101 protein-coding genes and 1 tRNA gene (1 of these 102 running past the window's edge) are annotated in these 115,343 nt (G+C 61.1%); 62 read left to right on the top strand and 40 right to left on the bottom strand.

From position 1 onward, the window contains the following. Positions 1–797, bottom strand: the 5' portion of a protein-coding gene (locus ACYUCQ_RS09315; protein ID WP_460254253.1) for a UDP-2,3-diacylglucosamine diphosphatase. It extends 31 nt beyond the left edge of the window; 797 of the gene's 828 nt are visible here — the first part of the coding sequence; its start codon is at positions 795–797; its stop codon lies off the left edge, out of view. A 175-nt stretch (positions 798–972) separates the two neighbouring features. On the opposite strand from ACYUCQ_RS09315, the gene ACYUCQ_RS09310 reads away from it, so the two are divergent. From ACYUCQ_RS09310 to ACYUCQ_RS09270, 9 genes are all read left to right on the top strand, one after another. After that, on the top strand, positions 973–1,977 hold the full coding sequence (locus tag ACYUCQ_RS09310) for an NADP-dependent oxidoreductase (protein WP_460254252.1): 1,005 nt from the start codon (positions 973–975) through the stop codon (positions 1,975–1,977). A 138-nt stretch (positions 1,978–2,115) separates the two neighbouring features. Continuing rightward, on the top strand, positions 2,116–2,883 hold the full coding sequence (locus ACYUCQ_RS09305) for an ABC transporter ATP-binding protein (protein ID WP_460254251.1): 768 nt from the start codon (positions 2,116–2,118) through the stop codon (positions 2,881–2,883). A 7-nt stretch (positions 2,884–2,890) separates the two neighbouring features. Next, entirely contained in the window at positions 2,891–3,583 is a 693-nt protein-coding gene (locus ACYUCQ_RS09300; RefSeq protein ID WP_460254326.1) for an ABC transporter ATP-binding protein, read from the top strand. A gap of 35 nt (positions 3,584–3,618) precedes the next feature. After that, the gene (locus tag ACYUCQ_RS09295) at positions 3,619–4,857 is read left to right on the top strand and encodes an ABC transporter substrate-binding protein (RefSeq protein WP_460254250.1); all 1,239 of its coding nucleotides are present in this window, start codon (positions 3,619–3,621) and stop codon (positions 4,855–4,857) included. Between the two features lie 16 nt (positions 4,858–4,873). Beyond that, a complete protein-coding gene (locus ACYUCQ_RS09290; protein ID WP_460254249.1) occupies positions 4,874–5,761 on the top strand; it encodes a branched-chain amino acid ABC transporter permease in 888 nt (295 codons plus the stop codon). Further along, complete coding sequence (locus ACYUCQ_RS09285) at positions 5,761–6,738, top strand: branched-chain amino acid ABC transporter permease (protein WP_460254248.1); 978 nt, start codon at positions 5,761–5,763, stop codon at positions 6,736–6,738. The genes ACYUCQ_RS09290 and ACYUCQ_RS09285 overlap by 1 nt, the downstream gene beginning before the upstream one ends. Before the next feature lie 24 nt (positions 6,739–6,762). Further along, positions 6,763–8,241, top strand: a complete 1,479-nt coding sequence (locus tag ACYUCQ_RS09280; protein WP_460254247.1) for an amidase — start codon at positions 6,763–6,765, stop codon at positions 8,239–8,241. A 46-nt stretch (positions 8,242–8,287) separates the two neighbouring features. Then, a complete protein-coding gene (dnaE, locus tag ACYUCQ_RS09275; RefSeq protein ID WP_460254246.1) occupies positions 8,288–11,707 on the top strand; it encodes a DNA polymerase III subunit alpha in 3,420 nt (1,139 codons plus the stop codon). Between the two features lie 48 nt (positions 11,708–11,755). Beyond that, positions 11,756–12,649: a helix-turn-helix transcriptional regulator gene (locus ACYUCQ_RS09270; protein ID WP_460254245.1), complete on the top strand. Its 894-nt coding sequence runs from the start codon at positions 11,756–11,758 to the stop codon at positions 12,647–12,649. Between the two features lie 107 nt (positions 12,650–12,756). Here ACYUCQ_RS09270 and ACYUCQ_RS09265 read toward each other — a convergent pair whose 3' ends face one another. Then, a complete protein-coding gene (locus ACYUCQ_RS09265) occupies positions 12,757–13,680 on the bottom strand; it encodes an EamA family transporter (protein WP_460254244.1) in 924 nt (307 codons plus the stop codon). Between the two features lie 12 nt (positions 13,681–13,692). After that, positions 13,693–14,481: a creatininase family protein gene (locus ACYUCQ_RS09260; RefSeq protein ID WP_460254243.1), complete on the bottom strand. Its 789-nt coding sequence runs from the start codon at positions 14,479–14,481 to the stop codon at positions 13,693–13,695. An 87-nt stretch (positions 14,482–14,568) separates the two neighbouring features. Between ACYUCQ_RS09260 and ACYUCQ_RS09255 the strand changes: the two genes are divergently transcribed. Further along, positions 14,569–16,011, top strand: a complete 1,443-nt coding sequence (locus ACYUCQ_RS09255; protein WP_460254242.1) for a mannose-1-phosphate guanylyltransferase/mannose-6-phosphate isomerase — start codon at positions 14,569–14,571, stop codon at positions 16,009–16,011. Positions 16,012–16,120: 109 nt separating this feature from the next. Continuing rightward, entirely contained in the window at positions 16,121–17,218 is a 1,098-nt protein-coding gene (locus ACYUCQ_RS09250; RefSeq protein ID WP_460254325.1) for a PA0069 family radical SAM protein, read from the top strand. Positions 17,219–17,274: 56 nt separating this feature from the next. On the opposite strand, the gene ACYUCQ_RS09245 is transcribed toward ACYUCQ_RS09250, so the two are convergent. The 5 genes from ACYUCQ_RS09245 to ald all read right to left on the bottom strand — a co-directional run bounded on the left by ACYUCQ_RS09245 (position 17,275) and on the right by ald (position 23,547). After that, positions 17,275–18,651, bottom strand: coding sequence for an APC family permease (locus tag ACYUCQ_RS09245; RefSeq protein WP_460254241.1), 1,377 nt, complete (start codon positions 18,649–18,651; stop codon positions 17,275–17,277). 219 nt (positions 18,652–18,870) lie between these two features. Then, positions 18,871–20,232, bottom strand: coding sequence for a glutamine synthetase family protein (locus ACYUCQ_RS09240; protein WP_460254240.1), 1,362 nt, complete (start codon positions 20,230–20,232; stop codon positions 18,871–18,873). A gap of 8 nt (positions 20,233–20,240) precedes the next feature. Continuing rightward, the gene (locus ACYUCQ_RS09235) at positions 20,241–21,632 is read right to left on the bottom strand and encodes an aspartate aminotransferase family protein (protein WP_460254239.1); all 1,392 of its coding nucleotides are present in this window, start codon (positions 21,630–21,632) and stop codon (positions 20,241–20,243) included. 205 nt (positions 21,633–21,837) lie between these two features. After that, positions 21,838–22,416, bottom strand: coding sequence for a cupin domain-containing protein (locus ACYUCQ_RS09230; RefSeq protein ID WP_460254238.1), 579 nt, complete (start codon positions 22,414–22,416; stop codon positions 21,838–21,840). Positions 22,417–22,425: 9 nt separating this feature from the next. Then, positions 22,426–23,547: an alanine dehydrogenase gene (gene ald / locus ACYUCQ_RS09225; RefSeq protein WP_460254237.1), complete on the bottom strand. Its 1,122-nt coding sequence runs from the start codon at positions 23,545–23,547 to the stop codon at positions 22,426–22,428. A gap of 260 nt (positions 23,548–23,807) precedes the next feature. Between ald and ACYUCQ_RS09220 the strand changes: the two genes are divergently transcribed. From ACYUCQ_RS09220 to ACYUCQ_RS09185, 8 genes are all read left to right on the top strand, one after another. Continuing rightward, a complete protein-coding gene (locus ACYUCQ_RS09220) occupies positions 23,808–24,896 on the top strand; it encodes an ABC transporter ATP-binding protein (RefSeq protein ID WP_460254236.1) in 1,089 nt (362 codons plus the stop codon). Continuing rightward, positions 24,886–25,878 carry an ABC transporter permease gene (locus ACYUCQ_RS09215; RefSeq protein ID WP_460254235.1) on the top strand — a complete coding sequence of 331 codons (993 nt, stop codon included), beginning with the start codon at positions 24,886–24,888 and terminating at the stop codon, positions 25,876–25,878. Before ACYUCQ_RS09220 ends, ACYUCQ_RS09215 begins: the two co-directional genes overlap by 11 nt. Further along, a complete protein-coding gene (locus tag ACYUCQ_RS09210) occupies positions 25,875–26,714 on the top strand; it encodes an ABC transporter permease (RefSeq protein ID WP_460254234.1) in 840 nt (279 codons plus the stop codon). Before ACYUCQ_RS09215 ends, ACYUCQ_RS09210 begins: the two co-directional genes overlap by 4 nt. 26 nt (positions 26,715–26,740) lie before the next feature. Beyond that, the gene (locus tag ACYUCQ_RS09205; protein WP_460254233.1) at positions 26,741–27,823 is read left to right on the top strand and encodes a polyamine ABC transporter substrate-binding protein; all 1,083 of its coding nucleotides are present in this window, start codon (positions 26,741–26,743) and stop codon (positions 27,821–27,823) included. Positions 27,824–27,921: 98 nt separating this feature from the next. Continuing rightward, entirely contained in the window at positions 27,922–29,262 is a 1,341-nt protein-coding gene (locus ACYUCQ_RS09200; protein ID WP_460254232.1) for a glutamine synthetase family protein, read from the top strand. Next, entirely contained in the window at positions 29,255–30,508 is a 1,254-nt protein-coding gene (locus ACYUCQ_RS09195) for an NAD(P)/FAD-dependent oxidoreductase (RefSeq protein ID WP_460254231.1), read from the top strand. Before ACYUCQ_RS09200 ends, ACYUCQ_RS09195 begins: the two co-directional genes overlap by 8 nt. A 39-nt stretch (positions 30,509–30,547) precedes the next feature. Continuing rightward, positions 30,548–32,011, top strand: a complete 1,464-nt coding sequence (locus ACYUCQ_RS09190; protein ID WP_460254230.1) for a glycosyltransferase family 39 protein — start codon at positions 30,548–30,550, stop codon at positions 32,009–32,011. Further along, on the top strand, positions 32,004–32,891 hold the full coding sequence (locus ACYUCQ_RS09185; RefSeq protein ID WP_460254229.1) for an alpha/beta fold hydrolase: 888 nt from the start codon (positions 32,004–32,006) through the stop codon (positions 32,889–32,891). The genes ACYUCQ_RS09190 and ACYUCQ_RS09185 overlap by 8 nt, the downstream gene beginning before the upstream one ends. A 14-nt stretch (positions 32,892–32,905) precedes the next feature. On the opposite strand, the gene ACYUCQ_RS09180 is transcribed toward ACYUCQ_RS09185, so the two are convergent. Further along, positions 32,906–34,480 carry a 2-isopropylmalate synthase gene (locus ACYUCQ_RS09180; RefSeq protein WP_460254228.1) on the bottom strand — a complete coding sequence of 525 codons (1,575 nt, stop codon included), beginning with the start codon at positions 34,478–34,480 and terminating at the stop codon, positions 32,906–32,908. A gap of 330 nt (positions 34,481–34,810) precedes the next feature. Here ACYUCQ_RS09180 and ACYUCQ_RS09175 point away from each other — a divergent pair, with 330 nt between their 5' ends. Beyond that, positions 34,811–39,607, top strand: coding sequence for an NAD-glutamate dehydrogenase (locus ACYUCQ_RS09175; RefSeq protein ID WP_460254227.1), 4,797 nt, complete (start codon positions 34,811–34,813; stop codon positions 39,605–39,607). Here the strand turns inward: ACYUCQ_RS09175 and ACYUCQ_RS09170 are convergent. Both ACYUCQ_RS09170 and ACYUCQ_RS09165 read right to left on the bottom strand, forming a co-directional pair. Beyond that, positions 39,525–40,382: a 4-(cytidine 5'-diphospho)-2-C-methyl-D-erythritol kinase gene (locus ACYUCQ_RS09170; RefSeq protein WP_460254226.1), complete on the bottom strand. Its 858-nt coding sequence runs from the start codon at positions 40,380–40,382 to the stop codon at positions 39,525–39,527. The genes ACYUCQ_RS09175 and ACYUCQ_RS09170 overlap by 83 nt on opposite strands. A 3-nt stretch (positions 40,383–40,385) precedes the next feature. After that, complete coding sequence (locus ACYUCQ_RS09165) at positions 40,386–42,080, bottom strand: tetratricopeptide repeat protein (protein WP_460254225.1); 1,695 nt, start codon at positions 42,078–42,080, stop codon at positions 40,386–40,388. A 67-nt stretch (positions 42,081–42,147) separates the two neighbouring features. Between ACYUCQ_RS09165 and apaG the strand changes: the two genes are divergently transcribed. Together apaG and folE are read left to right on the top strand one after the other, a co-directional pair. Next, positions 42,148–42,630 (top strand): Co2+/Mg2+ efflux protein ApaG, encoded by a 483-nt coding sequence (gene apaG / locus ACYUCQ_RS09160; RefSeq protein ID WP_460254224.1) that lies wholly within the window; start codon positions 42,148–42,150, stop codon positions 42,628–42,630. A gap of 113 nt (positions 42,631–42,743) precedes the next feature. Further along, the gene (folE, locus tag ACYUCQ_RS09155; RefSeq protein WP_460254223.1) at positions 42,744–43,379 is read left to right on the top strand and encodes a GTP cyclohydrolase I FolE; all 636 of its coding nucleotides are present in this window, start codon (positions 42,744–42,746) and stop codon (positions 43,377–43,379) included. Positions 43,380–43,409: 30 nt separating this feature from the next. Here the strand turns inward: folE and gltX are convergent, their stop codons facing one another. Beyond that, the gene (gene gltX, locus ACYUCQ_RS09150; RefSeq protein WP_460254222.1) at positions 43,410–44,750 is read right to left on the bottom strand and encodes a glutamate--tRNA ligase; all 1,341 of its coding nucleotides are present in this window, start codon (positions 44,748–44,750) and stop codon (positions 43,410–43,412) included. A gap of 208 nt (positions 44,751–44,958) precedes the next feature. Here gltX and ACYUCQ_RS09145 point away from each other — a divergent pair, with 208 nt between their 5' ends. Further along, on the top strand, positions 44,959–46,206 hold the full coding sequence (locus tag ACYUCQ_RS09145) for an MFS transporter (protein ID WP_460254221.1): 1,248 nt from the start codon (positions 44,959–44,961) through the stop codon (positions 46,204–46,206). Here the strand turns inward: ACYUCQ_RS09145 and ACYUCQ_RS09140 are convergent. Together ACYUCQ_RS09140 and ACYUCQ_RS09135 are read right to left on the bottom strand one after the other, a co-directional pair. Beyond that, a complete protein-coding gene (locus ACYUCQ_RS09140; protein ID WP_460254220.1) occupies positions 46,199–47,533 on the bottom strand; it encodes an NRAMP family divalent metal transporter in 1,335 nt (444 codons plus the stop codon). The two genes, ACYUCQ_RS09145 and ACYUCQ_RS09140, sit on opposite strands and share 8 nt — an antisense overlap. Continuing rightward, positions 47,530–47,709: a hypothetical protein gene (locus ACYUCQ_RS09135; protein WP_460254219.1), complete on the bottom strand. Its 180-nt coding sequence runs from the start codon at positions 47,707–47,709 to the stop codon at positions 47,530–47,532. Before ACYUCQ_RS09135 ends, ACYUCQ_RS09140 begins: the two co-directional genes overlap by 4 nt. A gap of 106 nt (positions 47,710–47,815) precedes the next feature. On the opposite strand from ACYUCQ_RS09135, the gene mntR reads away from it, so the two are divergent. After that, complete coding sequence (gene mntR, locus ACYUCQ_RS09130) at positions 47,816–48,271, top strand: manganese-binding transcriptional regulator MntR (protein WP_460254218.1); 456 nt, start codon at positions 47,816–47,818, stop codon at positions 48,269–48,271. A 1-nt stretch (position 48,272) separates the two neighbouring features. Here the strand turns inward: mntR and ACYUCQ_RS09125 are convergent, their stop codons facing one another. Further along, positions 48,273–49,517, bottom strand: a complete 1,245-nt coding sequence (locus ACYUCQ_RS09125) for a sulfotransferase (RefSeq protein ID WP_460254217.1) — start codon at positions 49,515–49,517, stop codon at positions 48,273–48,275. Positions 49,518–49,737: 220 nt separating this feature from the next. After that, positions 49,738–50,517: an SDR family oxidoreductase gene (locus ACYUCQ_RS09120; RefSeq protein WP_460254216.1), complete on the bottom strand. Its 780-nt coding sequence runs from the start codon at positions 50,515–50,517 to the stop codon at positions 49,738–49,740. Between the two features lie 99 nt (positions 50,518–50,616). Between ACYUCQ_RS09120 and ACYUCQ_RS09115 the strand changes: the two genes are divergently transcribed. The 10 genes from ACYUCQ_RS09115 (at position 50,617) to ACYUCQ_RS09070 (ending at position 62,087) form a co-directional block, all read left to right on the top strand. Then, positions 50,617–52,269, top strand: coding sequence for a fatty acid--CoA ligase (locus ACYUCQ_RS09115; protein WP_460254215.1), 1,653 nt, complete (start codon positions 50,617–50,619; stop codon positions 52,267–52,269). A gap of 144 nt (positions 52,270–52,413) precedes the next feature. Continuing rightward, the gene (locus ACYUCQ_RS09110) at positions 52,414–53,913 is read left to right on the top strand and encodes an MmgE/PrpD family protein (protein ID WP_460254214.1); all 1,500 of its coding nucleotides are present in this window, start codon (positions 52,414–52,416) and stop codon (positions 53,911–53,913) included. A 26-nt stretch (positions 53,914–53,939) separates the two neighbouring features. After that, positions 53,940–55,088, top strand: coding sequence for a bifunctional 2-methylcitrate synthase/citrate synthase (gene prpC, locus ACYUCQ_RS09105; RefSeq protein WP_460254213.1), 1,149 nt, complete (start codon positions 53,940–53,942; stop codon positions 55,086–55,088). A gap of 9 nt (positions 55,089–55,097) precedes the next feature. After that, positions 55,098–56,018 carry a methylisocitrate lyase gene (gene prpB / locus ACYUCQ_RS09100; RefSeq protein ID WP_460254212.1) on the top strand — a complete coding sequence of 307 codons (921 nt, stop codon included), beginning with the start codon at positions 55,098–55,100 and terminating at the stop codon, positions 56,016–56,018. A gap of 22 nt (positions 56,019–56,040) precedes the next feature. Further along, positions 56,041–57,210 carry an acyl-CoA dehydrogenase family protein gene (locus tag ACYUCQ_RS09095; protein ID WP_460254211.1) on the top strand — a complete coding sequence of 390 codons (1,170 nt, stop codon included), beginning with the start codon at positions 56,041–56,043 and terminating at the stop codon, positions 57,208–57,210. Continuing rightward, on the top strand, positions 57,207–58,271 hold the full coding sequence (locus tag ACYUCQ_RS09090; protein WP_460254210.1) for an enoyl-CoA hydratase/isomerase family protein: 1,065 nt from the start codon (positions 57,207–57,209) through the stop codon (positions 58,269–58,271). Before ACYUCQ_RS09095 ends, ACYUCQ_RS09090 begins: the two co-directional genes overlap by 4 nt. Before the next feature lie 11 nt (positions 58,272–58,282). Next, a complete protein-coding gene (locus tag ACYUCQ_RS09085; protein ID WP_460254209.1) occupies positions 58,283–59,992 on the top strand; it encodes an AMP-binding protein in 1,710 nt (569 codons plus the stop codon). A gap of 16 nt (positions 59,993–60,008) precedes the next feature. Beyond that, positions 60,009–60,776: an SDR family NAD(P)-dependent oxidoreductase gene (locus ACYUCQ_RS09080; RefSeq protein ID WP_460254208.1), complete on the top strand. Its 768-nt coding sequence runs from the start codon at positions 60,009–60,011 to the stop codon at positions 60,774–60,776. Position 60,777: 1 nt separating this feature from the next. Beyond that, a complete protein-coding gene (locus tag ACYUCQ_RS09075) occupies positions 60,778–61,965 on the top strand; it encodes an acetyl-CoA C-acyltransferase (protein ID WP_460254207.1) in 1,188 nt (395 codons plus the stop codon). Between the two features lie 47 nt (positions 61,966–62,012). Next, positions 62,013–62,087, top strand: a tRNA-Val gene (locus tag ACYUCQ_RS09070). A gap of 87 nt (positions 62,088–62,174) precedes the next feature. On the opposite strand, the gene ACYUCQ_RS09065 is transcribed toward ACYUCQ_RS09070, so the two are convergent. The 10 genes from ACYUCQ_RS09065 to ACYUCQ_RS09020 all read right to left on the bottom strand — a co-directional run bounded on the left by ACYUCQ_RS09065 (position 62,175) and on the right by ACYUCQ_RS09020 (position 72,460). Next, positions 62,175–62,885 (bottom strand): SDR family NAD(P)-dependent oxidoreductase, encoded by a 711-nt coding sequence (locus ACYUCQ_RS09065; protein ID WP_460254206.1) that lies wholly within the window; start codon positions 62,883–62,885, stop codon positions 62,175–62,177. 26 nt (positions 62,886–62,911) lie between these two features. Next, positions 62,912–63,688: an SDR family oxidoreductase gene (locus tag ACYUCQ_RS09060; protein ID WP_460254205.1), complete on the bottom strand. Its 777-nt coding sequence runs from the start codon at positions 63,686–63,688 to the stop codon at positions 62,912–62,914. 203 nt (positions 63,689–63,891) lie between these two features. Continuing rightward, on the bottom strand, positions 63,892–64,089 hold the full coding sequence (locus tag ACYUCQ_RS09055) for a hypothetical protein (RefSeq protein ID WP_460254204.1): 198 nt from the start codon (positions 64,087–64,089) through the stop codon (positions 63,892–63,894). 11 nt (positions 64,090–64,100) lie between these two features. Beyond that, complete coding sequence (gene cydB, locus ACYUCQ_RS09050; RefSeq protein WP_460254203.1) at positions 64,101–65,240, bottom strand: cytochrome d ubiquinol oxidase subunit II; 1,140 nt, start codon at positions 65,238–65,240, stop codon at positions 64,101–64,103. Between the two features lie 10 nt (positions 65,241–65,250). Beyond that, a complete protein-coding gene (locus ACYUCQ_RS09045; RefSeq protein ID WP_460254202.1) occupies positions 65,251–66,867 on the bottom strand; it encodes a cytochrome ubiquinol oxidase subunit I in 1,617 nt (538 codons plus the stop codon). Between the two features lie 105 nt (positions 66,868–66,972). After that, positions 66,973–68,649 carry a thiol reductant ABC exporter subunit CydC gene (cydC, locus tag ACYUCQ_RS09040; RefSeq protein ID WP_460254201.1) on the bottom strand — a complete coding sequence of 559 codons (1,677 nt, stop codon included), beginning with the start codon at positions 68,647–68,649 and terminating at the stop codon, positions 66,973–66,975. Next, positions 68,637–70,409, bottom strand: a complete 1,773-nt coding sequence (gene cydD, locus ACYUCQ_RS09035; RefSeq protein ID WP_460254200.1) for a thiol reductant ABC exporter subunit CydD — start codon at positions 70,407–70,409, stop codon at positions 68,637–68,639. Before cydD ends, cydC begins: the two co-directional genes overlap by 13 nt. Positions 70,410–70,416: 7 nt before the next feature. Further along, positions 70,417–70,863: an OsmC family protein gene (locus ACYUCQ_RS09030; protein WP_460254199.1), complete on the bottom strand. Its 447-nt coding sequence runs from the start codon at positions 70,861–70,863 to the stop codon at positions 70,417–70,419. 15 nt (positions 70,864–70,878) lie between these two features. After that, positions 70,879–71,778: an MBL fold metallo-hydrolase gene (locus tag ACYUCQ_RS09025; protein ID WP_460254198.1), complete on the bottom strand. Its 900-nt coding sequence runs from the start codon at positions 71,776–71,778 to the stop codon at positions 70,879–70,881. Beyond that, positions 71,759–72,460 carry a CBS domain-containing protein gene (locus ACYUCQ_RS09020; RefSeq protein WP_460254197.1) on the bottom strand — a complete coding sequence of 234 codons (702 nt, stop codon included), beginning with the start codon at positions 72,458–72,460 and terminating at the stop codon, positions 71,759–71,761. Before ACYUCQ_RS09020 ends, ACYUCQ_RS09025 begins: the two co-directional genes overlap by 20 nt. A gap of 175 nt (positions 72,461–72,635) precedes the next feature. Here ACYUCQ_RS09020 and ACYUCQ_RS09015 point away from each other — a divergent pair, with 175 nt between their 5' ends. The 5 genes from ACYUCQ_RS09015 (at position 72,636) to phoB (ending at position 76,766) form a co-directional block, all read left to right on the top strand. Then, positions 72,636–73,601 carry a hypothetical protein gene (locus tag ACYUCQ_RS09015; protein WP_460254196.1) on the top strand — a complete coding sequence of 322 codons (966 nt, stop codon included), beginning with the start codon at positions 72,636–72,638 and terminating at the stop codon, positions 73,599–73,601. A 73-nt stretch (positions 73,602–73,674) separates the two neighbouring features. Continuing rightward, positions 73,675–74,319 (top strand): peroxiredoxin, encoded by a 645-nt coding sequence (locus tag ACYUCQ_RS09010; RefSeq protein WP_460254195.1) that lies wholly within the window; start codon positions 73,675–73,677, stop codon positions 74,317–74,319. Between the two features lie 154 nt (positions 74,320–74,473). Then, a complete protein-coding gene (gene pstB / locus ACYUCQ_RS09005; RefSeq protein WP_460254194.1) occupies positions 74,474–75,277 on the top strand; it encodes a phosphate ABC transporter ATP-binding protein PstB in 804 nt (267 codons plus the stop codon). Between the two features lie 47 nt (positions 75,278–75,324). Next, the gene (gene phoU, locus ACYUCQ_RS09000; RefSeq protein WP_460254193.1) at positions 75,325–76,041 is read left to right on the top strand and encodes a phosphate signaling complex protein PhoU; all 717 of its coding nucleotides are present in this window, start codon (positions 75,325–75,327) and stop codon (positions 76,039–76,041) included. Positions 76,042–76,061: 20 nt separating this feature from the next. Beyond that, on the top strand, positions 76,062–76,766 hold the full coding sequence (phoB, locus tag ACYUCQ_RS08995) for a phosphate regulon transcriptional regulator PhoB (RefSeq protein ID WP_460254192.1): 705 nt from the start codon (positions 76,062–76,064) through the stop codon (positions 76,764–76,766). 12 nt (positions 76,767–76,778) lie between these two features. On the opposite strand, the gene ACYUCQ_RS08990 is transcribed toward phoB, so the two are convergent. Further along, positions 76,779–76,910 (bottom strand): hypothetical protein, encoded by a 132-nt coding sequence (locus ACYUCQ_RS08990; RefSeq protein WP_460254191.1) that lies wholly within the window; start codon positions 76,908–76,910, stop codon positions 76,779–76,781. A gap of 179 nt (positions 76,911–77,089) precedes the next feature. Continuing rightward, on the bottom strand, positions 77,090–77,710 hold the full coding sequence (locus tag ACYUCQ_RS08985) for an AAA family ATPase (RefSeq protein WP_460254190.1): 621 nt from the start codon (positions 77,708–77,710) through the stop codon (positions 77,090–77,092). Between the two features lie 192 nt (positions 77,711–77,902). Here ACYUCQ_RS08985 and ACYUCQ_RS08980 point away from each other — a divergent pair, with 192 nt between their 5' ends. The 5 genes from ACYUCQ_RS08980 to ACYUCQ_RS08960 all read left to right on the top strand — a co-directional run bounded on the left by ACYUCQ_RS08980 (position 77,903) and on the right by ACYUCQ_RS08960 (position 85,477). Then, positions 77,903–78,766, top strand: coding sequence for a DUF2189 domain-containing protein (locus ACYUCQ_RS08980; protein ID WP_460254189.1), 864 nt, complete (start codon positions 77,903–77,905; stop codon positions 78,764–78,766). Between the two features lie 296 nt (positions 78,767–79,062). Beyond that, complete coding sequence (locus ACYUCQ_RS08975) at positions 79,063–79,926, top strand: cytochrome c oxidase subunit 3 (protein WP_460254188.1); 864 nt, start codon at positions 79,063–79,065, stop codon at positions 79,924–79,926. Positions 79,927–79,971: 45 nt separating this feature from the next. Next, positions 79,972–81,591: a cytochrome c oxidase subunit I gene (gene ctaD, locus ACYUCQ_RS08970; RefSeq protein WP_460254187.1), complete on the top strand. Its 1,620-nt coding sequence runs from the start codon at positions 79,972–79,974 to the stop codon at positions 81,589–81,591. Between the two features lie 99 nt (positions 81,592–81,690). Beyond that, a complete protein-coding gene (locus ACYUCQ_RS08965) occupies positions 81,691–83,082 on the top strand; it encodes an NAD(P)H-hydrate dehydratase (protein ID WP_460254186.1) in 1,392 nt (463 codons plus the stop codon). Positions 83,083–83,107: 25 nt separating this feature from the next. Then, positions 83,108–85,477, top strand: a complete 2,370-nt coding sequence (locus ACYUCQ_RS08960; protein ID WP_460254185.1) for a 1-deoxy-D-xylulose-5-phosphate synthase N-terminal domain-containing protein — start codon at positions 83,108–83,110, stop codon at positions 85,475–85,477. A gap of 119 nt (positions 85,478–85,596) precedes the next feature. Here ACYUCQ_RS08960 and ACYUCQ_RS08955 read toward each other — a convergent pair whose 3' ends face one another. Then, positions 85,597–86,373 carry an N-acyl amino acid synthase FeeM domain-containing protein gene (locus tag ACYUCQ_RS08955; protein WP_460254184.1) on the bottom strand — a complete coding sequence of 259 codons (777 nt, stop codon included), beginning with the start codon at positions 86,371–86,373 and terminating at the stop codon, positions 85,597–85,599. Between the two features lie 292 nt (positions 86,374–86,665). On the opposite strand from ACYUCQ_RS08955, the gene ACYUCQ_RS08950 reads away from it, so the two are divergent. Beyond that, entirely contained in the window at positions 86,666–88,939 is a 2,274-nt protein-coding gene (locus ACYUCQ_RS08950; RefSeq protein WP_460254183.1) for a putative bifunctional diguanylate cyclase/phosphodiesterase, read from the top strand. Here ACYUCQ_RS08950 and ACYUCQ_RS08945 read toward each other — a convergent pair. Genes ACYUCQ_RS08945 through ACYUCQ_RS08930 form a run of 4 tightly spaced genes read right to left on the bottom strand, consistent with a single transcriptional unit; the run spans position 88,882 to position 92,298 of the window. Continuing rightward, positions 88,882–89,670: a metal ABC transporter permease gene (locus ACYUCQ_RS08945; protein ID WP_460254182.1), complete on the bottom strand. Its 789-nt coding sequence runs from the start codon at positions 89,668–89,670 to the stop codon at positions 88,882–88,884. The genes ACYUCQ_RS08950 and ACYUCQ_RS08945 overlap by 58 nt on opposite strands. A 17-nt stretch (positions 89,671–89,687) precedes the next feature. After that, positions 89,688–90,530, bottom strand: a complete 843-nt coding sequence (locus ACYUCQ_RS08940) for a metal ABC transporter permease (RefSeq protein ID WP_460254181.1) — start codon at positions 90,528–90,530, stop codon at positions 89,688–89,690. Next, positions 90,527–91,456, bottom strand: coding sequence for a metal ABC transporter ATP-binding protein (locus tag ACYUCQ_RS08935; protein WP_460254180.1), 930 nt, complete (start codon positions 91,454–91,456; stop codon positions 90,527–90,529). Before ACYUCQ_RS08935 ends, ACYUCQ_RS08940 begins: the two co-directional genes overlap by 4 nt. Continuing rightward, positions 91,375–92,298 carry a metal ABC transporter solute-binding protein, Zn/Mn family gene (locus ACYUCQ_RS08930; protein WP_460254179.1) on the bottom strand — a complete coding sequence of 308 codons (924 nt, stop codon included), beginning with the start codon at positions 92,296–92,298 and terminating at the stop codon, positions 91,375–91,377. Before ACYUCQ_RS08930 ends, ACYUCQ_RS08935 begins: the two co-directional genes overlap by 82 nt. Positions 92,299–92,418: 120 nt before the next feature. Between ACYUCQ_RS08930 and ACYUCQ_RS08925 the strand changes: the two genes are divergently transcribed. The 9 genes from ACYUCQ_RS08925 to ACYUCQ_RS08885 all read left to right on the top strand — a co-directional run bounded on the left by ACYUCQ_RS08925 (position 92,419) and on the right by ACYUCQ_RS08885 (position 101,518). Further along, the gene (locus tag ACYUCQ_RS08925; protein WP_460254178.1) at positions 92,419–93,720 is read left to right on the top strand and encodes a carbohydrate porin; all 1,302 of its coding nucleotides are present in this window, start codon (positions 92,419–92,421) and stop codon (positions 93,718–93,720) included. A 64-nt stretch (positions 93,721–93,784) separates the two neighbouring features. Then, positions 93,785–94,588 carry a lysophospholipid acyltransferase family protein gene (locus ACYUCQ_RS08920; RefSeq protein WP_460254177.1) on the top strand — a complete coding sequence of 268 codons (804 nt, stop codon included), beginning with the start codon at positions 93,785–93,787 and terminating at the stop codon, positions 94,586–94,588. 123 nt (positions 94,589–94,711) lie between these two features. Beyond that, positions 94,712–96,118, top strand: coding sequence for a tRNA (N6-isopentenyl adenosine(37)-C2)-methylthiotransferase MiaB (gene miaB, locus ACYUCQ_RS08915; RefSeq protein WP_460254176.1), 1,407 nt, complete (start codon positions 94,712–94,714; stop codon positions 96,116–96,118). Beyond that, positions 96,115–97,113, top strand: coding sequence for a PhoH family protein (locus tag ACYUCQ_RS08910; RefSeq protein ID WP_460254175.1), 999 nt, complete (start codon positions 96,115–96,117; stop codon positions 97,111–97,113). The genes miaB and ACYUCQ_RS08910 overlap by 4 nt, the downstream gene beginning before the upstream one ends. Continuing rightward, the gene (ybeY, locus tag ACYUCQ_RS08905) at positions 97,113–97,604 is read left to right on the top strand and encodes an rRNA maturation RNase YbeY (RefSeq protein ID WP_460254174.1); all 492 of its coding nucleotides are present in this window, start codon (positions 97,113–97,115) and stop codon (positions 97,602–97,604) included. The genes ACYUCQ_RS08910 and ybeY overlap by 1 nt, the downstream gene beginning before the upstream one ends. A 132-nt stretch (positions 97,605–97,736) precedes the next feature. Continuing rightward, on the top strand, positions 97,737–98,594 hold the full coding sequence (locus tag ACYUCQ_RS08900; RefSeq protein WP_460254173.1) for a hemolysin family protein: 858 nt from the start codon (positions 97,737–97,739) through the stop codon (positions 98,592–98,594). 56 nt (positions 98,595–98,650) lie between these two features. Then, the gene (locus ACYUCQ_RS08895; RefSeq protein WP_460254172.1) at positions 98,651–99,223 is read left to right on the top strand and encodes a hypothetical protein; all 573 of its coding nucleotides are present in this window, start codon (positions 98,651–98,653) and stop codon (positions 99,221–99,223) included. Between the two features lie 240 nt (positions 99,224–99,463). Then, complete coding sequence (locus ACYUCQ_RS08890) at positions 99,464–100,789, top strand: hypothetical protein (protein ID WP_460254171.1); 1,326 nt, start codon at positions 99,464–99,466, stop codon at positions 100,787–100,789. Between the two features lie 93 nt (positions 100,790–100,882). Further along, the gene (locus tag ACYUCQ_RS08885; RefSeq protein ID WP_460254170.1) at positions 100,883–101,518 is read left to right on the top strand and encodes a hypothetical protein; all 636 of its coding nucleotides are present in this window, start codon (positions 100,883–100,885) and stop codon (positions 101,516–101,518) included. Positions 101,519–101,584: 66 nt separating this feature from the next. Here ACYUCQ_RS08885 and moaA read toward each other — a convergent pair whose 3' ends face one another. Continuing rightward, a complete protein-coding gene (moaA, locus tag ACYUCQ_RS08880) occupies positions 101,585–102,586 on the bottom strand; it encodes a GTP 3',8-cyclase MoaA (protein WP_460254169.1) in 1,002 nt (333 codons plus the stop codon). Positions 102,587–102,794: 208 nt separating this feature from the next. Here moaA and ACYUCQ_RS08875 point away from each other — a divergent pair, with 208 nt between their 5' ends. After that, positions 102,795–103,385, top strand: coding sequence for a DUF1013 domain-containing protein (locus ACYUCQ_RS08875; RefSeq protein ID WP_460254168.1), 591 nt, complete (start codon positions 102,795–102,797; stop codon positions 103,383–103,385). Positions 103,386–103,416: 31 nt separating this feature from the next. Here ACYUCQ_RS08875 and ACYUCQ_RS08870 read toward each other — a convergent pair whose 3' ends face one another. Further along, positions 103,417–103,593 carry a YdcH family protein gene (locus ACYUCQ_RS08870; RefSeq protein WP_460254167.1) on the bottom strand — a complete coding sequence of 59 codons (177 nt, stop codon included), beginning with the start codon at positions 103,591–103,593 and terminating at the stop codon, positions 103,417–103,419. A 161-nt stretch (positions 103,594–103,754) separates the two neighbouring features. Between ACYUCQ_RS08870 and ACYUCQ_RS08865 the strand changes: the two genes are divergently transcribed. From ACYUCQ_RS08865 to ACYUCQ_RS08840, 6 genes are read left to right on the top strand one after another with little or no spacing between them, the layout of a single operon-like run. Next, positions 103,755–103,958 carry a YdcH family protein gene (locus tag ACYUCQ_RS08865; protein WP_460254166.1) on the top strand — a complete coding sequence of 68 codons (204 nt, stop codon included), beginning with the start codon at positions 103,755–103,757 and terminating at the stop codon, positions 103,956–103,958. Continuing rightward, positions 103,955–104,473: a 5-(carboxyamino)imidazole ribonucleotide mutase gene (gene purE / locus ACYUCQ_RS08860; RefSeq protein ID WP_460254165.1), complete on the top strand. Its 519-nt coding sequence runs from the start codon at positions 103,955–103,957 to the stop codon at positions 104,471–104,473. Before ACYUCQ_RS08865 ends, purE begins: the two co-directional genes overlap by 4 nt. 1 nt (position 104,474) lies before the next feature. Next, complete coding sequence (locus ACYUCQ_RS08855; protein WP_460254164.1) at positions 104,475–105,608, top strand: 5-(carboxyamino)imidazole ribonucleotide synthase; 1,134 nt, start codon at positions 104,475–104,477, stop codon at positions 105,606–105,608. Positions 105,609–105,650: 42 nt separating this feature from the next. Next, positions 105,651–106,400 (top strand): trehalose-phosphatase, encoded by a 750-nt coding sequence (gene otsB, locus ACYUCQ_RS08850; RefSeq protein WP_460254163.1) that lies wholly within the window; start codon positions 105,651–105,653, stop codon positions 106,398–106,400. Then, positions 106,393–108,204: a glycoside hydrolase family 15 protein gene (locus tag ACYUCQ_RS08845; RefSeq protein WP_460254162.1), complete on the top strand. Its 1,812-nt coding sequence runs from the start codon at positions 106,393–106,395 to the stop codon at positions 108,202–108,204. The genes otsB and ACYUCQ_RS08845 overlap by 8 nt, the downstream gene beginning before the upstream one ends. After that, positions 108,189–109,607 (top strand): alpha,alpha-trehalose-phosphate synthase (UDP-forming), encoded by a 1,419-nt coding sequence (locus ACYUCQ_RS08840; RefSeq protein WP_460254161.1) that lies wholly within the window; start codon positions 108,189–108,191, stop codon positions 109,605–109,607. Before ACYUCQ_RS08845 ends, ACYUCQ_RS08840 begins: the two co-directional genes overlap by 16 nt. On the opposite strand, the gene ACYUCQ_RS08835 is transcribed toward ACYUCQ_RS08840, so the two are convergent. From ACYUCQ_RS08835 to ACYUCQ_RS08820, 4 genes are read right to left on the bottom strand one after another with little or no spacing between them, the layout of a single operon-like run. Then, complete coding sequence (locus ACYUCQ_RS08835; RefSeq protein ID WP_460254160.1) at positions 109,559–110,323, bottom strand: SDR family NAD(P)-dependent oxidoreductase; 765 nt, start codon at positions 110,321–110,323, stop codon at positions 109,559–109,561. The two genes, ACYUCQ_RS08840 and ACYUCQ_RS08835, sit on opposite strands and share 49 nt — an antisense overlap. Then, on the bottom strand, positions 110,320–111,858 hold the full coding sequence (locus tag ACYUCQ_RS08830) for a cryptochrome/photolyase family protein (RefSeq protein ID WP_460254159.1): 1,539 nt from the start codon (positions 111,856–111,858) through the stop codon (positions 110,320–110,322). Before ACYUCQ_RS08830 ends, ACYUCQ_RS08835 begins: the two co-directional genes overlap by 4 nt. Positions 111,859–111,860: 2 nt before the next feature. Then, a complete protein-coding gene (locus ACYUCQ_RS08825) occupies positions 111,861–112,553 on the bottom strand; it encodes a DUF6134 family protein (protein WP_460254158.1) in 693 nt (230 codons plus the stop codon). A gap of 37 nt (positions 112,554–112,590) precedes the next feature. Further along, the gene (locus ACYUCQ_RS08820) at positions 112,591–113,310 is read right to left on the bottom strand and encodes an SDR family NAD(P)-dependent oxidoreductase (RefSeq protein ID WP_460254157.1); all 720 of its coding nucleotides are present in this window, start codon (positions 113,308–113,310) and stop codon (positions 112,591–112,593) included. Between the two features lie 99 nt (positions 113,311–113,409). Between ACYUCQ_RS08820 and ACYUCQ_RS08815 the strand changes: the two genes are divergently transcribed. Continuing rightward, positions 113,410–113,913, top strand: coding sequence for a SixA phosphatase family protein (locus ACYUCQ_RS08815; RefSeq protein ID WP_460254156.1), 504 nt, complete (start codon positions 113,410–113,412; stop codon positions 113,911–113,913). Positions 113,914–114,237: 324 nt separating this feature from the next. Here the strand turns inward: ACYUCQ_RS08815 and ACYUCQ_RS08810 are convergent, their stop codons facing one another. Next, positions 114,238–115,254: an IS110 family RNA-guided transposase gene (locus tag ACYUCQ_RS08810; protein ID WP_460254324.1), complete on the bottom strand. Its 1,017-nt coding sequence runs from the start codon at positions 115,252–115,254 to the stop codon at positions 114,238–114,240. Positions 115,255–115,343 lie beyond the last annotated feature (89 nt).

Genomic DNA, 115,343 nt, shown 5'->3' with positions numbered 1-115,343 from the left:
CGCGGCGTTGCCTTGCGCGGCGCTACGAACGAGAATTTGTTCAACGCTGCCCAATCGATCAGCTCAAGCCGGCCATCGAAATGCTCGACCAATGCGGTGCAGCTTTCAACCCAATCACCATCATTGATGTAGAGCACACCATCGACCATGCGCATTTCCGGATGGTGAATATGACCGCACACCACGCCATCGAAGCCGCGCGCCGCCGCATCGGCGGCGAGGGCGGTTTCGAACCGGTCGATCGCCTTCACCGCCTCCTTCACCTGCCGCTTCAAATAGGCCGATAGCGACCAGTACGGATAGCCCAGCCGGGCGCGGATCAGGTTGAAATACCGATTGGCGACCAGCGCACCCGTGTAGGCCCAATCGCCCAGCAGGGCGAGGATTTTGGCATAGCGCACCACTGAGTCGAATTGATCGCCATGGATCACCAATAAGCGCTTGCCATCGGCGGTGCGGTGCTCGGCCTCGTTGAGCAGCTTGATGCCCGCCACTTCCAATCCGAGCGGCAGAAACCGCCGCACGGCCTCGTCATGATTACCGGGCACGTAGGTAACCCGTGCGCCGCTGCGCGCTTGGCGCAATATTTCAGTGATTACCGCGTCATGCATCTTATCCCAATACCAAAACCGGCTCACCCGCCAGCCATCGATAATGTCGCCGACCAGATAAAGATGATCGGTGGAGACGCGCTGGAGAAAATCAGCGAGGAACTCGGCCTTACAGCCACGAGTGCCGAGATGCGTGTCCGAAATGAACACGCTGCGATAGCGCGGGGTCACTAGAGATGCTGTCATGCGGGTTCCGATACGCGATCGCGCCGCGTTGCACCTAATGAAACTCTGATGACAGAGTCTTGATTTTTACAAATTGATGACGTTCGCGCGTTGGCCAGCGTCTCCCGTTCGGTGCCGCCTGCTTGCGGTGCTTGGCAACGCGGCATACGGTGGCGGCTTATTAGGGGGAACCGTCATGACCAATCTTGATAGCCGACAATTCCGGCTCATCCGCCGCCCGGTCGGGCATGTCAAACGCGAGGATTTCGAATTTCGCACCGAAGCCGCACGCTCGCCGGCGTCCGGCGAAATCATGGTGGGCGTCGATTATATCTCGCTTGATCCCGCGATGCGTGGCTGGATGAACGAGGGCAAATCCTACATCCCGCCGGTCAAGTTGGGCGAGGTGATGCGGGCGGGCGCTGTGGGCACCGTCATTGAAAGCAAAGATGCGGGCTTTGCTCCTGGCGATGTGGTAACCGGCGCATTGGGCGTGCAGAGCATCGCGACCATTGGGGCAAAGGATTGCATGAAAATCGATCCGAGCTTGGCCCCCAAGCCCTTGTTTCTCTCCGCGCTGGGGATGACGGGGATGACTGCCTATTTCGGCTTGCTGGAGGTGGGCGAGCCGCAGGCAGGTGAGACGGTGGTGGTGTCCGGTGCGGCGGGGGCGGTTGGTGCCTTGGTGGGCCAAATTGCCAAAATCAAAGGCTGCCATGTTGTCGGCATTGCCGGCGGTGCCGATAAATGCCGTTATATTGTTGATGAGCTCGGCTTTGATGCGGCAATCGACTATAAATCCGAATCGGTTTCAGCCAAGCTGCGCGAATATTGTCCTAAGGGCATCGATATTTATTTCGATAATGTCGGCGGGCAAATACTCGATGATTGTCTAGCGCAAATTCGCTTGCGTGCGCGCATCGTGATTTGTGGGGCGATTTCGCAATATAACAACACTACGCCGATTAAAGGCCCGGCGAATTATCTCTCTCTACTGGTTAATCGGGCCCGCATGCAAGGCATGATCGTGTTCGATTATGCTGATCGCTACGAGCTGGGGGTGCGCGACATCGCGGGCTGGCTGAAACAGGGCACGTTGAAAAGCCGCGAAGACATTGTCGATGGCATCGAAACTTTTCCTGAAACACTGCAGAAGCTGTTTACCGGCGAAAATTTCGGCAAGCTGATTTTGAAAGTTTGAACCAACAGCAATCCCCCGCGCCGCGTACATATTGCGCGGCGAGCGGGATTGTGCAACATTATGCATAAGTTCAACAAATCGCCGGGGACGTTCTGTGTTTCTGATATTGCCAATTTCAATAACCAAGCATCATCATCGATGACATCTTCGATTCTTGAGGCCCGTGGCCTGTCAAAAGGATTTCGAGGGTTCATGGCGGTGCAGGGGGTTGATTTCGATATTGAACAGGGCAGCATTCATGCCTTAATCGGTCCAAACGGTGCCGGCAAAACGACCTGTTTCAATTTGTTGACCAAATTCTTGCAGCCGACGGCGGGCACAATCCGCTTTGAGGGCCATGACATTACCAGGCTGGCGCCGGCGGACATCGCCCGGCGTGGCATGGTGCGCAGCTTTCAGATTTCAGCGGTGTTCGGCCATATGACCGCTTTGGAGAATGTGCGGATTGCGCTGGCGCGCGCCCGTGGTGGTAATTTCGATTTCTGGCGCGGTGAAAAAATCCTCAGCCGATATAACGAGCAAGCTCAGGCGCTGCTAGCGGATGTCGGGCTTGATGATCATGTCGATACCCAGGCCGCGTTGTTGTCCTACGGGCGCAAGCGGGCGCTGGAAATTGCCACCACTCTAGCGCTCGATCCACGCCTGATGCTGCTCGATGAACCTACCGCCGGCATGACGGAGGCTGATGTCGAGCGCATCGTCGCGTTGATCCGGAAAATTCGCCAGGGACGCACGATTTTAATGGTTGAACATAATCTCTCGGTCGTGTCCGGCCTGTCTGACCGGATCACGGTGCTGGCGCGTGGCCGGGTGCTGGCCGCGGGCGATTACGCGACGGTTTCGCGTGATCCCGCCGTCATCGAGGCTTATCTCGGCTCGGACCATTCCGGGGTCGATTATGTCTGATACGCCCATGCTGAGCATCGCCGATTTGAATGCGTGGTATGATGAAAGCCATGTGTTGCACGGCATCGGTCTCGAGATCCATGAGGGCGAATGCGTCACCTTGCTCGGCCGTAACGGGGCGGGAAAATCGACCACCCTTAAATCGATCATGGGATTAGTGCCCCGCCGCTCTGGCCATATTCGCTTTCAAGGCGTCGATCTGATCGCCGCGCGGCCCGATCAGATCGGTCGCGCCGGTATTGGGTTTTGCCCTGAAGATCGCGGGATTTTTTCTGGTCTTACGGTTGAGGAAAATCTGCTGCTGCCGCCGGTGATTGGGCCGGGCGGTATGGCTCTTGATGATATTTACGCGCTGTTTCCCAATTTACGGGAACGCGGCAAAAGTGCTGGCACCAAATTATCCGGCGGTGAGCAACAAATGCTTGCCATCGCCCGGATTTTGCGTACCGGCGCTCGGCTTTTGTTATTTGATGAACCCACCGAGGGCTTGGCGCCGGTGATCGTTCAACAAATCGCCGCCATGATCGGCGAAATCAAGCGTCGCGGCTTTACCATTCTGCTGGTCGAGCAGAATTTCCGCTTCGCCTCGCAACTCGCGGACCGGCATTATCTGATCGAGCATGGTCAGGTGGTGGATATGATTACCCGCGACCAACTTCCTGAGAAGCAAGAGATACTGCATCAGCGACTCGGGATCTAATCAATGTTTCATCAGCTCAACGGGAGAAACTGACAATGACGATATCAAGACGAACTCTGATCGGTAGTGCCGCAACCGGCGCGGCCATGGCCAGCCTGCCGATGGGCCGGGCGCGTGCCGCTGGTGGTAAATCCATCAAGATCGCGGTGATCAGCGATTTTTCCGGTCCCTATCGTGACGATGGCGGCCCGACCTCGGTTGCCTGCGTTGAACAAGCCGTTGCCGATTTCGGCGCGACGCAAAAGGGCTATAATGTCACCGTGTTGAAGGGCGATCACCAAAACAAGCCTGATGTCGGCACCGCCCTGGCCCGGCAATTTTATGACCAAGGTGTTGATTTGGTCATCGATGTGCCCAACACTGCCGTCGCAATCGCGATCAATGGCGTGGCGCATGATAAAAACCGCGCCTTCATCGATTCCGGCGCGGCGGGTTCCTCCCTCACTGACAAATTCTGCAACGCGCAGAGCATCCACTGGACGTATGACACCTACATGCTCGCCCAATCGACCGGCGGTGCCATGGTCAAGGCCGGTGGCAAAAGCTGGTTCTTCGTTACCGCTAATTACGCCTTTGGGCATTTGCTGCATGATCAAACAGCAGCAGTGGTCAAAAGCCATGGCGGCACCGTGGTCGGCAACGTCAATTATCCGTTCCCGCAGACGACCGATTTCTCCTCTTTCTTGATCCAGGCAGAATCTTCGGGTGCGCAAGTGCTCGGCCTCGCCAATGCCGGCGCCGATACTGTGAATTCGATCAAACAGGCGCATCAATTCGGCCTGACCAAAAAAATGAAAATCGCGGGTCTGCTCGTGTTCATCAACGATGTTCACGGCATGGGCTTGGATATCGCGCAGGATTTGATCCTTACCGAGAGCTTCTATTGGAACCTGAATGATCGCACGCGCGCCTTCACCAAGCGCGTGCTGCCGCGCACCCCAACCAATTATCCCTGCATGGACCAAGCCGGATGCTATTCGGGCACGCTGCACTTCCTGAAAACTGTCCACGCCATGAATAATATGGCAGCGGTCAAGAACGGGGCAGAGCTGGTCGCGGCGATGAAGAAAATGCCAACCGATGATGACGCGTTCGGCAAAGCCTATATCCGCGAGGATGGCCGGTTTATGTGCACGGCCTATTTGTTCAAGGTGAAAAAGCCTGGTGAGAGCAAAATCCCCTGGGATTACTACACGCTGCTCGCCTCCACCCCGGCCAATAAGGCTTATATGCCGATGTCCGAGGAAACGGCCTGCAAGCTCATCAAGACCTGATCGGTAGCGCCCCACCATGATGATGATTTTCGGCAAGCCAGCGCCGCTTTTGTTCGGGCAATTATTGCTCGGCATTATTAATGGCTCGTTCTATGCCATGCTCTCGTTGGGCTTGGCGATCATTTTCGGCCTCTTGCGGGTGATTAATTTCGCGCATGGGGCGTTATTCATGGTGGGCGCTTTCGTCACCTGGGGCTTGTATCACTATGTGGGAATTGGCTTCTGGCCGGCGCTTGTCATCGCGCCGGTCATTGTCGCTGCTCTTGGCTTGGGTATCGAGCGTGGCTTGATCCGCTTCACCTATAAGCTCGATATTCTTTATGGTCTGCTTCTAACATTCGGCCTCGCGTTAGTTCTCGAGGGATTATTCACCAACGGATTCGGCAGCTCCGGCGTGGCGTATAACGCGCCGGATCTGTTGTCCGGTGTTGTCGATCTGGGCTTCATGTTTCTCCCCGTCTATCGCGGATTTGTCATTGGTGCTGCGATTGTCATTTGCACCGCCGTTTGGTTCACGATTGAAAAAACCAGGCTTGGCGCGTTATTGCGTGCCGCCACTGAAAATCCATCCTTGGTTCAAGCCTTCGGCGTTAATGTGCCGCGCTTGATCGCGCTGACATTTGCCGGTGGCGTTGGCCTTGCTGGGCTCGCCGGCGTGCTCGCGGCGCCGCTATACTCGGTTAATCCGAATATGGGCAGCGCCTTGATCGATACGGTGTTTGCAGTCGTCGTCATTGGCGGCATGGGCTCGATTGGCGGGGCCATCCTCACTGGCTTCGGGCTTGGCATTATTCAAGGCTTTACCGAAGTGTTTTATCCGCCAGCCTCCTCGGTTGTGGTGTTCGCGGTGATGGCGATTGTTTTGCTCACCCGCCCAGCCGGGCTATTCGGAAAGGCGGCATAATGTCAGAGACCGCTCTGCCCAAGGCGCCATCGCGCGACGTGATTTGGGGTTTCACTGGCGCACAATCAGTAGCGTTTATACTGATGCTTGCGACATTGGTCATTGCACCCTTCGTTGCCTATCCGGTCTTTCTGATGCAGGTTATGTGCTTCGCCATTTTCGCGATGGGCGCTAATTTGTTGATGGGATATACCGGCCTGCTGTCGCTCGGCCAGGCGGCCTATTTCGGTATGGGGGCTTATGTTGGTGGGTATGCGGTGCAAACCCTGCATCTGACGCCCGAGGCGGGCGTGGCGCTGGGCGCCCTCACCGGTGCTGCGATTGGCGCGGTGTTTGGTTGGCTCGCGATCCGCCGGCAAACTATTTATTTTGCCATGATCACGCTCGCCCTCGCGCAGTTCGTCAATTTCTTCGCCGTGCAAGATACCGGCTTCACCGGTGGCGAGAACGGCATGCAAAATATCCCGCGCGGTCGGGTGGCGGGAATTATTTCGCTCCATAGCGATTTGCATTTATACGTCTTCGCGCTGGTGGTGTTTTTGATCGCCTTTCTGTTTGTGCATCGGGTGGTGCATTCACCCTTCGGTCAGGTGGTGAAGGCGATTCGGGAAAATGAAAATCGCGCGATTTCGCTCGGCTATAAACCGGCGCAGTATAAATGGATCGTGTTCACCATTGCGGCTGGCCTCGCCGGGTTGGCGGGCGCTCTGAACGCATTGGTCACGCATATCGTCACCTTGACTGATGTTGGCAACGCAACGTCGGGCATTGTGGTGTTGATGGTGCTGGTCGGCGGTATTGGCACGATTTATGGACCGTTGATTGGCGCTGCGATCATCATCGCGATGCAATATTATCTAGCCAGCTTCAGCGATTGGGTTACCGTCATCCAAGGCGTTATCTTCATCGCGTGCGTATTGTTGTTTCGGCGCGGCATTATTGGAGAATTGGCGGCAAAGCTCAAATTCGCTCTATAGTTCAAGCGGCAACCGGGGGACAAGATGGCAACAATCGATCTAACATCCTATGATGCCACAGCGATTGCGCAGCTGATTGCCGAGCGCAAAATCAGTGAAGCCGAAGTGCTTGACGCCACACTGGCCCGCATTGATGCGCTGGAGCCAAAGCTGAACGCCATTGCGGTCGATACCCGCGATCGGGCGCGCAGCCAACTTGCCAGCCCGCAGGCTGGAAAATTCGCGGGCGTGCCGTTTTTGCTGAAGGATCTGGCGCAGGATTACGCAGGCATCCGGATGACCATGGGCTCACGCGCTACGCGCAACAACGTCCCCACCACCAATGCCACCTATGTCGATCGCTGCTTAGCCGCTGGCCTCGTGATTGTCGCGACCACCACAACACCCGAGCTGGGCCTTAAAGCGATTACCGAGACGGCGCTGCACGGCGCCTCGCGCAATCCGTGGAACACCGAACGCACGCCCGGCGGTTCCTCCGGCGGCTCCGGCGCAGCGGTGGCGGCGCGCTATGTGCCGATGGCCGGGGCTTCCGATGGCGGCGGTTCAATTCGCATCCCTGCCGCGTTTTGTGGCCTGTTCGGCCTGAAGCCCTCTCGTGGCCGCATTCCCGAAGGCCCAGCCGCCGGCGAGCTATGGGAAGGGGCGGTGTGCAGCCATACCCTCACCCGCTCCGTGCGCGATTCCGCCGCCATGCTCGATTGCTTGGCGGGCCCAGCCCCTGGTGAGCCATTCAATATTGCGCCGCCGCTGCGCCCGTACAGCGAAGAGGTGGGCGTCGATCCGGGCCGCTTGCGCATCGGGTTCTCGACGCGCTCGCCCATTGGTGGCCGGGTTGATGCCGAAAATATCACCGCCGTGCGCGAAGCTGCCAAATTGTTGGAATCGCTCGGCCATTACGTTGAAGAAGCCGAACCGGCGATTGACGGCAAAGCGCTCGCGCAGAGCTACATGACGATGTATTTCGCTCATGTCGCTGCCCTGATGGCGCAGGTCATGGCGCAAACGGGCGCCCCGGCGACTGATTTTGAAACCGACACTCGCGCCCTTGCCCTGCTTGGCCGGGCGCTCTCTGCCGGTGATTTCGTCACCTCGGTGCATGGTTGGAACAATTATGCCCGCGCGCTCGGGGCGTTCCACCAACGTTATGATCTATTCCTCACGCCAACCGTCGCGATGGCGCCGTCGAAAATCGGTGAGCTTGCAACGCCACCCGCGCAAGAACGCTTGGCCAAGATCGCGATTACTTTGCGGGCTGGAAAACTGATGCTGAAATCTGGCATCATTGATGATTTGGCATTTCGCAATCTCGAGCGCACGCCCTTCACCCAACTCGCCAATTTGTGCTTTGTGCCCTCAATGTCGGTGCCGCTCCATCACAGTGCCGAGGGCCTGCCGGTCGGGGTGATGTTCACCGCCAAATTCGGCGGAGAAGACATTTTATTCCGTCTCGCCGCACAGCTCGAGCAAGCCGCGCCTTGGGAGCAGCGTCGCCCACCAATCTAATCAGGCGGCGCTTGCTGCAGGCCCCGCTGGGCTGATAGGCTGCGCTATGACCACCGATTCCTTCGTTCATTTGCGTGTGCATTCTGCCTATTCGCTATCGGAAGGCGCGATCAAGCCCGATAAAATCGCCTCGCTCGCCCGTGCTGATGCCATGCCGGCGGTGGCGATCGCGGATAGCGGCAATTTATTTGGCGCCATCGAATTTTCCCAAGCCTGTATGAATGCGGGTGTACAGCCGATCCTTGGTTGCCAGCTTGGCCTTGCCCGCACCGATAATCCAGCCCTGCCGCCTGATCCGATCATCGCCCTCGCTCAAAATGCGGAAGGTTTCGATAATCTCTCGAAACTTTCCTCCGCCGGATTTCTCGAACCCGGCCTGAGCGGCAAACCGCAAATCAGCATCGAGACCCTGGCGCGTCATCATGCAGGTCTGATCCTGCTCACCGGTGGCCGCTTTGGTCCGATTGGCCGGCTGCTGGGCGAAGCGCAACAAAGCGAAGCAAACCGCTTGCTCAGCACGCTGCTCGACATTTTTGGCGATCGTTTGGCCGTTGAGCTGGAGCGGCATTTTCTCCCCGCAGAGCGCGCGGTGGAACCAGGTTTGATCGCCCTCGCTGAAGCTGCGGGGGTGCCGTTAGTGGCCACCAATGAATGTTTCTTTGCCAAACCGGAAATGCATGAGGCACATGATGCGCTGCTGTGCATCGCCGAGGGCCGCCTGCTCGCCGAAGCCGAGCGCCGCCGCGTTACCCCCGAGCATTGGTTCAAACCCGCGCGCACCATGCGCACCCTGTTCGCCGATTTACCGGATGCCTGCGATAACACGCTGTATATTGCGCAGCGTTGCGCAATCGCTGCCCCAACCCGCAAACCGCTTCTGCCTATTTGTCCAAAAATCCACCCCGGCAGCACCGAGGCTGAAACCCTGCGCACCATGGCGCGTCAAGGTTTAGCCCGCCGCCTCGCCGCGATGAATGCCGATGCGCCAACCGCCGCCCGCTACAGCGAACGGCTGGAGTTCGAGCTCACTATTATCGAGCAAATGGGCTTTCCCGGCTATTTCCTGATCGTCGCGGATTTCATTCAATGGGCCAAGCAGCAAGGCATTCCGGTTGGCCCTGGTCGTGGTTCGGGTGCCGGCTCGCTCGCCGCCTACGCGCTGTTGATTACGGATATCGACCCGATCCCGTTTAACTTGCTGTTCGAGCGCTTTTTGAATCCAGAGCGCGTATCGATGCCTGATTTCGATATCGATTTTTGCCAGGAACGGCGCGACGAAGTCATCGATTACGTCAAACGCGAATATGGCGCAGACCGCGTGGCGCAAATCATCACGTTCGGTAAACTTCAAGCCCGTGCCGCCGTGCGCGATGTTGGGCGCGTGCTCGGTATGCCCTATGGACAGGTCAATAAAGTCGCTGAGGCTACCCCAAACAATCCGGCGAAGCCGATCCCGCTTGCCGAAGCGATTGAGGCTGAGCCGCGCCTGCGCGAGATGCGCGATTCCGATGAAGCCGTGCGTCGCTTGCTGGAAATCGCTCTGCAGGTCGAAGGGCTCTATCGCCACGCCAGCACCCATGCTGCGGGCGTCGTGATTGGTGATCGGCCGTTAGCCGAGTTGGTGCCGCTCTATAAAGACCCGCGCTCGGATTTGTTGATCACCCAATATTCGATGAAATATGTCGAAAGTGCCGGGCTGGTTAAGTTCGATTTCCTTGGCTTGACCACATTGACCATTCTGGATCGGGCGGTGAAATTCCTGCGCGGGCTTGGCACCGAACTTAATCTTGCCAGCATCCCGCTGGATGACAAAAAAACATATGATATGCTTGCGCGCGGCGAAGCAGGGGGCGTGTTCACCTTCGAAACCCAGGCTTTCCGCGATGTCTTGAAGCAAATGCGTCCGGATCGCTTTGAAGACCTCGTCGCCGCGCAGGCGTTAGGCCGTCCCGGCCCGATGGCGAATATCCCGGCTTATTGCGCCCGCAAACATGGCGAGGCGTGGGAACCGCCGGACCCGATGTTGCAGCCCATTCTTGCCGAAACCTATGGCATCATGGTCTATCAGGAGCAGGTGATGCAAATCGCGCAGCTCATGGCCGGCTATAGCCTTGGCGCCGCCGATTTGCTGCGCCGTGCGATGGGTAAGAAAATTCGCGCCGAAATGGAAGCCCAACGAAAAATCTTTGTGGATGGTGCCGCAACGAAAGGTGTGAGCGAAGCCAAAGCCATCGAAGTGTTCGATCTGATGGCCAAATTCGCTGATTATGGCTTCAATAAATCTCACGCCGCCGCCTATGCCCTGGTTTCTTATCAAACCGCGTGGCTGCGCGCCAATCATCCCGCCGCCTTCATCGCCGCCTGCATGTCGCTCTCGCACACCAATCACGAAAAACTCGCGGCTTTGAAGCAAGATGCGCAACGCCTCGGCATCACGGTGCTTGCCCCTGACATTAATGCGTCGGACGCTGATTTCACCGTGGAGACAATGCCTGATGGGCAGTTGGCAATTCGTTACGCCCTCGCTGCGATCAAACGTGTGGGCGAAGGTGCCATGCGCGAAGTTGTGGCGGCGCGCGGTCGCACAAAATTCCGCGATCTGGCTGACTTCGCCGCCCGCGTCGATCCCAAGGCGTTGAACAAAGCGCAGATCGAGCAGCTCGCCAAAGCAGGCGCTTTTGACACGCTCAATTCAAACCGGGCACAGGTCGCTGCCGCCGCCGAAACCATTTTGCGTCGCGCTCAGGCCGAGGCCTTGTCGCGCAGCTCCGGCCAAATCAGCATGTTCGCCACTGAAAGTGCGCCCGAGCCGTTGCAACTGCCCGACATTCAGGATTGGCCGCCGCTCGAACGGCTCGGCTTCGAAGCCGAAGCGATCGGCTATCACCTCACCGCTCACCCGCTCGATACATATCACGCCGCCTTGAAACGTCTCGGGGTCATCGCCTCCAACCGCATTGAACCCACGGCCCGCGCAGGCATCACCCGCGCCAAGCTCGCGGGCGTGGTGATCAGCCGCAAAGAGCGCACCACGCGCACCGGCAGCCGCATGGCTTGGGTTTTGTTGTCCGATCAGGCGGGCAGTTTCGAGGTCACATTATTCTCCGAAATTCTCGCCCGCACGCGCGATAACCTAACTGAGGGCACAGCGTTGCTTATCAATACTGAATTGCGGTTGGACGGTGAAACCCTCCGCGTTACCGCCCTAGACGTCGATTTGCTGGATCGCGCGGCTGCCGAGGCCGGTGGGGGTCTGCGCATTGAAATTGACCGGCCCGACGCCCTCGCCCCGTTGCGCGCTTTGCTCGACCGCGAAGGGCGCGGCAAGGGCAGGGTGCTGATCGCACCGCGTATTGGCCACGGCACTCATCTCGATATTGCGCTGCCGGGAGGCTTTAAAGTCTCGCCGCGCCTCGCCCAGGCCGTCCGGCTGGTCGCCGGCGTTGCCGCCGTTGCCGAGCTCTGACCAAGGCTGCGTTTTGCGTCATCCGGCGCGGATGCTATGGTGTTGTTGATGGAAATGCGTCCTCCGAAACCGGCTGCCCCCCGCGAGCCTCTCTTGGTTGCTCTGGGCGAACGGGTGCGGTTGTTGCGCGCCCGCAAGGCCATGCCGCGCCGCGTGCTGGCTCTCACCGCCAAAGTGTCCGAGCGGCATCTGGCCAATTTGGAAAGCGGCATCGGCAATGTGTCGGTGCTCGTTCTCCAACTTGTCGCCCAGGCGCTCGACTGCCCCATTGCCGAATTGCTTGGCGATGAAACCACCGCTACGCCTGAATGGCTGATGATCCGCGAATCGTTGCGTGGTCGTGGCGCTGAGGATTTGCAGCGTGCCCAGCGCGCCCTCGAAGCCTTGTTCGATTCGACCTCATCAACCACCACGAGGCTCGATCGGATTGCCCTGATCGGCCTGCGGGGCGCGGGTAAATCCAGCCTGGGTCGGTTGCTCGCGCAGGCATTGGGCCGCCCTTTTGTTGAGCTGGGGCGCGAAATCACCCGCATCGCCGGTGGTTCGCTCGCCGAAATCCAGGATTTATATGGCCCGACGGCTTACCGCCGCTATGAACGCCAGGCGCTCGAAGCCGTGCTGGCAGACCCCACCCGCGTGGTGATCGAAACGTCCGGCGGGCTGGTGTCCAACCCGACCAATTTCAGTCTGTTGCTGGGTAATTGCTTCACCATTTGGCTGCGCGCCGCCCCCGAAGACCACATGAAACGCGTGATCGACCAGGGTGATTTGCGGCCATTGGAGGGCAGCGATGCCGCGATGGAGGATTTGCGCATGATCCTGGCCGGGCGCGCCGCCTTTTACGCAAAGGCCGATCTGATTTTCGACACCAGTGGCAAAAGTCTCGAAGCCAGCTTCGAAAAATTGCTCGCCTTGGTCAGAATGGCGCTGAACCAGGATTAGAGCGCGATTGGTTATCATCAATCACGCTCTAATCCTGGTTTGCCGATCAATTTCATTGGTTTAGGTTGAATCTGTCGATTCAACCTAAACCAATATTGATCTAAGCCTCATCCCGTAGCGCCCCCCACAGCGATCAAAATCACCCCCGTCGATACCATGATCAGCCCAGCCGCCTCGCCACGCTTGGTGCGCTCACGCAGGAAAAAATGCCCAACGGCCAGGGTGAACAGAATTTCAATCTGCCCAAACCCACGTACCAAAGCCACATCGGTCAACGCAAACCCGGCAAACCAGAGCGCTGAGCCGCCGGCGGAGAGCACGCCAATCGGCGCTCCAAGCCGCCAAAGCCGCAGCGCGGCACGTAAATCCGCAGGCGTGCGCCACGCCATATAGCCGCCTTGGATCAGCGTTTGCAGACTATTGGTGATGGTCAGCATCAAGACCGCCTGCAGCATGATCGGCACCGAACTGGGCAGCGTGAGCGCCGCAGCCCGTTGGGCCACGGCGGTGATCGCAAACGCGGTCCCCGCACCCAACCCGCACAAAGCCGCCGGTTGCACCGAGGCACGCGCCAACGCGCCCAGCGACATAACCTGCCCGGCCAGCGACAGCGCAAACACCCCGGCCACGGCCAATAAAATGCCGCCCACCGCCAGCGGTGCGATATGCGCCCCTTGGAAAAACACCGAAATCACGACCAATTGCGCAGCCTCGGTCTTGGCATAGGCTGTTCCGACTACGAAATTACGGTGAGCAAAGGCTTGGATCAGCAAAACGGTGCCAAAAATCTGCCCGACCCCGCCGATCAAGCACAGCAACAGAAATTCCGCATGGATTGCCGGTATGCCGTGACCCAAAATCCACAAAACACCGCCGAGCAGCATCGCATCAATGGGCAGAGCGTAAATATACCGCACAAAGCCCGCCGCGCCGACGGGCAACACCCCGCGCAGCCGGGCCTGCAGCGCCGTGCGCCATACCTGAAAGATCGCAGCCCCAATCGTCACCAAAATCCAGGCTGGAACCACCACCGATGGGGTCGATCAGGCCTGTGTCGACGCCATATGCACGCAAAACCGTGCCCCAATCGCCACGACCTCGGCAACCACAGCAAGCCCCAAAGCCGCATCCGCCTGGGTCGCATCGCCCAGCGCTGAATTCGGGGCCACTTGGTCGTAATCAACCGGCGCATTGATCGGCATGCCTTCAAACCCCAACGTGCCAAAATCGGTAACCGGCAAGCCCAGCATCGTGCCGGGATTTGTCGGTGGCACGGCCAGATCGCGCCGCATCGCGGGGCTGCGCAGCGCCAAGCCGATCGAGGCCAGCGGCTCGCCGCCATGACCAAATCGCGCCGGTGCCGGGCCAATCCGGCGTTCCATCACCCGCTTGGCCACCTGCCAGAGCGGAAACGAGGGAATGATTGGCCCGCCCTCGCGCCGCACTTGCCTGGTTACCTCATGCACCACCGGCGCATTGCCGCCATGGCCGTTTAACACCATCAGCCGGGTTAATCCGTGATCCAGCAGATTCTGGATCATTTCCGCCAGCACCAGCCCCAAAGTCGCCGGGCGCAGCGCAATCGCGCCGGGGGCCGAGGCAAAATGATCCGCCGCCCCGAACGGCACGGTGGGCGCGGCCAAACAATAGGTGCCTACCGAGCTCGCCGCGTTGGCGATGAGTTGTGCCATCATGCTGGTCAGGCGAAAATCACCCATCGGTGCATGCGCGCCTTGATCTTCGGTGCTGCCCATGGGCAACAGGATGATCGGGTTGCTGGGTTGCATCGCCTTGAACTCGGCGCTCGTCAGATCGTCCAATCGATATTTCATCCGGGCCTCCCCCGTTCGATTCGGAGGGTACGCTAGACGTTTCGCTCCGTGACTGGCAATGGTTTGCCGAGATTGAGGAACCTAATTATGGCAAAATCGCTGACTCAAACATTATCGACCATCGTACCCGTCATTCTCTGTGGCGGTTCTGGCACACGGCTCTGGCCGGTCTCGCGCAAATCCTATCCCAAACAATTCTGGCCGTTGATTTCGGCGCGCACCATGCTGCAGGAAACCGCAGCGCGCGCCACCGGGCCTGGCTTCGCCCCGCCCATCGTGGTTGCCAATGAGGATCATCGTTTCATCGTCGCCGAACAGCTCCGCGCCGGCTACCCGCTCGCTGCGCAAATTTTGCTGGAACCCGAAGGCCGCAATTCCGCGCCGGCCATCGCCGCCGCTGCGGCGCTCGCCGCCTCAAGCGACCCGGATGCGTTGCTCTGGATCATGCCGGCCGATGCCGCCATCGCCGATAGCGCAGCCCTCGCCAGCGCCTTGGCCATCGCCGCCGCGGCCGCCCGCACCGGCCTGATCGTGACATTCGGCATGCAGGCAACAACGCCAGAAACCGGCTATGGCTATATCGAGCAAGGAGCGCCATTGGCTGACGTGCCCGGAGCCTACCGAATTGCCCGTTTCATCGAAAAACCGGACCAAGCCAAAGCCGCGCATTTGATTGCGGATGGTAAACATTGCTGGAATTCCGGCATGTTTGTCGCCTCGGCCCGCACTTTGATCGACAGTTTTGCCGATTTGGCGCCCGCCGTGCTGCAAGCCGCCCGTGCGGCCCTTGCGGCGAGTCGCACGGATTTGGACTTTATTCGCCTCGGCGCCGCCGAATTCCGCGCCGCACCCTCGATCAGCTTTGACTATGCCATCGCGGAAAAAACCACTCACGCGGCTGTGGTCCCCGCCACGTTGGGCTGGTCGGATGTCGGCTCCTGGTCGGCCATTTGGGAAATCGCGGCGAAGGATGCGCAGGGAAACGCAGCGGTCGGCGATGCGCTGATCGAGGATTCGCGCAATTGCTATGTCCGCAGCGAAGGGGCAGTTACCGCCTTGCTCGGCCTTGACGATGTCATCGTGGTCACCACGCCGGATGCGGTGCTAGTCGCCGACCGCAGCCGGTCGCAAGACGTCAAAAATGTGGTGGAGCGCCTGCGCGCAACCCAGCGCCAAGAAGCCGATGCGCATACCCGCGTCTATCGTCCCTGGGGCTTTTATGAAAGCCTGATCGAGGGCGAGCGGTTCCAGGTCAAGCGTATCGTGGTGCATCCGGGCGCACGCCTCAGCCTGCAAAAACATTTCCACCGTGCTGAACATTGGGTGGTCGTCGCTGGCTCCGCCTTGGTCACCCGTGACGCCGAGACCCATCTGGTGCGGGAAAATGAAAGCCTCTATCTGCCGCTCGGCTGCGTCCACCGCTTGGAAAATCCCGGCAAAATCCCGCTTACCTTGATCGAGGTCCAATCCGGCGCCTATCTCGGCGAGGATGACATTGTGCGCCTGGAGGATAATTACGGTCGGCACTGATCCAATGCGGTGGCAATGACGCGCCGCAGCAAAAATCTGACACAGTTCGTATTTTGTTCTTGACCGAAATCGCCGTCTATGGTTGAACGGGCAGGAACGGAGCATGAACATGCAATCGGTGATCGCCCAACACGCTGATTTGCCCGGACGGGGTGTGTTACACCACCCCGCCAACCGGTTCGAGACACACCACGCCGAAGCCTTCGATGATGGGTGGGACACGCTGGCCGAGCCGGCAGCGCCCGCGCCAACCGTTCTCATCCGCGATGCCTCGCGCAGCATCCTCAGTTGGAACGAAAGCCCGGATTTGGGTTTTGATCGCGGTTTAAACCCGTATCGCGGGTGCGAACATGGCTGCGTTTATTGCTATGCGCGGCCCAGCCACGCCTATCTCGGCTACTCGCCAGGGCTTGATTTCGAGACCAAGCTGATTTTCAAGCCGGACGCCGCCAGCCTGCTGGAGCGCGAATTATCCCGTAAATCCTACAGCCCCGCGCCGATCATGCTCGGCTCCAATACCGATCCTTATCAGCCGGTCGAGCGCCAATTACGCCTGACCCGCGCCGTGCTCGAAGTGCTCGACCGGTTCAACCATCCGGTGACCATCGTCACCAAATCCGCCGGCGTGTTGCGCGATATCGATATTTTGCAGCGCATGGCGGCCCGTAACCTGGCGCGCGTACATCTCTCGATCACCACGCTCGATCCGCGTCTCGCCCGCGCCATGGAGCCACGCGCCGCCACCCCGGCGCGCCGTCTGCAGGCCATCGCGGGCCTCGCCGCCGCAAAAATCCCGGTCGGCGTGTTTGCTTCCCCGATGATCCCCGGCCTTAATGATGCCGAGCTGGAAGCAATCCTGCGCGAAGCATCCCGCGCCGGCGCGCTATACGCCAACGCGATTCTGCTCCGCCTGCCCCTGGAAGTGCGTGATTTGATAACGGATTGGCTCAACCGGATCGTGCCGGATCGAGCCGGGCGCATTCTTGCCCTGATCCGCGAGGTGCGCGGCGGTCAGTTGAACGAGGCCGCCTTTGGCCGCCGTTTCACCGGCCAAGGCCCGTATGCGGCCTTGCTCGCCGCCCGCTTTCAACGCGCCGCCCGGCAATATCAGCTCGAGCGCACACCCCCGCCGCTCGATTGCACAGAATTCGCCCGTCCCCCCGCCGCCAAACCAGTCAGCGCTCAGCTTTCACTGTTCGATGATTGAATAAAGACTGACCATCAAGGCTCACGCGTTGCGATCCTTGATGGTCACCATCCATGTTATTCGCCGGCTATCGCCTCAGGGGTCGAGCGCCCGTATCCAGCAGGGCGATAGAACACGATCCCGATCAGCAACCCGCCAATCCCGACAATTTTGGTGGTCAGATTAAACGTGCTGATCGCATACAGACCAAGCCCGATCAACGCGAGGCCGCTCAAGCCAGGAAACAAGACATATTGCACCAAATCCCATGACATTGTCTTGAAACTGTCCCGATAAACCCAAGCGCAAATCAAACCGGCCAACCCATAATAATAGCAAACCTGCACCGCAATCGCATTCACCGAGTCTGATAAAATCGCCGCAATCGAGGGCATGAAGCTCGAGATAAAAATCATCACCAACCCAACCCCCAGCAGCAGATACATCGTGCGCACTGGCGTGATGGTGCGCGGGCTGACCTTGCCGAAATAGCCGGGCAACGCACGATCGCGCCCCATCGCAAACAAGGTGCGCGAAAACTGCAACATGGTTGTCTCCAAGGTGGCAATGCTCGAGAGTATCAGCGCCAAAGCCGCCGCATAGCCGCCAGCCTTCCCCAAACCTGCCGCCACCGCCACGTGGTAAATCAAATTATCCGAAAATCCCTTAGCTTTGGCCAGCGAAAACATCATCAGGGTGGCAACGGTGAACGCGACAAACGAGGCAATGGTCACAAACACGCTCAAAAACCCACCTTGACCCGCAGAGTTGGGCGGCAAATCCTTGGTCTCCTCGGAAAGATTACAGGTGACGTCCCAGCCCCAATATAAAAACACCACAATCAACGAAGAGGCGGCAAAAGTGCCGGGCGGATAGTTAAACCCGAACCAGGACCAAGAAAACGGCGTGACCGCTGAATGTCCGGTATGCACGAACGCAGCGATTGAAATGACCAGCAAAATCGTCAACTCAATCGAGCTCATCACCACTTGAATTTTACTGGTCAGCTCAATCCCGCTGATTAAAACGAGGCCAATCACCACAAACCAACCTGCGCCAATGGCCGTGGTCAGGATCACGTTGCTGGCAAGTGCTGGATCGAACAAATCAATCGTCGCGGTGCCGAGCGGCACACTGCCGGTAATCATGAAGACCAAAGCGGCAATCAACAGCGCCCAGCCGGAAAAATAACCAAAAAACCCGCCCATCACCGATTTGGTCCATTGATAGGCCGCGCCGGCATTCGCCATTTTCCGGTTCAAACCTTTATAGGCGAGCGCGATGCCCAGCATCGGCACGGCGAAAATCAACAGCGCATTCGGCGAAACATTGCCCGACACCGCCAGCAAACCAGCAATGGCCACCGCAATGGAAAATGCCGGCGCCGAACCAGCCACCCCCATGATGATCGTTTCAAAAAATGATAGCGAATTCGCCTTAAGTTCTGTTTGCATCCGATTTAGCTCCCTTATTGATAAAGCCGTTTTTGGTTGCTCGGTTAGCGTGCTTCTGGCTTATCGTTTCTTATTATCGCTGGCAGTTTACCGGTTATCAGCGTCATGATCGGCTCCACAATCGAAACTTTTCTCGGCGACGATGTGAACCCAACCAATTTTTTGTATGTTAGATTGATAGTGCAGTCACGGGCTGTTAGTCGTATCTCAATCCTCCCATCAAGCATTCTTCAAATACGCGTCATACTCCACATCCGAGATCCGGCGGCGGAACTCGTCGATCTCCTGGCGCTTGCACGACGCGAAAATACCTTGGAATTTCGATCCAAAAATCGCCGCCGTCTGGGCCGAACCGGCAAACCGTTCGGTCGCAGCACTCCAGGCAATCGGCAATTTCGGTGCCGCAGCCCCAGTTTTGTCGCCCACCGATTCCGGGCCAGGATCGGCCTTGCTCGCCATGCCATCCAACATCGCGCCAAGCATGGCGGCAAAAGCCAGATAAGGGTTGCAATCCGCCCCCGCGACCCGGTGTTCAATGCGTGCAGCCCGTGGCTCAGCATTAATCACGCGCACCGCCGAGAGCCGATTATCATGCCCCCAATCACCAAACACCGGTGCATGCGTGCCTGGCGCAAACCGGCGAAATGAATTCGCATGCGGCGCAAACACCAGCATCGTGTCCGGCATCGCGTTCACCACGCCGCCAAGCGCATGATACAAAACGGGGCTGGGCCGGCTGGCATCGCCGGTAAATATATTCACACCCTGACGATCGAGCACCGACATATGCACATGCATGCCGCTGCCAGCCCAATTACCAAACGGCTTGGCCATAAAAGTCGCGCAAAGACCATGCTTGCGTGCAATTTGTTTCACGGCGCGCTTGAACAAAACCGCATCATCGGCAATCCGCAGCGCATCCGGTGCGTAGCGGAGCGTCACCTCGAACTGACCCGGCCCGTTTTCACTAATCAGCGTATCAAGCGCGATGCTCTGGGCGGAAGCCGCGCGCAGCAAATCGCGTAGGATCGCCTCATAATCATGGATTTCCCAAAGCCCCATCGTGTCGGTCTGCCAACCGCGCCACGCACTTTCATCAGCACCGCGCGGCGCGATGCGCTGGCCACCGGTTCGGTGCGGATCAACCAAATAAAACTCCAACTCCACCCCAACCGATGGCGTCAGGCCCTGTTCGGTGTAGCGATCCAGCACGCGGCTCAGCACGCCGCGCGGATCGGCATAAAACAATGATCCATCCGCCTCGCGCATGGTCAACAGCGCCTGGGCCGCTTGCCCCTCCGCCCATTGCATTCGCGTCACGCTGTGAGCCACCGCGATGCAATTGCCATCAGGGTCGCCCGTATCAAAAGCGATGCCGCCTTCAACGATATCGCGACCCCAAATATCGAGCAAATAGGCTGAGCGCGGCATTGCAATACCAGCGCCTAACAATGCCTCCGCCTTGTCGTGCTGCAACCATTTGCCACGCGGCACGCCGTTCACATCAATGATAAACGCCTCAATCAGCTCGCTCTCACCAAGCAGGGCTAGCCGATCTTCATGGGATGATACGATATCCATGGCCTAAATCACTGTATTTCAGAACGAACATCGGCTTGGGTTGCCAAAATCGCGCGCTTGGCGCGGGCAACCAACTCATCGATTTCGGCCTCCGTGATGGTCAGAGGCGGTGAAAACACCATGGTATCGCGCACCGCTCGCATCACTAAATTGTTAGCAAAACAATGATCGCGGCACAGCATGCCCACCCGTCCACGCTTGTCGAAAAACCGCCTTGTGCGTTTATCGGCGGTGAGTTCAATCGCGCCGATCAGGCCAGTGCCGCGAATCTCGCCAATAATCGGCTCGTCGGCCAAGGCCTCGGTCAATTTGGCACGTAGCGCGACACCCATCCGCTCCGCGCGGGCGGCAAGCCCTTCGGATTCCAAAATATCCAGATTGGCCAAAGCCACAGCGCAGGCCACCGGATGCCCGGAATAGGTGAAACCATGGTAAAACTCGCCGGTCTGATTAATCAGCACATCGGCAACCTTGTCGCCCACCAGCACCGCTGACAAGGGAATGTAACCCGAGGTAATGCCCTTCGCGAGCGTCATCAAATCTGGGGTGATGCCAAATGTCTCGCTGCCAAACATCCGTCCGGTGCGCCCAAAGCCGCAAATTACTTCATCAGCAATCAGCAAAATATCATTCTCGCGGCAAATACGCTGGATTTCCGGCCAATAGGTCTCTGGTGGAATAATCACCCCGCCCGCCCCTTGGATTGGCTCGCCAATGAACGCTGCAACATGGTCCGCGCCAATCTCGTGAATTTTCGCCTCAACCTGCTTCGCCGCATAGAGGCCAAACTCGGCAGGGCTCATCTGCCCGCCATAACCATACCAATAAGGCGGCAAGACATGGGCAAAATCAGGCAACGCCGCACCTTGGCGATGCATATCCACCATGCCGCCGGCCGCCGCCCCCAAGGTTGTTGAGCCATGGTAGCCAAATTCACGGCCAATAATCACCCGCTTCTGTGGCTGGCCCTTGGTAATCCAATAGGTGCGCGCCATGCGCAAAGCGGTGTCCACCGCTTCTGAACCTGAGCACGCAAAGAAGGCATGGTTCAAATCCCCCGGCGCCATCCGCGTCAACCGCTCGGCCAAGCGGATCACCGGGCGGGTCGCGGTTTTGAAAAAAGTGTTATAAAACGGCAGCGTTTTCATTTGCGCGGTCGCCGCATCAACAAGCTCTTGCCGCCCATACCCAACGGCAACGCACCAAAGCCCGGCCATGCCATCGAGAATCCGATTGCCAGCATCATCGGTCAAATAAACGCCCTCGGCGCTGGTGATGATTTTCACCTTGCCTTGATGCAGTGACCGATGATCGGAAAACGGGTGCAAATGATGGGCTGCGTCGGCTTCCTGCCAATCAAAGTCAGACGCGCCAGAAATAATCGAGGGATGATCGAGCATGGTAATCTCCGAATGTTAGAGCAAGGTCGCGGCACAACGCCGCACGCTACAACAATCAGGAGCGATGCGGGCTATAGCCGATGCGCGCGCAGAGCCGGAGCAACTCGGCATGGGCGTCGCGCGGAATACTATTCCCAAAAATCACCATCGCTTCTGACCTTAGTGAAATCTGATCGCCTAATCAACAAAAAAAGCGAGCCAGAACTCAGAAACTCGGCGGGGTGTTGGCGCTAATCACCTCGCATAGCTCATCGAACGGGTTGCGAAACCGGTGCGGAATCCGGCTATTGAAGTAATAAGCATCGCCAGCCCCGAGAGCTTGTTCCTGATCACCGACGGTGACGAGCAAGCGCCCGCGCACCACAATGCCCACCTCTTCGCCGTCATGACGCAACATCGCCTCGCCAGTATCCGCCCCGGGCCGATAGGTCTCGTGCAGCATCTGCAACGCCCGATCTTTGAGGCGGCGCCCAACCATGCGAAACGAAATCTGCTCTTCGAAGGCAATTTCGGTCAGGTCGGCGGCGGCAAAAAACACATCCTCCGGCGCGGTCAGATCCAGGGTGAAAAACTCCGCGAGTGACATCGGGATGCCATCGAGAATTTTCTTCAGCGATGAAATCGATGGGCTGACCCGCCCCTGCTCAATCAACGAGATCGCGCCATTGGTCACCCCCGCCCGCCGCGCCAATTCGCGCTGGGTTAGGCCGAACACTTGGCGCATGCGCTTGAGCCGCGCGCCAACCGCCGTTTCCTCGCTGGTTTCGGTCTCGTGGTCAGCCATCACCCGTGACTATGCCCCCGCGAGTGCCTGTTCGGCATCCAACACCGGCACGCCGAGCGCCTGCGCCACGGCGGGGTGGACAATCCGCCCCTCGGCGACATTCAGCCCCGCGCGCAAATGCACATCGGCCCGCAACGCCGCCTTCCAACCATGATCGGCCAATTTCAGCGCATAGGGCAGCGTCGCCTGGGTCAGGGCAAATGTCGAGGTGCGCGGCACGGCCCCTGGCATATTCGCCACGCAATAATGCACTACCCCATCGACCACATAAGTCGGGTTGTCATGGGTGGTCGCGTGGCTGGTCTCAAAGCAGCCGCCCTGATCAATCGCGACATCAACGAGCACCGCCCCCCGGCGCATCTGGCTCAGCATCGCCCGCGTCACCAGCTTCGGCGCGGAGGCACCCGGCACCAAGACCGCACCCACCACCAAATCTGCATGAAACACCGCCTCTTCGATCGCCTCGGTCGTGGCGAACACGGTTTTCAAATGCGGGCCGTAGAGATCATCAAGCTGCGCCAACCGGCCAATCGATTTGTCGAGAACGGTCACATCCGCCCCCATCCCCAGCGCGATGCGCGCGGCATTGGTGCCCACCACCCCGCCACCCAGCACAGCCACCCGCGCGGGGGGCACGCCCGGCACGCCGGCCAGCAACACCCCAAAGCCGCCATTGGCCTTTTGCAGCGAAACCGCACCCACCTGCACCGCCATCCGCCCGGCCACTTCGCTCATCGGCGCGAGCAAAGGCAGCCGCCCCAGCCCATCCGTCACCGTCTCATAGGCAATCGCGACACAGCCGGACGCCATCAGCAATTTGGCCTGTTCCGGGTCGGGCGCGAGATGCAAATAGGTGAACAAAATCTGCCCTTCGCGCAAACGCTTGCATTCGCTCGGCTGCGGCTCCTTCACCTTCACGATCATGTCAGCGGCGGCAAAAACCTGTGCGGCATCGGCTGCAATCGTCGCGCCGGCCTTGGCATAGGCGGCATCATCCATGCCAATGCCCTCGCCCGCGCCCGTCTCAACCAACACCTGATGGCCATGTCCGCGCAATTCGCGAACCGAGGCCGGCGTCAACCCAACCCGATATTCGTGATTCTTGATTTCCCGCGGAACACCGATCAGCATGTTTGCTCTCCCATTGGCTGAATGCCGTTTAGAATAATCAACACGTTTAATCGGACACACGATCTCGCGCAACATCATTTCGTGGTTGACCCCGTGATTTCCCCCGCGCCGCGATCATCACGAAATGGTCATCGCAGAGTCGTTTATTATTCTTGACGGCGGAAAAGACTTTGACAATGATCCGCGAGCGGGGATGAAAAGCCAGAGTGAACATCAGCGCGATCGATCAGCAGATGCGCGGGGGTCGCCGGGGAGATTGGATGCATTCATCGCCATACGAAGCAAGTCGCGGAGCCATCGCCCTCGAGGGCATCAGCCGGGTGTTCGGCGGCGGCGTCATTGCGGTTGATCAAATTGATCTGAGTATTCGTTCGGGCGAATTTTTTACCCTGCTCGGCCCGTCCGGCTGCGGTAAAACCACCTTGCTGCGCATGATCGCCGGTTTCGAAACGCCCGATGCCGGGCGCATCGTGATTTCCGGGCGCGAAATGCAGAATGTCCCGCCGCATTTGCGCGCGGTCAACACGGTCTTTCAATCCTACGCGCTATTTCCGCATCTCAGCGTCGCCGAAAATATCGAATTTGGCTTGCGCATGCGCCGTATCGCCCGCCCTGACCGCAAAAAGCGCGTCGATCACATGATGGCGCTGCTGCAAATCGATGCGTTCGCCCGCCGCAATCCAGCCCAACTCTCCGGTGGCCAGCGCCAGCGCGTGGCCCTCGCCCGCGCCCTGGTCAATGAGCCGGACGTGGTGCTGCTCGATGAACCGCTTTCCGCCCTTGATGCCAAGCTGCGGGCCGAATTGCAGGTTGAGCTGATGCGCATGCAAAAGCGGTTGGGCATGACATTCGTGTTTGTCACCCACGATCAACATGAAGCCTTGGTGATGAGCGATCGCATTGCGGTGATGGAGCGCGGACGGCTATTGCAGGTCGGCCCGGTACTTGATGTCTATGAGCAGCCGCGCTCGGTGTTCGTGGCGGAGTTTCTCGGTCAGTCCAATATCTGGAAATTCTCTGCCCATAATGGCAATGTTGCGCAAACACCCATCGGCGATCTGGTGGTCGCCACCCCGATTGGCACGCAACGCACCGCGATGATCCGGCCCGAAAAAATCTGGCTCTACCCCGAGGCCGAGGCACCGGGCGACCGGCCCAACCTGTTTCCCGGCACGGTGCGCGAGGCGATTTATCAGGGTGCTGCCACCCATTATCACGTCGAACTGGTCGGCGGCGCGATGATCCTCGCGCTCGATACCAACAACCAAGCCGCCGAACGCAGCTGGGGCCCCGGCGAGAAATTGGTGTTGGAGCTCAAGCCCGGCAACATCATGCTGATTGACGGATGAAACCAGCCATGCCGCCAGCCATACCGCCTGTTACCCAGCCTGTCCGCCCATGTCCGCGATAATCAACGCGCCGCACTCGGGCAGCGCCGAACGCGCCGAACGGTTGGCCCGCGCCTGGCGGCTCTGGGTCACGGCAGGCCCAGGCTTGTTCTGGATCGTGCTGTTTTTGGTGTTGCCCAGCCTCGTTCTGCTTGCCATCGGATTTTTCTCAATCGGCGATTACGGCAATCCGCATCTGCCGCTCACCCTCACCCCAATCCGCGAAGTCGCCGGCTATTCAATCCTGGGCTGGAGCCCGGCGAACATCACCACCATCGCCCGCTCGCTGCTGCAAGCCATCTCCGCCGCCGGCCTGACCATTTTACTCGCCTATCCGGTGGTGTTTTTCATCATTGCGCAGCGAGCCGCGCTGCGGCCACTGCTCTTACTATTCGTGATCCTGCCCTCTTGGACCAATCAGGTCGTGCGCACCTATGCCTGGATGGAATTGCTCGGCCCCGGCTCCACGCTGTCGCATTGGGCGCAAAGCCTCGGGTTGCTGCCGCCGCATCTGGGCTTGATGCCCGGCATTCTCGCCATGCAAATCGGCCTGACCTATAATTACTTGCCTTATATGGTGGTGCCGCTCTATGCGGCGGCGGAAAAACTCGATTGGAGCTTGGTTGAAGCGGGTCGGGATTTATATGCCTCGGGTGCTCGCTTGTTCTGGAGTGCGGTGTTTCCACAAACCATCCCTGGCTTGCTATCGGGCATCATCCTGGTCGCGATTCCCGCCTTTGGCGATTACGTGGTGCCAACCCTGCTCGGCGGCGGCAAATCGATGATGATCGGCGCGCTGATTGCAGCCCAATTTCTGCAAACGCCCAACTGGCCCTACGGTGCCGCGCTGACCATTTTTATGCTGATTTTTACCGGCGCCGGATTATTAGTGTTTCGGGTGATGAGCAAACGCCTCGGCAGTGCCGAGGGCAGCATGCTATGAGCAGCCGCATCGCCCCGCCCATCCGTCGCGCGCTGCTGCTCAGCAGCCTGCCGGTTTATGTGTTGCTCTACGCACCTTTGGTTTTGATCGCGATCTTTTCCTTCGCACCCGCACCGGGCGGGCAGGGCGCCAGCCTGCATTGGTATCATGCGCTGTTGCAGGAACCCGATGTTCTGGCCGCGTTTCGCCGCTCGCTGACCCTGGCGCTCGTCTCGTCGATTTTTGGCACCAGCCTTGGCACGCTCATGGGCTTTGGTCTCAGCCGGTTCCGCAGCCGCGCACGCTCTGGCTTCGCCGCCGCGCTTCCCAGTCTGATCATCTACACGCCGATCATCATGCCATCGCTCGTTTTTGGCATCGCCGACCTGATTTTCTTCAATTTGCTGCACAAAGCCACCGGGCTGTTCGCGGCCGGCCTGCTGACCATGGGCATCGCCCATGTGACGTTTCAAGCGCCCTATGTCGCCCTCGTGGTGTTTGCGCGCATGTCCGGCCTTGATCCGAATTTGTTCGAGGCCTCGCATGATCTCTACGCCAATGGCTGGCAGTCATTTTTCCATCTCACCGTGCCGGTGATCCGCCCGGCCATCATCGGCGGATTTCTGCTGGCGTTCACCCTGTCGATTGATGATTTCACCATCAGCTATTTCACCGCCGGACCCGGCAGCACAACCTTGCCCATCTATATCTACAGCGCCGTCGCCCGCAAAGGCGTCGCGCCCGATATCAACGCCTTGGCCACCTTGATGATTGCCACAGTGATCGGCACTGGCCTATTGCAGTATCTATTCAGCCGCCAAAAAGAGCGGCGTCCCCTGCCACGCACCGGCGACTAACACAACAACCCCGAAGGAGGTTTACTATGCGAGGATTTTCGATCAAATTAACCCCAATCGCCCTTGTTGCCGGCCTGATCGGCGGCATGCTCGCTTTGGCACCCCCCGCGCAAGCAGCGGGCAAAACCCTCTATTTGTTCAACTGGCAGGCCTATATCGGCAAAGGTCTGATCAAAAAGTTCGAAGCCCATTGCGGCTGCACGGTCGTGCAAACCTATTACGATTCCAACGCCGCCCTCGCCGCCAAACTCAAAGCCGGCGGTGACGCGCAGTTTGATGTCGTGGTGCCCTCCAGCTATTTCATACCGCAATTGGTCCATGAAGGCCTGATCGCGCCGCTGAACAAAAAATACATTCCAAATTTCCACAATTTAGCGGCGACGTTCCAAAACCCGTCCTACGACCCGCATGATCAATATTCGATGCCCTACCAATGGGGCACGACCGGCATCGGCTATCTGAAAACCAAAATCGCGACCTTGCCTGCGAGCTGGGCGGTGCTGTTCAACCCCAAACTCAACCCCTCTTACCCATTCGCTTTGATGGGTGGCTCCGGTCGTGACACCATTGGCGCTGCGTGCGCCTATCTCGGTTATGGTTTCACCTGCAACACGAAAAGCGAGTGGATCAAGGCAGCCAAACTGATCGAGCAAACCGAGAAGCGTAAAAACTTCACCGGCTTTATCGATGGTGATCCGGCGATGGGCCAAATCAAAAAAGGCGTCATCGCTATCGGCATGACCTTCAATGGTGCCGTTGCTGAATGTTACGATGACAAATCATGTCTGAATGCGGCCTATCTGGTCCCCAAAGAAGGCAGTGAAATCTGGGTCGATACCATGGCGATTCCCAAACATGCGCCCGACCCGAAACTCGCTTATGATTTCATCAATTTTATCCTGTCTGCCAAAGCGGGAGCCGAATTGTCCAATTATAATCTCTATGGCAGCCCGAATGCCGCCTCAGAGCCACTTTTGAGCAAGGAGCTGAAAACCCCACTGATCGAACCCACCAAGGCGCAGCTGGCGGGACTGCATTTCCTGCCGCCGCTGGCAGGCACCAAATTGCAAACGTTCAACGCCATTTGGACCGCTGTGCGTCAACACTAACGTATCCAAGCCTACGCTCACCCGCGATCGGCATCGGTCGGGCCAATAACACCCACCGATGCCGATCCACTCACCCTCATCCGAGCCCGGAGGCATCCATGATCGATCTGACCGACTGGTTCAACGAGCACCGCATCACCGAAGTGGAATGTCTTGTCCCTGACATCACCGGCATTCCGCGCGGCAAAATCATGCCGGCAGAAAAATTCCTCCATGGCGGCACGCCGCGCCTGCCTGAAAGTATTTTCATCCAGTCGGTCACCGGCGAATATCCCGAAGACCCCAATGACGAACTCACCGATCCGGCCATTATCGACATCAAACTCACCCCCGATCCGGCAACCGTGCGGCTGGTCCCATGGGCGCATGAACCCACCGCGCAAATCATCCATGATTGTCATTATGCCAATGGCACCCCGGTGCCGATTGCCCCACGGCAGGTGCTGCGCGAAGTGCTGGCCCTCTATGCCGCTCGCGGCTGGAAGCCGGTGTTAGCGCCAGAGCTGGAATTTTATCTGGTCGGGCGCAATACTGATCCAGATTACCCACTCGTGCCGCCCGTCGGGCGTTCAGGGCGGCAAGAGACGGGGCGGCAATCTTATTCGATCGATGCGGTCAATGAGTTTGATCCGTTATTCGAGGAAATGTATGATTTCTGTGAAACCCAAAATCTCGATCTCGATACGCTGATCCACGAAGAAGGTGCCGCCCAAGTCGAGATTAATTTTCTCCACGGCGATCCGCTTGATCTCGCCGATCAGGTATTTCTATTCAAGCGCACCGTCCGCGAAGTGGCCCTCCGCCACGAAATCTACGCCACGTTCATGGCCAAACCGATGGATCACGAGCCGGGCAGCGCCATGCATATCCATCAAAGCGTGGTCGATGCCACCACCGGCGTCAATTTATTCGCCGATGCCCAAGGCCAGCCCAGCGCATTGTTCCGCGCCTATATTGGCGGCTTGCAAAAATACGTCCCAGCGATCATGCCAATTTTTGCGCCAAACGTGAATTCCTATCGCCGCCTGACCCGATATTCTAACGCGCCGATCAATTTGCAATGGGGCCATGATAACCGCACCTGCGGCCTGCGCGTGCCCTTCGGCGAGCCCTCGGCCATGCGGGTGGAAAACCGCGTCCCCGGCGCGGATGCCAACCCTTATCTCGCATTCGCCGCCTCGCTCGCCTGCGGCTATCTCGGCATGGTCGAAGCGCTGGAACCCACCGAGCCGTTTCGAGGCTCAGCCTATTCGCAACCCTATTCACTGCCACGTGAATTATCGCAAGCTTTGGATCGCATGGCGCAAAATCAGCCCCTCACCGCCATTCTCGGTGCCAAGCTGATCGAGGTGTTCGTTGCGGTGAAACGCCTCGAATACGAAACCTATCTGCGCGTCATCAGCTCTTGGGAGCGCGAGCATCTGTTATTGAATGTCTGATTACTATAGCGCAACAAGCACACGAACCGTCAACCCGCCGCCGCTTGCGGGCGCTCAGCGGGCCGATGTCGCGATCATTGGTGGTGGCCTCACCGGCTGTTCGGCGGCGCTGCACCTCGCCGAGCGTGGCTATCGGGTTATCCTGCTCGAAGCAGGCACCATCGGCGGTGGCGCCTCCGGGCGCAATGGCGGGCAAGTGCTGCCGGGCCTTGCCTGCGGCCAGCTCAAACTCAACCGCCTGATCGGCAAAGACGCGGCCCGAAAGGTCTGGGATTTATCGATGGAGGCGGTTGATTTGCTGCGTCAGCAAATCAACCGCTTCGCCATCGATTGCGACTTTGTCCCCGGCTATCTGCACGCAGCAATCAAAGCGCGGCAGGTGCGCGAATTGGCCGAAACCCAAGCGGAATTGGCCGAACTCGGCTATCCGGCAACCCAGCTCCTCACCGGGGCGGATTTGCGCGCCCATCTCGATAGTCCGCGCTACCAGGCGGCTCTGACCGATCCGGTCTCCGGCCATTTGCACCCGCTTAATTACACGCGCGGCCTTGCCCAAGCCGCTATCAGCGCCGGTGCCACGCTGCACGCCCAGAGCAAAGTCACCGCGGTAACGCCCGCTGCGAAAATTCTGCTGCACACCGCGCAAGGCCAAGTCACTGCCGATCACGTCATCATCGCCACCGGCGCCTATCTCGCCGGGCTGATGCCCCCCCTCGCCGGCTACATCATGCCCGTTGGCACCTACATCGTTGCAACCGAACCGCGTGATGACGTCCCCGCGCTGATCCCCGGCAATCAAGCGGTCGCCGACCTCAATTTCGTGCTCGATTATTTTCGCCGCAGCGCCGATCACCGCATGTTGTTCGGAGGCCGGGTTTCCTATTCCACGCTGCCGCCGCCCAACTTGGCCGCGACCATGCTGGCCCGCGCCCGCGCCGTGTTCCCCCAACTCGCGCACGTCCGCGCCGATTATTGCTGGGGCGGCTATGTCGATATCACCATGAATCGCGCACCGCATTTTGGTCGGCTGGGTCATAATATCCTGTTCATGCACGGCTTCTCCGGTCACGGCGTCGCCCTCACCGGGCTCGCGGGCAAACTCGCCGCCGAGGCCATCGCCGGGCAGGCTGAACGGTTTGATTTGTTCGCCAAAATTCCGCATCACCGCTTTCCCGGCGGTGCCCTGTTGCGCACGCCCTTACTGCTGCTCGCCACCAGCTGGTTCCGCCTGCGCGATTTTCTCTAGCTATTTGCATTAGACTGCAACCTATGATTGCCTACGCCCATGCGCCGCTTCCGCCTGCCGCTGCTGCTGCTGTTCGCGTCCCTCGCTTTGAGTGCCATCGCGGTGCTGCGCGGCGGCGAATATGATGAATTCTACACCCTGTTTCTCCTCGCCGGTGACCCGCGGCCCGCCTGGCCGGCGCGCCCATTCCACCCGGCTGAGATCCGGGCGGATTTCACCGGCACCGCCAGCTTTGCTCGCATCGCCACCGCCTTACGGCGTGATGATGTGCATCCGCCGCTCTATTTCTGGCTCGCGAAATTTTGGCGCGCAGCGTTTGGCCCGTCGCTCCGCGCGCTACGCCTGCTCTCGGTGCTCTGCGCGATCATCGCGTTGGCATTGCTCGCGCGCATCGCCGCCGCCCTGGGGATCGATCCGCCGACCGCCCTCATTCTCACGCTCGGCTGCTATGGTTTCGCCTATTCCAGCATCGTCGCCCGTGATTTCTCGCTGGCAACCCTGTTCATCCTTGCGGGCCTGCTCGCGCTCCTGCGCAGCAAACCAACCCCCCGCAGCGATTTTCTCGCCGGCGCGCTGCTCGGTGCGGCCTGCTGCACCAACGATCTCGCCCTGTTCACAGCACTGGCCATCTGGCTCTGGCTCGCCGCGCACGCCAGGGGCCGCCTTGCACCAATCACCGGCGGCGCCGCGCTATTCGTCCCGCTCTGGGCTTGGTTTTTTCTCGCCCAACGCAATTCCCGCCAAGGCCAATTTCACCATTTTCATGCAAGCCGCGCCCTCGCCGCGCTCGCGCGCGATCAAGCGGCTGCCGTGCTCGGGGGTCTGCCAGAATATATCGCACCGCCCTGGTCTGGTCCCCTGGCGGTGGCCCTCGCTGTGTTTTTGCTCCTACTGCTGTTGCTGACCCTGCGCACCCGTCTCGATCAGCCGGTCAAATCCTTGCTTTACGTCGGCGTACTCGCCCCGCCGCTCGGCTTGCTGATCCTGGGCCTCGTCTTTGACACCATGCCCTTTGAAATCCGCTATGTGTGGCTTGGTTTGCCCTTCATCGGCTTGCTGCTCGCCGCCAGCTTGGCGCCCCATCCGCGCCTGCGCGCCGCACTCATCGCGCTTAACCTCGCCGCTTTGCTCGGCCTCGCCATCGCGCCACAGACCATGCAGCCTGGCATGCGCCTCGCGCAGCAAAGCGCGCATGTCGCCGGCGCGCAGGGGCTGATTATTATTCCGTTCGGCAATGATGGGGTGGGCATCCCCGGCCCATTCATCAGCGCCTTGCCCGCCCGCGCCAGCATTTTGGTCGCCCGGCGCGCAACACCCCATCTGCTGTCCATCGCCGCGCCCTATCCGCTGGTCGTCCTGCCTGACTTGACCGTCGATCACGCGAGCCGCATTTTCACACCCGCCCTGATTGCCCTGTTTCAAGCCGCCCCCGGCTGGAGGCAACAACCAGGGCCGCATAATTTATTGATTTTCACGCATCACTGTCAGGCGCCCCATGGCTGAGTTTTTTGCCGGTTTCACTGAACACACCATCGCGCTTGACGCACAGCGGCATTTTCGCCTGCGCCGCGCAGGCACCGGCCCGGCCTTGCTGATGCTGCATGGCATGCCGCAAACCCATGTGATCTGGCATCTGATCGCCCCAACCCTGGCCCAACATTTCACCGTCATCTGCCCGGACCTCACCGGCTATGGCCAGAGTTACAAACCCCCCGCCACCGCCGATCACGCGCCCTATGCCAAACGCGCGATGGCGCGTGACATGGTTGATTTGATGGATCATCTCGGCTTGCCGCACTTCGCGCTGGTCGGCCATGACCGGGGGGCCCGCGTGTCGCACCGTCTCGCCCTCGATTATGCGCATAAAGTCCAAAAACTCGCCCTGCTCGACATTATCCCGACAATCGAACATTTCGAGCGCACCGATATGGCCTTTGCGTTAGGCTATTATCATTGGTTCTACTTGGCCCAACCGCACCCATTCCCCGAAGCGATGATCAATCTTGACCCGGCTTTGTGGCTGCATGCCCAAGGCGGGCGTCATCATACCGATGCCAGCATTTTCGCCGAGCCCGCGCTGGCCGATTACCTCGCCGCCGCCCGCAACCCCGCGACGATCACGGCGATATGCGAAGATTATCGCGCCGCCGCCAGCATCGATCTGGAGCATGACCGTGCGAGCCGGGCAGGGGGCGTTAAAATCACTTGCCCAACCCGCATCCTGTGGGGTGCGCGCGGCTTGGTCGGTCGGCTGTACGCGCCGCTCGAAATCTGGAGCCAGTATTGCACAGCCCCGGTGACCGGCGGCGCCGTGACCGGTGGCCATTACCTCGCCGAAGAAGCGCCGGGCGAAACCCTGGCGCAACTTCAAGCATTTCTATAACTTTGGCGTTTTTGTTAGGCGGAGAGTGACACTGGCTCGGTGCGCTCGCGCTTGACCAGCAATTTATTCAGCGCGTGAACATAAGCCCGCGCCGCCGCCACTATCGTGTCGGTGTCCGCACCTTGGCCGTCCACCAGCTTGCCGCCCTCCTCAAGGCGTACACCGCACCGCGCCTGCGCATCGGTGCCCTCGGTCACCGCACCAACGGTAAATAGCCGCAATTCAGCCTGATGCGGGAAAATCGCCTGGATCGCGTTGAAGGTGGCATCCACCGGCCCATCGCCCAGCGCCTCGGCGGTTTGCACCACGCCATCGACCTCAAGCTCTAACACCGCGCGCGGCTTGGCTTTCGATCCAGCCCACACTTCCAGCCCGACAAAGCGCACACGCTGGTGATCACGCACCACCGCGTCATCGAACAGCGCAACAATATCTTCGTCATAGACCAGCTTCTTGCGGTCGGCCAAATCCTTAAACCGCCGGAACGAATCATTGAGCTGATTATCGCCAATTTCGCCATAGCCCAGCGCCCGCAGCTTATCGCGAAATGCCGCCCGGCCCGAATGTTTGCCCATCACCAGGCTAGTTTTCTGCCAGCCCACCGATTCCGGCGTCATAATCTCGTAGGTGGCGGCGTTTTTCAGCACGCCATCCTGATGAATGCCGCTCTCATGGGCAAAGGCATTGCGCCCGACAATGGCCTTGTTCGGTTGCACATCAAAACCGGTAATGGTCGCGAGCAGCTTGGAGCTGCGCAGGATTCGCGTGGTTTCGATGTTATTTTTATAGGGCGCGGCATCCGGGCGGGTGCGAATCGCCATCACCACTTCTTCGAGCGCCGCATTGCCGGCCCGCTCGCCAATGCCATTGATCGTGCATTCAATCTGCCGCGCCCCGGCGCGCAGGGCCGCGAGCGTATTGGCCACCGCCAAGCCAAGGTCATTATGGCAATGGGTTGAAAAAATCACCCGCTCCCCCCCGGGCACGCGGGCGCGCAATTCGCTGAAAATCCGGAAAATATCCTCCGGCACCGCATAGCCCACCGTATCGGGGATATTAATCGTCGTGGCTCCGGCGCGGATCGCCGCTTCAACGCAGCGCGCCAGAAAATCCGGATCGGTCCGGCTGCCATCCTCGGCGGACCATTCCACATCATCCGTATAATCGCGCGCAAGTTCAACCGAGCGCGTGACCGCTTCCAACACCGCCTCCGGCTCCATCCGCAATTTATATTTCATGTGCAACGGCGATGTCGAAATGAAGGTATGGATCCGTTTGCGCTCAGCAGGCTTCACCGCCTCAGCAGCCCGTAAAATATCATCGCGCCCCGAGCGTGCCAGCCCGGCAATCACCGGGCCTTTCACCGTCTCGGCAATTTTGCGCACACTCTCGAAATCGCCGGGGCTGGCAATTGGAAACCCGGCCTCGATGACATCGACGCCAAGCTCGGCCAACGCCTCGGCCATGCGCAATTTCTCGTCGAGATTCATCGAAAACCCAGGCGATTGCTCGCCATCGCGCAAGGTTGTGTCGAACATGATCACACGATCGTCAGCGATCGCGCCAAAGCTTGGGTGGTGAATGGTCATTGCTGTCTCGCAAAAAGAGGTCGGCGTGAGGGAAGGGCGGTCAGTCGCGAAATATACCCCTGGGCGCGCCCGCACGCCACATCAGGGCGCGCAGCCTCAGGCCCAGGGGACCATAAGTCGAAGCGAGCCGCTCGCCGCGCGCATAACACCCCGATCGCACAAGCCTCGGGCCGAACCGAAGACCATACGCAACTTCATTTCACAACGGGGCGTGTAACCGAACATTAACTATTCTCTACCATCAGTTTTGGCATGCGGCAAGCGCCTCTTGGAGACCGCTGCAAGCGGGTCTAAAGGAGCCATCGAGGAAACCAAAACGCGGAGCCTATAATGCCTAACTTGGCGGACGCTCATTCCAACGCTGCTTCTTGCACAAAAAATCCAGGCAAAAATGCTGGGCGCAGCGCGTTGCTGCGCGAAGTCGCCGCTGCCATGGCGCGGCATTTACCCACCGCCTCGCCGCCGCAGCTTGAATTATTCCTCGGTCATTACGCATCCAGCCTCACCACCGAGGCACTCTGCGCGCGCTCGGCGGATGATCTGGCCGGCGCGGTGCTCTCGCTCTGGTCCTTCGCGCAACAACGCCCCGCCGGTCGCGCCAAAATCCGCGTGTTCAACCCGCAAGGCAATGGCAATGGCTGGGGCAGTGCCGCCGCCATCGTCGAAATCGTCAATGATGACATGCGCTTCCTGGTCGAATCCGCACTGGGCGTGCTGCAACGCCAGGAACAACCCGTGCATGCGCTGGTGCATCCGGTCCTGCCGATCACCCGGAACGATGAAGGTCTGCTCACCGAAATCGGGGTCGGCGCGCCAGAATCGATCATGCAAATCGCCTTCGGCCCGCAGGCCGATCAAGCCGTGCTGACAGCGATTGCCGAAGCGCTCGACCAAGCGATGAACGATGCGCGCCACGCCGTGACCGATGCCGAAGCCATGCGCTATGCGCTAGTCCGCGCTGTCCAATCGCTCAACCAGGGCGTCGAGCGGGATTTTCTGGACTGGCTCGGCCAGGATAATTTCGTCCTTCTCGGCGTCACCGAAATCAACCTGTCCCCCACCCTCGATATCACCGCCGATGCCACAGCCGAAACGCTCGGCGTGCTGCGCGCTTCTGACCAACCTTTATTCGATAGCTTGAACAACCCGTCCGCCTGGCGCGTTGTCGCCGCCGAAGCCTTCGCCCGTTTCGAGCAAGTCGCCATCGCCAAGGCTGACATCATCAGCCGGGTCCATCGCCCGCAACTCTATGACGTGGTGGTGGTCAAGCGCCTTAACCCTGAAGGCGTGGTCAGCGGCCTCACCCTGTTCGCCGGATTATTCGCCGCCGATGCTTATAACCGCAATCCGCGCAGCATTCCCCTGCTCGCCGAAAAAGTCGACGCGGTTCTCGCGGCTTCCGGTGTCATGCCCGGCGGCCATGATGGCCGCGCCTTGCGTCATATTCTCGATACTTGGCCGCGTGATGATCTGTTCCAGGGCACGCCCGATGAAATTCTAGCGGCAGCAACTCGCGTCCTCGCCCTGCAAGTCCGCCCGGAGCTGGCTCTGTTCCTGCGGCGTGACCTGCTGGGCCGGCATATTTCCGCCATCACCTTCATCCCGCGTGATCGTTTCGACACCGCCTTGCGCTTGCGCCTCGCCGCCATGCTGACCCGCGCCGTCAATGGTGCCATCGCCGGGTATGCCATCGCGATGGGCGATGGACCGCTCGCCCGCGTGCATTACACCATCGCGGCGGACCCCGCTCAGGCCCGCGCGCTCGATCAAGCGGCACTCGAAGCCGCCATGAAACAAGCCGCCCGCAGCTTTCGCGAACGTCTGGCTGAGGCGCTGACCATCGATCATGGCGAAGCCCGCGTCGCGGCCATTCTCGCCGATTGGGGCGATGCCTTCCCCGAAGATTACGCCGCCCACACCCCCGCCGCCGTCGCCGCCCGTGACATCGCAACCGCCCAGCAAGCGCAAACCGGCCAAGCGCTCTGCCTCACGCTGGGCCGCCCGTTCGGCATGGAGGCATCGCGCCTGGTGCTGAAATTATTTCGCGCCGGCGCGCCGATTGCGCTGTCGGACATCGTGCCTTTGATCGAAAGCCTCGGCCTGCGGGTGATCGAGGAAGTGCCGTATCGCCTGCACCCGCGCGGTGGGGACATCGCCTTGCAGGCTTTGACCCTGGAGACCGCCGATCACACCCCGCTCGATCTCGATGCGCGCGGCCCGGCCATCCGTGCCGCCATCGAGGCCGCTTGGGACCAAGCTTGCGAAATTGATGGCTTTAACCGGCTCATTCTCCGCGCCGGGCTTGATTGGCGCGAAGCCTGGCTCCTGCGCGCCATGTTCAAATGGTGCCGTCAGGTGCGCGCCCCGTTCAGCCAAGGCGCGGTCGAGGCGGCGCTCGCCGCCCATCCGGACGCAACGCGCATCCTGATCGCCCTGTTCCACGCCCGGTTCGACCCGTCATGCCAGCGCGACGAATCCAGCCTGGAAACCCACTGGCTCGCCGCCCTCGATGCGGTGGAAAACCCGGATGACGACCGCATTTTGCGCCGCTTGCGCACCCTGCTCGATGCCATGCTGCGGACCAATTTCTACGACCGGAGCAGCCCGGTGATCGCCTTTAAAATCGCCAGCGCCCAAGCCGGTGACATGCCCTTGCCCCGCCCCATGATCGAAATTTTCGTCCATGGCGCACGCATGGAAGGCTGCCATCTGCGCGGCGGCAAAGTCGCACGCGGCGGTATTCGCTGGTCGGATCGGCGCGATGATTTCCGCACCGAAATTCTCGGCCTGATGAAAGCGCAAATGGTCAAAAACGTGGTCATCGTGCCCGTCGGCGCCAAAGGCGGTTTCGTGCTGAAACGCCCGCCCGCTCCCACCGGCGATGCCAATGCCGATCGCGAAGCGTTCAACGCCGAGGGCGTCGCCTGCTACAAACTGCTGATCAACGCCCTGCTTGACCTGACCGATAATTTGCAAGCTGGCGAACTCATCCCAGCACCGGTCATCCGGCGTGACGGCGATGACCCGTATTTGGTGGTTGCCGCCGATAAAGGCACCGCAAGCTTCAGCGACATCGCCAACGCCATCGCGCTGGACCGTGGCTTCTGGCTGGGCGATGCCTTCGCGTCCGGCGGTTCGGTTGGCTATGACCATAAAGTGATGGGCATCACCGCGCGTGGTGCCTGGGTGAATATCGCCCGGCATTTCCATGAGCTCGATCACGATATCCAGAGCGAGGATTTCACCTGTGCCGGCGTCGGTGACATGTCCGGCGACGTGTTCGGCAATGGCCTGCTGATCAGCCGGCACACCAAGCTGGTCGCCGCGTTCGATCATCGCCACATCTTCCTCGATCCAGACCCCGATCCTGCGGCGAGCTTCGCCGAGCGCCAGCGCCTGTTTGCGCTCCCCCGCTCATCCTGGGCCGATTATACCGCAACACTGCTCAGCCAAGGCGGCGCAATTTTGTCGCGCCACGCCAAAACCGTCACGCTCTCGCCCCAAGCCGCCACCATGCTCGATCTCGCACCCGGCGCGCATGACCCGGCAGAAATCATCCGCTCAATTCTGACCATGCGCGTCGATCTGCTCTATTTCGGCGGCATCGGCACCTATATCAAAGCCGCCAGCGAGTCTGATGCCGATGCGGGCGACCGCGCCAATGACCCGATCCGCATTCACGGCCGGGATGTGCGCGCCCGAGTCATCGGCGAGGGTGCCAATCTCGCGGTCACCCAAGCCGGGCGCATCGAGGCGGCGCTGAAAAACGTCAAAATCAACACCGATGCGCTGGATAATTCCGCCGGCGTCTCAACCTCGGATCACGAGGTGAATATCAAAATTCTGCTGGCCGATGCCATGGCGCATGACCGGCTGACCGTTGGTCAGCGTGTGGAATTGCTGCAAACCATGACCGATCAGGTGGCCGCCTTGGTGCTGCGTGACAATGCCCAGCAATCCCAAGCCATCTCGCTGGACGCACTCGGCGGCGCGGCGGATTTGCCCGCGCAAAACGCGCTGATGAGCCTGCTCGAAGCCGCCAATATCCTGAACCGCACTGTGGCCGGCCTGCCGGACCCGCAAGCCATGGCCGCCCGCGCCGCCGCCGGCATTGGCCTCACCCGGCCCGAACTCTGCACCCTGATGGCGCATACCAAGCTCCATCTCGCCGCCGTGCTCGAAGATTCCGCCCTCCTCGATGATCCGGCCCTCACGCCAGCCCTTGTGGAATATTTCCCCGCCGCGCTGCAAACGCGCTTCGGCACGGAATTATCGCGGCACCGCCTGCGCCGGGAGCTGATCGGCACCGCCGTGACCAACGAGCTGGTCAATCGTCTCGGCGCCGCCGCCTTTGGCCGGCTGGTTGGCGAGTCCGGATTTTCCTGGGTCGATGCCGCGCGCGCAGCACTGATCGCGCGTGCCGCGTTTGATTTGCCGCGCCTGTGCGATCAAGTGGAAAAGTTGGAAAAAGTGCCCGCCGCCGCCCAGCTCAGCGTGCTCGCCGCCGCGCGCACGCTGCAAGAAGCGGTCACCCGCCGTTTGCTGGGCGATCCGTTATCCGGCTCCATCGCCGATGCCCTGAGCGCCCTGCGGCCCGGCCTCAGCACCCTGGTTGAACAAGCGATTGTCCAAGCCATCACCAGCGGCGCCGCCCAACCCTTGATCACGCAATCGGTGCCGCCGCCATTGGCGGGCTTCGCTGCGGCCATCCCGGCGCTGCAAGTCGCCCCGCTGATCGTCACCATCGCCACCCGCGCCCACTCCGATGTCGCCGCCACGCAAGCGGCCTGGGATCAGGTGGGTGCGAGCTGCGGGATCGATACGCTGCGCAGCGCCCTGGCCAGCGTCACCCCGCAAGGCGCTTGGGGTGCGCGCGCTCTGGCCGCCCTCACCGATGATTTATCCAACCTGCAAGCCGGTTTGGTCACGTCCTGCGTCACTAGCGCCCAGCGTGCCGATGCGCTGCTGGCCGAAGCGGGAGCCTCGGCGCAAGCCGCCCTGATCCTCGCGCATGAAGCCACGATCACGCCGGATCTTGCCTCGCTCAGCGTTGCCGTGCGGGAGTTGCAGCGCAGTCTCCGCCCCAAACCCACCAGCCTGGCTGCCGGAGCGCCATTGCCGCATTAGCGGCGTCGGCGGCGTCGGCAAACAGCGCAAAGCACGTCGCACCTGAGCCGCTCATCCGTGCCAGTAAGCAGCCGGGCTGCGCGCGCAGCGCGGCCAAAACCGTGCCAATCACCGGAGCAAGGGCGAGCGCCGGCGGCTCTAAGTCATTTTGCAGCCGAGCCAAATCCGCCGCCATCGCCGCCGCATTCGGCCATTGCGCAGGCAACAAGGCTGGCTCGGAAAATCCCCCGGTGCGCGCCCGAAAAATCGCCGCCGTCGCCACCGCAACCCCTGGATTGACCAAAACCATGCCAAACGCGGGCAGGCCGGGTGCGGCGCCCAACGCCGCGCCAATGCCGCCCATGCGTGCGGGCACACTCGCCACGCACACCGGCACATCCGCCCCCAGCGATACCGCGAGCTCATCGGGAATCGCGCAGCCCCAATCGGCGGCCAGCACCCGCAACGCCGCCGCCGCATCCGCTGAACCCCCGCCGATCCCCGAGGCCACCGGCAGATTTTTGGTCAGCCGAAACGTCCCTGAAGGTGCGCGCCCTGCAGATAAAGCCAGCCCGCGCGCGGCGCGCAGCACCAGATTATCGGCCTCATCCGCCAGCCCCGCCGCGAACGGCCCATCGATTTCCAAGCTTAACGGCGCGTGCGGTGTGCGGGTAATCACATCCCCGACCGGCGGAAACACCGCCAAACTATCCAAATGATGCATCCCATCAGCTCGCCGCCCGGTCACGTGCAGGAACAGATTGACTTTGGCTCGCGCCAATTCCCCGCCCGCCACCGGCTAAATCCCGCCCGCTTCCTGATCGCGCTGCAACCCGATTTTGATCTTGGCCCGCTCGCGCGCGTTCGGGTGCAAACCCAGCGTCCGCGCCCATTGATGCTGCGCCGCCAAAGGCTGCCCCGCCGCATCGAAAATCTCGGCCAGATGCATATTCACCTCGGCATTATCCGGCGCATGTTCCACCGCGTCGATCTGCACTTGCAGCGCCTTGGCAATCTGCCCGCGCCGATACAGCACATACCCCAGACTATCGATAATCGCCCCTTCATTCGGATCGACCTGCAGCGCCTGTTCGATCAGTTTTTGCGCCGCCGCCAAATGGGTGCCACGCCGCGCCTCCGAATAGCCCAAATAATTCAGCACGAAAGGTTGATCCGGCGCGAGCGCCAAAGCTGCCTGCAAATCGCGCTTGGCTGCCCGCCAATCGCCGGATTTATCCTCGGCAATCGCCCGCCCGTAATAAAGGCTCCAGGCCGATGATGGCGGCGCAGAACCCAGCCGCGCCAGTGCCGCGCTGTAATCGCGCTTGGCGGCGGCGTAATGTTTGCCATCACGCTCAATATCCCCCGCCAACGCTAATGGCGCAGCACTTTGCGGCGCGGCCTTGGCCAAGGCCAGCAAAGCCGGGATCATCGCCGCCCCTTTGCCGTTATTGCCGGCAATTTCCGCGCGCTGCATCACTGCCAGCGGATAAAGCGGGTTATCCGGCTTAATCCCGTGCAAAATCTGCGCCGCCACGCCGGGCTGATGCGCGACCAAGGCAATATGCGCGCGCAGCAACCGCGCGATGGCATAATCCGGGCGCAAATTCAGCGCTGCATCAAGCAAGATTTGCTGCAACAAAATCTGATTGGGCTGAGTGAGCGCCCCCGCCAGCGCCAAATAGGAGGCCGCAGCACCCTCGCGGGCATTGGCAATCGCAGGGCGCCGCGCCGCCTTGATCAATCCGGGCAACGCCATGCGCAATTGCGGATGAATGCTGACCAACAGCCGCAGGATCGAGTTGGCATTGCCTTGATTGCCCTGGCGTGCCTGCCAACTCGCCAGCGCCTCGGCCATTTGCAAATCCAGCGTGCCGCTCTCAGCTTGCGCCTTGGCGTAAAACCGCGCCGCCTCGGCCTCGCGCTGCCCATCATCCGCGATCAAGGCGGCATGCAGCGCATAAACCGGCGCGAACGGCGAACCCGCGCTGAGCGGTTTCAGCCGGTCAATCCCCTGTTGCACATGCCCCGCCCCGGCCTCAGCCCAGGCCATCAGTAAGGGTCGCAACGCGCCGAGCGGCCCTGCTTTCGGCAATTGCGCGTAATCGTGCGCCGCCTGCTGCGCATCACCGGCGATCAGCGCGTGATTGCCCAGCACCATCGCGGCCAAGGCTTCATGGGGCGCGCTTTTCGCGAGGGCCACCCGCGTTGGGCTTTGCGCCACCAAGGCGGCGGCAAAAGCGCGCGCCCGCAAACTCGGATTGGTCGGGTCAAGCTTTAGGGCCTTGGCAAAATAATCCGCAGCCCCGGTCAAATCCCCAGTGCGCCCGGCATATTGCGCCACCAAGATGTCGCCAATCAGCGCACCCTGTCGGCGCACCGCATCCGCGCCGGTCGGACGCGGCGTTCCCGCTGCACACGCCACCAACATCAAGCTGACCAAAGGCATCAGCCGCAGCCAGGCGCGGCCGGATCGCAAATCACTCGGTTTCATCCCGCCCTCTATACAGGCAGGACGCATGGCCTGCCAAACCGCGCCCCAAATCATGCTTGATGAAAACATGCTTGTTGAAAATCAGCCCCGCGCCTATTCTAGGGCGATTATGACCAGCAACAAGCAACCGCACCGCGAAGCGGACCGATCAAGTGGCTATGTCGCAGAGACCGCTGGCATCCGCGTCGCCGTGCGCTCATTTTTCCTGGCCGATCAATCCCGCCCCGATCAACAGCATTTCATCTGGGCCTATCGCGTGCGGATCGAAAATCGAAGCAATCTCGCAGTGCAATTATTGGCCCGCACCTGGCGGATCACCGATGCGCGCGGTGCGGTGCAAATCGTGCATGGCGATGGGGTGATTGGTGAGCAACCCGTGCTCGATCCCGGCGAATCCTTCGAATATACCTCCGGAACCCCGCTCAAAACGCCCTCCGGCTTCATGACCGGGCATTATCATATGATCGTGGCCGATAGCGGCGAAAAATTTGATGTGGCGATTCCCCCCTTCAGCCTCGATAGCCCGTTCGACTTGCATCAACTTCATTAAACGTCCGGGTTGCGGGTTTTCTAACCCCAACCATATCGTTCTGACACGCGGCTGGTCGCGACCACCGCTCCGCTATCATTGCCGCCCCCCAAGGGCCGCCAGGGAGACATTCGGTGAATATCGAGACCTCAAAACGCAAACTGACCCGCGCCAAGCCCGCCACCCAGCCCAGCCGGGCCGAGGCGGAAGCCGCCATCCGCACCCTGATCCGCTGGGCCGGCGATGATCCTGATCGCGAAGGCCTGCACGACACCCCAGCCCGCGTCGCGCGCGCCTATGAGCAGTTTTTCTGCGGCTATGAGGAAGACCCGGTTGCCATCCTCTCGCGCACCTTCGAGGAAATCGAAGGCTATGACGAAATCGTGCTGCTGCGTGACATTCGCCTCGAAAGCCATTGCGAGCATCACATGGTCCCGATCATCGGCGTCGCCCATGTCGCGTATCTGCCGGCCAAGCGCGTCGTTGGCATCAGCAAACTCGCCCGTGTGGTCGATGCGTATGCCAAGCGCTTGCAAATCCAGGAAAAACTAACCGCGCAAATCGCCAACACCATCAATGACGTGCTGCAACCGCGCGGCGTCGCCGTGGTGATCGAAGCCGCCCATGAATGCATGTCCACCCGTGGCGTGCATAAAACCGGCGTCTCAATGGTCACCAGCCGCATGCTCGGCGTGTTTCGCGATGACCCCTCAACCCGGCGCGAACTCCTCGCAATGATGGCTAATCGCCGGGTCAATAACGAGGTCTGAGGGCCGATGATCTAAGGTTCGGCGACCGGCTTACCCGCCGATCGCCCGATCCAACCGCTCGCGCACCCGCGCCGCCCCAATCAGCGGCAGCAGGGCAGCAAGCTCGGGTCCGTGACTATCCCCGGTCAGCACCAGCCTGAGCGGCATGAACAGCGCCTTGCCGCGCACCCCGGTCGCCGTTGAAACCGCCTGAGTCCAGGATTTCCAAACACTTTCATCCCAGGGTTCGGGTGGCAATGCGTCGCGCGCGGCAATCAGGATCGCCTGTGCCTCGGCCAAATCCGGTGCATCGATGCTGCCTTGCACCACACTCCACCAATGCCGCGCCTCAGACAGCAAATCGAGATTGCCACGCACCGCGAGCCAGAATTGTTCGCCGGCCCCCTCTGGCAGCCGGTCCGCCACATGCTGATAATCGAGATGGTGCAGCAATTTGCGATTGAGCGCGAGCAATTGCTTCGGGTCAAATCGCGGTGCGCCGCGCGAAAAATCGGCCAGATCGAACGTCGCCGCCAATTCCGCGAGGGTCAAGGGTTCAGGGTCGCGCCGCGAGCCCAGCCGCGCCAAATACCCTGCCAACGCGCCTGGCTCGAGGCCATCGCGCCGCAAGGTGCGCAGCGAAACACTGCCGGCGCGCTTGGATAATTTATCGCCATCCGCATCCGAAATCAGCGCCAGATGGGCAAAATCCGGCAACGTCGCGCGTGGCGCCAAGGCGCGGAACAGATCAATTTGCACCGCCGTATTGGTCACATGGTCTTCGCCGCGAATAATCCGCGTCACGCCCAAATCAATATCGTCCACCACCGAGGTGAAGGTGTAAAGCGGCGTGCCATCCGCGCGGATCAGCACCGGGTCTGACAAGGTATTAAGTTTAATCTCCCGCCGCCCCAGCACCAGATCATTCCAGCCAACCGCCCCCTCTGACAGCCGGAACCGGAAATACGGCACCTTGCCATTGGCCTCCGCCGCCGCGCGTTGCTCGGGCGTGAGCGAGAGCATCGCCCGGTCATAAATCGGCGGCAATTTGCGCTTGACGCGCATCGCCCGCTTCGCCGCTAATTCTTCTTCCGTCTCAAAACACGGATACAGCAAACCCGCTGCTTTAAGCTGCTCCGCCGCTTGCCGATAACGCTCCAGCCGGTCCGATTGCCGGATTTTTTCATCCCAATCGATGCCAAGCCAATGTAAATCCTGCTCGATCGCCGCTTCATATTCCGGGCGCGACCGTTCGGTATCGGTATCATCAATGCGCAGCAAAAACTGCCCGCCGGGCACGGCGCGGGCCGCGAGGAAATTCACAATGGCTTGGCGCGCATTGCCTGCGTGCAAATAGCCGGTCGGGGAGGGGGCAAATCGAACTTTCATCATGTGCTCCTGCTAGAGCAACATCCGATCAGATGGAACCATCTGGCCGGATAAAGTTGCTCGCCAAAATAACAGCTAGAGCATTGTCCGTGAGCCTCGGCGAACAAACAATGCTCTAGCATGGCTTGCTTGCACAACACGAGTGGTGCGCCGACGCAAAATACGTCCTATATCCTGTCCAACGATCCGGTGAACACTGATTGGAGAGACTGTGAGCAGCGCCCTCGAAGCCGCCCCAACCGCCGCCATCCAGACACCAACGCCCGCATCTGGGTCCGCACCCGGACCCGCACCGGCGCGCACGATCATGCCGGTGCTGATCGGGATCAGCCTGTGTCATATGTTGAACGATATGATGCAGGTTCTGCTGCCAGCCATCTATCCGTTGCTCAAAGGCGGCTTTCACCTCAATTTCGCGCAAATCGGCCTGATCACCCTGGTCTATCAAGTCACCGGCTCGCTGCTCCAGCCGATGATCGGCCTTTATACCGATGCCAAGCCCGTGCCGTTTTCGCTCCCGGTCGGCATGACCATCACCATGACCGGCATTATCAGCCTCGCCCTCGCGACCAGCTATCCTGAATTATTGCTCGGTGCCGCCTTGCTCGGCGTTGGCTCCGCCATTTTCCACCCGGAATCCTCGCGCATCGCCCGCGCCGCCGCCGGCACGCGCTTTGGCTTCGCTCAATCGATTTTCCAGGTCGGCGGCAATTTCGGCCAGTCACTCGGCCCGCTGCTGGCTGCGTTTTTCATTCTGCCCCGTGGCCGCGAGAGCATGGCTTGGTTCGCCATCGCCGCTTTGGTCGGTATTTCGATCCTCTCGGCCCTCAGCGTCTGGTCACGCCGCCATGGCCGCGCGAAACCCCGCGCCCGCGCGGTGACCGCCAACAGCCTGTCCCCCGCCGCCGTGCGCGTGACCATCGGTCTATTGATCACCTTGATGATCTCGAAATTCGTCTATCTCGCCAGCTTCAATTCCTACTATACCTTCTATCTGATCCACCGTTTCCACCTCTCGATCAAAGAAGCGCAAATCGATCTGTTTATTTTTCTCGGCGCTGCCGCACTCGGCACCCTCATCGGCGGCCCGATTGGCGATCGCATCGGCCGGCGCGCGGTCATCCGGGTCTCTATTCTCGGCGTGCTGCCCTTCACCCTCGCGCTGCCCTATGTCGGCCTCACCACCACCATCCTGCTGAGCGTGGTGATCGGGCTGATTCTCTCCTCCGCCTTTTCCGCCATTCTGGTCTATGCAACGGAGCTGATGCCAGGGCGCATCGGCGCGGTGTCCGGCTTATTTTTCGGCCTCGCTTTCGGCATTGCCGGTGTTGGCGCGGCAGGGCTGGGGGTGATGGCGGATTGGTCAGGGATCGGGGCGGTGTATCAGCTTTGCGCCTTCCTGCCGGTGCTCGGCTTTGCGGCGCTGTTCCTGCCGGACCTTAAGCGCAAAGCTAGTTAAACCAGCTTGGCGCCACCACCGAGGCGCCAAACGCCAAGCCACAGCCGATCAAAAACACCGTCACCCCAATGCCAACCAGATTGCCGAGCACGCCATTGCGCGCCGCACCCATCAGCGCCCGATCATTCACCATCACCAGCAGAAACAACAAAGCCGGCGGCATCGCCAGCGTCGCCACCACATTGACCAGAATGACAATCTCCTCCAGCGGCGCACCGGGCAGCAGCGTCAACAGCCCCGCCAACGCCGCCGAGCCGAGCAGCACGCCATAGAATAACCAGCCATCGCGCAGCCGATTATTCAAACTATGCGCATGGCCAATCACCTCGCCGAACGCATAAGCCGAGGCGGTGGCAATCGTAATCGCGGCCACCAGCCCCGCCTCGAAAATCCCCAGCGCAAATAACGAAGCGCCGATATGCCCGACATAGGGTTGCAGCGCCTCGGCAAATTGCGCGGCCTGAAAATTCCCGGCACTAATCCCGTGGGCAAAGAGCGGCGCGGTCGCCACAATCGCAGCAATCGCAAACAGTGCCGCCAAAACCGAGCCGATCACGATATCCAGCCGCACGCTGCGCAAATCGCGCAAGGTCAGCCCCTTATCGGTTACCGCCCCTTGCTGGAAAAATAACATCCACGGCGTCACGGTCGCGCCAATATCGGCAATCATCAACGTGACCGAACTCGGCTTGAACCCCCCCGGCAACGGCCCCCAACTCAGCATGGCATGGCCAATCGCGGGCAGGCTTGGATGCGCCAGCACCGCCACCGGCAAAAAAATCGCATTGCCCAACGCAAGCCCCAGCGTCATTTGCTCCCAACGCCGATAGCGCGCGGTGGAAATCGCCAAGGCGATCACCGCAAGGGTGCCGCCCACCGCGACCACCGGCGCCACGCCAAAAAACCCCAACCCAGCACGAATACCGATAAACTCGGTCACCAAGGTCAGAAAATTGCCGGCAACCAAATCGAGCATGGCGAACCCGCCCCAGAACCGGCCAAATCGGGCAAAAATCAGCTGCGCATGGCCCTGCCCGGTCGCCAGCCCCACCCGCGCCGCCATTTCTTGCACCACCCAGGCAATGGCAAAAGTCGCCACCACAAACGGCAGAAAAAACCCAATGCCGAATTGCGCCCCGGTCGCGGCATAAGAGAGCATACTCGGCGCGTCATTTTCGCCCAGAAACACCAGCACGCCCGGCCCCAGCACCAGCATCAACATGCGCAGGCCGATGAAACCACGCCCCCGGCTTTGCTCAATCGCCTGACGGTCGCGGGCGCGCTGAATATCCTCCGGCGCCAAAAAAGCCTGCGGCGGCTCGCTCATCCCGCCGCCCGTCGCACCACAATCACCACAATGGCGAGCATTACCATCACGTACAGCCGCAACGCCCAGAACAGCAATGTCAAGGCCGAGGATTGATCCCGCCGGGGCCACATCGTCAGGCGCCGGCGCGCAAAAAACGCCGCGTCCTGCTCATGATCGGGGCCGTTAATGTCCATGCGACAGAATATAGCCTTGGCTTTAATGTGGTCAAGCCCGCACGGCTCCAGCGTTGGCGTTCCGCCGGTTTGGGTGTAATCAAACCCATCAATCGGAGCGCCCAGCATGACGATATCAAAATTGCAGGTCGAACCCGCCTTGCCTTCGCCCCCCACCCAAGCCCAGCGTTTCGGCAAGGCGCGCGAGGCGCAAGCAATTGCCCTGCTCGAAGATTATGTGGAACTCATCGCCGATCTGCTGAGCGTGCACGGTGAAGCGCGCCCGATCGACATTGCCCGCCGCCTCGGCGTTTCGCACCCAACGGCGGTCAAAAGCATCAACCGCCTGAAACGCGAAGGCCTTGCCACCGCACAGCCTTATCGGGGCGTGTTTCTCACCGAAACCGGCCACGCTATGGCCAATCGCGCCCGCGCGCGCCACCGCGTGGTGGTGCAATTGCTCGAAGCCCTCGGCGTGCCGCCAGAAACCGCCGAATCGGATGCCGAGGGCATCGAACATCACGTGTCCGACATTTCGCTCCGCGCCTTCGCCCGGTTCCTGCGCAGTCGCGACGTCCGCTGACCTACCCGGCGGTAAGGCGCCGCACGCGCGGCGAAAAGCGCGCCGATAGGCCGGTGGCTGCCGCTGCATCGCGCGGCTTTGCATTAGCGTGCCCCGCCGGAACGGTTTGCAACGAAGTCACCATCGCCGCATGCAGGGTCAGACCCAGCCTCGCGCAAATACGCTGTAATGCGTCAGGCCCCGCAATCAGCGCATCGAACGGCACAATCATCGCGCGCCCAGCCCGCCGTTCCGCATAGTCCAAAAACGCTTCATACTCCTCGATTGCTTGCGCCATCACCCGGTCCGGCGCCGCATCGCGGCCAAAATATCGCCCGCTCGCCTCGGAAAACCCCTTGGCCGACCATAACCAATCATCAAAATCACGCACCAGAATTATTTCCTGCGCCTCCGCCCAAACCGCTTCGGCCAGGCTCGCCATCATGGTGTTCGGCACCAGCTTCTCGGCCACGAACCGCACCGCCCGCTTCTGTGGCGCTTGCCGCGCGATCATCATCGATAATGTTTCGCGCAGCAACGGCGCGATAAATCCCAACGCATCCTCGGCAAACCAGTCAAAAATTTCCGGATAATCATCCCGCTGCACAAACGGGTTGGTCGCGGCCAGATAAGGCGTGTCGATGAACTGCGCGCCATCCAAACCTGCACTGCCCGCGCTCGGCATGGTCATCATCGCCAACACATGCTGGGCATATTGCAGTAATTTGCTCTCATACGGATAATTGCGCGGTGCCAGCACCGCCGGATGCGCCGCCAGCGCGCTCATCAACGCCGTGCTGCCTGACCGCCCCAGCGAGGTCACAAAGAGTGGCGCCGCCCCCGCAACCGGCGCCGCATCATAGCCGATGCTGAGATCAAGGCGCGCCAGCGAGATGAAGTTTTTCGCCAAATAGCGCGAATCCTGAGAAAACGCTGGCCATTGCGCGGCGGCCACCACGCCGATCTCAATCACCCCGACATCGCGCAACCCCAGCAGATTGATGAACACCCGAAACCCGGTCGGCGTGTCAGCCGGGCAGCCCAGCACCGCCGTCACGTCGGCGCGTGGATGCAACCCGCCAATCACCAGCGGTGCGCGATGCAAGAGCGGCGCATAAACCACAATCGCCTGCGCCGGGTCCGCGCCGCCGAAAACCCAGCCCGCCAGCTCCAGAAAATGCCCCCGAATTTCGCGCACGCCCGTCGCGGGTTGCGGCGTATCCAAGTGCCAATCGACGGCGCTGGCCGCGTGTTCGAATTTACCCAAGCAAAACGATATCATCCGAATGTTTCTAGCAAACCAAAAACCTTAAAGGGTGAAAAGTTACCAGCGCGTGACAAAAAACCGGACGAGGGGCTTGGCGCCCCTCGTCCGGCGCTAGAGCGTGATTGCTTATCATCAATCTCGCTCTAGCCTCTGTTTGTCGATCAATTTCATTGGTTTAGCTCGAATCTGTCGATTCAACCTAAACCCATATTGATCTAGGCTAAACCACCATCGTCCCGCCATCGACCGCTAGAATCTGGCCGGTGATATGGCCCGAAGCCGCCGTGCAAAACAGCAAGGCGGCACCCTTCAAATCACCATCATTGCCAATTTTGCCGAGCGGCGTTTTGGCAATCACCTGCTCCTCGAATTGGCTGAGTAGCCCCTTGGTCATTTTCGAGGGGAAAAACCCCGGCGCAATCGCGTTTACGGTAATATTATGCGGCCCCCATTCCGCTGCCAGCGCGCGGGTCATGTTCACCACCGCCCCTTTGGAGGTGTTATACGGGATGGTCCCGGTAATATCGGGATGATGCCCCCGCAACCCGGCAATCGAGGCGATGTTCAAAATCTTCCCAGCCCGCTGCGGGATCATCGAGCGGCGGGCAATCTCCTGGGTCAGAAAAAACAGGCTGGTGACATTCAAATTCATCACCCGCGCCCAGGCCTCCGGCGTTACCTCCGTCGCGGGCGCGCCCCAGGTCGCACCGGCATTATTCACCAGCACATCAATCGTGCCATGCGTGTCCAACACCGCATCGGCCAGCGCCTTCGGCCCCTCGGCCTTGCCCAAATCTACCGCATGCGCGGTCGCTTTGACGCCCAATTTGGCCAAATGCGCCACCGCCGCGTCCAGCTCATCGGTCTTGCGCGCAGAAATCGCAATCGTCGCCCCAAATTCACCCAAGGCTTCGGCAATCTGCAAACCCAACCCGCGCGATCCCCCGGTGATCAGCACGCGCTTGCCGGTCAAATCAAACAAACTCTTCAAATCAGCCATTATGTTTCCCCTCACGGTTGCAGCGCCAGAGCCAATTCCGGCGCAGGATTGACGATTCCGATACGCTCCTATCCAATAGGCCGCAATCGGAGGAAAGCCATGACCCTATCCATTTTGCCAAACAAGTACCCGTTGCTGATTAAACAGATCCTAAAAATGCCCTTGGCCCAGGCCAGCCAGCGCCACATTGTCTATCGCGGCGAGCAGCGCTTCACCTACCCGCAATTCGCCGAGCGGGTGCATCGCCTCGCCGGCGCGCTCGCCACGCTGGGTGCTGAAATGGGCACCACCGTCGCGGTGATGGATTGGGATAGTCACCGCTATCTCGAATCTTATTTCGCGGTGCCAATGTCCGGCTGCGTGCTGATGACCGCCAATATCCGCCTCAGCCCCGAACAAATCGCCTACACGCTCGATCATTGTGGCGCCGAAATCTTGCTGATCCATACGGATTTCCTACCCATCCTCGCCGCCATCCGTGCGCGCCTGCCCAAGCTGCGCCATCTGGTGCTGTTGAGCGATCAACCAGCCGCCGATACGCCAGTGCCCGAGGGTTTCGCCGGGGAATACGAATCCCTGCTCGCCCGCGCACCGTCCCAGTATGATTTCCCCGATTTCGATGAGAACCTCCAAGCCACCACCTTCTACACCACTGGCACCACCGGCCTGCCCAAAGGCGTGATGTTCAGCCATCGGCAAATCGTGCTGCACACGCTGGCCATCATGTCGACCCTGCTGATGGCGGGCCTTAATGCCCGCTTCTCGCGTGAAGACGTCTATATGCCGCTCACCCCGATGTTCCATGTCCATGCCTGGGGCTTTCCCTTCGCCGCGACCATGATGGGCATGCAGCAAGTCTATGTCGGGCGTTTCCTGCCGGAAGTGGTGCTCAAACTCCTCGCCACCGAGCGCGTGACCGTTTCGCATTGCGTGCCCACCATCATGCATATGATCCTCACCGCCCCCGCCGCGAGCAGCATCGATCTCTCGGGTTGGCACGTGATTATCGGCGGCTCGGCTCTGCCGCGCGCCCTCTGCGAAGCCGCCATGGCCCGTGGCATCGATATTTTCTCGGGCTATGGCATGTCGGAAACCTGCCCGCTGATGACCATGAGCCAATTGCGCGGTACCAGTCTCGATGCCGCTCCGGATCGCCGCGAGGCCGAAATCGCCACCCGCATCGCCGCTGGCCTGCCCGCGGTGTTCGTTGAAGTGCGTATCGTCGATGATAACATGAACGACCTGCCGCATGACGGTAAATCAATCGGCGAAGTCGTTACCCGGTCGCCCTATCTCACCCCCGGCTATGCCGGCAATCCAGAAGCCTCCGAAGCGCTCTGGCGCGGCGGCTGGCTCCATACCGGTGACCTTGGCGTGCTCGATGCGGATGGCACGCTGCACATCGTCGATCGCCTGAAGGACGTGGTGAAAACCGGCGGCGAATGGGTCTCCTCGCTCGGCATCGAAGACATTCTTCTCCAGCATCCCGCCATCGCCGAAGTCGCTGTGGTCGGTGTGCCCGATGAGCGCTGGGGCGAACGCCCGGTGGCCTTCGTGGTGACGCGCCCCGGCCACGAGCCGGACGCAGAAGCGATCAAAGCCCATGTCCGCATCCGCGCCGATAGCGGTGAAATTTCCCGCTACGCCGTGCCGGATCGCGTGGTGTTCGTTGAGGCGCTCGACAAAACCTCGGTCGGCAAGCTCGATAAAAAAGCAATGCGCGCCCGCCTCGCCGCAACCGCGCCCGTTTAGAGCCACAGCCATCCAAGCCGGGCGGGGCCGCTCTGCTCTGCCCGGGCTTGCCTTTCGCGTCCCGTTTGCTCATCCTGCACGATAATTCATTATCTGCGCACCCAACAATCCCGACTCCGGCCTTGTCGAAAGTAGAATAACGCCATGAAACTGCACGAAGTTCGCGTCCATCCCTCCAAATCTGACCTTACCCGCGACAACCAACTCGCCTGGAAAATCGCGCAAGTCGCCGCCGAAAAGGTCGCCGTGCCGCGCGATGTCACCGGCATGATCATCAACCGCATCATCGATAATGCCGCCGTCGCCATCGCCTCGGTCAATCGCGGCCCGGTGATCACCGCGCGGGATATGGCTTTGGCGCATAGTCGGCGCGGCGGTGCAACGGTGTTTGGCGTGCCGGGCCGCAAAACCGTTAGCCCCGAATGGGCGGCCTGGGCCAATGGCACGGCGGTGCGTGAACTTGATTATCACGACACCTTCCTCGCTGCCGATTATTCCCATCCCGGCGATAACATCCCGCCGATCCTCGCCGTCGCGCAATCGATGGAGCGCAACGGCCGTGACCTGATCCGTGGCATCGCCACCGGCTATGAAATCCAAATCAATCTGGTCCGCGCCATTTGCCTGCATGAATGGAAAAAAGACCATATCGCCCATCTCGCCCCGGCCCAGGCCGCCGGCATTGGCACCTTGCTCGGCCTCAAGCCCGAGGTGATTTTCCAAGCCGTGCAACAGGCCGTGCATGTCAGCTTCACCACCCGCCAATCGCGCAAAGGCGAAATCAGCTCGTGGAAAGCCTATGCACCCGCCCATGCCGGCAAGCTCGCGATTGAAGCGGTCGATCGCGCCATGCGCGGCGAGGGTGCGCCCAGCCCGATCTATGAGGGTGAAGACAGCGTCATCGCCTGGATGCTCGGCGGCAAAGACGCGGTCTATCACGTGCCGCTGCCCGACAAAGGCGAGCCCAAGCGCGCCATCATGGATAGCTACACCAAGGAACATTCCGCCGAATATCAAAGCCAGGCGCTGATCGATCTCGCATTCCGCATGCGCGAAAAAATCACCGATTTCGCGGCGATCAAGCGCATCACCATCCACACCTCGCACCACACCCATTACGTCATCGGCACCGGCGCCAATGACCCGCAAAAAATGGACCCGAAAGCCTCGCGCGAAACGCTCGATCACTCGATCATGTATATTTTCGCGGTCGCCCTGCAGGATGGCCGTTGGCATCACGTCGATAGCTACGCCCCCAAGCGGGCCCAGCGGGCGGACACGGTGGCGCTTTGGCACAAAATCAGCACCACCGAAGACAAAATCTGGACCCAACGCTACCACGCGGTTGATCCGGCGGAAAAAGCCTTTGGTGGGCGTGTCGAAATCGAATTTAATAACGGCTCGGTACTGACCGATGAACTGGCCGTTGCAAACGCCCACTCGCTCGGCGCCCACCCGTTCGAACGCGCCGATTATATCCGCAAATTCGAAACCCTGACCGATGGCATCATCAGCCCGCGCGAATCCGCCCGTTTCCTCGAAGCGGTGCAAGAACTGCCGGATCTGCCCGCCGGAGAGCTAGACCGGCTCAATGTCGCGCTGCCGGCCAACGCCGTGCAGCATGGCAAGCCGGGTATTTTTTGATCGCCGTGCCTGAAAGGAGCGAAATCATGAGTGAAACCAGCCCATTCAAACCGAAAAAATCGGTCGCTCTCTCCGGCGTTGCTGCGGGTAACACCGCGTTATGCAGCGTCGGGCGCACCGGCAATGATTTGAATTATCGCGGCTATGACATTCTCGACATTGCCGAGAGCTGCAGCTTCGAAGAAATCGCCCATCTGCTGATCCACGAAACCCTGCCCAACCGCGCCGAGCTTGCCGCCTATGAAACCAAGCTGCGCAGCCTGCGCGGCATCCCCGATGCCGTGCGCCGGGTGCTCGAAGCGCTCCCCGCCGCGACCCACCCGATGGATGTGTTGCGCACCGCCGTGTCCGCGCTCGGCTGCGCCCTCCCTGAGCCGCCCGATCACAATCCCGCCGGCGCGCGCGACATTGCGGATCGCTTGATCGCCTCGCTCGGCTCGATGCTGTTTTATTGGTATCATTTCGCAACGAATGGTAAGCGCATCGATGTCGAAACAAACGATACCACCATCGCAGGCCATATTCTGCATCTGCTGCACGGCAAGCCTGCCTCGCCCGACTGGGTGCGCGCCATGCACACCTCGCTGATCCTCTATGCCGAGCATGAATTCAACGCCTCCACCTTCGCCGCGCGCGTGGTCGCGGGCACCGGCTCTGATATCTACTCCGCCATCACCGGCGGCATCGGCGCACTGCGCGGCCCCAAACATGGCGGTGCGAATGAGTTCGCTTTCGAAGTGCAAAAACGCTATGCGACGCCTGATGAAGCCGAGGCCGATATTCGCAGGCGAATTGAAGCCCGCGAAGTGATTATCGGCTTTGGTCACCCGGTCTATACCATTGCGGATCCGCGCAACGTGGTGATCCGCCGCGTCGCTGAAAAACTCTCGAAAGATGCGGGCAACACCAAAATGTTCGACATCGCCGCCCGGCTCGAAACGGTGATGGGGGATGCTAAAAAAATGTTCCCGAATCTGGATTGGTTCAGCGCCGTCTCCTATCACATGATGGGCGTGCCCACCGCCATGTTCACGCCGCTTTTTGTGATTGCGCGCACCACCGGCTGGTCCGCCCACGTGATCGAACAGCGGATCGACAATAAAATCATCCGTCCCGCCGCTAATTATGTCGGCCCCGAAAACCGCCCCGCCATCCCGCTCGCTCAGCGCGGGTGAAAGACGCCCATGACCTATCTCACCGCCGCATCCCTCCCCCGAGAACCCGCGGGCGACCGGTTTCGCGCCTTGCTCGCCCGGCCCGGCATTCTGGGCATCCCCGGCGCGCATAACGGCCTCGCCGCCCAACAAGCGCGCAATGCCGGGTTCGAGGCTTGTTATCTCTCCGGCGCCGCCATGACCGCCTCAATGGGCCTGCCCGATCTTGGCATTATCACGGTCGATGACGTGTGTTTTTTCATCCGCCAAGTCAGCCGTGCCTCGGGCCTGCCCGTGCTGGTCGATGGCGATACCGGCTATGGCGAAGCGCTGAACGTGATGAATATGGTCCGCGCCTTCGAGGATGCCGGGGCCGCCGCCGTGCATATCGAAGATCAAATTTTGCCGAAAAAATGCGGCCATCTGAACGATAAAAAACTCGCCCACCCTGATGATATGGCCGCAAAAATCGCCGCCGCAGCGGCAGCGCGTCGGCATCTCTATCTGATCGCCCGCACCGATGCCGCCGCGAGCGAAGGGATCGATGGCGCGGTGTCACGCGCCAAACATTACCTCGCCGCCGGCGCTGACGCGATTTTTCCCGAAGCCCTGCACAGCGCAGACATGTTTCGCGAATTCGCCGCCCGGATGGACGGCGCGCCCTTGCTCGCGAACATGACCGAGTTTGGCAAAACCCCTTTCTTTACCAAAGACGAATTCGAAGCCATGGGGTATCGCATGGTGATTTGGCCGGTCACCTCGCTGCGGGTTTCCGCCAAAGCCGTCGAAAAACTCTATCAAGCCATTGCCAAGGATGGTGGCGCGCAAAACATGCTCGATGCCATGCAGACCCGCGCCGATCTGTATAAGACCATCGGCTATGATGATTTCGAAGCTTTGGATCACTCCATCGTTAAAACCATCATCCCGCACGGTATGCCCCATAATTAACGCTCTGTTGGAAAATCACCGGATGACAAGCAGCCCCGAAAGCGATCCGCAATTCGATTTAACCGAGGCGCAGCGCGCCATCCGCGATATGGCGAACGGTTTCGCCGCCGAGCATATCGCGCCCCACGCGCTGGAATGGGATGAAAAACGTCATTTCCCTCTTGACGTGATCCGCGCCACCGCTGCTCTCGGCATGGGCGGCATCTATGTGCGCGAGGATGTCGGCGGCAGCGGTCTCGGCCGGCTCGAAGCCGCCTTGATTTTCGAAGCACTCGCCACCGGCTGCCCTGCGATTTCCGCCTATATCTCGATCCATAACATGGTCAGTTGGATGATCGATCGATACGGGTCCGCTGAACAGCGTCAGGAATTCTTGCCCCGCCTGACCAGCATGGAGCAACTCACCAGCTACTGCCTCACCGAACCAGCCTCCGGCTCTGACGCCGCTGCCCTGAAAACCAAGGCGGTGCGCGATGGCTCAGATTATTTGTTATCAGGCGTCAAGCAATTCATCTCCGGCGCCGGCGCCACCGATCTCTATTTGGTGATGGCCCGCACCAGTTCCGATGGCGCGCGCGGCGTCTCATGTTTCCTGATCCCGAAATCGGCCAAAGGGCTCAGCTTCGGTGCCAATGAACGCAAAATGGGCTGGAATGCGCAACCCACGCGTCAAGTCATCATGGATGAGGTGCGGGTTCCCGAACATCATCGGATCGGCGCAGAAGGGGAGGGGTTTCGCATCGCCATGAGCGGGCTTGATGGGGGCCGCTTGAATATCGGTGCCTGCTCGCTCGGCGGCGCGCAAGCGGCACTCGATCGCACCATCCCTTATCTGCGCGAACGCACCGCCTTCGGCAAAAGCCTCGCCTCCTTCCAGGCCCTGCAATTTCGCATCGCCGATATGGCAACCACCTTGGAAGCCGCCCGTATTTTCCTCTGGCACGCTGCCGCCGCGATGGACCGGCGCGACCCGCGCGCCACCGCGCTCTGCGCCATGGCCAAGCGCATAGCCACGGATACCGGTTTCGATGTCGCCAATCAGGCGCTGCAACTTCATGGGGGCTATGGTTATCTGGCCGATTACGGGGTGGAGAAATTGGTGCGTGATTTGCGCGTGCATCAAATCCTCGAAGGCACCAACGAAGTGATGCGCGTTATCATCGCCCGCAGCCTGCTCGCGAGTAACGCATGACCAGCCCTGATCTGCTCGTTCGCATCACCGGCTCCATCGGTCGCATCACCCTCAATCGCCCGCGCGCGCTCAATGCGCTCACGCTCGATATGGTCAGCGAAATTAACGCAGCCTTAGCCCAATGGGCGGGCGATCCAGCGGTGCTCGCCGTTATCGTCGATGGCGCGGGCGAGCGCGGCCTGTGTGCGGGTGGAGATATTCGCAGCCTCTACGATGCCGCCAAGTCCCATGATTTAAACCTGCCTAAACGGTTTTTCGCCATCGAATATCGGATGAATGCGCGCATCGCGTCCTTCCCAAAACCCTATATCCCGATCATGGATGGCATCGTGATGGGTGGCGGCATCGGCCTCTCCGCCCATGGCAATCACCGGCTGGTCACCGCGCGCGCCACCCTCGCCATGCCCGAAGTTGGTATTGGCTTCATCCCCGATGTTGGCGGCACCTACCTGCTCGCCCGCGCCCCTGATCAACTCGGCACCCATGCCGCGCTCACCGCCGCCCGCCTCACCGGGGCTGATGCGCTGCTGCTCAATCTCGCGGACGCGATGATCGATGCAGCTTCAATCCCCGCCCTCATCGCCGATCTTGAAGCCGCCACCAGCCACGATGATATTATCGCCCGGATCGCACAAGCCAAAATTGCGCCACCGCCCAGCGCGCTTGCCGCAGCGCGTAGCTGGACCGCGCGCTGCTATCAGGCTAATCGCGTGGAAGATATTCTGAACAACCTCGAAACAAGTGCCGAACCAGCCGCCCAAACCGCCGCCGCCACCATCCGCAGCCAATCGCCCAGCGCCCTGAAACTAACGCTCCGCGCCCTGCGCCGCGCCGCAACCCTCTCTGGTTTGCCCGCCTGCCTCGATCAGGAATATCGAATGGCGTTGCGCTGCATGGCGAGCCATGATTTCACCGAAGGTGTGCGCGCCGCCGTGATCGACAAAGACCGCACGCCGAGCTGGCAACCCGCGACCCTTGATGCCGTAACGGATGCCATGCTGGACCCGTATTTCGCGTCCCTCGGCCATGACGAACTCGGCTTGGACCCCGCAACCCACTAACGGAGGCCGCTATGACCAGCTTCAGTGAAGCCCGCGCCCTGCTGCTGTCACTGCGCACCGATTATCAGGCGGCGATGCGCCAATTCCGCTGGCCCGATCCCGAAAATTTCAACTGGGCGTTGGATTGGTTCGATGCCGTCCTCGCAACCGATGCTGCATACCGCGACCAACCCGCCCTCTGGATCATTGATGCCCCGAGCGGTATGGGGGAAAAAATCAGTTTCGCCGCGATGAGTGCGCGCTCAAATCAGGCGGCCAATTTCCTGCTCAGCCAAGGCATCACCAAGGGCGATCGGATCATCCTGCTGCTGGGCAATATCGCACCACTCTGGGAAATCATGCTCGCCAGCATGAAAATCGGCGCCGTGGTCATCCCCGCCACCACCTTGCTCACGCCCGATGAACTGCAAGACCGGCTCGATCGCGGCCACGCCCGCGCGGTGATCACCACCCCCGAGCATCTCAGCAAATTCGAGCATCTCGCCGGTGATTATCAAAAAATTACCGTGAGCGATGATAACATCGTGGGCACCACACGCTATAACATAGAAGCTCACAGCCCGCTTTTTACCCCATCAGCGCCCACCAACCCTGATGATGATTTGCTGCTTTATTTCACCTCCGGCACCACCGCCAAACCAAAACTCGTGCTGCACACCCACCGCTCTTATCCGGTCGGCAGCCTATCCACGATGTATTGGATCGGCCTACAGCCTGGCGATATTCATTTGAACATCTCCTCGCCCGGCTGGGCCAAACATGCCTGGAGCTGCTTCTTCGCACCCTGGAATGCCGGTGCGTGCGTGTTCATCCTCAACCAGCCCCGGTTCGAGCCAAAAACCCTGCTCGATCACATCGTCCGGTGCAACGTCACCACCCTCTGCGCCCCGCCCACCGTCTGGCGGCATCTGATCCAGCTTGATCTCAAGCAATGGCCCGTAGGTTTGCGCGAAATTGTCGGCGCGGGTGAACCGTTGAACCCTGAAATCATCGATCATGTGCGTCAATGCTGGAACATCACCATCCGCGATGGCTATGGTCAAACCGAAACCACCGCCCAAATTGGCAATCCGCCCGGCCAAATCGTCAAGCCCGGCGCCATGGGTCGGCCATTGCCCGGCTATCAAATCACTCTCCTCGATTCCGCCAATGACGCCGTATCCGAAGGCGAGGTCGCCATTGATTGCCGCAGCATCCGCCCCGCCGCTTTAATGCGCGGTTATATCGATGCGCAAACCGGCGCGCCGCGCGGCGCAGATCAACCATTTTACCGCACGGGCGATGTCGCGCAGATCGATGGCGATGGTTATTATATTTTCGTTGGCCGTGCCGATGATGTTTTCAAATCCTCCGATTACCGCATCAGCCCGTTTGAGCTGGAAAGCGTGCTGATCGAACATCCCGCCATCGCCGAAGCCGCCGTCGTCCCCCGGCCCGACCCGGTGCGCCTCGCAATCCCCGTCGCCTATATCACACTGATCGAGGGGGCCACGCCGGATCGCGCGACTGCCCACTCGATTTTCCAACATCTCAACATCCGGTTGGCACCGTTCAAACGTATCCGCATCCTGCGCTTCACCCCGGATTTGCCCAAAACCATCTCCGGCAAAATCCGCCGCGTGCAACTGCGTCAAGCCGAAGCCGCCCCCAGCTTGCCCACCGACTACGTCCAATTCGCCGAGACCGACTTTCCCGATCTGCGCGATCAATCACCCAGCTAACAACAAGGATCACGCCATGAAATTCGCCCAAAATACCTTTCTGGTCACCGGTGGCGGCTCCGGCCTTGGTGGCGCCACGGCTCGCGCCTTGATCCGGCGCGGCGCTAACGTGATGATCGCCGATGTGAATGACGAGGCGGCGAGCGCCCTGGCCGCTGATCTCGGCGCGCAAGCACGCTTCATCCATACCGACGTGACGAGCGAGGCGGATGGCACCCAGGCGGTCAAGGCCGCCATTGAGCAATTCGGCGCGTTGCATGGCTTGATCAATTGTGCCGGCATCGGCATCGCCGCCAAGGTGGTTGGCCGTGACGGGCCGCACGCGCTTAGTCGTTTCGCACAGGTCATCAATGTTAATCTCATCGGCACCTTCAACATGATCCGTCTCGCCGCCGCCGCCATGGCCAAGGCGGAGCCAAACATTCAAGGCGAGCGAGGCGTGATTATCAACACCGCCTCAATCGCCGCCTATGATGGGCAAATCGGCCAAGCGGCCTACGCCGCCTCGAAAAGCGGTGTGGTCGGCCTCACACTCCCCATCGCGCGTGAACTCGCAGGCTCCGGCATCCGCGTCGTCACCATCGCGCCAGGCATTTTCGCCACCCCGATGATGGCCGGCCTGCCCGAAGCCGCGCAACTCTCGCTCGGCGCCTCGGTGCCATTCCCCGCCCGCCTCGGTCAGCCGGACGAGTTTGCATCGCTGGTCTGCCATATTTGCGAGAACGTCATGCTCAATGGTGAAACCATCCGCCTCGATGGCGCGCTGCGCATGGCGCCCCGCTAACATGAGCACCCTCACCCCGTCCGATCCGGTCGTGATCGTCAGCGCCGCCCGCACCCCGATGGGCGGATTTCAAGGCGTCTTCAAAGACGTCGCCGCCGCAACCCTCGGTGCGACCGCCATCGCCGCCAGCCTGCAACGCAGCGGCTTGCCCGCCGAAACCATCGATGAAGTGATCTTCGGCTGCGTCTTGCCCGCAGGCCAAGGCCAGGCCCCCGCCCGCCAAGCCGCACTCGGCGCGAAACTACCGCTCGCGACCGGTGCGACCACCGTCAATAAAATGTGCGGCTCGGGCATGAAAGCCACCATGCTCGGCCATGATGCCCTGCTCGCCGGCAGTGCCGACATCGTGGTGACCGGCGGCATGGAAAGCATGTCCAACGCCCCGTATCTGCTCGATCGTGCCCGCGCCGGCTATCGCCTCGGCCATGGTCGCGTGATCGATCATATGTTCCTCGATGGGCTGGAAGACGCCTATGATAAAGGCCGCCTGATGGGCAGCTTCGCCGAAGAGTGCGCGCAAACCTACCAATTCACCCGCCAAGCGCAGGATGAGTTTGCCCTCGCCTCACTCGCCCGCGCCCGTGCCGCGCAAAATTCGGGCGCCTTTGCCACCGAAATCGTCCCGGTCGAGACCCCATCCGGCCCGATCAGCACCGATGAACAGCCCCCCAAAGCCAAACCTGAGCGCATCCCCACCCTGAAACCCGCCTTCCGCGCGGACGGCACGGTCACCGCCGCCAATTCCAGCTCAATCTCCGATGGTGCCGCCGCCCTGGTGCTGATGCGCCGTTCACAAGCCGAGCGTCGCGGCCTCACACCGCTCGCCACCATCATCGGCCACGCCACTCACGCCCAAGCGCCCAACCTGTTCACCACGGCGCCGATCGGTGCCATCAACCGGCTGTTCGAGCGCACCGGCTGGACCCGGGATCAGGTCGATCTGTTCGAAATCAACGAAGCCTTCGCCGTGGTCACGATGGCGGCAATGCATGATTTGTCGCTGCCGCACAGCATCGTCAACATCAACGGCGGTGCCTGCGCCCTTGGCCACCCAATCGGTGCGTCCGGCGCGCGAATTTTGGTAACCCTCCTCGCCGCCCTGGCCCATCACGGCCTGAAACGCGGCGTCGCCGCCTTGTGCATCGGCGGCGGTGAAGCCACCGCCATGGCCATCGAACGCGTCGTCTGACGCCCCATCTTGCCAGGGCGCGCCACCCCGGCTAAACCCCGCCTACCGGGCGCGTAGCTCAGCGGGAGAGCACTGCCTTGACATGGCAGGGGTCACAGGTTCAATCCCTGTCGCGCCCACCACCATCCGCCAGGATCGTGGTTTCGACGGTTCAGTAACAACCTGAATATTTGAAAGTGTCGGCGGGAAATCCTCCCTTGCCCCCGCCCTCAGAACCGCTCAACCCAGGGCCGCAATTCGATTTCCCAACTCCAGGCGCTCCGGTCTTGTTGCAGCAATTGCCAATAAGCCTGCGCAATCGCATCCGGGTCGAGCAAACTGTCCGGCGCGTCGGGCGGCACCGGGCGCGCCGCCGAGGCAATGCCGCCATCAATCACAATATGCCCGACATGAATGCCTTGCGGGGCCAGTTCACGCGCCATGCTCTGCGCCAATCCCCGCAGCGCGAATTTCCCCATCGCGAATGAGGCCGATTGCGCGTAGCCCTTGATGCTGGCCGAGGCGCCGGTGAATAAAATCGCACCATGACGCTGCGGCACCATGCGCTTCGCGGCCTGCTGCCCCACCAAAAACCCGCCAAACGCCGAAATATTCAGCGCCGCCGCGACATCCGCCGGGTCCAGCGTTGCAATCGGCCCCCGCACCCGGCCCGAGGCATTATACACCACAATATCCGGCGGCCCGATTGCCGCATCAACTTCAGCAAACAACCGCGCCACCGGCTCAATCTCGCTGGCATCGCAGGCAAAGGCCCGCGCGCCCGTCTCAGCGCAAATGGCGGCCAATTTCTCGGTGGAGCGCGCTGCCAGCGCCACGTGTACGCCGTGCCGGGTCAATAGCCGCGCCAGCGCCGCACTCAACCCCGCCCCCGCGCCCACAATCAGCGCCCGGCGATAGGCAATCGGTGCTTTCCCCGTCATAGTCTCATCCTCCAATATCATGCCGATCAAACAATAATCGGGCTCGTCGCGCCATCCATGGTGATATTCACCCCGGTAATATATCGCGCCCGGTCCGAAGCCAAAAACAGCACCGCATCGGCAATCTCCGCCGGCGTGGCCATGCGCCCGAGCGGAATCCGCGCAATCCCGCGCGCCCGCGCCTCATCCAGGCTAATCCCCGCCAGCCGCGCATCCGAGGCCAGCCCCTCATTGACCCGATCAGTCTCGGTCAACCCCGGATTAACCCCCACCACCCGCACCCCTCGCGGCGCATAGGCGGTAGCAAGCCCCGCCGTTGCCAGCATCAAGGCCGCATTCGCCGCCCCACCAGCAAGATGCACCGGCGAGGCCACTTTGCCGCCCGCGCCGATCACATTGACAATCACCCCATGCCCGCGCGTCGCCATGCGCTTCACCACCGGGTCAATCACATTAATATAACTAAAATATTTCGTATCCATCGCGGCCCGCCAATGCGAAGGGGTCAATTCATCCGGCGGCGTGCGCCGCGCCGCGCCCGCACTATTGACCAGAATATCAATCGGCCCGAGCTGCGCCTCCACCGCATCAACCATCGCCGCCGCCGCGTCTGGATCGGTTAAATCGGCAGCAAATCCCATGACCGAGGGCAAACGCGCTTGCGCCGCGTCCAAATTCGCGGCGCTGCGCGAACAAATCGCAACCCGCGCCGCCTCAGCCACAAACCCAACCGCACAGGCCAGGCCAATTCCCTTGGACCCGCCGGTAATCAGCACATTTTTAGCGTCGAGTGAAAGTTTCATCCTGCCCCATCATCCAAGTCAGGCGCGGGCCAACCGCCAGCCCGCCGCCTTCAAGAGATGGGGCACTCACGGCGCATTTCCAGCGCCGCCGATCAAGGAAACCGCTTCTTGGTATAGCGCCAGGCCGCAAGATACAGCCCAAGATAAACCAGCGGAATAAAAATAATCAGCCCTTCGAGTCCACCAAGCATCACACAGGCTCCTTAAGAATCGCGGTTCGCAATGCGCGCCGCTTCCTGGGTTTCAAACAACACCGCACCACTCGCCGCAATCAGCACAATCATCGTGGTGCCCACCAGCCAGGCGAAATACCAAGGCCCGTAATCCCCCGCGATCACCGCGAGCAGCAGGGCAGCAATCACCACGCCAGCCAATCCCGCAAGCTTGAACAAATTCGTCATGACCAACCCCCTCAATATGAATGTTCGTCGGCAATGACCGCCTCGGTATGCACGGTGCCGCGCATCACCCGGAACGCCCAGCCGGTATAGGACAGAATGATCGGCACGAACACTAACGCAAAGGCCAGCATCCAGCCCAGATTATAGGCACTGCCTGATGAATTCCACACCGTAAGGCTCTGCGCCGGCGCGGTGGTGGAAGGCATCAGGAACGGGAACATCGCAGCTCCGGTGGTGAAAATGGCGCTGATCCACGCCACCGCCCCCAGCCACCAGCCAATGATCGGCTTGCGCAGCATCGCGGCAAACGCCCCGCCAAACATGCCCGCCAGGCCCAGCACCGGCAGCAGCCACAACACTGGGTAATGCTGGAAATTTCCCATCCAGGCCCCCGCGCGCATCACCACCGCCGGGCCACCCAACGGTGTCGCCGGCATTGCCGCGTTAACCGCGCCGGTGAAGGCAAATCCTTTGACAAACTGGATCCACACCCCACCAATCGCAAACAACGCGCCGGCCACCACACCGCCCGCCATGGCAAAGCGCCGGGCGCGGGCCGCAATCGGTCCTTCGCCACGGATCATCAGCATCGTCCCGCCTTGATACACCGCCAGCGCGAGGGACATCACGCCGCACAGCAAGGCAAACGGGTTGAGCAAATACCAGATGAAGCTCTCATCCTGATAATACTGCCCATCCCAGCTAAAGTGGAAACCAACACCCTGCAAAACATTGCCGAACGCCGCACCGAAAATAATCATCGGCACTGCGCCTGAAACCAGGAACGCCCAGTCCCAGGTGCCGCGCCACCGGCGCGCATCCACTTTCGAGCGATACTCAAACGCAACGGGCCGCAAAATCATGCTGAACAGCAGCAAAATCATCACGACATAAAAAGTCGAGAACGATGTCGCATACAAAGTCGGGAACGCCGCAAAAATCGCGCCGCCGCCCAGAATAAACCAAACCTGATTGCCATCCCAATGCGGCCCGATAATCGCGAGTGCTGTGCGCCGCTCACCATCATTGCGGCCCACAAAGCGCAACAGCGCGCCCACCCCCATATCCATGCCCACCATCACGCCAAGGCCAGAGAGCAACACCCCGAGCAACAAAGCCCAGATGATTTTTAACGCGATATAGATTTCCATAACGATGATCCTATTGCCACTGTTTGTCAGCAAAACCGGGCTGGCCATAGATCGACTGCACAGGCGCTGTCACCGGTTTTACCGGCGCTGCATGCACACCCGGCCCTAACCGCGCGAACTTGAACATCAGGTAAAGCTCAGCCGCAATGAACAAGCTGTAGAGCAGCACAAATCCAACCAGCGAGAAAATCATATAACCAACGCCGTGGGACGAGGCGGATTGGAAGGTCGGCAACCAACCATAAACCGTCCAAGGCTGGCGGCCATTTTCCGCCGTGATCCAGCCAAACTCGCAGGCGAGAATCGGCAGCGGTATCGCCCACATCGAGGCTTTCATCACCAGCGGATGTTTTTCCAGCTCATTCTTGAGGCTGTAATACGCACCAAAAGCAAACACCACCAGAAATGACAGCCCCAGCCCCACCATCAACCGGAAAGACCAGAACTCAACAAACACATTGGGTATCGTCGCCCGTGCCGTCTTGTCCAGCACCGTCGGCATTTCAGCCGGCGTTATCGCCGCCAAATTCTGCCCCGGCGCATAACGCTGGGCCAGAAATCCATAGCCCATATCGTCTTCGTGCTTGCGAAATTCTGCTAACGCCGCCGGGTCTTTGGTCGCGCCATAGGCTTTGAGCGCAATAATCGCCTTGATCCCGTCAACAGTCTTGGCCTTGGCGTCACGCTCCAGCGCAAACACGCCCGGAATCGTGGTGTTCCAGCCATGCGCCACTAACGGCGTCAACACGTAAGGCAGCCCAATTGAAAAATCATCGCGCTGCGTTGCATCATTGGGCAGCGCAATCACTTTCCACGGTGCGGACGGCCCCTTGGCGCTATGCCAAAGCCCCTCCATCGCCGCGAGCTTGGTTGGCTGCACCAAATAATCCATCCGCCCCAGCGCATCGCCCAGCGTCACCACAGCCAAGGTGGAGATCAGCCCGAATAAGGCGGCAATCCGAAAACTCCGCGCCGCGAACTCACGATGTTGCTTGCGCAGCAAATAATAGGAGCTAACCCCCATCACAAACATCGCACCCGTCACATAACCAGCGATCGAGGTATGCACGAATTTCGCCTGCGCATCCGGGCTAAACACCAGCGCGCCAAAGCTCTTGAACTGCATGCGCATCGTGGTCGGGTCGAATTTGGCGCCAGCCGGGTCTTGCATGAAGCCGTTGGCGATCAAAATCCACAAAGCCGACAAGTTCGAGCCGAGCGCCACAATATAAGTGACCGCCAAATGCGCCGGTCGGCTCAACCGGTCCCAGCCGAAAAACATCAGCCCGACAAAGGTCGATTCCATAAAGAACGCCATCAAGCCCTCAATCGCCAAGGGCGTGCCGAACACATCGCCAACAAAGTGCGAATACATCGACCAGTTGGTGCCGAATTCAAACTCCATCGTCAGCCCGGTGGCCACGCCAATGGCAAAATTAATGCCAAACAGCTTGCCCCAGAACTGGGTCATATCCTTATAAACTTGCTTGCCGGTGACAACATACACCGTCTCCATCGCCGCCAGAATAAACGTCATGCCCAACGTCATCGGCACAAACAGGAAATGGTATAAAGCAGTGAGCGCAAACTGCATGCGCGAGAGGTCAACCACAGTCGGATTGATCATTGGCGTTATCCCAAATGGCCTACTGGCGCAGACAATTCCACGTCAGGCGTTACCGCAACGCAATCCCTGCTTATCAGTGCCGTAACCCGCCTTCATTGATTTAGATCAAGGCGTGATGATCCGCCCGGCCTCAAGCGTCACCACCCGGTCCTCTGCGCCAATGGTTTCCAGCCGGTGCGCAATCGTGATCACGGTGCGCCCCGCACTGATCGTGCCAATCGCCTGCACCACCGCCTGCTCCGTTACCGGATCAAGCCCCTCGGTCGGCTCATCGAGGATCAAAAACGGCGTATCGCGCAGCGCCGCCCGTGCCAGCGTCAAGCGCCGCGCCTGCCCGCCCGATAATTTCACGCCCGCCTCACCCACCAGCGTCTCCAGCCCGCCCGGTGCTGCGCGCACAAAATCCGCAAGCTGCCCAATCTCCAGCGCCCGCCACAGCGCCGCCTCGTCGGCATCCGGGCGCGCAATCAGCAAATTATCCCGCACGGTCCCTGCAAAAATCTGGCTGCGCTGTGCAACCACGGTGAATAAGGAACGCACATCATCGCCGCGAATCGTGCTCAGCTCCACCCCGCCAATCTGCACCGAGCCTTCCTGATAAGCGGCAAAGCGCAGCAGTAAATTCACCAGCGAACTCTTCCCCGCACCGCTGCGCCCCACCACAGCCAACCGCTCACCCGGCGCCAGGCTCAAATCCACCCCATCCAGCGCCCAACCCGCTTGCCCCGGATACCGCAGTTTCACGCCCTTTATCTGAATATCCAATCGCGCCGGGCGCGGCGGGCTCACCGCCGGGTCACGCACCGGCACCTCGCGGTCCACCAGCTCAAACACCCGCCGCGCAGACGCCGCCATCCCGCCCCACGCCTGAAACGCCCCGGCCAACGGGGCCACCGCCTCAAACGCCGCCATCGCGCCCAAGGCCAACAGCGCCATATCCGCGCCCGGCAATCGCCCATGAACCACCAGCCGGCCACCAATCACCAGCATCGCCGCCATGCTCAACTGCGCGATCAGCAAGTTCCCGCCCGCCCCCAGCCCGGCAATCACCGCGAGCCGCCCTTGCTGAGCCGCCAATGTCGCGCTTGATCGTGCCACCCGCGCCTGCATCGCGGGTGCTGCATTATAGGTAAGCAGCTCCGCCATCCCCTGCACGCAATCGACCAAATCCGCCCGCAGCGTGGTCTGCACCGTCACCGTCGCCGCACTCGGGCCGTTGCCCAACCGCAGGCTCATCAGCGGCACGCCAACCCCGGCCAATACCAGCCCCACCAACAGCACCAGCCCGGCCAGCGGTGAAAACGCCGCAAACACCGAAGCCATCAGCACCGCCCCGATCGCCGCCACCGCAAATGGCGCCACCACCCGGAGATAAAAATCACCCAGCCGGTCAATATCCGCCACCAGCCGAGCCAACAATTCGCCGCCGCGCTCGCCCGCCAGCCCCACCGGCGCCAATGGCTCCAGCCTCGCGTATAAATCGGTGCGCAAGCCCGCGAGCAGCCGGAACGTGGTCTCATGATCCACCAGCCGCCCGCTATAGCGCGCCAGCACCCGGGCGGTCGCGAAAAACCGCACCCCCGCTGCCGGTGTGAAAAAATTAAAAGCGTTCTGCGCGGCAAACCCGGCCAGCCCCACCAAGGCCGCACTGGTCAAAAACCAGCCCGACAGCGCCAACAACCCAAAATTGGCCAATAGTGTCACCACGCCGAGCGTAATGCCCCCGGCAACCCAGCGCCAATAGGGCCGATAGAGCCGCAACAGCCGGATCAAATCGCGCATGCCATCGCCCCAGTTCCAGTTCCGGTTCCAGTTCCAGCGCCGTCGCCCGCCCCCATCAGCGCGGCATAGGCCCCATTGCGGGCGAGCAGCTCGGCATGGGTGCCGGTCTCGGCAATCCGCCCATCCTCGATCACCAAAATCTGCGCCGCCCGCCGCACCGTCGCTAACCGATGCGCAATCACAATCGCCGTGCGCCCGCGTGCCAAATCCGCAATCGCATCGCTCAACGCCGCCTCGGTCTGCGCATCCAAATGCGCCGTGGCCTCGTCGAGAATCAGCACATCGGCATCCTTCAAAAACGCTCGCGCCAGCGCCAAACGCTGGATTTCCCCGCCCGATAAACCCTCGCCCGCCTCGCCAATCGGGGTTGCCAACCCCTGCGGCAAGGCCAGCACCGCATCGAGCAGCCGCGCCTGCGCCAAAGCCGCCCGCACCGCCGCATCATCCGCCTCGGGCCGGGCGAGGCGCACATTCTCGGCAATGCTGCCGGCAAATAACCGAGGGTTCTGCGGCACATAGGCTAACCGCGCCCACCAATCGCTGCGCTCCAGCGCACTGAGCGCCACATCATCATTGATGGTAATCATGCCCGCACTCGGCGCCACAAACCCTAAAATCGCGGCAACCAGGCTCGATTTTCCCACACCCGACCGGCCAACAATCGCCGTCATCGTCCCCGCCGGAAAACAGCACTCAACCCCGCGCAGCACGCTCACCCCCGGCTCATATCCCAGCGCCAACCCCGTGCAGCGAATGGTCAAAGCCCCGCTCGGCACCGCCGCCTCGCCCCAGCGCACGCCGGGCTCAGTATCCAGCACATCAAAAATCCGCCGCGCCGCCGCCAATGCGCTCATCCGCGCATGATAATGCGTCGCCAGCCCGCGCAGCGGCAGAAAAAACTCAGGCACCAGCAGCAACACCAAAAACGCCGGAAAAAACCCGATCTGCCCATGCAGCAACCGCGCACCAAACAAGACCGCCACCAGCGCAATCGCGAGCGATGCAAAAAATTCCAACGCCGCCGAGGTCAAAAACGCCACCCGCAACCCCGCCATCGTCACGCGCCGATATTCGTCCGCCATCCGGCCAATCAGCGCAATCTCATCACGCGCCCGGCCAAATAATTTGAGCGTGGTAATGCCCTGCACCGCATCCAGAAAATGCGCGCTCATCGTCAGCAAATATTGCCATTGCCGCTGATTGATCGCCTCCGCGCGATACCCAATCAACACCATGAAAAACGGAATAACCGGTCCGGTCACCACCAGGATCAACGCACTGATCCAATCAAGCCGCAGCACCACCGCCAAAATCGCCAACGGCACCATGGCCACCAGCGCCATTTGCGGCAGGTAGCGCGCCAAATACGGCTCCAGCGTCTCCACCCCATCGAGCAGCGTCGCCGCCAAATCAGCACTGCGCTCCCCCGCGGCATAGGATGGCCCCAGCGCGAAAAGATGCTCCAAGAGCAGTGCCCGCAGCGATAATTTCACCGAAACCGCCGCCCGATGCGCCGCCACCTCCGCGCCAAAGCTCAACCCCGCGCGGATCACGAATAATCCAACCAAACCCAGCAGATCAGCGCGCACCGCCAGCAGTGAAGCATGCGCAAACACCACCGCCGTCACAATCCGCGCCAGCAGCACCGCCTGCACAATCACCGCAATACCGGCGGCAAATCCCAGCAGCACCGCCGCACCCAGGCCGCGCCGCGCCCCACGCCCCGCAGCAATCAGCCGCCGATCAATCGCGCGTGCCATCAGCCAATCAGGCCTTCACCGGGGTCCCGGCGCCATCCACCACCTGCACCGTGATCGGAATGCCCCGCGCCACCGAAGCCCCCACTGTGCAAAATTGCTCAAACTGCCCAACAATCCGGTCCAAATGACCAATCGACGCCGCCGGCTGGGCAAACTGGATCACCACCAAAATCGCCTGCACCCGCAAATGATTATGCTCATCGCGCCCCATCGTTGCGCTGACGTTGGTTCTAATCATTCCCGGCGTTTCACGAAACTTGGTCATCGCGAAATGAAAGCTCGATGACATGCAGCTCCCCACGGCGGCCAACAGCAACGCCACCGGGCTCGGCCCCGCACCGCCGCCCAGCGGCGGCGTTTCATCGGTGGTGAGCACCGCGATCCCCGGCCCGAAATCGCACGCAAAGCGATAATTCTCGACCTGGCGTAGCTCAATCTCGTGCGGTTCAGCCATTTTCAGCACCCAAATTTACAGCACATTAACCGGAATTTTCAAATAAACCGTACCGTTAGACTCTGCCGGCGGCATCGAGCCTGCGCGCATATTGACCTGGATTGATGGCAGAATCAGCCGTGGCATGTCCAGCGTCTTGTCGCGCGCCTCGCGCATCCGCACAAAATCATCCTCGCTGATCCCGTCATGCACATGAACATTATGCGCCCGCTCCGCCGCCACATTGGTTTCCCATTGATACGCCGTGCGCTCCGGTGGCAAATAATCATGGCACATAAACAGCCTTGTCTCAGGCGGCAGCGCGAATATTTTCTTGATCGAGCGAAACAAGGTGCGCGCATCGCCCCCCGGAAAATCGCACCGCGCCGTGCCATAATCGGGCATGAACAGCGTATCGCCAACAAAGGCGGCATCGCCAATCACCCACGTCATGCAAGCCGGCGTGTGCCCCGGCGTATGCAGCACATGCCCCTCTAACGCCCCAATCGCGAACCGGTCGCCATCGTGAAACAGCCGGTCAAACTGGCTGCCATCGCGCTCGAACGCGGTGCCAGCATTGAACACTTTGCCAAATATCCCCTGGACAATGGTGATATTCGCCCCAATCCCAATTTTGCCGCCCAGCGCCTGCTGAATATAAGGTGCCGCCGATAAATGATCCGCATGCACATGGGTCTCTAACACCCAATCCACCACCAGCCCCCGCGTTTGCACAGAGCGAATGATCTGATCAGCAAAATCGGTCGAGGTCCGGCCCGATGCCGGGTCAAACCCCAGCACCGAGTCGATCACCGCGCAATGCGCCGAACCCGGATCACGTACCACATAGCTCACCGTGTTGGTCGGCTCATCAAAAAACGCCTGCACGTCGGGCTTGATCACCGCCGCCCCTTCCTCAAAACGAGCCGTAGGCATAGCCACTCACCGGATCAATCAGCGCCAAATCCTCCGAAACGCTGCGCACGCCCGCCGTGTTCTCGGCAATCACCACCAGCGCTTGGCGCTCCGCCTCGCTGAACACCGAGCCGGATAATTGCGCCACGCCATCGCGCACCTTCACCTCAACCGTGCCCTTGGGCGCCCATTTCGATTTGGTGATCGACCGGCGGATCGCTGCGGCAATCATGTCATCGCTGCGCACCTCATCATCAACCACCAGCAACCGATCAACCAACGCCGCCAGCACATTGCGCCGCTCCAGCATCCCAACCAGCCGGTCACCATCAACCACCGGCACCTGTTTGATATGATGCTTGACCATCATCGCAATCGCATCGCCCAGCGCCATGTCTGGCGTCACACTGCGCACCGGCGTGGTCATCACTTCCCCTACATGCCGCCCCCTGGTTTTGACAAAGGCGCTGGCCGAGGTCTCCGGTGCCAGAAAGCCGCGCCACCAGCCAATATCCGGCGCCGTGTCCAATTCCGGTCGGCGCAGCAAATCACCATCGGTGATAATCCCGCGTAACAAGCCATTCCCGGCCACCACCGGCAACGCCGATACATGCCGGTCCAGCATAATCCGCGCCGCATCGCTCAGCGTCGTTTCTGGCGCCACGGTCAGCGGATCAAGCGTCATAATCTCTTTGATATTCATCACACCCCTCCAAAACATCTGCCCTCGTTCTACCGCGCCCCATCCGCGCCATCCTTGATCCAAATCAAATCAAGTTGCGGCCCCCAAACTGCAAAGGAGAGCGGCCAAGAGGATCGGCCAGAGGCAGAGGGGAGGGGGCTTGCCCGCACGTCAAATCCCATGTTCCATCCTGCCGATGAAACTCTGGACCATGCTGCTCACCGCACTCGCCCTATGCGCGCCCATCGCGCACGCCACCCCACCCATCGCCACGCTTTCATTGCCCGGCGGCAAAACCTTGTCGTATTTTGTCTCCCAACCGCCCAACCCAACGCCCATCAGCGCCCTCATCGTCATCGAAGGCTACCCGCGTGACGCGAACCGCACCTTCCGCGCCGCCGCCCTCGCCGCAGCACTCAATGGTCAAACCAGCAGCCCGGTCATCATCGCCCCGCTGTTCCAAGTGCCAACCACCGAAGCCGCCCGCTTCTGCCATTTCCCCGGCATGCCCGGCCCTACCGCAACCAACGCGCTGTGGCATTGCGGCACCTGGCTTAATGGCGCGCCGGCCATCAACGCCCCCATCACCGCCTTCGGCGCCTTGGATGCGCTGATCGACCAAACCCTGCGCCGCTACCCATCGGTGCAAACCATCACCATCGCCGGCTTCTCCGCCGGTGGGCAATTCACCCAGCGCTACGCCGCTTTCGCCGCCGCACCCTCCCGCCCGGTGCGCGAACGCTTCGTCATCGCCGATCCAAGCGCCTTTCTCTATTTCAACCGCTTCCGCCCGCACCCGCATCCGCAGAGCTGCCCCACCTATAATGATTGGAAATTCGGCACCGAAAACCTGCCCGCTTTTCTCTCCCGCAGCGCCGCCGCCGCCCGCGCCGCCTACAGCGCCGCCGACATCCATTATCTCGAAGGCGCGCTCGATCATGGCACCGGCAAAGGTACCGCCTATCGCATGTTGGAGAAAAACTGCGCCGCCGAAACCCAAGGGCGCTACCGCCTCGGGCGCGGCATCGCCTACGCCGCCTATGACCAGCGCGATCTCGCCCATGGCCGCCACACCCTGACCATCATTCCAGGCTGCGCCCACAATGTGAGCTGCGTATTCACCGCCAAAGAAGCCGCCGCCGCTTTGTTTGGCAAGCCATGATCGATCGCAGGTGGACATCACCACCGCACCCACCCATATCCGAGCCTCAACGTTTCTACCGGAGATACCAACAATGACACTACAACTCGGCGATACCGCGCCCGATTTCGATCAAGATAGCTCAGTCGGTAAACTGAATTTCTACAGCTATCTCGGCAATTCCTGGGGCATCCTGTTCAGCCACCCGGCTGACTATACCCCGGTTTGCACCACCGAACTGGCCGCCGTCGCCCGCCTGCAACCCGAATGGGACAAGCGCAACGTCAAGCCCATCGGCCTCTCGGTCGATACCGGCGAGAATCATGTCGGCTGGTCCAAAGACATCGAAGAAACCCAAGGCCAAAAGGTCAATTTCCCGATCCTGGCCGATCATGATCACAAGGTCAGCACCCTCTATGGCATGATCCACCCGAACGCGAGCAGCACCGCCACCGTGCGCTCGGTGTTCATCATCGATCCGGCCAAAAAAGTCCGCCTGATCCTGACCTACCCAATGGCCACCGGGCGCAATTTCAACGAAATCCTGCGCGTGATCGATAGTTTGCAACTCACCGATTCCGCTAAGGTCGCCACCCCGGCGGACTGGAAAGACGGCCAAGACGTCATCATCGTCACCTCGGTGTCCGATGAGGAAGCCAAGCAGCGCTTCCCCGAAGGCTTCAAAACCTTGAAGCCCTATCTGCGCATGGTCAAGCAACCCAAATTGCCGCACGCCTAACCGCAAATCCCGAAAATCGCCCTCCGATGGACCTTAAAATCAACCCATCGGCGGGCGATTGTCATAAAAGCTTCACCGAACTGTCATTGTCGTGGCATGAGTACGCTGTATTCAACCTCCCACCGGGCACCGCGCCCGAAATGAGAAGGGTCCCATGCCAGACGCCGTTGCTCGTATCGAACCCGTCGCCATGAGCGATGCCGCGATTCCGCGCATCGCCGTCCGGGGCCTGCGCTTTTATTATGGTGAAACCGCCGCCCTGCGCGACGTGTCGATTGACCTGCCGGATCGCCAAACCACCGCGATGATCGGACCCTCCGGCTGCGGCAAATCCACCCTGCTGCGCGTGCTCAACCGCATGTATGATCTTTATCCCGGCCAGCGCGCCGAGGGCGAAGTGCTGCTCGATGGCGAAAATATTCTTGCACCGGGGATCGATCTGAACCGCCTGCGTCGGCGCGTCGGCATGGTGTTCCAAAAACCCACCCCGTTCCCGAAATCGATTTACGAAAACGTCGCCTTCGGGGTGCGCCTGCATGAACGCCTCTCGCGCGCCGCGATGGATGAGCGGGTCGAATGGTCACTGACCCGCGCCGCCTTGTGGGGCGAGGTCAAAGACAAGCTCAAACAATCGGCCCACGCGCTCTCCGGCGGCCAGCAACAGCGCCTGTGCATCGCGCGCAGCATCGCGGTGCGCCCGCAAGTGCTCCTGCTCGATGAACCCACCAGCGCGCTCGACCCGATCTCGACCCTGAAAATCGAAGAATTGATCGATGAGCTAAAGCGCGATTTCACCATCGCCATCGTCACCCACAACATGCAACAAGCCGCCCGCTGTGCTGATCGCGTCGCGTTTTTCTATCTCGGCGAGCTGGTCGAATGCGCCCCCGCCACCGAACTCTTCACCGCCCCGCGCGAACGCCGCACCCAGGAATATATCACCGGTCGCTTCGGCTAACCCCGCGCAGCCCATCACGCGCCCCTCGTCACGCGCCAAGGAACATCATGCCCGAAGATAGTAAACATATCCTCACCAGCTTCGAGACCGACCTCGCCCGCCTGCGCGACATGATCGCGGCGATGGGCGGCATGGTCGAATCCGCGTTGTCGGATGCCGTCCGCGCCCTGCTCAGCCGCGATGCCGAACTCGCGGCCCGCGTGGTGGAACAGGATCAAAAAGTCGATGCCGAAGAGCGGGTGATCGAGCAATTCGCCATCCGCATCCTCGCTTTGCGCCAGCCCGTCGCCGATGATCTGCGCCATGTGGTCGCCGCCCTGAAAACCACGACCGATCTGGAACGGATCGGCGATTACGCGGCCAACGTCGCCAAGCGCACCATCGTGCTGAACCAGGTCACCCCCACCTACCCGCTGGCCAGCCTCGCGCAAATCTCGCGTCTGGTGCAGGAAAACCTCAAACTCACCATCGATGCCTTCAGCGAATCAGACGCAACCAAAGCCACCACCGTCTGGCGCGCCGATCAAATGATCGATGATCTCTACACCACCATCTTCCGCGAGCTGATCACCTACATGATGGAAGATCCCCGCAACATCTCGCCCTGCACCCATTTGCTGTTCATTGCCAAAAACCTCGAACGCATCGGCGATCACGCAACCAACATGGCGGAACTTACTTTCTACGCCACCACCGGCAAAAGCCTGCCCGACATCCGCCCCAAGGGCGATCTCTCCGCCGATTACGTCGCGCCCCAAAAATAGCTGCCACCCCAGGAGCCATCATGAGCGAAACCGCCCGCCCCACCATTCTCGTCGTCGAGGATGAAGCGCCTTTGGTCACGCTGCTGCGCTATAATCTGGAAAAACAAGGCTTCAAGGTCGATGAAGCGGGCGATGGCACCGAAGCCCTCGCCAAAATCACCGAATGCCCGCCCGATCTGATGCTGCTGGACTGGATGCTGCCCACCTTGTCGGGCATCGAATTATGCCGCCAAATCCGCCGCCGCCCCGCCACCCGCAATTTGCCGGTCATCATGCTCACCGCCCGTGCCGAGGATCAGGATGCGGTGCGCGGCCTCGAAACCGGCGCCGATGATTACGTGACCAAACCCTTCTCGCCCGATGCGCTGATCGCCCGCATCCGCGCCTTGCTGCGCCGGGCCGGCACCCCGCCAGCCAAAACCAAACTCACCTTCCATGATCTCGATCTGGACCCCGCGACCCATCGCGTCACCCGGGGCCGCCGCCTGCTGCATCTCGGCCCAACCGAATTTCGCCTGCTCGAATTTTTTCTCCGCCACCCCAAACGCGTCTTCACCCGCGAAGACGTGCTGAACGCCGTCTGGGGGCGTGACATCCATGTGGAACCTCGCACCGTCGATGTGCATATTCGCCGCCTGCGCAAAGCGATCAACGGCCCCAACGAGCTGGATCTGATCCGCACCGTCCGCGCCGCCGGCTACGCGCTCGACCCGCAAAGCACCTAATTTTCTCTAATTTTAATCTTCTCTGATTTGACTGTGCCCAACGATCAAGAGCGCCAAACCGGCAATCAGACCGCCATTCAGACCGGCAATCAGACCGGCAACAAGCCAAAAAAAAGGCCGATCCAGCGGATCGGCCAGCATCATTCTGATGCCTTAGAGGCTCCCTAAACTTGGCGGCTGGCGCCTCAGGGCCGAAGCCCGTCTCAAGCGCCATCGCTGTTTAATTACCGAAAAATAAAAACAACGCAAGAGGCTTTCGCCCGAAACCCTATTTTTTGAAAGAAAAAATGTATTACAAATAACCCGTCCAGGCTATTTTTATGTCACAGATCGCGCAAAGCCGCCCCCAACGCCGCACATTCTTCCCCGGCCAAGCCCGGTTTGGTCGCCTCGGCAACGCCCAAACCTTCGGCAAAACTCATGGCAAACGCCATCCGATTGCCCAAAGCGGGCAGCAGCGCCAAGCCGCGCGCGGCAATTTCCACCTCCAGCCGCCGCCGCAACCGCGAGGCCGCCGGCGCACGGTTAAACACCAGCGCCACCCGCCTTCGTTCCTCCGCCGCCCGCTTCAACGTCGCTTCCGCCGCCCATAAATCCGGCGGTGCCGGGTTCAGCGGCACCAACACCAAATCCGCCTCGCGAATCGCCCGCGCCTGATCGCCATCAAGCACGGGCGGCGTATCAATCAGCACAATCTCGTGACTGGCGCGGAACTGATCGAGCGCCCGGCTCAGCCGCCAGCCGGTCACGCTCTGCACGCTCACATCCGCGCGCGCCCGCGCTTGCTGCGCCCGGAGCAACCCCCACGCCGCCAACGTCCCTTGCGGATCAATATCAATACACGCCACCCGCCGCTCCATCCCGAACCAAACCGCAAGCTGGGCCACCACCATGCTCTTGCCCGCCCCGCCTTTTTGCTGCGCCACCGCAATGATCCGCGCCATGATTTCGCTCCTCGATGATTGCATCGCGGTTGCGCCGGTCGAATTGACTGGACAATCGCTCGATCTGTTCGCACACTGTTCGGCATCAATTGTGTATGCCATAGTCTGAATATGGGGAGCGTCGCCCCCAGCGATGCTATGATACCCAAAATAAGTTACCAGCTAAAATAAGTTACCAGAAGGAACCGATCCATGCGCGCCCAAAATCCGTTTTTCTGGCCATTCGAACAAATTTTTTCGGGCCTGTCCGCGGTCGGATCAGAAGACAGCGCCGATTATTGGCCGCAATCCGCCCTCACCACCCGCCCGGCGGTGATCAGCAAAATCTCCCTGGCCGATTTCCCGGTCGTCTTGCTCGATGGGCTGAGCGATTTTGGCGCCAACCGCGCCGATGGCATTTTACTGTGCCTGATTCTCCCCGTCATCGGTGTGGTCGGCACCCTCGCCGCCGGCGGTCGCGGCTATTTCGACCTGATTTTTCCGCTTTTCTCCGGTTTCGTGCTGGTCAGCCCAATCGCCGCCTTCGCGTTTTTCGAAATGAGCCGCCGCCGTGGCCTCGATCAGCGGGCCGGTTGGCGTGACGCGCTGGGCCTGTTTGCCTCACCCGCCATCGGCTCCGTCATCATGCTGAGCCTAATCCTGGTCTCGTTGTTCATCCTGTGGGTCAGCATCGCCCATTTTCTGTATCTCGATCTGATGGCCCCGCATTTGCCAAACTCGCTGCAAGCCTTGGTCATCCGCACCTTCACCACGGCACCCGGCTGGCATTTGCTGATCATTGGCTACGCGGTCGGCCTGATGTTCGCCATGCTGGTCCTCGCCCTCACCGTGGTCGCGTTTCCGGTGGTGCTGGACCGGCCCATCGGCCTGCTCGCCGCCATCAGCCTGTCATTCCGCGCCTTTGCGATGAATTTCTTCCCGCTGATGGTCTGGGGGCTGATCGTCTCGCTGCTGCTCGCGATCGGCACCGGCCTGTTTTTGCTCGGCCTGGTCGTGGTCCTGCCGGTGCTCGGCCACGCGACCTGGCATCTCTATCGCCGAATAATCCATTTCTGAGCTTTCGCGCCAAGACCGACCCGACTGCCGCGCCCAATCAAAACGTCTTGATCAAAACCCGATCGGGCGCGGTTTCCGCCTTGACATATTCATAAATATCAATCTATCTAACTATGTAATCGTCCATGAGCCCTCAACAATCCAATCATCCGCTTCGCCTCACGTCACTTTGTGTCAACCCCGCATCATCACATGAAATTGTGAAACCAACGACCCGGCGATGGCCCCGACCCGCTCCGTATCCTGCTATGGATGCAAGCGTCCGCATGCAACCATGATGTTCGAAAGGTCCCGCCGTGAGCATTGATCATCACCCGGCCCCCGCAGGCGAGGGAATCGGCATCCCCGAAACCGTGCCCAGCCCGTTTCGTCCGGTGGGCCTCAGCCCATGGCCGCTCGCCATCGCCGTTGCCTCCATGCTCACCTCCGGCGGCGCCATCGCAGTTTGGGCGCATCATGGCTATTGGCTGCTGGCCTTCGGGTTGCTGTCGTTCATCGCCGTCATCACCCTCTGGGGGCGCGATGTTTTCCGCGACGCGCTGAAATCCACCAAAGCCGCCATCATCGTCGGCAATAGTTTCCGCTACGCGATGGCCCTGTTCATCACCACCGAACTGTTTTTGTTCGTCGCGTTTTTCTGGGGCTATTTCAATTTCTTCTTCTTCCCCGGCAAGCAAGGAATCGGCTACGCCCCGGTCTGGCCCCCCAACGCCATCCACACCATCAATCCGCTGGGCGAACCACTCTTCGCCACTTTGGTCATGCTGCTCTCCAGCACCACCCTGACCGGCGCGTTCGATGGTGTGCTCACTGGCAATCGCACCAACGCCAAGGTTGGCACCTTCGCCACCCTGATCCTCGGCCTCGCCTTTCTCGGCGGCCAAATCTACGAATATGCCAATCTGCCGTTTCCGCTATTTCACGGCGGCATCTACCCCTCGCTGTTTTTCATCCTCACCGCGTTCGATGGCATGCATGTCCTGGTCGGCGTCGTGCTGCTCGCCCTCGCCCTGGTCCGGCTGAATGACGGCAAATTCGGGCCCAACAGCTTCGCCGGCTTTCAAACCATCGCTTGGTATTGGACCTTCGTTGATGTGCTTTGGCTGTTTTTGTTCGTCACTTTGTATTGGGTCGGTGCCAGCGCGGTCACCGTATCATGATGATCTCCCATTTCTCCCATCGCTCGGTCGAAAGGTTTTTGCTCCATGTCTGATGACATCCTCGCCCGCGCGGCGTCGCTCCCCGCGCATGACGATCATGCCCATCACTCGGACCGCACCAGTTTCTGGGGCCGCTGGCTGCTGAGCACCAACCATAAAGACATCGGCACGCTCTATATCGTCTGGGCAATGATCGCCGGGGTCGAAGGCGGGATTCTTTCCTTCATCATGCGCGCCCAGCTGATGTATCCGAACAATACGCTGATCACCTCGGGCCAAACCTGGAACGCCATCGTCACCGCCCACGGCCTGCTGATGATCTTTTTCCTGGTCATGCCCGCTTTGATCGGCGGCTTTGGCAATTGGTTCGTGCCCATCCTGGTCGGCGCGCCAGACATGGCGTTCCCACGCCTGAATAATATGAGCCTCTGGTTCCTGGTGATGGGCCTGATTTTCGTCAATCTCGGCCTGTTCGTCGGGCCTGGAACCGGCATCGGCTGGTCGCTCTACCCGCCTTTGTCGGATGCGCAATATCAGCCCGGCGTCTCGGTTGATTTCACTTTGATGGGCCTGCAGCTCGCTGGCGTCTCTTCGCTCGCCGGTGCGGTCAATTTCATCGCGACGATACTGAATATGCGCGCCCCCGGCATGGGCATGTTCAAAATGCCGCTTTTTGTCTGGGCGATGCTGGTCACCTCTTTCATGCTCATCATGGCGGTGCCGGTGCTCTCAGGGGCTATCACCATGCTGCTGATGGATCGTAATTTCGGCACCGCCTTCTTCGAGCCGAATGGCGGCGGTGACCCGGTGCTGTTCCAGCATTTATTCTGGTTCTTCGGCCACCCCGAAGTCTATATCATGATCCTGCCCGCCTTCGGCATCATGAACCAAGTCATCCCCACCTTCTCGCGCAAGCCCATTTTCGGCTATGCGGGCATGGTCTACGCCACCATGGCCATCGGCTTTCTCGGCTTCCTGGTCTGGGGCCATCACATGTTCGTCTCGGGCATCAGCCATGACAGCAAGGCCTATTTCGAAGCCGCCACCCTGGTCATCGCGGTGCCAACCGGCGTGAAAATCTTCACCTGGCTCGCCACCATGTGGGGCGGGTCGATCGAGCTGAAAACCCCGATGCTCTGGGCGCTCGGCTTCATTTTCATGTTCGTGGTCGGCGGTGCCACCGGCATCGTGCTGGCCAATGCCGGGCTGGATACCGACCTGCACAACACATACTTCCTGGTCGCGCATTTCCACTATGTGCTGTCCATGGGTGCCACCTTCGCCCTGTTCAGCGGGTTTTATTACTGGATCGGCAAAATGTCCGGCAAACCCTATCCCGAATTCTGGGGCAAGGTGCATTTCTGGACCTTCTTCATCGGCACCAACCTCACCTTCTTCCCCCAGCATTTCCTCGGCCTCGCCGGCATGCCGCGCCGCTACCCGGACTATCCCACCGCCTTCGCCGGCTGGAATTTCGTCTCCTCGGTGGGGGCCATGGTCGATGCGCTGAGCATCATCATCTTCGCTTACGTGCTGATCCGCATCTTCACCTCAAAAGAACAGCTCGCCGATAATTACTGGGGCCCAGGCGCCACCTCGCTCGAATGGAGCATTCCCTCGCCCGCCCCGGAACATACGTTCGAGCATATCCCGATCATCCGATAGACCCCCCTCTATCGGTGATGCCGCCGAGGCCGTAACGGATTCACTCCCCGGAATCCGGGCACTCTGGCAAGAGGAGCGGTTCCTGCCAACATAACGGGCATGGAACCGCTCCTGACGCCCGCCCAATGCGCCCGTATCGATCACGCTGCCGCCGCCTGCGGCACGCCGCTCGCAACCCTGATGCAGCATGCCGGGCGCGCCGTCGCCCACGCCATCCGCCGCCATTACCAGCCCTGTCGCGTGCTGGTCCTGGCTGGCCCCGGCCATAATGGCGGCGATGGTTATGTCGCCGCTCGCCTGCTGGCCCAATGGGGTTGGCCCGTCGCCGTCAGCCCGGTGCTCGGCCCGCCCACCGCCCCGCAAGCCGCCGCCGCCTGCGCGCGCTGGCGCGGCCCCTTGGTTCCCGCCGAAACCCACCTCCACCGCGCCGATCTGGTGGTGGATGCCATCGTCGGTGCCGGCCTCTCGCGTGATCTCGCGCCCAACCTCGCCGGCCTGCTCGCCCAAGCCCGCAGGCTGATCGCCATCGATGTTCTCTCCGGCATCGATGGCACCACCGGGGCGCTGCGCGGGGTCGATGCAAAGGCGGAGCGCACCATCACCTTCGTCGCGCGCAAACCCGGCCACCTGCTCTATCCGGGCCGCGCCCATAGCGGCATTCTGCACTGTGCGGACATCGCGATGCCCGCCGCCGCCCTCGCCACCATCACGGTCGATCTCTGGCGCAACACCCCAAGCCTCTGGCGCCTGCCCGCGCCCGATCCTGGCGGCCATAAATATCAGCGCGGCAGCTTGACGCTCCTCTCCGGCACTATGCCAGGTGCCGCGCTGCTCGCCGCCACCGCCGCCCGCCGCACCGGCGCGGGCCTCGTGACCATCGCGGCCCCCACCACCATCACCGCCCCACCCGGCATCATCACCACCCTGGATTCCCTGGAATCGCTGCTGGCCGATTCGCGTCGGCAAACCTGGCTCTGCGGCCCCGGCCTCGGCATCGAGCGCGCGGGCACTGCCCTCGCCGCCCTGATCGCCGCCCGCCGCACCATCGTCGCCGACGCTGACGCCCTCACCGCCTGCGCCGGTGCGCCTGAAAAGCTGCGCGGCACCGCCATCATCACCCCGCATCACGGCGAGTTCCGCCGCCTATTCCCCACCATGGCCGATAAACTCACCGCCGCCCGCGCCGCCGCCGCACAAACCGGCGCCGTCGTGATTTATAAAGGGCCAGACACCGTGATCGCCGCCCCCGATGGCCGCGCCGCCATCAATGATAACGCACCCCCCAGCCTCGCCACCGCCGGCGCGGGCGATGTGCTGGCGGGCATCGCCGCCGCCTTGCTCGCCCAAGGCATGCACGCGTTCGAAGCCGCTTGCGCCGCCGTCTGGCTGCACGGTGCTGCGGCCCAAAGCGGCGGCGTGGGCCTGATCGCCGAAGACCTCGCGGACCGCCTGCCCGCCGCCATAGCGCAAGCCGCCCTTTCCCTGATATAACCACCCCAAGCACCGGGGACCGACCATGGACATCAGCACCGACCATCATTTCACCGCACCAGCGGCGGCCGATTACGCTTCGCTCCGCCAGATCGAGCGCAAATTGCTCTGGCTATCCTCCTGGATGATCCATAACGCCAACCATCTGCGCCCCAACCGCGATGGGCTGAAAGTCGGCGGCCACCAAGCCTCCTGCGCCTCGGTGGTCTCGATCATGACGGCGCTCTATTTCCACATGCTCCGCCCGCAAGACCGCGTCGCGGTCAAACCCCACGCCGCCCCGGTGCTGCACGCGATCAATTACCTATTCGGTCGCCAAACCATCGAAAAAATGGCCGCCATCCGTCAAATGGGCGGCGCCCAAGCCTATCCCTCCCGCGCCAAAGACGGCGCCGAGATCGATTTTTCCACCGGCTCCGTCGGCCTCGGCGTCGCCATCACCTCCTTCGCTGCCCTGATCCAAGATTATCTGCGCGCCCATGATTTGATCGACCCCGCACGCCCCGCCGCCCGTCACGTCGCCATCGCGGGCGATGCCGAGCTTGATGAGGGCAATATCTACGAAGCCCTGCTCGAAGGCTGGAAGCATGATGTGCGCGATGTCTGGTGGGTGGTCGATTACAACCGCCAAAGCCTGGATTCGGTGATGCCCGATCGCCTATTTGGTCGCTTCGAAGGCCTGTTCCGTGACATGGGCTGGAAGGTGATGAGCCTGAAATACGGCAAATCCCTCGAAGCCGCCTTCCGCAAACCCGGCGGCAACGCCCTGCGCGCCTGGATCGATGATTGCCCGAACAGCCTCTATTCCGCCCTCACCTTCCAAGGCGGTGCCGCCTGGCGTCAGGCCCTGATCGCGGATCTCGGACGCGCCCGCACCACCCGCGCGATCATCGATCCGCTGTCGGATGCCGAGCTCGCCACCCTGATGACCAATCTCGCCGGCCATGATCTCCCCACCCTGATCGAAGCCTTCACCGCAGCCGCCGCCTCGGATCAACCCACCTGCTTCCTGGCCTACACCACCAAAGGCGCTGGCCTGCCCTTCGCCGGCCACAAGGATAATCACTCCGGCCTGATGAATGACGAACAAATGGCCGCCTTCCGCGCCAGCATGGCGATCCGCGATGGCCATGAATGGGACAAGTTCGAAGGGCTGGACGCGCCCGACCGGCTCCAGCATTTCATCCAATCGGTGCCCTTCGCCACCAAGCTGCTCCCGGATGGCCGGAATTATCATTCACCCATCGTGCCGGTGCCGCCGCATTTGCCGCACGCCCCATTCGCCGGGCGCAAAACCTCCACCCAAGGCGGCTTTGGCGAAATCCTCGCCGAAATCGGTCGCGCCGAAGGCCCCTGCGCCGAACTCGCCCGCCACATCGTCACCATGAGCCCGGATGTCACGGTCTCGACCAATCTCGGCCCCTGGGTCAATCGCCGTGGCGTGTTTGATCGGCATACCCGCAACGACGTGTTCCGCGATTCCAAACTCGCCTCCGCCCAGCGCTGGGGCATGAGCCCGGATGGTCAGCATATCGAGCTGGGCATCGCGGAGCAAAATCTGTTTTTGCTCCTCGCCGCCGCCGGCCTCGCCGCGCCCATGCAAGGCGCGCGCCTGCTGCCCATCGGCACCGTCTACGACCCGTTCGTCAATCGCGGCCATGATGCCCTGGTCTATGGCTGCTATCAGGATGCCCGCTTCCTGCTGGTCGCCACCCCCTCCGGCATCACCCTCGCCCCCGAAGGCGGCCAGCATCAATCAACCAACACGCCGCTGCTCGGCATGGTGCAAGACCGCATCGCCGCCTACGAACCGGCCTATTGTGATGAATTATCGATCCTGCTCCGCCACGCCTTTGACTGGATGCAGCGCCCCGAAGGCAGTTCGGTCTGGCTGCGCCTCTCCACCCGCACCCTGACCCAACCCACCCGCACACTCGACCCGCTCGCCGTCATCGCCGGCGCGCATTGGGTGCGCCCCCCCGCGCCCGGCGCGCGCATCGCCCTTCTCTACCAAGGTGCTGTTGCCCCCGAAGCCGAAGAAGCATTCGCGGCAGTGCTGGCCGATGAGCCGAGCGCCGGGCTGATGGCGCTCACCAGCCCGGACATTCTGTTCGCCGATTGGCGCGCCGCCCAACATGCCCGCCAAACCGGCACGCCCACCGCCCAAGCGCCGATCGAAACCCTGCTCGCCCCCCTCGCGCATCACGCCGCCTTGGTCACCGTGCTCGATGGCCACCCCACCACCCATGCCTGGCTCGGCGGCGTGCGCGGCCAACGCATTTTTACCCTCGGCCCGGATCGCTTCGGCCAATCGGGCGATATCCCCGACCTATATCGCGAATATCGCATCGATACCGATGCCATCCTCAATGCCTGCGCCCAAGCCCTGCTTTAGAGCATTTTCCGTTCGCATAAGCTTACGGATAATGCTCTAAATCATTGTTTTGGCAAGAAACTTTATCCGATCAGATGATTCCATCTGATCGGATGTTGCTCTAACCCCCCTTTCGCGCATCACGCCGCCACCGCGCCCGCCGCCGGTGCCGTGTGCGGCGTGGGCAGATACAGCGCCGTGCGCTCACCGGAAATCAAGCTGCCATAAACCGCATCCTCGGTCGAAATCCCCCGCAAAAACGGCAATTCCGCCCGCGCCGAGCCAAAATGCGCGCGAAAACACGCCGTCAACGCCGCTTTATAGGTCAGATTCGGATATTGCCGTGGTTCTTGGATTTTCTGAAATCCAAAGCGCCGATACATCGGCACATGATGCGGACGGCAAGCATTCAACACGATGTCGGCCTTATAATACAGCACCAAATACCCAACCGCCCGAAACAGCGCATGCACCACCGTCATATCATTGGCAAAATCCGGCGAGCGCGCCATCCGGCTCACCTCAACGGCCCGTTGCGGCGCACCCGGCGTCGCAAAGCCACTCAACATTTCCCGAATTTCGGTCTCGAAAATCTCCATCGCCGGTACACGATCCGCCTCGGGCATCTGGCCCGTGGCATCAAACAAGCATAACCGCACCGTCGCAGCGGGCACGTTATTCTTATAGATCACGACCATTTTAACGTTGGCTCGCCCGTCATACTTATCAATGAACAGACCGTCTTCCTGCGGGTTCACATAGCCGTATGACCGATACCCCTCATGGCGAACGCGGAAACCGTCGCGCGCAATCGAGGGGTTGAGTGCAAGCTGTAAGCTGATATCCTCAGGCTCCTGAATGCCCGGAAAGCTGACGGCCCGCACCTTATTTTGGGCAACAAAATCAAAACCGTCCATTGCGATACACTCCTTGTTCGCGTTAAGATTACGTGTGGTTGGGTTTTACACGCTCAGGCAGTATCGCCCGAACCGTGCGCTTAGCCCAGATAAATTTACTTTAAGTTGAAAAATAGGTAGAACCATCCGCGTGTCATCGTTCGTCGATCGTTGGATCGAACTATCGTCTCGCCCGTGGCGGGAGTTGAGGGCGCGCGCGGCTGCCAAACGAAACACAGCGCCTATCCCCGCGGCCCTGCGTCGGCGCGTCGATATCATCCAGCTTGAGACCCGCGCCCGATTGAGCATCGCCATGTCCATCGTCGGCGTGATCATCGTCGGCGCGCTGATTCTCGGCTTTGATGATCGTTTGGCGATCCGGCAACTGAATATCGGCTTCGCCTGCGTTATCATCGGCTACGGGCTTTTGGTCCTGCAGGCGCGCAGTTGGCTGCTCAGCCCCGATAAAGAAACCGCCTACCCAAAATCGATGGTGCGGTTCCAGCTCATTTTGCTCCTGCTCGGATTTTGCTGGGCGATCATTCTGATCGTCGCAATCCGGGTGGGCACCCCCGATCAGCGCGGCATGATCTATGCCCTCGCCATCGCGCTGATCTCCACCACCATGATCTCCGGTCCGGCGCGCTACGCATTATCATTTTGGGCGCCCGTCACGCTTGGCGCCTACGTTGCCTTTATTGCCGACGCCCCAACCTTCTTCATGCCGATCCTGATCGCGCTCACCGCCTACAGCCTGCTCAGCCTGTTCTCGATCCTGTCGCTCAATGCCAAAATGTTCGAGCGCGAATTGAACCTCGTCGAAGTCGCCAATCAGCGCGACACGATCGGCCTGTTGCTGCGCGATTTCCAGGAAGGCAGCGGCAGCTTCCTCTGGGAGAGCAACGCCAATCTGCGGGTCGCCCAATTTTCCGACCAGATCGACCTCACCACCGGCCATATCGGCAATGTGCTCGCCGCCATCGCCACCCCGCCCGGTGCCGCCGAACCCCTGCAATCCTCCGAATCCCTCAAACAAATCGCCGCCGCCATGCGCGAACGCGCCCCATTCAAGGATGTGGTGATCCGCGCCTACACCAAATCCGGCGCGCGCTGGTGGTCCATCGCCGGCAAACCGGTGTTCAACGCCGATCAGATTTTCACCGGCTATCGCGGCCTCTGCACCGATGTCACCGAGCGCGAAGATTATCGCCAACGCATCGAGTTCAACGCCAGCCGTGATTATCTGACCAAAACCTATAACCGCGCCGCCTTCACCCGCATCCTCGCCGAATTATGCACGCCGCCCATCCTGTCCAACACCGGCACGCCGCAAACCAGCGCTCTGCTCTGCCTCGATCTGGACCGTTTCAAAACCGTCAATGATAATTACGGTCACGCCATTGGCGACCGCCTGCTGCTCGCCGTCGCCGGGCGCATCGGTGCCTGCGTGCGCGGGCAAGATCACGTATTTCGCCTCGGTGGCGATGAATTCGCGGTGCTGGTCCCCCAAGCCAGCGAGGCGGAGGCCATCGCCGTGGCGCAACGCCTGATCAAAGCCCTTATCGAGCCGTTCCGCCTGACCTCGCTGGCCACCAGCGTCAGCGTCACCATCGGCGTCAGCATCGGCATCGCCCTGACCCCCACCGACAGCAACAACCCTGAAATCCTGCATCATTGCGCGGATCTCGCTCTGTATCGCGCCAAATCAACCGGCGGCAATCATTGCTGCTGCTATGATGCCGCGCTCGATGATCGCCATAGCCGCAATCAAACCCTGCAACTCGAACTCAGCCGCGCGGTCGAGCGCAACCAGCTCTCTTTGGTGTTTCAGCCCATCGTCAATTTACAAACCGGTGCCATCGTCGCCGCCGAAGCGCTGCTGCGCTGGACCCACCCGGCCTTTGGCAATATTCCGCCGGATCGCTTCGTGCCCATGCTGGAGCAAATCGGGCAAGTTGGCGTAGTGGGTGATTTGGTCAAAGATTGCGCCTTTCGCACCGCCGCCCGCATCCGCCCGGATATCGCTATCGCGATCAATCTCTCTGCCCTGCAACTCGCCGATCCTGATTTGCCCGCCCGCATCGCCGAAAACCTCGCCCGCAACGCGCTCCCCGCCCCGCGCATCGAGTTCGAAGTCACCGAAACCTCGCTCCTCGATGATGATCCGCAAAAACTCAGCATGCTGCACGCCATCCGCGCCCTTGGCTGCCGCATCGCCCTCGATGATTTCGGCACCGGCTATTCCTCGCTGCGCCTGCTCGACAAATTCCCGTTCGATAAATTGAAAATCGATGGCTCCTTCATCCATGACCCGGCGGATTCCGATCGGCGCACCCATATCCTCGCCTCCATGATCGAGCTGGGCCACAAGCTCGGCATCACTGTCACCGGCGAGGGCATCGAAACCGCCGAGCAAGCCGCCCGCCTCGCCGCCTTGGGCTGCCATGATGGTCAAGGCTTCCTGTTTTCCCGTCCCATCCCAATGGATGAGTTCCGCGAAAAATTCAGCGCCGAAGCCGCCGCCCCGGATCACCCAATCCTCAGCCGCCACACCGCCGGGCTGCGCGCCGCCCGCCCCAGCGCATAGGCCAGCGCGCCAAACCCACCCACAAAAAACCCAATCGGCCAGTTGGTCTGATACGATAATGCCAGCGCCAGCCAAACAATCGCCAGCGCCAGTCCCACCGATAACGCCAAGCCCAGCCAAGGCCGATCCGTCAAATTGCGCGCCGCCGAGGCCGGCCCCACCATCAAGCTGAACACCAGCAGCGCCCCCACCACCGGCAGCGCCACAATCTCCGCCAACGCCAGGATCATCAAAAACACCAGATCCATCCGCCCCGGCGCAATCGCCCGCGCCCGCGCCAATTCCGGGGATACGGCACTGAGCAAGAGCGGGCGCAACAGCATCAACGTCGCCCCCGCCGCGAGCGCGCTCAGCCCGGCAATCGGCCAAATCGCCGCCCGGCTCACCCCCAAAACCTGCCCGAATAACAGCGCATCCACCATCTGCGCATAATCATGGCCCAAACTCAGCAACAATGTGCCAATCCCCAGCAGCAACACCAAGGTCAGCGCGGTCGCCACTTCGGGCCGGCCCTGACGGCTGAAACCATGAATGCCCAGCACCCCCAGCCCCGCGAACACCACCAGCCCGGCAATCTCATTCACCCCCAGCAGCGCCGCCGCCGCCGCCCCTGGAAACGCGCTCAACGGCAGCGCATGCGCCGCGAACGAGGCACCGCGCAGCACCACGAAATACCCCACCAACCCCGCCGTCGCCGCCACAATCGTCGCGACAATCCAGCTATTGATCATGAAGCTGGAAAACATGCTCAGCCCGCCCGCCTGGTCAGCCCGGTCAGCGCATAGGTCACGGCAATAATCGTCACCACAAAAAAACTTACCGGCCAGCCATGCCCCGGTATCCAGTAAAAACTATCATAGGCCAGAAAAATTCCGCCCCAGGTCGCACCCAACCCCACCCCCGCCGCAATCGCAATCGCCGCCCCGGTGCGCCGCGCCAGCCGCAATCCGCACGCCGCCGGCCCAATCAACAACGCCGTCGAGAGAATCGCCCCCACAATCATCGCCGAGAGCGCAACCGCCATCGCCAGCACCAGCGCATGTGCCAGCCCCACGGCGCGCACCCGCACGCCGCGCAGCGCGGCCAAATCCGGGTCCAACGCAATCAAAAGCAAGGGCCGATACAGCGCCAAATTCGCCACCAGCGCGAGCAGCGCAACAGCCAGCGCGAGCCGCATGGTCCCCGGCGCAATGGCAAAAATCGAGCCGAATAACACACTCACCGCCGCCCCGCCGGTCGCCGTGCGGGTCACATCAAGATATAAAAACAACGCGGTCAGCCCCAACCCCGCGCCCAGCACAATCCCGGTCACCAGGTCACGCTCACGCACCGCCCGCGCGCCAATCGCCTCCATCCCGCCCGCCGCCAGCGCCGCCATCGCAAAAAACCCCAGCAGCGGCTGCAACCCGAACAGCAACGAGGCCGAGCCACCCGCGCTGCTCACATCGGCCAGCGCATGCCCGGCAAAAGCCTGGCCCCGCAACACGGTAAACACCCCCACCAACGCCGAAACCAGCGCCGCCCCGCCGCCCACCGCCAGCGCCACCTGCACCGGCCCGTTCGCAAAAAACCCGGTAAGGAGCGATGTCATGGAATCGGCGTCACATGCACCGGGTCGCACAGCGCCTGGGCGTCAATTCCCTCCGCGCCACCGGCGGCCACCACCAGCACCCGCCCATGCACCCGGATCACATCGATATGATAGCCATAAAGTCGGCTCAGCACGCCCCCGCGCACCACCTCCGCCACCGTGCCGCTCACCGCGCGCCCATGCGCCAAATAGACAATCTGATCCATCACCGGCAGCAGCGGGTTCATGTCATGCGCCGAGAGCAGCACGGTAATCCCCTGCTTCACCGTCAGCCGATGCAACAGCGCGACCGTTTCGGCAATCGAGCGCAAATCCAAATTCGCCAGCGGCTCATCCAGCAGCAACAGCTTGGGTTCGCGGATCAGCGCATGGGCAATCATCACCCGTTGCTGCTGCCCGCCGGACAAATCCCCCACCCGCTGATCGGCAAATCGCTCCGCATCCACCGCCGCGAGCATCGCCGCCACACGCGCGCGTCGCGCCGCACTCGGCCATGGAATGCCAAGGCGGTGCCCATCCAGCCCCAGCCCCACCGCATCGCGCGCCCGCAACGGCATGAATGGATCGAACTGAATTTTCTGCGGCACATACCCTATCGCCTGCCCCATTGCCGCCCCGGGCTTGCCGCCCGCGCAGCGCCCCGGCTTGCCGCCCGCGCAGCGTATGTCTCCGCCGCTCGGCGTCACCAAGCCCAAAATACTGCGCAACAACGTGGTCTTGCCGGACCCATTCGCCCCAATCAGCCCACAAAACTGGCCCGGCGCCACCGAGAAACTCACATGGTCCAGAATCGTTCGCCCGCCGAGCGCAACACTCAACCGTTCCACCGCCAGGGCAGGGGCCGTCACGGCGCGGGCAGCAGCGACCGGGTCGATTGTCCCGCCGTCACTGCTCGTTCCAAGGCCTGAGTTTCCGCCAGCATCCATGATTGATAATCATAACCCGGCGTTGGCATGGTCTCATAGACCCCCACCACCGGAATATGATTTTGCGCCGCCAGAAGCAGGAACGAGGCGGTCAGCGGGTCGGTCACCTGCTGGTTATAGACGAAAATTTTCACCCGATGATCGCGGAACAACGCATTTTCGGTCGCCACATCCTGCGGTGAGGGATCGGTGCCGTTCATAATCGCCGCCTGCAACGCCCAGGGTGTCTCGATTTTCGCGCCCATCGCTTGCAGTAAATAATCACCTACCGGCTCGGTCACCGCAACGGGCGTTGCCGGATGCTGCGCCTTGAACGCCGCAATCGCCGCCTGCCAGGGGCGCAGCGCGCGGTCAAAACGCTGCACCCGTGCGGCGAAATAGGCTTTGTGGCTCGGCTCCAATCGGCTCAGCGCCGCGCCAATCGCGCCCGCCACTTTTTCCATGGTCTGCGGGTCATACCAAAGATGCGGGTTGCGCGTGTCATTGGGCCGGTGCAGCAGACGCTGCACATTAATCACCACACGTTGCGGGTTGGCCGACGCCGCCAGCATCTTGTCCGCCCAGGCATCATACCCAAGCCCATTTTCCACAATCAGCGAGGCGTCGGCCAGCTCCGCCGCAATTTTCGGGCTGGCCTCGAAACTATGCGGATCGGTGTTGGGATCGCTGATGATCGCGCGCACAACCACATAGCGCCCGCCAATCTGCCCGATCACATTGGCATATTGGTTTTCCACCCCAATCGCCCGGATCGGTGCCGCCGCCCGTGCCGGCATGATCCCCAGCACCGCCGCCATCAAAGCTCCGAGCGTCAACAGGATGTGATGGTTCAATGAAAACATCGTGAGCCTCCAAGCGTCTGCCTGTGAACAGCGAATGATATAAAGTATCATTTAAGCCGATACAATGATTGATACACTATATCATCTCACATTTCCCGGCGCGGCCGGTGAGGAGCAACAATGACCCCAGGCCGCACGCGCCTCATCATCGGCACCCTGGTCGCGCTGGCGCTCGGACCCGGTCGCGCGTGCGCCCAAAGCGCCCTGCTCGGCCCCATCGGCGGTCTGCGCCCGGCCCTCGCCGTGCATGGCGTCACGCTTGGCCTCACCGATACCGAGAACGCACTCGCCAATATCAGCGGCGGCGTCAAACAAGGTGCCACCCTGCAAGGCGTCACCACCGCCACCCTGCAAATCGACACCGGCAAAGCCTTTGGCCTGCCAGGCGGCACATTCTATGTCAGCGCGCTGCAAATCCATGGCAGCAGCCTCAGCCCCGGCTATCTGAATGATCTACAAACCGCGAGCGGTACCGAAGCGAGCAATGCCACCCGGCTTTGGGAATTATGGTTCGATCAATCATTCGATCACGGTGCCGCCGACCTTAAAATCGGCCAGCAAAGCATCGATCAGGAATTCATCGTCAGCACCAATTCCGCTTTGTTCGTCAACACCATGGCTGGCTGGCCCCTGGTCCCCTCAGCGGATCTTTATGCCGACGGTCCGGCCTATCCGCTGAGCGCGCTCGGTGTGCGCCTGCGCCTCAAACCCACCAAAAACCTCACCCTGCTCGCCGGTGTCTTCGATGATAATCCGCCCGGCGGCCCCTTCGCCAACGACCCGCAATCGCTCGATGCTGGCGGCACCAAATTCAACCTCACCACCGGCGCGCTCAGCATCGCCGAAGCCGATTTCTCCACCCGCCTCGCGGGCCTGCCCGGCACCTATCGGCTCGGTTTTTGGGTTGATACCGGCGCCTTCCCCAACCAGACCGGCCCATTCCCCGCCTTCCGCCAGCATAATGACAGCCTCTATGGCGTGATCGATCAAACGCTCTGGCACCAGCACGGCAGCCCCCGCCAGCTCAATTTTTTCGCCCGCCTGATGGGCGCGCCACCGGATCGCAACCTGATCAGCTTCAGCGCCAATTTCGGCCTGACCCTCACAGACCCTCTGCCCGGTCGCCCGAACGACACTGCCGGCATCGATATCGGGATCGGCCAAATCAGCGGCGACCTGATCAATCGCGAGCGCGCCCAAGCCCAGCTCGATCAAGGCACGCCCGGCCAAATCGCCCCGATCCAGGGCAGCGAAACCTTGATCGAACTCACCTATCAGGCCCAAATCACCCCCTGGCTGCAACTCCAGCCGGACCTGCAATATATCCGCAATCCCGGCGGCGGCATCGCCAATCCCGCTGCCCCGCGCCAAAGGCTGCAGAATGAATGGGTGGTCGGCGTCCGCACCAACCTGACCTTCTAATCCGCCCCCGCTTGCAGCCAGCCCGTCCGCCCGCTACCCCGTAGGTATGATAGGCTGGCTCCGCATGATCTCCCGGCTGATCCTGGTCCTGCTCTGGACCCTGATCCTCCTGCCGATCCAACTCTTCCTGATCAACCGGGGCGGGGAGGCCAAAGAACGCCTACCGATGACCTATTGGTCCGGCGTCGCGCGCATCCTCGGCCTCACGCTGGAGGTCACCGGCACCATCGCCCACGACCCCGCCCGTCCCACCCGCCCGATCCTGTTTGTGTCCAACCACACCTCCTGGGTCGATGTGATCGCCCTGGGCGCTGTCCTGCCCGGCTGCTTCATCGCCAAAGGCGACGTCGCCAAATGGCCCGGCATCAGCCTGATCGCCCGCGCCGGGCGCACCATTTTCGTCAGCCGCGAGCGCGGCAATACCGGGCGCGAACGCACCGCCCTGGAATCACGGCTCGATGAGGGCGATAATCTGATCCTGTTCCCCGAAGGCACCACGTCGGATGGCGCGCGCACCCTGCAATTTCGCTCCAGCTTCCTCGCTTTGGCCGAGCGTGACATCGCGCCGCTGATCCAGCCGGTCACCATCGTCTATGACCAGCTCGATGGCCTGCCCATCTGTCGGCGCAACCGCCCGCTGATCGCCTGGTATGGCGATATGGACATCGCCTCGCATTATGCCCGCCTGGGCCGCCATAATTTGCGCGCGCGCATCATCCTCAGCCCGCCGCTCCCCGCCAGCCTGGGCCGCAAAGCCCTCGCCACCACCCTGGAATCCACCATCGCCCGCCGCGCCGCCGCCCTGCGCCAGCATCGTTTCATCGAAACATCATCGCCAGCACCCCACCCCACCCCCGAAAAAGCTTGACAGACACGGGGCCGAATTCCGACATTAGCAACAGCCGAATTCCCGGCCTGAACAAAGGGTGCGCTTGACCGATTTCGCTCCGCGTTTCATCCACCGGCTGACCTCCAGCCGGATTGGACCCAAATGACCCTCCCAGCGCCACCGCGCCCGCTTGCCCGCGAGCCTGCCCCCACACCCAACATTCGCAGCCTCCATGTCATGACCTGGGGCTGCCAGATGAACGCCTATGATAGTGGCCGCATGGCCGATATTTTGCGCCCGCTCGGCTTCGTGCCGGTCCCCACGCCAGATGCTGATCTGGTGATCCTCAATACCTGCCATATCCGTGAGCGCGCCGCCGACAAGCTCTTCTCTGAGCTGGGCCGCCTGCGCACCCTCAAAGAAGCCCGCCCCGGCGGCATGCTGATCGCCGTCGCCGGCTGCGTCGCCCAGGCCGAAGGGGCCGAAATCCTCGCCCGCGCGCCCTATGTCGATCTGGTCATGGGCTCGCAAGCCTATCACCGCCTACCCGCTCTGCTCGAAGCGCTCGCCCTGAGCGGCGCCCCGGTGATCGACACGGATTTCCCCGCCGAACAAAAATTCGAACATCTGCCGAGCGACCAAGCCAGCCAAGGTCCCATCGCCTTCCTCGCGATCCAGGAAGGCTGCGATAAATTCTGCACCTTCTGCGTGGTGCCCTACACCCGTGGCGCCGAACAAAGCCGCCCCGCCGCCGCCATCCTCGCCGAAGCCCGCCGCCTCGTCGCCCTCGGCGCGCGCGAAATCGCCCTGCTCGGCCAAAACGTCAATGCCTGGCACGGCGATGGCCCGGACGGCAAAAGCTGGTCACTCGCCCGCCTGCTTGCCGCCCTCGCCGAAATCAACGACCTCGCCCGCCTGCGCTACACCACCTCGCACCCGCGCGACATGAGTGCGGATCTGATCGCCGCCCACCGCACCAACACCAAACTCATGCCGTTCCTGCATCTGCCCGTCCAATCGGGGTCGGACCTAATCCTCGCCGCGATGAATCGCCGCCATAATGTCGATCTGTTCCGCCGCATCGTCGGCGAACTGCGCGAAAACCGCCCTGACATCGCCCTGTCGAGCGATTTCATCGTCGGCTTCCCCGGCGAAACCGATGCCGATTTCCAAGCCACCATGCGTCTCGTCGCCGAAACCGGCTTCGCCCTCGCCTATAGTTTCAACTATTCCCGCCGTCCCGGCACCCCCGCCGCCGATGCGCCAGACCAAGTGCCCGAGCCGGTGAAAAACGCCCGCCTGCAAGAGCTCCAAGCCCTGCTGCGGATCCAGCAAGATGATTTCAACCGCGCCCAAATCGGCCAACAATTCGACGTGCTGTTCACCGGCCCCGGTCGCCATCCCGGCCAATTCGCCGGCCGTTCCCCCTATCTGCAACCCGTCATCGTCGAAGCCACCACCCTGCGCACCGGCCAAATCGCCCCGGTGCGCGTCACGGCCGCCAACCCCAACTCACTAATGGCGATATTGGATCACACCCACCACCGAAGGGAGCACCAAGCCGCTTGAGCCAGATCCTGTCCACCGAAGCCAAACTCGCCCGCACCGTCACCTTCGCCGACAATGCGCTGCTCTCCATCCTGCTCGGCGACCATGATCGCCATTTGATGCGCATCGAACAGCGTCTCGGTGTCCGCCTCGCCTGCCGGGGCAACCGCGTCTCGATCACCGGCGAAGCCAGCCGCGTCGAAGCCGCCGAAACCGCGCTCGCCTCGCTCTATCAACGCCTCGCCCGTGGCGAAGCGATCAGCGTCGCCGAAGTCGATGCCGCCGCCCGCCTCGTTGATCCCGCCGCCGATCCGCGCCTGCCCTTGTCCGATCTCCCGGCCATTCGCACCCGCAAAGGCGCGGTCGGCCCGCGCAGCCCCGGCCAAACCGGCTATATCGAACTGCTCGCCAAGCATGAAATGGTGTTCGCCCTCGGCCCCGCAGGCACCGGCAAAACCTATCTCGCCGTCGCCCAAGCCGTCGCCATGCTGATCTCCGGTCGCGTCGATCGCATCGTGCTGTCACGCCCCGCCGTCGAAGCCGGCGAACGGCTCGGCTTTCTCCCCGGCGACATGAAAGAAAAAGTCGATCCCTATCTCCGCCCGCTCTATGACGCCCTGCAAGATTTACTCCCCGGCGATCAAATGACCCGCCGCATGGCCGCCGGCGAAATCGAAATCGCCCCGCTCGCCTTCATGCGCGGTCGCACCCTCGCCCACGCCTTCGTCATTCTCGATGAAGCGCAAAACACTACGCCGGTGCAAATGAAAATGTTCCTCACCCGCATGGGCGAAGGCACCCGGATGGTGATCACCGGCGATCTCTCGCAAATCGATCTGCCGCACGGCGCGCGCTCGGGCCTCGCCGATGCGCTCGACACGCTCGAAGGCGTCCCCGGCATCGGCTTCGCCCGCTTCACCGTGAGCGATGTGGTGCGTCACCCCCTGGTCGCCCGCATTGTCGATGCCTATGACCAGCGCATCGCCGCCCAGCAGGAGCGCGCGCGCGGATTTTAATGGACCAGCCGCCCCCCGAACCATCCCCTCGTCTCCCGCGCCCGGCTTGGCCGGTGCGCGGGGACGTCATCATCGCCGAACCGCGCTGGCGCCGGGTTACCCCAGCGCCCGAACGCCTGATCGCCCGCGCCCTCGCCCTCACCAACTGCCCGGCCAGCGTCGTCCTCACCGATGATCGCACCGTCAAACAACTCAACAACCGTGATCGTGGGCGCAACAAACCCACCAACGTCCTGACCTACGAACAGCCCGCCGAAATCATCCTCGCGCTGGGCACCATCCTGCGCGAAGCCCGCGCCGCCCAGCGCCCGCCCGCGCATCATCTCGCCCATCTGGTCATCCACGGCGCCCTGCATCTCGCCGGCCATGATCACCACCACCCCGGCGAAGCGATCCGCATGGAACGGCTAGAATCCCGCCTGCTCGCCCAACTCAAAATCCCGAATCCTTGGAAGCCACAAGCCGTGATGCATGTCCGGACGCCATCATGAGCGCGCGCAGGGTTGGTGTGGCGGCTGCGCGCGGCGGGAAAAATCATGATGGCGAGACGCTATCATGAATGCGCGCAGGGTTGGTGTGGCGGCTGCGCGCCAAATATCCGCTCATGATAGCGAGACGCTATCATGAGCGGCTCCTGGTTCGGCAAACTTCTCAGCAAAATGCGCGAACAACCCGATTTGCGCCAGCAAATCGGCGATCTGATGGAAGAAGCCCAAGCCGAAATCGGCGCCCAAGGCGGCGGCACCGGGCTTGACCCGCAGGAACGCGCTTTGATCGCCAACGTGCTGCGCCTGCGCGGCACCGCCGCCGATGACGTAATGATCCCCCGTGCTGACATCATCGCCATGCGTGCCGATGTTAGTCTCGATCAAGCCATCACCCAAATCCGCCGCGAAGGCCATTCGCGCCTGCCGGTCTATGGCGAGCATCTCGATGACATTCTCGGCATGGTCCATATCAAAGACGTCATGGCCTATGCCGGCCCGCCCGAAAATTTTTCGCTCCGCTCAATCCTGCGCAAACCCCTGATGGTCGCCCCGCAAATGCCGGTGCTCGACCTGCTCTGGCAAATGCGCCAGCGCCGCACCCATCTCGCCCTGGTGATCGATGAATATGGCGGCGTCGATGGCCTCGTCACCATCGAAGACCTGGTTGAAACCATCGTCGGTGACATCGATGACGAACATGACGAAATCGAAGGCCCGATGCTGATCGAACGCGATGACGGCAGCGTCGATCTCAATGCCCGCCTGCCGCTCGAAGATTTCGTCGCCCGCTTCGGAGACATCCTCACCGAAGAAGAACGCCACGCCGACATCGACACCATCGGCGGCCTCGTCTTCACCCTCGCCGGCCGCGTCCCCACCCGTGGCGAAATTCTGCGCCACCCCTCCGGCATCGAATTTTTGATCCTCGACGCCGACGCCCGCCGCATCCGCCGCCTCCGCGCCCGCCAAGTGAGCACCAGTTCCCCCACCTAATCCACCCGCCACCGGGCTTGCCCCAGCCCCGCAAACGCCATAGCCTCGCCATACCCATGATCACCACGCCCTCACCCACCGACGGAACCCGGCCATCTCTCCCGCCCCGGCGGGCGATCAATCTCTGCGCCGCCGGCCTTGTGGGAACCTTGGCCATCGCACCAACGATTTTCGCGACCGACATGCTCTATCTTCTCGTCGGCGATGATTGGCTCGACATATTCATGCCGCACGGCCTCCCCGTCGGCCCATTCATCATCGCCATCCTGTTCGTGCTGTTCAGCGTAACCTATGTCCGCAAGGTTTACGTTTACAAAAACATCCCCTGGATCAAACGATTCCGCCGCGTTGCCCATCTATCGTCACTCTTGACCTTGTCATTCCAACTCTGGAACCTCTGGCAACTCACCCACGCGCCGAACCAGGCGGTCTTCGCCTTCTACCTCATCGCCGTTATCCTCCTAAGCCTCGCCCTCGCCCTCGCGGCGCTGCTGTTATGGACCATTCACCATAATGATTGGTATGACCCTAACGCAGTAACATGTGAGAAAATCAACCCAGAGCCTACCTCGTCGCTCTTGGCACCAAGGTGCCGCCACAATGATCAATCCGCTCTTCAACGAGATTAACCCAGGAGGTTTCTATCCCCCCAAAATGCTATATTCCCGGCAGGTCAGCGCGGTTCCGTCCACACCGCCGAATAAAAATCTGGTTTGATAAAGCATCAATAATAATCCTAATAGAATGTAAAATCGCATCACAAACAAAAACGAAATCCATAAAATTTTGGAAACAAGCGGCATGACAGAAAAATCCGCCCATGAGATTCACCACCGTCATACCCTCGGCGCCCGCCGCCCCACCCATCGATGAGCGCAACCGTTGAGCCAGCAGAACCCTCCACTCTGCCGCGCGGGATCGCGTCACTCACCCTCACCTATTTCCTGCTGATCCTGGTCGATCCCATGCTGCTCTGGCAGCTGATCGGCCATCTCATCGCGCAGCGCCTCAATGCCGCGATACCAATAGCCACTGATCAAATCTTGCTTTCCTCGAACACAATCTTCGCCAGCAGCGTGTTCATCGGTCTCGCAACGTCATTCAACTTCGTGATTTGTCCGTTAATGCTTCTCGACGGTCGGCCCACCATGGCCATTGACGCCTTTCGGAAACTTTGCACCGCGCTGATTGTTGTTCACATCGCTCTGGTATCGTATTTACTCACTGATCTGATATTGGCGCAGTTCAAGGGCACCGCGCTGATGGGGCCGTTTGCCTTCGTCGCGATTCCCGCAACACCTTTGCTCTATTTTGTGGCCAAACCGCTGCTCACCCTGCGCTGGCTCGATCTCAAAGCGCCGCCGGAAAGTTGGGAAAAACTGGTCGGTATCGATGGTTCCGGCAAAACAACCATCATCGAGCGCGGAGGCACCCCAAGCTCCATGGCGCTTTCGCTGCTGGTGCCGCCGCTCGCCTGCTTTCGCGCCAAATGGGTCGTGCGCGGCATCATCGCCAGCCTGCTCTGGCTGTTCGGTATCGTCTTTCTGTTGATCGATCCGCTCAGAGCGCTCCCTGCCTTCGCCGCCGCCGCCGCCATCGGTCGTCAGGTCGGCTTCGCCAGCCTGCCAAAGCCCGATGTCACGCCACCCGCGAACGCTTCGGAACGCCTCGCGCGGTTGCGCCGCATTTTCACGCCAGAACGCTTGCAGCTGCCGCCGCGCGAACTCGCAATCGGCTTACTGGCTTATCTGTTTCTCTTGCCGAGCCTGCCGCTCCTGTTCCTGGTAACCTTGAGCAGCGCCGCCGCACCCTCCGCCGAAGCGCTCGCCCAGAATACCCCTTTCTCGATCATCATGATCCCCCTCCTGACAATCCCGGTTGCCATCCCCAGCGCCGCGCTCATGCCGCTCGGCATTCGGTTCGGCGCCCGTTGGTATCAGCTCACCGGCGCGCTGCTGGTCGGGCAATATCTGCTTCTGCTCGGCCTTGCGTGGCACCTGACCCAGTGGCCGTTCGCCGTCCCGTCACCATCCATCACACCCGCTTTCACGCTGTTGCGCACCATTCTCCTGCTCATCGCCCCGCTGATTATCGCCATCGCCCTGTCGCTCCCGCGCTGCACAACCCTGCCCAACCTCGTCAAATCCCCGGCCAACCCCTTGGGCCGATCCCGGTCGGACTCCCCCCGCGTCTGACCCGAATGCTCAGCACCGCGCAAAATACAAATAAACTAACACCGTGCAAAATTTTCCTTTCGCACCCCCCGCCCTCTATGCTGTTATGCGTCCATGCCCTGGACGCCACCACCGCAACCCGTTCTGCTCACTGATCGGTTCAGCTTCGTCATCAAGCTGATCTTCATGGCGCTCGGCAACCGGAGCAAAACCTCGCCGGTCTCCGGCCCGTTCGCCTTGCTGATTTTCCGCCGCATCTGCGCCCTGCGCAACCGGTTTTTCGCCACCCTCGCCCGTGGCCCCATCACGCCGCGCCCACCAAGCGCGCCACGCCCCGCCCGAACCACCATCCCCCGATCAAAACCCACCCCAACCGCCACCCAATCCACCACCCAAACCGCCCCGCTGCGCCTGCCCACCCGCTTCGGCTGGCTGCTGCGCCTATTCCCGCAATCCGAAATCGCGACCGCCCGTGGTCAGCTCACCACCCTGCTCGATGATCCGGAAATGCTTGCGCTCCTCGCAACCCACCCAACGCTGGGCCGCAGCCTGCGCCCGCTCTGCCGGCTGCTCAGCATCACCCCGCCCGCCACCCTCTGCTCTGCGCCACAGCGCCCGCCGCGCGCGCCAAAGCCCGGCAAAACGCCTACCCCGCGCCGCCGCAAACCCCAATTTTTCGCGCAAGCCCGGCCCACACCACAAGCCAGCCGGTTCACCGCCCCCCGCCCGCCACCCAAAATTTTCGCCTGATTTTTGCGCCGCCGCCGCACGTCCCAATCGTTACGGAGCAGAAACGAAATAGCGGAAAAACCGGCATTAACCGCCGGTCACACTCATATGCCGCGCCACCGCCGGCTTGCGTCCGGCCCGGTCAATCACGAAATCATGGCCCTTGGGTTTGCGCGCAATTGCCGCGTGAATCGCCGCCTCCAGCGCCGCATCATCGCTATGGGCGCGCAGCACTGCCCGCAAATCCGCCGCATCCTCTTGTCCCAAACACATATAGAGCGTGCCGGTACAGGTCAGCCGCACCCGGTTGCAGCCCTCGCAAAAATTATGGGTCAACGGCGTAATCAGCCCCAGCCGCGTGCCGGTCTCCGCCACATCATAATAGCGCGCCGGCCCGCCCGTCACATAATCGCTGGCCTGCAAGCGCCAACGGCGCGCCAACCGCTCGCGCACCAGCGATAGCGGCAAATATTGATCGGTGCGGTCGGCATCAATCTCACCCAGCGGCATCGTCTCAATCAAGCATAAATCAAACCCATGCTCGCCGCACCAGGCCAGCATCCGGTCAAACTCATCCTCATTAACGCCCTTCAGCGCAACCGCGTTGATTTTCACCGCCAGCCCCGCCGCCTTCGCCGCCATCACCCCGTCCAACACCTGCGGCAACCGGCCCCAGCGGGTAATCGCCGCAAATTTTTCCGCATCCAGCGTATCAAGACTGACATTAATCCGCTTCACCCCGCTCGCCGCCAATTCATCGGCAAACCGGGTCAATTGGCTGCCATTGGTGGTCAGCGTCAGCTCGTCCAACCCCGGCTTCCCAGGTTGGGGCCCAATCTGGCGGCCCAGCCGGTTCACCAGCGCCATCACCCCGCGCCGCACTAGCGGCTCGCCGCCGGTCAGCCGCAATTTGCGCACCCCAAGCCGCACAAACGCCAAAACCAGCCGCTCCAACTCCTCAAGCGTGAGCAATTCCGCCTTCGGCAGAAAATTCATATCCTCCGCCATGCAATAAACACAGCGAAAATCGCATCGGTCCGTTACCGAAACGCGCAAATAATGTATCGCCCGGCCAAACGGATCAATCATGAGTAATCCCACTCCATCCCCCTATCTTGAGCACCCCACCGCCAAACGCAAGCCATATTCCGCATCGCGCAACCAAGCCATGCCGATAAATCGATGAAAAACACCTTTATACCCTTGACCCACCGGCCTTGCCCGGACCATATCGAGCCGATCATAGCCGCAGCACGGCCCAATGGGTGTGCGTTGCGGCGCTTTCCTGAGGTTTATCATGTCGTTGCCCCTGATGCCGAAAGCCACCGCTGTATGGCTGATCGAAAAAACCGCCCTGACCTTTGAGCAAATCGCCGCTTTCTGCGGCATGCACCCGCTCGAAATCCAGGCCATCGCCGATGGCGAGGTGGCGCAAGGAATTAATGGCTATGATCCGGTCGCCAACAAGCAAGTCACCGCCGCCGACATCCATCGGTGCGAGGCCGATCCCAGTGCCCGGTTGACCCTGCTGGAATCCGCTCTGCCCGCCAATAAACGCGGCAAGCGCGGTCACGGCGCGCGCTACACCCCGGTCGCCAAACGGATCGACCGGCCAGACGCCATCGCCTTCGTGCTGCGCAACTACCCGCAGGTGCAAGACGCACAAATCGTCAAATTGCTCGGCACCACCAAAGACACGATCCAAAAAGTCCGGGACCGCAGCCATTGGAACAGCGCCAACATCAAACCGCGTGACCCGGTCATCCTCGGCCTGTGCAAGCAATCTGACTTGAATGACGCCGTGGCCGCCGGCAATGCCCGCCTGCTGCGCGAAGGCGCGCCCTTGCCCGAGCAACCGCACCCTCACCACGAAGATGAGGCGGCCTAAACCGCCTCACCTCTCGTTCAACGTGGTTCACTCAGCCTTGCTTGTCCGAGCGTAACCGTTGCATCTCTTCTTTGAGCCGCAATTTTTCCAGCTTCAAACGCGATAGCTCACCAGTGTTCGGTTGCGGGCGGCGATCTTCCGCCGCAATCAACGCTTCCAAATTAGCATGACGACCTTGGAGAGACTCAATCCGCGCCTGAATGCTCATATGTGATCTCCTCAGATCCGCGCCGACCAATCGGCGACGGGATCAAAAACATAAACCCTGATCGCCTCGCTTGTCACGCACCAAATCGGTCATCCCCCGGCCATAAAAAACCTGACCACCCCGGATAGGAATAAAGCCACCGCTTGTGATAGAGACCGATTATGCTGACCGATACGGACACCATGTTGCGGCACTTGCACCTCTTGCGCAGCGAACACCGTGACCTCGATACGGTGATCACGCGCCTAATCGATCAATTCCCAATCGATCAGTTGCAAATCCAACGCCTCAAAAAGCGCAAGCTGTTGCTCCGCGACCAAATCACCCGGCTGGAAAGTCGCCTCATCCCCGATAGCATCGCATGAACCCGCCCCCTGTGACCGGCCCCCTGGTCGGTATCGTCATGGGCAGTCGCTCAGACTGGCCCACTTTGCGCGAAGCCAGCGCCATCCTCACCCAGCTCGGCGTCCCGCACGAAACCAAAGTGGTCTCCGCCCACCGCACCCCGCTGCGCATGGTCGAGTATGCCCAATCCGCACGGGCGCGCGGCCTGCGCGCCATCATCGCCGGTGCTGGCGGCGCGGCCCATCTGCCCGGCATGATCGCCTCCCTCACCCCCTTGCCGGTGCTCGGCGTGCCGGTCGAATCCGCCGCCCTGCGCGGGGTCGATAGCCTGCACTCCATCGTGCAAATGCCCGGCGGCATTCCGGTCGCCACCTTCGCCATTGGCCGCCCCGGCGCCATCAATGCCGGCCTGTTCGCCGCCGCCTTGCTCGCTTTGGCCGATCCCGCCTTGGCCACCCGGCTCGATGCCTGGCGCGCCGCCCAAACCGCCGCCGTCCCCACCGACCCGGAAGAACCGCTCCCCCATCATGGCTAACATGCTGGCACCCCTCGCCACCATCGGCATCATCGGCGGCGGCCAATTGGGCCGGATGACCGCGATGGCCGCCGCCCGCCTTGGCTATCGCAGCCATATTTTCGCGCCCGAAGCCGACTCCCCAGCCTTTCAGGTCGCTGGCGCGCACAGCATCGCCGATTACGAAGACGAGATTGCCCTCGCCCGCTTCGCCGAACAGGTGGATGTGGTCACGTTCGAGTTCGAAAACATCTCTGCCGAAGCCCTCGCCATCCTCGCCGCCCATCGCCCGGTTCGCCCCGGCCCCAATGTGCTGCGCATCAGCCAGGATCGCCTACTCGAAAAAACTTTCCTCAACAGCGCCGATATCCAAACCGCCCCCTGGCGCGCCATCACCAGCCTTGATGACCTGACCCACGCCATCGCCGCGCTCGGCCTGCCCGCCGTGCTGAAAACCACCCGCCTCGGCTATGACGGCAAAGGCCAGTTTTTGCTCCGCAGCCCCGCCGACGCCGCAACGGCCTTCGCCCAGCTCAACCCCAAACCACTCATCCTCGAAGGCTTTGTTGATTTCGCCGCCGAAGGCTCAGTCCTGGTCGCGCGCGGCCCCGATGGCGATACCAGCGTGTTTGACATGGTTGAAAACCGCCACCGCGATCATATCCTCGATCTCACCTTGGCCCCAGCCCCCTTCGCCCCGGAGACCCGCGCCGCCGCGCAAGCCATGGCCCTGCGCATCGCCGAACGGATCGATCTGGTCGGCCTGCTCGCGGTTGAATTTTTCATTGATCGCACCGGTTCGGTGCTCGCGAATGAAATTGCTCCCCGGCCCCATAATTCCGGCCATTGGACGCTCGATGCCTGCCCGGTCAGCCAGTTCGAAATGCAAGTCCGCGCCGTCGCCGGCCTGCCGTTGCCGCCGGCCCGCCGCCATGCCGATGCGGTGATGAAAAACCTGATCGGCCCGGATGACATGGCACTCTGGCCCACCATTCTCGCGACCGATGGGCTGATCCCGCATCATTACGGCAAGCGCGAAAACCGCCCTGGCCGCAAACTCGGCCATGTCACGATCCTGTTCCCGCGCAACGCCCTCCCCGGCGAATTCGGCATCGCAGCCGCCCTCGGCCCGCTCGGCACTCCCCCAGAACCCTGAAATCAAGGGTTGGTTCGGCCAGCCCCCATGCCTACATAAGGCATGATGACTGACCAAGCTTGGCCGGCCAAACGACACAGTGATGAAGCCGTTTTCCTCGATATTGACGGCACCCTCCTCGACCTCGCAGCCACCCCGCTCAGTGTGCGCGTGCCCACTGGCCTGCCCGCTCTTCTGCGCGCCCTTGCCCGCGCCCACGGCCAAGCGCTCGCGCTGATTTCTGGACGCAGCCTTGCCGACATCGATTTTCTGCTCCCCCCGGCGGCTCTAGCACCCGGCCTCGCGGTCGCGGCCGAGCATGGCGCGATCCTGCGCGACGCCCATGGCACAATCATCCGATGCATCGAGCCTCCCGCCGCCTTGCGGCATCTCGCCCCGGCCTTGCGTGCCGCCATCGCCGCGTGCCCTGGCACCCTGCTGGAGGAGAAAAAATTCGGCTTTGCCCTGCATTGGCGCGCCGCCCCGCATCATGCTGATCATCTGACCCGCGTCGCCACCACCCTGACCGAAGCGCAGCCAAACCTAACGCTGCAACCCGCCCATCAAGCGCTCGAAATCCGTGCGCAAGGCCCCAACAAGGCCGATGCCCTGACCGCCTTTTTGCAGATCGACCCGTTCCGTGGCCGTACACCGCTTTTCATCGGCGATGACCTGACCGATGAACCAGCGATCGCCGCATCAATCGCGCAAGGCGGGCGCGGCCTGCATGTCGCCCGCGATTTCCCCAACGGCCCAGCCAGTGTCCGCGCTTGGCTCGCCGCCTCACTGTCGGAGCCCGTCACCGATGCCTAACCCCGCGCATAATCTTGACTTCGCCGTGATCGGCAATGGCGCCATCGCCGCCTTGATCGATCGTGACGCTACCCAGCAATGGTGCTGTTGGCCACGCCTGGATGGTGATCCGGTATTTCACGCCTTACTCAGCACCGATGCAACGCTGGGCCGCTTTGCCGTTCATCTTGATCGGCAAACCCACACCACGCAGCGTTATTTGCCCAATACCGCCATCCTCGAAACCATCCTGCATGACGATGCAGGCAACGCCCTGCGCGTGCTCGATTTCTGCCCGCGCTTTCGCAATTTTGGCCGCATGTTCCGCCCACCGATGCTGATCCGTCGGCTCGAACCAGTCCGTGGCCGCCCCCGGGTGACCGTTACCATCGCACCTGGTTTCGCCTATGGCGAATTACATCCCAAACCAATTCTCGGCAGCAACCATTTGCGCTTTCCTGGTCCCGATTTCGCACTGCGCGTGACCACCGATCTATCCCTGGCCCATCTCGCGCATCAGCGCAGCTTCACCCTGGCCAATCCAGCAACCTTGTTCATCAGTAATGACGAACCGCTGGATCAAGCGACCGACATGGTGTTCAACCGGCTTTTCACTGAAACCCAATCCTATTGGCAAAACTGGGTCACCGATCTGAACATCCCGTTTGACTGGCAGGATGCGGTTATTCGCAGCGCGATCACCCTAAAACTTTGTTCCTATGATGATACCGGCGGCATCGTTGCCGCACTCACCACCTCGCTGCCCGAAGCACCCGGCTCCGGGCGCAACTGGGATTACCGATTTTGCTGGCTGCGCGATAGTTTTTTCACAATCGCTGCCCTGAACCGCCTGTCGGCCACCCGCACCATGGTCAATTATCTCGGCTTTGTGCTCGATCTGGTGCATGGGCATGACGGCGCCGAAATCCCGCCCTTATTCGCCGTCGCCCCCGGCATGGCGCTCGATGAACAGATTGCACCGCATCTGCCTGGCTATCGGGGCGATGGTCCGGTGCGGATTGGCAATGCTGCTGCCGGCCAGCGGCAAAATGACGGATATGGTGCCATCATTCTCTCGCTTGCTCAGCTTTTCGTCGATCAACGCCTCACGGTGCGCGGTGATGATGCGCTCTATCAGCGGCTCTGCCCGTTGGGGGATATCGCCGAACGCGTTGCCCTCGAACCTGATGCCGGGATTTGGGAGTTTCGTGGCCGTGCGCGGGTGCATAGTTTTTCCGCGGTGATGGGTTGGGCGGCGTTATCGCGCCTTGCCTTGATCGCGAGTGCGCTGGGCCGCTCAGCGGACGCCGCACAATGGTCCACCCGCGCTGCTGCATTGCGGGCGACTATCATGGCCCGCATCGTTACGCCGGAGGGTTGGCTCTCCGGTGTGCTCGATCAATCGGTGTGTGACGCATCAGTTCTAATACTCCCAGAACTGGGCTTCATCGATGCTAAACATCCCACATTTCTGACGACGCTTGATGTGGTAAAACGCCGCTTGATGCGTGATGGTTTTATGCTGCGCTATGATGAGGCCGATGATTTCGGTAAACCCGAAACGGCTTTTCTGCTCTGCAGCTTTTGGTATGTGAACGCCCTCGCTTTGGCGGGACGGCGCGATGAGGCGTTAGAATTGTTTGAACGGATTCTCGCGGCCCGCAATCATGTTGGTCTGCTCTCGGAAGATCTCGCACCAGCGCGCGAAGAGGCACCTGCGCAGCTCTGGGGCAATTTCCCACAAACCTATTCGCAAGTCGGCCTCATTTTATGTGCCACGCGCTTGTCGCGCAGCTGGGAGGATGGGTTATGGCGCGCCTCGTAATCGTCTCGAACCGCGTTCCCGATCCGAGCGAGCGCGCCGGCCCGCGCGCGGGTGGGTTGGTGGTTGGGCTTGCCGAGGTGTTGGTTCCCGGCACGCTGTGGTTCGGCTGGTCCGGTCGCCGTGCGGAGACAACCTCAACATCCGCAACAATCACCGAAACTTCTGATTTGACCTTTGCCACCATCGATCTCGGCGAAGCAGATTACCGGGCGTTTTATCTCGGTTTCGCCAATTCGACGCTCTGGCCCTTATTTCATATGATGCCCAGCCTCGCCGTGTTCGATCGTGCCGATTATGCAATTTATCGGCGGGTCAATGATGCGTTTGCCGAGGCTTTGCTCGCTTTACTGCGCCCGGATGATTTGATCTGGGTGCATGATTACCAGTTGATCGGTGTCGCGGCATCGTTGCGCGCGCGGGGTGTGACCAATCGGATTGGTTTTTTTTTGCATATTCCGTTTCCTGCCCCTGCTGTGCTCGATATTTTGCCACCCGCCACCGAAATGCTCGCATCATTCCTCGCCCACGACGTGATCGGCATGCAAACGGACCGTGATCGCACCTTGTTCGCGGATGCGGTGCGCGCGGCCTTCGGTCATCCAATCACGCCCGATCATCGTATCACTCACCAGGGCCATAGCGCGCAGATTATTGTCGCACCGGTCGGCATTGATGCGCAGGCCTTCAACGCCATGGCGGTTCGTGCCGCCCAGCGCGTTGAAACGCGCCGGATGATCGATAGTTTGGCAGGCCGCGCCTTGATGATTGGCGTGGATCGGCTCGACTACACCAAGGGCCTGCCTGCGCGCTTTGATGCCTATGAGCGTTTTCTCAGCCGCTATGCCGAGCATCGCCGCACGCTCAGCTTTCTGCAAATCGCCGCCCCCTCGCGTGAGGAGGTGGAGCGTTATCGGGCATTGCGTGAGGAGCTGGATCATAAAACCGGCTCCATTAATGGAGCCTTTTCCGATTTCGATTGGGTGCCGCTGCGCTACATGACCCGCACGGTCGGACGCACCTTGATCGCGGGCTTTTACCGCACGGCACGCATTGGCTTGGTGACGCCGCTGCGCGATGGCATGAACCTGGTTGCCAAGGAATATATCGCCGCACAAAACCCGCTTGATCCCGGCGTGCTGATCCTCTCGATTTTTGCAGGTGCCGCCGAGGGATTACCGGAAGCCCTGCTCGTCAACCCGTTTGATATCGATGCCGTGGCCGAAGCGATCCACGCTGCCTTGGTAATGACTGTTAATGAGCGCATCGACCGCCACGCCGCGTTGCTGACCCGTGTCACGGCAGAGTCGGCGCGGGCCTATTGTCAGCGATTCGTCGCCGCACTGACCCGCGTCATTCACCCGCCTTTGGTGCCGCGCGCGACCAGCGGAAAAAACGCTGCATAGGGCAAGCTGCGTAAAATCCGCAGCGGCCGCGCCAAGCCTTCGGGAAAGGCAATCAGGAATTGATCGCGCGCCAAGCCCTTCATGATCGCTTGCGCGGCAGCGTCAACCTCCATTAAAAACGGCATCGGAAAGCTGTTTTTGGCGGTGAGCGGGGTTTTCACAAATCCGGGGCAAATCGCGGAAATGGCAACGCCATGCTGATCTAAATCGAATTTCAGCGATTCCGCCATCGCAATCATCCCGGCCTTGGTCGTTGAGTACGAGATCGATCCTGGCAAGCCAGCCAGCCCGGCGAGTGATGCGACCAGCCCGATTTGGCCGCGCCGCCGCTCAATCATGCCCGGCATTACCGCTTCCAGGCAGTGCGCGGTGCCAATCAAGTTCAATGCCACTTGCCGCTGCAACCGCGCGGCCTCGAATGTCTCGGCGGTGTCACGCTCATAGGTGCCGGCATTCAGAATGGCGCGAGCGATTTTGCCCTCCGCCGTGATTTTGGCCGTGGCGGCGCGCACCGCTTCGGCATCGGTCACATCGGCGGCAGCCACAATCACTCGCCCCGGATGTTGGGCCGCTAACGCTTGCAATTCAGGCTCGCGCCGAGCGGTGACGGCAACCCGCCAACCCGCTGCAAGATGCGCCTGCGCGACCGCCAAGCCAATGCCGCTTGAGGCGCCGGTAATCCAGGCGATGCCATCCAATGGCGTTGTTGCATTCATATTTTTATTCCTTGATCGATATGGGAGAGCAATTCCGCTGCCCGCGCACGCAAGGCGCGTTGCTTGTCGGTCGTCATTTTGTGCCAGCTCCGCACCGGCATCGCCATCCGTGGATTTTCGGCAAAACGTTCACCGTGGCGGGCGATGAAATCCCAATAGAGCGCGTTGAACGGGCAGGCGTTTGATCCTGTCGCCTGCTTCACATCATAGGCGCAGCCTCGGCAATAATTGCTCATCCGGTTGATATAAGCACCGGACGCCGCATAAGGTTTCGAGCCGACAATCCCGCCATCGGCATGCAGCGCCATGCCCCGCGTGTTCGGCATTTCCACCCACTCATAGGCATCCGCATAGACCGCCAAATACCATTCATCGACCTGATTGGGGTCAATGCCGGCGAGCAAGGCAAAATTACCAGTAATCATCAGCCGTTGAATATGATGGGCATAGGCATAATCGAGCGTTTGGCCGATGGCTGCTTTCATGCAGCGCATTGCGGTGTCGCCGGTCCAGTAAAATCCTGGCAAAATACGGTGGGCATTGAGCGCATTCAGCGTCGCGTAGCGCGGCATATGGAGCCAATAGATGCCGCGAATAAATTCCCGCCAGCCCAAAATTTGCCTGATGAACCCTTCAACCGCATTGAGCGGCGCGCGTCCGGCGTGATATTCCTGCTCGGCGCGTCGGCAAATCTCTAACGGATCGAGCAAGCCGAGATTGAGCGGTGCTGAGATCAGCGCATGAAACATGAAAGGCGCGTCTGCCGACATCATATCTTGCCAATCGCCAAAGGCGGGCAAGCGCGTTTGCAAAAAATCGGCGAAATGCCGTTCGGCCTCTGCCGCCGTCACCGGGTAGGCAAAATGCGTGAGTGCGCCGATATGGTTTGGAAATCGCTCAGTGACCATGTCTAACACAGCCTGGGTGATCGCATCAGGCGTGCTGCGGCGCGGTGGCGGCACAATGAGGTCGGAGGCAAAACCTCGGCGATTTTCCGAATCATAATTCCAGCGCCCGCCCAGCGGCGCATCACCCTCGATCAGGAGCCGATGTTTGCGCCGCATCTCCCGATAGAAAAATTCCATGCGTAATTGCGAACGCCCTTGCGCCCAGGCGGAAAATTCATCGATGCCGCAGAAAAACCGCGTATCGTTGCGAATTTCGCACGGCACGCCGCAGGCCGCGCCAAGCCCCTGCATCAAGGTCAATACCCGCATTTCCCCTGGCGCGGTCATGATCAATCGCTCAGGGCGCAAAGCGGCGCAGGCCCGGCGCATTTCGCCGGTCAAATCCCCGCAATTGTCGGGATCATCAAGCGTGACATAGCGAACCTTGATCCCGCGCGCGCGCAATTCGTCAGCAAAATGGCGCATCGCGGACAGCACCAAAGCGATTTTCTGCCGGTGATGCGGCGCGTAGGTGCATTCCGCCATCATTTCAGCGAGCATCACCACGTCCTGCGCCGGATCGAGCCCATCAAGGGCAGTGATCCGACGCGAGAGCTGATCGCCCAAGATCAGGCGTAAACACCCCATGCTCAGCTCAGGATCGGTTCGTAGGTGATATGGCCACTATGATCAAATGCGAGGCCTTGCCAGCGATTTTGCTGATCATAGTAAATGGTCAAATGCAGCGAGCCGGATAATTTATAGGCCTGCGCCCGCACCGTGCCGGTGGGCAGGGTGGGCAGTGCAAACCAGCCCAGATCGGTCACGGTCGGGTGATCGGTATGTCCGGTCTGCATGTTGATCATCGGGCCTTTGAGCAAGGCCTTGTTCCAATAGGTGAGCGGCAGCGCATCCGGCGGCGCCACATAGGGTTTGATCAAATTGCCGCTGATCGCAACGCCGTTGGCCCGGCGCGCCACCTGCACGCGATGCAGCGTGCCATTGGCATCGATCACGCTTTGCGCTGCGGCAAAAGCTCCCTGCGCCCAATGTTCGGTGATCGCTGCGCGATAATTGAACATTACCACATCGAGAAGTTTGACTTGCAGGGTGACGTGATTATCGATGCGCAGATGATCGCCGGTTTCAACGAATTGCAAAACTTGCTCGCCAATGCGCGTGCCGTTGCGAAACACCGCGAAAGCGAGGCGTTTGGATGCGGGCACCGGCAGCTTTGCGTTGGCGGTATCGGCGGCCAATGCCCGGCGGGTCAAGGCGGCGGTCAGGGCGGCCATCGGCACCATCGTCGCACTCGACGCGATAAATCGGCGGCGATCCATCATCAGCTTTTCTCCCGTTCAGTGTGAGCGTGATTCCAGACTACCCTTTGTTGCGCAGGCGCGCCCGCCCGCCATCAACGCCAATGACTTGACCGGTGATCCATCCGGCTTGCCCTGAGAGCAAGAATTCCGCAAGAGCGGCGGCGTCATCCGGCTCGCCGAGCCGGGCAATCGGGTGCTGGGCGGCAATCGCTTTGGCCATTGCCGGGTTGTCGGTCATCGGGGCGGCAATTTTGCTGCGGGTCAGGCTGGGCGCGATGCAATTCACCCGCACCGGCGCCAATTCCGCCGCCAACGCCACGCTCAGCCCCTCGACGCCGGCTTTCGCCGCGCCAATCACCGTATGATTGGGAAAGCCCGATTGCGCGGCCACCGAGGAAAACAGCACAACACTCCCCTCAGCCGCGCGCAACCCCGCCTCGGCGGCGGCCACGGCGCGGGCGGCGCCGATCACATTCAGGGCATAGGTTTCGGCAAAATCCGCTACGCTGGCGCGCTTCAGCGGCTTCATCACAATCGAGCCGACGCAATAGGCCAAGCCGGCGACGCGTGAGCCCGCCGCCGCAACGGCGGCTTGCAGGGCTGCATCATCGCGCACATCAGCCACCTGATGGCTGGCCCCGAGGCTGCTCGCGAGCGGCGCCAAGGCCGCCTGGTCGCGGGCAATCAAGTGCAAAGCCTGCCCCGCAGCCGCCAGCCGCCGTGCCAACGCGCCGCCGATCGCCCCGGTGGCACCAATAATAATCATCGGATCCTGCATGTCTCACTCCTTGACCGACGATAAATAGGGTGTACCCGCTAGATCGCGAGGGCCAGACCGGGCATACATCATTTTTGTCACTCGGATACCACCAACACGATGCACCAGCTCCTTTTGATGCGCCACGCCAAAGCCGAACGCGCCCGCCCCGATTTGCCCGATTTTGAGCGCGCCCTCGCGCCATCCGGCATGATCGCTGGCGCGAATATGCGACGCAAATTGCAATCTCTGGGTGTGGAGCCGGATGTGGTGCTGGTCTCATCGGCAAGGCGCACCCGTGAGACGCTGGAGGCGGTGCTGGCTTGGGACAATGGGGCGAATATCGACATCATGGATAGTCTCTATATGGCGCCGCTGGCCCGGTTGCTCGATATGCTGGCCGGCCTGCGCGAAACCGCCCGCAGCGTGTTGATCGTCGGGCATAATCCGGGCATCGGCGAATTGGCCTGGCATTTGGCCGCGCGCGGCCCGGAGAGCGAGGCGAAAACCAAGCTCAATGAGGGGTTTCCAACCATGCGGGTCTCGGAATTTCTGGTCCTGACCCCCTGGCACGCGATCAGCCCCGGCACCACGCGCCTGCAAAGGGTGATCGATCCGGTATAATACCGGTCAGCGCGTCCGCTGACCGGTATGCACGCAGGGTTGGTGTGGCGGCTGCGTGCCAAAATGAAAGCTAATACCATGTGTGGACGGCCCGCTGGGTTCAAGTACGTGAAGCGGAATCTGATGTTGGTTCGAATGCGGTCATGTGTCCGGCCTGTTGACGCGGTATTATGACCGCTGGCCCAGATGGGTTCCGCGAGCGACATCCAAACAGCCTGGCGGCATGCGATAGCGTGCCATTGGTATTAACGGATTTTGTCGCTCGTCGGTTCGACCGATTATCATCTTCTGCTGCTCCTTGAACCCCCGGCACCGGCGCGCGGTTCAGGCGGCGGTCGGCTGGCGCCGATACGCTTCGCCGCGCGCCATCATGGCCCAGATAATCCGGGCCATCTTGTTGGCCAGAGCTACTGCCGCGAGTTTGCGCGGCTTGCGCTCCAGCAATTGTAGCAGCCATGGCGAGGCTGATTTACTGCCTGGCTTGGCGAAACGGATGACGGACATCGCCCCCACCACCAACAATGTTCGCAACCGTTCATTGCCTGCCTTGCTGATCTTGCCCAGGCGCTGCTTGCCGCCGGTGGAATGCTCCCGCGGTGTCAGGCCCAGCCACGCCGCGAAATGGCGGCCAGAGGCGAAATTCTGCGGCTCCACCGTCAATGCCATAGTGGTGGCGATCATCGGTCCAACACCGGGGATTTCGGCCAGCAGCCGGCTAACGGGATGTGCCTTGTGCATCGCCAGCAGTTCGGCATCGAGGCCAGCAATCCGACTCTCCAGAGCCTCGATATGTGCGCCCATCTGCTCGAACATCGCGCGCGCTGTGGCCGGGATAGCCATATCACCGGCCAGGACAGCCAATAGCGGTGCAACCTTGGCGGTGCCCTTGGCGACCACGACGCCAAATTCCGTGGCGTGGCCGCGCAGCGCATTGATCGCCTGAGTGCGCTGGCCAACCAGCATCTCGCGGTGTTTCACGATGATACCCTTGGCCTGCTGGTCGGCGGTCTTCACGGCAACCGACCTCATGCTCGGCCGCACCGCCGCTTCGTTGATCGCCTCGGCATCCTTGTCGTCATTCTTGCCCCGCTTGAGAAAGGGTTTGACGTATTGTGGCGGGATCAGCCGGGACTGATGACCCATACCCTGCAGCATGCGTGCCCAATGGTGAGACCCGCCACACGCCTCCAAAACCACATCCGTTGCGGGCAGTTTCCTGAAAAAAGCTTCCACTTGGTCACGCTTGAGTTCCCGCCCGAGCACCGGTCGCTCCTGCTCATCCACACCATGGATCGTGAAAACATGTTTGGACGTATCAATCGCAATGCGCTTAAACTTCATTCGGGCGGCCCTTTCATTGGATTTGAACAACTCAACTTTGGCACATGATGCCGTTGGGCCGTCCACACCAACAATCAGCGGTTACGCTG

The organism is Acidiphilium sp. MT5, assembly GCF_054767495.1.
The sequence above is the reverse complement of the archived record's forward strand: the minus strand, read 5'-3'. Positions and strand labels throughout refer to the sequence as shown.

Excerpts from the sequence above, each read along its gene's own strand:
- ACYUCQ_RS09190 (WP_460254230.1), top strand. The coding sequence starts at position 30,548 with ATGCGCCGCTTCCGCCTGCCGCTGCTGCTGCTGTTCGCGTCCCTCGCT.
- ACYUCQ_RS09230 (WP_460254238.1), bottom strand. The coding sequence starts at position 22,416 with ATGGCTGACCACGAGACCGAAACCAGCGAGGAAACGGCGGTTGGCGCG.
- ACYUCQ_RS09295 (WP_460254250.1), top strand. The coding sequence starts at position 3,619 with ATGACGATATCAAGACGAACTCTGATCGGTAGTGCCGCAACCGGCGCG.
- gltX (WP_460254222.1), bottom strand. The coding sequence starts at position 44,750 with ATGATGAAAGTTCGATTTGCCCCCTCCCCGACCGGCTATTTGCACGCA.
- ACYUCQ_RS08825 (WP_460254158.1), bottom strand. The coding sequence starts at position 112,553 with ATGATGGATCGCCGCCGATTTATCGCGTCGAGTGCGACGATGGTGCCG.
- ACYUCQ_RS09260 (WP_460254243.1), bottom strand. The coding sequence starts at position 14,481 with ATGAAATATCGATTGGACGATCTGACGAGCGCCGAGTTCAAGGCGATG.
- ACYUCQ_RS09240 (WP_460254240.1), bottom strand. The coding sequence starts at position 20,232 with ATGGATATCGTATCATCCCATGAAGATCGGCTAGCCCTGCTTGGTGAG.
- ACYUCQ_RS08990 (WP_460254191.1), bottom strand. The coding sequence starts at position 76,910 with ATGATGCTGGCCGATCCGCTGGATCGGCCTTTTTTTTGGCTTGTTGCC.
- ACYUCQ_RS08955 (WP_460254184.1), bottom strand. The coding sequence starts at position 86,373 with ATGGACGGTTTTGATTTTGTTGCCCAAAATAAGGTGCGGGCCGTCAGC.
- mntR (WP_460254218.1), top strand. The coding sequence starts at position 47,816 with ATGACGATATCAAAATTGCAGGTCGAACCCGCCTTGCCTTCGCCCCCC.
- ACYUCQ_RS09080 (WP_460254208.1), top strand. The coding sequence starts at position 60,009 with ATGAAATTCGCCCAAAATACCTTTCTGGTCACCGGTGGCGGCTCCGGC.
- ACYUCQ_RS08890 (WP_460254171.1), top strand. The coding sequence starts at position 99,464 with ATGAGCGCAACCGTTGAGCCAGCAGAACCCTCCACTCTGCCGCGCGGG.
- ACYUCQ_RS08985 (WP_460254190.1), bottom strand. The coding sequence starts at position 77,710 with ATGGCGCGGATCATTGCGGTGGCGCAGCAAAAAGGCGGGGCGGGCAAG.
- ald (WP_460254237.1), bottom strand. The coding sequence starts at position 23,547 with ATGCTGATCGGTGTTCCGCGGGAAATCAAGAATCACGAATATCGGGTT.
- ybeY (WP_460254174.1), top strand. The coding sequence starts at position 97,113 with ATGGACCAGCCGCCCCCCGAACCATCCCCTCGTCTCCCGCGCCCGGCT.
- ACYUCQ_RS08865 (WP_460254166.1), top strand. The coding sequence starts at position 103,755 with ATGCTGACCGATACGGACACCATGTTGCGGCACTTGCACCTCTTGCGC.
- ACYUCQ_RS09280 (WP_460254247.1), top strand. The coding sequence starts at position 6,763 with ATGGCAACAATCGATCTAACATCCTATGATGCCACAGCGATTGCGCAG.
- ACYUCQ_RS09245 (WP_460254241.1), bottom strand. The coding sequence starts at position 18,651 with ATGCAAACAGAACTTAAGGCGAATTCGCTATCATTTTTTGAAACGATC.
- ACYUCQ_RS08835 (WP_460254160.1), bottom strand. The coding sequence starts at position 110,323 with ATGAATGCAACAACGCCATTGGATGGCATCGCCTGGATTACCGGCGCC.
- ACYUCQ_RS09220 (WP_460254236.1), top strand. The coding sequence starts at position 23,808 with ATGCATTCATCGCCATACGAAGCAAGTCGCGGAGCCATCGCCCTCGAG.
- ACYUCQ_RS08840 (WP_460254161.1), top strand. The coding sequence starts at position 108,189 with ATGGCGCGCCTCGTAATCGTCTCGAACCGCGTTCCCGATCCGAGCGAG.
- ACYUCQ_RS08815 (WP_460254156.1), top strand. The coding sequence starts at position 113,410 with ATGCACCAGCTCCTTTTGATGCGCCACGCCAAAGCCGAACGCGCCCGC.
- otsB (WP_460254163.1), top strand. The coding sequence starts at position 105,651 with ATGATGACTGACCAAGCTTGGCCGGCCAAACGACACAGTGATGAAGCC.
- ACYUCQ_RS09185 (WP_460254229.1), top strand. The coding sequence starts at position 32,004 with ATGGCTGAGTTTTTTGCCGGTTTCACTGAACACACCATCGCGCTTGAC.
- phoU (WP_460254193.1), top strand. The coding sequence starts at position 75,325 with ATGCCCGAAGATAGTAAACATATCCTCACCAGCTTCGAGACCGACCTC.
- ACYUCQ_RS09305 (WP_460254251.1), top strand. The coding sequence starts at position 2,116 with ATGACATCTTCGATTCTTGAGGCCCGTGGCCTGTCAAAAGGATTTCGA.
- ACYUCQ_RS09090 (WP_460254210.1), top strand. The coding sequence starts at position 57,207 with ATGACCAGCCCTGATCTGCTCGTTCGCATCACCGGCTCCATCGGTCGC.
- ACYUCQ_RS09025 (WP_460254198.1), bottom strand. The coding sequence starts at position 71,778 with ATGCCTACGGCTCGTTTTGAGGAAGGGGCGGCGGTGATCAAGCCCGAC.
- prpB (WP_460254212.1), top strand. The coding sequence starts at position 55,098 with ATGACCTATCTCACCGCCGCATCCCTCCCCCGAGAACCCGCGGGCGAC.
- ACYUCQ_RS09235 (WP_460254239.1), bottom strand. The coding sequence starts at position 21,632 with ATGCTCGATCATCCCTCGATTATTTCTGGCGCGTCTGACTTTGATTGG.
- ACYUCQ_RS09075 (WP_460254207.1), top strand. The coding sequence starts at position 60,778 with ATGAGCACCCTCACCCCGTCCGATCCGGTCGTGATCGTCAGCGCCGCC.
- ACYUCQ_RS09165 (WP_460254225.1), bottom strand. The coding sequence starts at position 42,080 with ATGAAACCGAGTGATTTGCGATCCGGCCGCGCCTGGCTGCGGCTGATG.
- ACYUCQ_RS09135 (WP_460254219.1), bottom strand. The coding sequence starts at position 47,709 with ATGGACATTAACGGCCCCGATCATGAGCAGGACGCGGCGTTTTTTGCG.
- ACYUCQ_RS08895 (WP_460254172.1), top strand. The coding sequence starts at position 98,651 with ATGATCACCACGCCCTCACCCACCGACGGAACCCGGCCATCTCTCCCG.
- ACYUCQ_RS08885 (WP_460254170.1), top strand. The coding sequence starts at position 100,883 with ATGCCCTGGACGCCACCACCGCAACCCGTTCTGCTCACTGATCGGTTC.
- ACYUCQ_RS09310 (WP_460254252.1), top strand. The coding sequence starts at position 973 with ATGACCAATCTTGATAGCCGACAATTCCGGCTCATCCGCCGCCCGGTC.
- prpC (WP_460254213.1), top strand. The coding sequence starts at position 53,940 with ATGAGTGAAACCAGCCCATTCAAACCGAAAAAATCGGTCGCTCTCTCC.
- ACYUCQ_RS08900 (WP_460254173.1), top strand. The coding sequence starts at position 97,737 with ATGAGCGGCTCCTGGTTCGGCAAACTTCTCAGCAAAATGCGCGAACAA.
- ACYUCQ_RS09010 (WP_460254195.1), top strand. The coding sequence starts at position 73,675 with ATGACACTACAACTCGGCGATACCGCGCCCGATTTCGATCAAGATAGC.
- apaG (WP_460254224.1), top strand. The coding sequence starts at position 42,148 with ATGCTTGTTGAAAATCAGCCCCGCGCCTATTCTAGGGCGATTATGACC.
- ACYUCQ_RS08930 (WP_460254179.1), bottom strand. The coding sequence starts at position 92,298 with ATGTTTTCATTGAACCATCACATCCTGTTGACGCTCGGAGCTTTGATG.
- ACYUCQ_RS08845 (WP_460254162.1), top strand. The coding sequence starts at position 106,393 with ATGCCTAACCCCGCGCATAATCTTGACTTCGCCGTGATCGGCAATGGC.
- ACYUCQ_RS09175 (WP_460254227.1), top strand. The coding sequence starts at position 34,811 with ATGCCTAACTTGGCGGACGCTCATTCCAACGCTGCTTCTTGCACAAAA.
- ACYUCQ_RS09115 (WP_460254215.1), top strand. The coding sequence starts at position 50,617 with ATGACCCTATCCATTTTGCCAAACAAGTACCCGTTGCTGATTAAACAG.
- ACYUCQ_RS09290 (WP_460254249.1), top strand. The coding sequence starts at position 4,874 with ATGATGATGATTTTCGGCAAGCCAGCGCCGCTTTTGTTCGGGCAATTA.
- ACYUCQ_RS09055 (WP_460254204.1), bottom strand. The coding sequence starts at position 64,089 with ATGACGAATTTGTTCAAGCTTGCGGGATTGGCTGGCGTGGTGATTGCT.
- ACYUCQ_RS08940 (WP_460254181.1), bottom strand. The coding sequence starts at position 90,530 with ATGACATCGCTCCTTACCGGGTTTTTTGCGAACGGGCCGGTGCAGGTG.
- purE (WP_460254165.1), top strand. The coding sequence starts at position 103,955 with ATGAACCCGCCCCCTGTGACCGGCCCCCTGGTCGGTATCGTCATGGGC.
- ACYUCQ_RS08980 (WP_460254189.1), top strand. The coding sequence starts at position 77,903 with ATGCGCGCCCAAAATCCGTTTTTCTGGCCATTCGAACAAATTTTTTCG.
- moaA (WP_460254169.1), bottom strand. The coding sequence starts at position 102,586 with ATGATTGATCCGTTTGGCCGGGCGATACATTATTTGCGCGTTTCGGTA.
- ACYUCQ_RS08960 (WP_460254185.1), top strand. The coding sequence starts at position 83,108 with ATGGACATCAGCACCGACCATCATTTCACCGCACCAGCGGCGGCCGAT.
- ACYUCQ_RS08820 (WP_460254157.1), bottom strand. The coding sequence starts at position 113,310 with ATGCAGGATCCGATGATTATTATTGGTGCCACCGGGGCGATCGGCGGC.
- ACYUCQ_RS09205 (WP_460254233.1), top strand. The coding sequence starts at position 26,741 with ATGCGAGGATTTTCGATCAAATTAACCCCAATCGCCCTTGTTGCCGGC.
- cydB (WP_460254203.1), bottom strand. The coding sequence starts at position 65,240 with ATGGAAATCTATATCGCGTTAAAAATCATCTGGGCTTTGTTGCTCGGG.
- ACYUCQ_RS09255 (WP_460254242.1), top strand. The coding sequence starts at position 14,569 with ATGGCAAAATCGCTGACTCAAACATTATCGACCATCGTACCCGTCATT.
- ACYUCQ_RS09285 (WP_460254248.1), top strand. The coding sequence starts at position 5,761 with ATGTCAGAGACCGCTCTGCCCAAGGCGCCATCGCGCGACGTGATTTGG.
- ACYUCQ_RS09060 (WP_460254205.1), bottom strand. The coding sequence starts at position 63,688 with ATGAAACTTTCACTCGACGCTAAAAATGTGCTGATTACCGGCGGGTCC.
- cydD (WP_460254200.1), bottom strand. The coding sequence starts at position 70,409 with ATGGCACGCGCGATTGATCGGCGGCTGATTGCTGCGGGGCGTGGGGCG.
- ACYUCQ_RS09110 (WP_460254214.1), top strand. The coding sequence starts at position 52,414 with ATGAAACTGCACGAAGTTCGCGTCCATCCCTCCAAATCTGACCTTACC.
- ACYUCQ_RS09020 (WP_460254197.1), bottom strand. The coding sequence starts at position 72,460 with ATGAATATCAAAGAGATTATGACGCTTGATCCGCTGACCGTGGCGCCA.
- ACYUCQ_RS08855 (WP_460254164.1), top strand. The coding sequence starts at position 104,475 with ATGCTGGCACCCCTCGCCACCATCGGCATCATCGGCGGCGGCCAATTG.
- ACYUCQ_RS08950 (WP_460254183.1), top strand. The coding sequence starts at position 86,666 with ATGTCCATCGTCGGCGTGATCATCGTCGGCGCGCTGATTCTCGGCTTT.
- ACYUCQ_RS09065 (WP_460254206.1), bottom strand. The coding sequence starts at position 62,885 with ATGACGGGGAAAGCACCGATTGCCTATCGCCGGGCGCTGATTGTGGGC.
- ACYUCQ_RS09250 (WP_460254325.1), top strand. The coding sequence starts at position 16,121 with ATGCAATCGGTGATCGCCCAACACGCTGATTTGCCCGGACGGGGTGTG.
- ACYUCQ_RS09045 (WP_460254202.1), bottom strand. The coding sequence starts at position 66,867 with ATGATCAATCCGACTGTGGTTGACCTCTCGCGCATGCAGTTTGCGCTC.
- ACYUCQ_RS08945 (WP_460254182.1), bottom strand. The coding sequence starts at position 89,670 with ATGATCAATAGCTGGATTGTCGCGACGATTGTGGCGGCGACGGCGGGG.
- ACYUCQ_RS09270 (WP_460254245.1), top strand. The coding sequence starts at position 11,756 with ATGGAAATGCGTCCTCCGAAACCGGCTGCCCCCCGCGAGCCTCTCTTG.
- ACYUCQ_RS09300 (WP_460254326.1), top strand. The coding sequence starts at position 2,891 with ATGCTGAGCATCGCCGATTTGAATGCGTGGTATGATGAAAGCCATGTG.
- ACYUCQ_RS08870 (WP_460254167.1), bottom strand. The coding sequence starts at position 103,593 with ATGAGCATTCAGGCGCGGATTGAGTCTCTCCAAGGTCGTCATGCTAAT.
- ACYUCQ_RS09030 (WP_460254199.1), bottom strand. The coding sequence starts at position 70,863 with ATGGCTGAACCGCACGAGATTGAGCTACGCCAGGTCGAGAATTATCGC.
- ACYUCQ_RS09140 (WP_460254220.1), bottom strand. The coding sequence starts at position 47,533 with ATGAGCGAGCCGCCGCAGGCTTTTTTGGCGCCGGAGGATATTCAGCGC.
- ctaD (WP_460254187.1), top strand. The coding sequence starts at position 79,972 with ATGTCTGATGACATCCTCGCCCGCGCGGCGTCGCTCCCCGCGCATGAC.
- phoB (WP_460254192.1), top strand. The coding sequence starts at position 76,062 with ATGAGCGAAACCGCCCGCCCCACCATTCTCGTCGTCGAGGATGAAGCG.
- ACYUCQ_RS08935 (WP_460254180.1), bottom strand. The coding sequence starts at position 91,456 with ATGGATGCTGGCGGAAACTCAGGCCTTGGAACGAGCAGTGACGGCGGG.
- ACYUCQ_RS09195 (WP_460254231.1), top strand. The coding sequence starts at position 29,255 with ATGTCTGATTACTATAGCGCAACAAGCACACGAACCGTCAACCCGCCG.
- ACYUCQ_RS09120 (WP_460254216.1), bottom strand. The coding sequence starts at position 50,517 with ATGGCTGATTTGAAGAGTTTGTTTGATTTGACCGGCAAGCGCGTGCTG.
- ACYUCQ_RS08830 (WP_460254159.1), bottom strand. The coding sequence starts at position 111,858 with ATGGGGTGTTTACGCCTGATCTTGGGCGATCAGCTCTCGCGTCGGATC.
- ACYUCQ_RS08920 (WP_460254177.1), top strand. The coding sequence starts at position 93,785 with ATGATCTCCCGGCTGATCCTGGTCCTGCTCTGGACCCTGATCCTCCTG.
- ACYUCQ_RS09180 (WP_460254228.1), bottom strand. The coding sequence starts at position 34,480 with ATGACCATTCACCACCCAAGCTTTGGCGCGATCGCTGACGATCGTGTG.
- miaB (WP_460254176.1), top strand. The coding sequence starts at position 94,712 with ATGACCCTCCCAGCGCCACCGCGCCCGCTTGCCCGCGAGCCTGCCCCC.
- ACYUCQ_RS08965 (WP_460254186.1), top strand. The coding sequence starts at position 81,691 with ATGGAACCGCTCCTGACGCCCGCCCAATGCGCCCGTATCGATCACGCT.
- pstB (WP_460254194.1), top strand. The coding sequence starts at position 74,474 with ATGCCAGACGCCGTTGCTCGTATCGAACCCGTCGCCATGAGCGATGCC.
- ACYUCQ_RS09095 (WP_460254211.1), top strand. The coding sequence starts at position 56,041 with ATGACAAGCAGCCCCGAAAGCGATCCGCAATTCGATTTAACCGAGGCG.
- ACYUCQ_RS08925 (WP_460254178.1), top strand. The coding sequence starts at position 92,419 with ATGACCCCAGGCCGCACGCGCCTCATCATCGGCACCCTGGTCGCGCTG.
- ACYUCQ_RS08875 (WP_460254168.1), top strand. The coding sequence starts at position 102,795 with ATGTCGTTGCCCCTGATGCCGAAAGCCACCGCTGTATGGCTGATCGAA.
- dnaE (WP_460254246.1), top strand. The coding sequence starts at position 8,288 with ATGACCACCGATTCCTTCGTTCATTTGCGTGTGCATTCTGCCTATTCG.
- ACYUCQ_RS08810 (WP_460254324.1), bottom strand. The coding sequence starts at position 115,254 with ATGAAGTTTAAGCGCATTGCGATTGATACGTCCAAACATGTTTTCACG.
- ACYUCQ_RS09085 (WP_460254209.1), top strand. The coding sequence starts at position 58,283 with ATGACCAGCTTCAGTGAAGCCCGCGCCCTGCTGCTGTCACTGCGCACC.
- ACYUCQ_RS09210 (WP_460254234.1), top strand. The coding sequence starts at position 25,875 with ATGAGCAGCCGCATCGCCCCGCCCATCCGTCGCGCGCTGCTGCTCAGC.
- cydC (WP_460254201.1), bottom strand. The coding sequence starts at position 68,649 with ATGCGCGATTTGATCCGGCTGTTGCGGCTCTATCGGCCCTATTGGCGC.
- ACYUCQ_RS09015 (WP_460254196.1), top strand. The coding sequence starts at position 72,636 with ATGAAACTCTGGACCATGCTGCTCACCGCACTCGCCCTATGCGCGCCC.
- ACYUCQ_RS09200 (WP_460254232.1), top strand. The coding sequence starts at position 27,922 with ATGATCGATCTGACCGACTGGTTCAACGAGCACCGCATCACCGAAGTG.